Origin of the sequence: Amycolatopsis albispora (assembly GCF_003312875.1) — a bacterium.
Taxonomy (GTDB): Bacteria; Actinomycetota; Actinomycetes; order Mycobacteriales; family Pseudonocardiaceae; genus Amycolatopsis; species Amycolatopsis albispora.
Genome location: NZ_CP015163.1, coordinates 6315174 through 6430516, shown reverse-complemented (window position 1 = coordinate 6430516; position 115343 = coordinate 6315174). Strand labels below are relative to the sequence as shown.

The window sequence follows — 115343 nt, the reverse complement described above, 5'->3', positions numbered from 1 at the left end:
CAGGACCCCGCGACCGGTGCGACGTTGACCAGCATTGCGGCCGGCGGGAAGCCCGACGTCGACGAGGCGGTCGCCTCGGCGCAGTCGGCCTTCGGAGAATGGCGAGCGATGAGCGCGGCAGCCCGCGGGCATGTTCTGCTCGACATCGCGACGATACTGGACGCCCATGCCGAGGAATTGGCGACGCTCGAAACCCTGGACAACGGAAAGCCGTTCACCGAGTCGATGTACGTCGACGTCGCGCTCGCGGCGCAGGTCTGGCGCTACTACGGTGGCTGGACGACGAAACTGACCGGGCAAACCGTGCCGGTCTCTCCTCCGGTCGGAGAGGCACTGGTTTATACTCGGCGGGAACCCCTCGGCGTCGTCGGCGCGATCGTGCCCTGGAATTTCCCGTTGCTCATCGCATCGTGGAAGGTGGCACCGGCGCTGGCGGCCGGAAACACCGTCGTCCTCAAGCCGTCCGAGTTCACCTCGTTGAGCGCCCTGCGGATGGTGGAGTTGGCACTCGAGGCTGGGCTGCCTCCCGGCGCGATGAACCTGGTCACCGGCTACGGGCCCGAGGCGGGACAGGCGCTGATCGATCACCCCGGCGTGGCCAAGATCTCGTTCACTGGTTCGACGGACACCGGCAGGCGCATCGTCACCGCGAGCGCGCCACACCTGAAGAAGCTGACGCTGGAACTGGGTGGGAAGTCGGCGAACATCGTCTTTCCGGACGCCGACCTTGCCGCCGCGGCACAAGGCGCGCTGACCGGGATCTTCATGAACCAAGGGCAGGTGTGCTGCGCCGGATCACGGCTGTTCGTGCATCGCGACGTTCACGACGAGCTGGTACAGGAGCTGGCTTCGGCGGCGAAAGCGATCCAACTGGGTCATGGACTGGCCGACGACACCGAGATGGGCCCGCTCATCTCGCCGAAACAGCTGGAGCGCGTGCAGGGGTATGTCGAGTCGGGGCTGCGCGAAGGCGCGACGCTGGTGTGCGGTGGTGACCGCCCGAATGGTGTACTGGCTAACGGCAATTTCCTGAGCCCGACCGTGTTCACCCAGGTCCGCGACGACATGTCCATCGCGGCTGAGGAAATCTTCGGGCCGGTGCTGTCGGTGCTGTCGTTTGACGACGAGAACGAGGCGGTTCGGCGTGCCAACGCGAGCGCCTACGGATTGGCCGCGGGCGTGTGGACCAACGACGTGAGGCGGGCCCACCGCGTCGCAGCGGAATTGGATGCGGGCACGGTATGGGTGAACATGTACAACATGATCGACCCCGCCGCGCCCTTCGGCGGTTTCAAGGCGTCCGGCTACGGACGCGATCTCGGCGAGGAAGCGTTGCTCGGCTACACACAGACGAAGTCTGTGTGGCTGAACCTCGACTGATCCCAAGAGCCAAGCAGAGGCTCACACCACAAGAAAGGAAATCGCAATGGGCGTGTTCAAGGACGAGGCGGAAGTTCACAAGTACATCGGAGGGGTCTTCGAGAAGGGGCTCGCCGATCCCAAGATCGGCCCAAAACTGTCGGGCTCAGGGGTGATCCTGCAGATCACGTACACCGATCCCGACGCGGTCGTCACGGTCGACATGCCGAACGGCAAAGTGTACGCGGGCGCCACCGATCTCAAGCCCGTTGTGGAACTGTTCATGACAGCCGACGACGGAAACCGGTTCTGGCTCGGCGAACTCAACCTCGCGACCGCGTTGGCGAAGGGCAAGGTCCGCGCTAAGGGACCGACTTCGAAGGTCCTGAAACTTGTGCCCGCCGCGAAGTCCCTGTTCCCGGCATATCGTGAGATGCTGGAAGCGGACGGTCGACAGGACCTGCTTTCGGCGTAACGGAGGTCACCATGCTCAGCACCATGCAGACAACACCGCTGACGGTGTCCTCGATCCTGCGGCACGTGGTGCAGAACCACGGCGATCGTGGAGTCCTCACGGCTACCGGTGACGGCGTCAGGCGGGTTTCCTACCGCGAACTGGGCGAGCGGTGTGGCAAGCTGGCGAACGCGTTGCGTCGCCTCGGTGTCGCCGACGACGACCGGGTCGCGACGTTCCAATGGAACAACCAGGAGCACCTGGAGGCCTATGCGGCGATCCCATCAATGGGCGCCGTGCTACACACCCTCAACATCCGGCTGTCGCCCGAACAGATTCGGTTCATCGCCACACACGCCGAAGACCGGGCGGTCATCGTTGACTCGTCGCTCATCCCACTGATGGCCAAGGTTCTCCCCAGCCTCGACACCGTGCGGTTCGTGCTCGTGACCGGAGAAGGTGACATCACCTCCTTGGCGGGATGCGGCAAGGAGGTGCTGCGTTACGAGGATGTGCTGGCTGGCGAGTCGTCCGAGTTTCCCTGGCTGGACGGTGACGAGAACGCGGCGGCGGCGATGTGCTACACCAGTGGCACGACCGGCGATCCCAAAGGCGTCGTGTACAGCCACCGGTCGATGTACCTACACTCGATGGCCGCGTGTTCCGGGAACGCATTCGGCATCGCGGAACCCGATCGAGTGCTTCCGGTGGTTCCGATGTTCCACGCCAACGCATGGGGCCTGCCTTACGCGGCGTTGATGGCTGGCGCGGACCTGCTGCTACCTGACCGATTCCTGCAAGCAGAACCTCTGGCGGACATCATCCAGGCGCAGCGCCCGACGCTTGCCGGCGCTGTGCCCACCATCTGGAATGACCTCTTGCATCATGTCGATCGAAACCCGGACATCGACCTCTCCTCGTTGCGCCTGGTCGCTTGCGGTGGTTCGGCGGTGCCGAGAGCGTTGATGGAGTCGTTCGAGCAGAGGTTCGGCGTCACGATCGTGCAGGCATGGGGCATGACCGAGACTTCGCCGCTTGGCGCAATCGCGACGCCCCCGGCCGCCGCCGAAGGGGAAGACCGAATGCGGTACCGGGCCACTCAAGGACGGCCAGTTTGCGGCGTCGAACTCAGGCTGGTGGACGACGACGACAGGGTGCTCCCGCGCGACGGCAAGGCGGTCGGCGAGTTGGAGGTGCGTGGTCCGTGGGTTACCGGGTCGTACTATCGTGTCGAAGCCGAGGACAGGTTCCACGACGGCTGGCTGCGAACCGGCGATGTCGGGAACATCAGCCCGGACGGGTTCCTCACCCTAACCGACCGGGCCAAGGACGTCATCAAGTCCGGTGGCGAGTGGATCTCCTCGGTTGAGCTGGAAAATCTGCTTATGGGCCATCCCGACGTCGTCGAGGCAGCGGTCATCGCCGTATCCGACCCCAAGTGGCAGGAGCGACCCCTTGCCGCCGTGGTGCTTCGAGACGGCACTGAGACGACTGCCGACCAGCTGCGGTCGTGGTTGGCCGACAAGGTTCCGAAGTGGTGGCTGCCGGAACGATGGGCATTCGTTGACCAGGTCCCGCGCACGAGCGTCGGCAAGTTCGACAAGAAGGCTCTACGCCGTATCCACTCGGATGGCAGGCTGGCGGTGAACGAAGTATACGAATAGCTTCGTTCGTCATCAGGAGCAGTGTCGATGGTTCCGGCTGCGGCTGGCGGAGCTCACCAACGATGAGGTGTGAGCTACCTGTCGGCATGTCACCGGGCATCGACCATGAGACCCCGACCGTGGCGCGAAGTAGCACCGAGGATTGATATCCAGTAGCGTCAACCCAAGCAGAGAGCCGAGTTACAGCCGCTCGCCCCGCACTGCCCGGGTGCGCCGCGCCGACATACGGAGGCGCGGCGCACGACCCTGGACCGCCCAGGTGTCCCCCACGACTGCGACACGTAACCCGACCTGAAGTATGACACGCGACAGCTCCTTCAGCGGGAACGGGGGCACAGCCACCGCTTGCTGGCTGCACCGCGATCTGCCAGGAGTGGCGCTCGACGTGGTGCGCGGTGTGGTCGCGTGGTGGTTGATCCGTCGAGCCGGTCCCGAGCGGACCAATAGTCATCGAACCAGTTCGCGACGTACCGGATGCCTTCGCTAATCCGTTCCTGGTTCCTGGCAACGCGGAATCCACATCAGACTCCCTTCCACGTCGGCGCGGAGTTCCGTAGCTGTCCCATGGCTTCACCGTCGCGTCGTACCGGGAACACGACGTGCCGTTCTCCGTCCAACGTCCGCACCCAGGTCGCTGTTCTCGGCCACCTCGGTGAGCGCGCGGACCGGGCTGACCGGTGCGTCGGTTCCGGCGAACAGCACGAGCCGGGTGTCCGGTCGCGGGTGGCGAATGTGCGGTGCAGCAGCGCGTGTAGCTCGTCGCCATGTCGCAGCTGGTTCCCCAGGCCTGGGAACCGCGTGTCGGCGAACGCAGGCTCGATGGTCGCGAGCACCGCGCGGGTCGGCGCCCAGAACCGCTCGTCGACGGCGCCGAGGGCGAGCCAGCGCCCCGTCGGCGGTCGCGGAGACATCGTTGGTGGGGTAGAGGTGGCGCCGGTCGTCCGCGCCGCGCTCCAGCGGTGGGCCGCCGCGCGCGGCGGCCCACGCGGTCATCACGTCGGTCATGCTCACGTCGAGGTGGCAGCCTAGGCTGGTATGGGGCCCGTTCGTACAGGGCCGACAAGATCGCGATGAGGCGAAGCACGACGAGCCGAGGTCGGCCATCGGCACGCCTCGGCGTGGTTCCTGGCTCCAGCGCCCGCTGAACGACAGTGTGCCGGATGCAGCGAGGTAGTTGATGTCGTGGCCGGGCAGTTGCTCGCCGCGGCTGCCGTAGCCGGAGATGGAGCGGTACACGATGCCGGGATTGATCTCGGCGACGCGTTCGTGCCGACGCCGAGCTCGTTCATCACGCCCGGTCGGAAGCCCTCGACGAGCACGTCGTGCTCCCGCGCCAAGTCGAGGAACTCGGCCTGGCCTGCCAGGGTCTTGAGGTCGATGACCACGCCGTGTTTGTTGCGGTTTGCCGCGGCGAATAGCTCACCGCGGATCAGCCGGCCGCCGTCCCTGCCCGGCGGCTCCACCTTGGTCACCTCGGCACCGAGGTCGCCGAGCACCTGCGCCGCCCACGGTCCCGGCAGCAGTTGGGATGCGCGTCGAACACTCGCACCCCGTCCAGTACGCCGCGCTTACCCATGCTTCTCCATAAGCACCACGCGGTTGACCAGTCCGGCCGCGGCCGCGGTAGGAGCCGGGAACCGTTCACCGAGCATCAGTAGTTCAGCCGCGCGGGTTGGGCCCAGACTGCGGGTGAGAAACCAGGCCAACCCGCCGTCGGGCGCCATCCCGCGTTGGGGGAACGGGGCCGCGGAGAAGGCGTCTTCGGCGGTGACGACGAGGTCACAGCAGCGCACCAGGCTCCAGGCGACGCCGACCGCGAAGCCCTCCACCGCGGCGATCGTGGGCATCGACAGGCGCGCCAGCCTGGTGAGGGCGCGGTCCCCGACAGACAACCTGGCGGATGGGGCGCCGATGCCTTCGCCTCGGGACGGGGAGGTTTCACGTCCCCGCCCGCCGAGAAACAGCCTGCGGCTCCGGTGAGCACCAGTGCGCGGATCGTGCTGTCCTCACTGACCTCCGACAGGGCCGCGTCCAGCTCCGCCCAGGTCTGCCAGCCGATCGCATGTTCCGCCGGCACCATTTGATCGACTAGCCCGAGACGCAACCCCTCTTCGGGGGTGACCGCCCTACCGGTGTAGAGCAACTCTAGCGTCGGGCCCTTACCGACGGCCTCTACCAGTCGCTGCGTGCCGCCCGCCCCGGGAAGCAGCCTCAACCGCACCTCGGGCAGGCCCAGCCGGGTCCCTTCGGCCACGAACCGCGGGTCGCAGGCCAGGGCCAGCTCCAGCCCGCCACCCACGGCCGGACCGTTGACCGCCGCGATCCTCGGCATCGGCAGCCGCTGCAAGTCGTCGAAACCGCGCTGGATCGCGCTGACGAACCTCGGAAACAATGAGTCATCGAGCCCGCGCAACATCTTGATGTCGGCGCCGGCGATGAACCTGGACCGGGTGCTGGTGATCACGACGGCACCGACGTCTCCCCGCCGCACAAGTGAGGTGGCCGCCCGGCTGAGCTGGTCCACGAGTTGCCGGTCGAGCGCGTTGGCGGGTGGCCGGTCGACAGTCAGGACCGCGACCGCCCGTTCGACCTTGACCCGAACGTAGCCGTTCTCCGTGGGCGTTCCCATCGTACTCACCGCCACGGGGAGAAGCCGGGGGCGCGCTTCTCCAGGAACGCCGATGCGCCCTCGGTCTGCTCACCCCAAGTCCAGAAGCCGGGGTTGACCTGGTCGAGGATCTTGAACCGGTCCTGCGCCTTGCGAACCGGTGCCAGGGAGTCGTCGAACGACTTCTTCACCAGCTTCAGTACCGTGGGGCTCAACGCCAGCAGTTCGTCGCACCAGCGCCGGACCTCGGTGTCGAGTTCATCCGCCGGTACGACCGAGTTGACCAAGCTCCACTGGAGAGCTTGCTGAGCGTCGTGGCGCCGACACAACATCCAGATCTCCTTGGCCCGTTTCATGCCGACGACGGACCAGAGGTGGCTGACGATCCATCCCTCGGCCGTGCTGGCCACGCGCGGCCCGTTCTGCCCGAACACTGACCGGTCCGAGGAGATCGTGAAGTCGCACATGTACGCCATGTAGTGTCCGCCCTGATCGCGTATCCGTCCACCCGGGCGATCACCGGTTTCAGGCAATCTCGCAACGCCTGGTACAGCCGTTCGCACCTCTCGTCGAAGGCGTCGGCTCCTGCCGCGGCGGAGATCGTCCGCGCGCTCTCGGTGGCGACGTCACCGCCGGCGGAGAAGGCTCGCTCTCCTGCGCCGGTCAACACGATCACGCCCACCTGGCCGTCCTCGGCGGCACGGGCGACCGCACGGTTCCACTGCGCATCTGCGTCCAGGGCGACGTCACGTTCGAGGGCTGACACACCGATCGCGCGAGCGTCGGCCGGCGCTCGCGCCATTCGCGCACCGCCGAACGACTCCACTGATCGTCCACTAAGGATCGCCATCGCGTCACGTTGATGAAGAGGTGACTCATGCACGCGTCAACCACCGAAATGCCGAATCTCGCCGCCTATGACGTCATCCTCGTCAACAGCAGCGGCGGCAAGGACTCACAAGCAATGCTCGACGAGGTCTGTACCCTCGCCGAGGCCGTGGGAGTCCTCGATCGCATCACCGTCCTGCACTGCGCGCTCGGTCACGTCGAGTGGCCCGGCACCAGCGAACTCGCCCGCAAACGAGCAAGGACTGCTCCTCGACCAAGTTCGTCGCCGCGGTCGCTGGCCTTCGGCCTCGGCTCGCTACTGCACTTCGGGCCAGAAGCGAGGCCCAGCAAGGAAACTCATTACGCAACTGGTCGCCGAGCTCGGCGATCTGGGCCGTCCGGGACTGTCCGAACAACGGTGGATCTGATCTTGGTCTGACACGCCGGGCGTGAGCTTGGCGGGAAGGATCGATCATGACCGAAACACTGGACCTCGTGACCGATGATGTGGATCAGCAGCGGCTGGCGGAGCAGCTGCTCGCGCAGGCCAAGGAACAGGGCGTCGACCTGGTGGGGCCGGACGGGCTGCTGAACCAACTGACGAAGAATGTGCTCGAAACCGCGCTGGACGCGGAGATGACCGAGCACCTGGGATACGACAAGCACGACCCGGCCGGCCGCGACAGCGGGAACTCCCGCAACGGCACCAGATCGAAAACGGTACTGACCGAGATCGGGCCGGTGGAGATCGAGGTGCCGCGCGACACCGACTCCTCGTTCGATCCGCAGATCGTGCGCAAGCGGCAACGCCGGTTGACCGGTGTCGATGAGATCGTGCTGTCGCTATCGGCGAAGGGCCTGACCACCGGTGAGATCGCCGCACACTTCGACGATGTCTACGGCGCGAAGGTTTCCAAAGACACCATCTCGCGGATCACCGACAAGGTCGTCGCGGAGATGACCGAGTGGGCAAACCGGCCACTGGACCGCGTGTATCCGGTGCTGTTCATCGACGCGATCCACGTCAAGATCCGCGACGGGCAGGTCACCAACCGGCCCATCTATGTCGCCATCGGCGTTACCGTCAACGGCGAACGTGACATCCTCGGCCTGTGGGCCGGAGACGGCGGCGAGGGCGCCAAGTTCTGGCTCAGCGTGTTGACCGAGATCAAGAACCGCGGCGTTGCCGATGTGTGCATCGCGGTCTGCGACGGGCTGAAAGGGCTGCCGGAGACCATCATCACGGTGTGGGAGCGGGCGGTCGTGCAGACGTGCGTCATCCACCTGATCCGCAACGTGCGCCGTGAGGCGCCTGTTATTTCGATCGGAGGTGAGAGACCTTCGACGCCGGGCCGTCGCAGCGGTTTGGTGAAGCTGAGGGCAGCCTGATCCGCGGAGTGGCGGGGAAGGGTGGAAGCGGCCCTGACAAAGCCGGGACGTGCCAGTACCGCCAGATGGTGCGGGCCCGGCGAGCGAGACGAGAAGGTGCACGTGAGAAACCAGCGGTGAAGCCTCGTTAGCAGGAACCGGCTCGAGCCTGGTGGATCTGGGCCGGGGCGTGGTGCGTGGTCCCCACTGTTTCGATGGGGCCTCCCGTCATGATCGAAGCCGTCGGTCGTGACAGTTCGGGATGAAGGTCTGCGGCGTAGTCCCGAGGGCCGCCGGGTATAGCTGGGCGCCTAACTCGTTGATCGGTAACAGGTGAACACGGGAACCGTCCCGGTCCTGCCTTGCGCGACCGTGTGTCCGATGCGGTGACGTGAGGCTGGGTCCGCTGCCGGCCGATCGGGCCGGGACGGGGCGGAGCCACCGTAGTAGTCCGAGGCCGGGAGAGCCGGTCACATGGCGAAGGGCGGCAGCGATGTGAGCGGGAAGGATGCTGTCATGCCGGAAGACGCACCGGTGAATATTGGTGCTCTGCTCGACCGCCCACTGGTGGTCCGGGAGCGGGTACTGGGGATTCAGACCAAACTGCACCGTTGGGCGACGGCCGACCGGGGCCGTCGCTTTGATGATCTGTTCAACCTCGTGGTGGACCCGGCGTTCCTCGTCATGGCGTGGACCCGAGTCCGGGAGAACAAGGGCGCCAAGACGGCCGGGATCGACGGGGCAACCGCGTGGTCGATCGAGAACAGCGAACGCGGCGTGGCCGGTTTCCTGACCGAACTGCGGTCCTCGGTGAAGAATCGTTCGTTCCGGCCAGCCCCGGTGCGCACCGCGCAGATCCCCAAGACGGGCGGCAAAATCCGCCGCCTGGGGATCCCAACGGTGCGCGACCGCGTCGTGCAGGCGTCCTTGAAACTGGTGTTGGAACCTATCCTGGAGGCCGATTTCGACCCGTGCAGCTACGGGTTCCGCCCGCAATGCCGATGCCAGGACGCCATCGAGGAGATCCGCTTTCACGCCGCACGCGGCTACGAGCAGGTCTTCGAGGTCGATATCGCCGCCTGCTTCGACGAAATCTCGCACCCGGCCCTGATGGACCGGCTGCGGACTCGTGTCGGAGACCGGCGTGTCCTGGCGCTGATCAAGGCGTTCCTGAAGGCGGGCCTGCTGGACGAGTTGCGTGACTTCCGGGACACCACCACCGGAACTCCTCAGGGCGGCATCCTCTCGCCGCTGCTGGCCAATCTCGCTTTGAGTGTTCTCGACGAGCATTTCCGCGCCCGGTGGGAGGCGATGGGCACCCAGATCCAACGCTGGCGAGCCACCCGGCGCGGGGCCGCGACCTACTGCCTGATCCGCTATGCGGACGACTTCGTGGTGATGGTCTTCGGCACCCGGCAGCACGCCGAGAACCTCTACGGGGAGATCGAAACGGTCCTGGACCAGGTCGGGTTGCGGCTGGCGCCCGACAAGACCCGGGTGACCGGCATCGACGAGGGCGTCGACTTTCTCGGGTTTCAAATCCAGCGACACCGGCAGAAAGGAAGCGACCGGCGGCTGATCTACACCTATCCGTCGAAGACGTCCCTGGCGACGATTCGACGCAAGGTCAGCGCAGCCACCGGCAGACAGACCACCAGCCTCCCCGCGGACAAGCTGTTCGTTCGTTTAGGACAGATAACCCGCGGCTGGGCCTTCTACTTCCGGCACGGCGCGTCCAGCCGGGCGTTCGGCGCTCTCGACCACCATCTGTGGTGGAGGGTCTGGCGCTGGCTGCGCAACAAGCATCCGAACCGGAACGCGCGGTGGATCATCCGCCGCTACTACGGCCCCGGCCAGTGGTGGCCCACCAGCAACGGCGTCCGGCTCTTCCAACCCGCAACGGTGAGCATCCAGCGTTACCGATTCCGGGGCGCGAAGATCCCGAACCTGTGGACGGCCCAGAAGGCATAACGGCACTCGCGGAGAGCCCGGTGCACGGAAACGGGCACGCCGGGTTCGGCGGGCGGCCCGCAAACGGACCGGTGGCAACACCGGCACCGCGCTGCGGGCCGACCCCACTCGTTCCGCTATGCCGGACGCCAACACCGGGATGCGATCGTGCGAGGTCTGAAGCCGATCTACACGGCGCCATCGGAGCAGGCGGCCACCGACCGGTTCGACGAGTTCGCGAAGCAGTGGCAGGACAAGTACCCGGCGATCGTGGCGTTGTGGCGCAACGCCTGGGCCGAGTTCGTGCCGTTCCTCGAATACGACGTCGAGATTCGCAAGGTCATCTGCACCACGAACGCGATCGAGTCGATCAACGCCCGCTACCGGCGGGCATCAAGGCCCGCGGTCATTTCCCCTCCGACGCCGCGGCGCTGAAGTGCCTGTACCTCGTCACCCGATCTCTAGACCCCACCGGCCGTGGCAAGGCACGATGGACGATGCGCTGGAAAGCGCCGTTAAACGCGTTCGCGATCACCTTCCCCGGACGCCTCGACCCGACCACCAACGAGAACCAAGATCAGATCCACCGTTCATCTGACAGACCCCTGATCTGCGCCGTGGTTCGCTGACCTGCTGGTTTGTCGCGTTGTCGGGTGGAATCTGTGCACTAAATCGCGGCTCTAGGGTTGCCGGGTGGCTTATGTCCGGACCGTGAAGACCGCCTCGGGGGCGCGTGCGGTGCAGATTGTGCACTCCTCCCATAAGGGCTCTCGCGACATCGAGCACATCAGCTCCGCCCACGACGATGTGGAGTTGGAGCTGTTGCGGACGGTCGCTCGCCAGCGGCTCGTCGCCGGGCAGGGCGAGCTCGACCTGGGGCTCGATGCGCCGCCGGAGGCGGGTGGTCCGTTGCCGATCACAGCCTCGCGGATGGGGCACTTGTGGGACGCGCTCTCGCTGGCCTACGAGGTCCTCGGGTTCGATGCCGCCGCCGACGGGGACGAGGTGTTCCGGCAACTGGTGCTGGCGCGCATTATCGAGCCGACCAGCAAGCTGGACTCGCTGCGGGTGCTGGAGGAGACGGGCATCGCGCCGGTGTCGTATCGGACCCTCAAGCGGCGCCTGCACGCCTATGCCGGCGAAGCGTGGCGGGAGCGGCTGGCGGCGCTGTGCGCCCATCATGTTGGTCTGGGGCCTGCGACGTTGCTGCTCTACGACGTGGCGACCCTGTACTTCGAGACCGACGCCGGGGACGGGTTCCGCGAGTCCGGGTTCTCCAAGGAACGCCGCCTGGAACCTCAAATCACCGTCGGGCTGCTGACCGACGCGACGGGGTTTCCGTTGATGGTCAACGCGTTCGAGGGTAACACGGCCGAGACCACCACCATGCTGCCTACGATCACGGCGTTCCTGGCCGCCCACCGCCTGACAGATGTGGTCATCGTCGCTGACGCCGGGATGATCTCCGAGAAGAACATGAAGGACATCGAGGCCGCAGGCCTGTCGTTCATCCTCGGGATGAAGATCCCCGAGATCCCCTACATCGTCGCCGAGTGGCGCAAGGCCCACCCGGACACCGAGATCGCCGACGGGCAAGTGTTCACCCAGCCGTGGCCGGCCGGGCCGACTGATAAGCGCAAGGACCAGGTGCGCTACTACCAGTACAAGCACGATCGAGCTCGGCGCACGCTCAAAGGCATCGACGAACAGGTCCGCAAAGCCGAGCAGGCCGTGGCCGGCAAGACCGCGATCAAGCGCAACCGATTCGTCAAGCTCACCGACGCCACCAAGACCGTCAACCGCGACCTCGACCTGGAGGCCAAGGCCCGGGCACTGGCCGGGATCAAAGGCTACGTCACCAACATCGAAGACCCCACGCCCGAGCAGGTCATCGGCGCCTACCACCAACCGTTTCAGATCGAGAAAAGCTTTCGCATGGCCAAATCGGACCTGGCCGCACGCCCGATCTTCCATCGCACCAGGGACTCGATCGAGGCGCACCTGACGATCGTGTTCGCCGCCCTGGCCGTCTCCCGCTGGATCGAGGACACAACCGGCTGGTCCATCAAGAAGTTCGTCAAGACCATCCGCCGCTACCGCACGCTCCATATCCAGGCCGGCGACTACGTGATCACGGCAGCCGACCCACTACCCGACAACATCCAGCACGTTCTCGAAGCGATCAAAGCCCGAGCCGCTACGCACTAAATTGGCCCAACTCGGGAAGCACTGCAACCCTCGCTGGCGAAGAGCTTTGGTCGCCGTTGCAACCTGTTTCGCAGACGTTTGGCCAGGGTTTCTGGTCAGCGGACCACGACGCCGTCTGTCACACCGGCGTACTTCTCCCGCAGCACGGTCTTGAGTAGTTTGCCGGTGGCGTTGCGCGGCAGGGCATCGACGAAGTGCACCTCGCGCGGGCACTTGAAGTGCGCCAGTCGTTCGCGGCACCAGGTGACGAGTTCTTCCGGGGCCGGGTCCCGCCCGGCCGCGGGGTCGGGTACGACGACGGCCACCACTCGCTCGCCCCATCGCGGATCGGGACCGCCGACCACTGCGGCGTCGGCGACCTTGGGGTGCTTGAACAACACCTGCTCGACCTCGATAGGATAGACGTTCTCACCACCGGAGATGATCATGTCTTTCTTCCGGTCGACCAGGGTGATGTAGCCTTCCTCGTCCATTCGCCCGAGATCACCGGTGTGGAACCAGCCGTTGCGGAAGGCCTCGGCGGTGGCCTCGGGGCGCATCCAGTAGCCAGCGAAGATGTTAGGACCGCGAAGGACCAGTTCGCCGACGGTGTTCGTCGGGACGTCCCGGTCGCCGTCATCGACGATGCGGGCTTCGACGTGCATCGCGACCCGCCCGATCGACCCGGCCTTGCTCCTCGCGTGGGCCGAGTCGAGTATGGAGACCAGCGGCGCGGTCTCGGTCATGCCGAAGCCCTCGATGAACGGGACGCCTCGCTCGTTGAGGAACTCGATCATGGGCAGTGGACATGGAGCTCCGCCTCCCATGGCCAGTTCCAGGGACGACAGGTCGTAGGAGCCGAAGTTCGGTACCTGAGTGATCGCGACCCACATCGCCGGCACCATGAACTGGACCGTTGCGCGGTGCTCGGCCATGGCCGTGAGCGTGCCGACCGGGTCGAAGTTGGGCAGGATCACGTTCGTGCCACCGACGTAGAGCAGCGGCAGTGAGTGCACGCCGAGTCCGCCGATGTGGAACATCGGGGCCACCGTGACCGTCACGTCGCGCGAGGAAAGCGGGTGCTCGGTGCCGAGCACGTTGATCGCGTTCCAGAGCAAGTTGTCGTGGGTGAGCATGGCCCCCTTGGGGCGTCCGGTGGTCCCGGAGGTGTACATCAACATGGCGGTGTCAGTTCCGGCGACGTCCGCCGCGGCGAAGTCCGCCGGCCCGCTGGCCAGCAGCTCGTCGTAGGCCAGGCCGTCTTCGTACCCGCCGTCGCCCACCTGGACCGTGTGGCGTACCCGCACGCCGGGTTCGGTCAGGGCGCCGCGCACGATGTCGGTGAACTGGCCGTTGAACACGAGCACGTCCGCGCCGGAATCGCCGAGAATGAAACCGACCTCCATGGCGGCCAACCGCACGTTGATCGGCACCATGATCGCGCCGAGTTTCGCGCAGGCCAGCAGCGTCTCGAGGAACTCCACCGAGTTGACCATCAACGCGGCGACCCGGTCGCCCCTGCGCACGCCGAGTCCGGCGAGCGCCGAGGCCAGCTGATCGGTCCGCCGGTCGGCGTCCGCGTAGGTGAAAGTGCGCTCGCCCGCAACGAAGGCTTTCGAGTCGCCTTGCAGAAAGGCGCGTTTGGTGACCCAGGCGCCGATTCCTCGGTTCATCGTGTGTCTCCGGTTGGTAGTCGCCCCGCGCGGTACCACGGCGCGGGGGCGAGATCGTGGGCAGGTCTGTTCATCGGTCATGTCTGGGCTGCCGGAACGGTTCGCGTCGGTCGGCGGGTCGCCACGATTTCGGAACGCCACACTCGGGGACCGACTCGTCGCCGCCGAAGGTCTGGATCGAGCATGGTCACCGGCCGGGCGGAGACCGCTGCCGGTTGGGCGCGGGCTTGCTGTCTCGGTCACGTCGAACACGACCCCGCACTAGTCGTTGCGGAAGTGGTCCCGGTACTGATCGCGCAGGACGTTCTTCTGGATCTTTCCGGTGGCGGTGCGGGGCATCTCGTCCACGAACACGACGGCCTTGGGCACCTTGAACCCGGGCAGTCGACTGCGGGCGGCGGCGAGCACGTCCTCCTCGCTTAGATCACTGCCTGGCTTGCGGGTCACGACCGCCGTGATCGCCTCCGACCACCGTTCGTGCGGCAGTCCGACCGCGACGACCTCCTGGATGCGGGGTTCGGCCTCGTAGAGTGCCTTCTCCACCTCGATGGAGGCGACGTTCTCCCCGCCGGTTTTGATGACGTCCTTCTTGCGGTCGGCGAACCACAGCAGTCCGTCCGCGTCGAACCGGCCGACGTCGCCGGAGTGGAACCAACCGTGGGCGAACGCCGCGGCCGTGGCTTCGGGGTTGCGCAGGTAGCCCTCCATGGCGTGTGGGCCACGGTAGACGATCTCGCCCGTTTCGCCCTGGGGGAGCAGGTGGCCGTCGTCGTCCATGATGCCGACCTGCACGTTGGGAACCGGTAGTCCGACCGAACCGGCGTGGGACAGCTGGTATTCGGGGGGAAAGACCGTGGTGATCGGGTTCATCTCGGTCTGGCCGAAGCCGAGGGCGAACTCACATCCGAACACCTCGATCGCCCGGCGAAGGTCGGTGTCGGGCATCGGTGCCATGGCGTAGATCGCCAAGCGCAGGCTGGAGAGATCGCGTTTGTCGATGTCGTCGTGGTCCATCATCGCCCGGTACATCATGGGCAGCGCGAAGATTTCGGTGAGGCGTTCGGACTCGATGGTGGCCAGCAACGCCGCCGGATCGAAGGTGCGCAGCAGTACCGCGGTTCCCCCCATGTAGAACAGGCCGGTGGTGAAGCCGTTGAGTTGCGCGGTGTGGAACAGCGGCATCATCACCCCGGCGCGCTCCCGTTCGCTGATGCCCAGAACCAGCGGGGCGTTCAGTGATTCGAGATAGACCGCGAGGTGGCTGCTCACCACACCCTTGGGGGCCGAGGTGGTGCCGCTGGTGTAGAGGTAGCTGACCGGGTCGCGATCCTCGACGAAACACTCCGGCTCCGCGTCGCCTTCCGCGCCAACGAAGTCGTCGAACTCGCGCCAGGACGCCGAGCCCGAGGCTTCCCACGCCGCACCGGTGCCGTGGGCAACGACCACGTCGGTCACGGCGCTGTCGTCGAGCTGGTCCAGCGCGGCCGACACCAGGCCGGCAAGCTGGCTTTCCACGACGACGCCCCGGGACCGGGAGTGATCGAGCACGTAGGCGGTCTCCCGTGGGCCCCAAGCAAGATTGACCGGCACACAGACGACACCGGTCTTGGCGCACGCGTAGTAGGTCAGCAGGAACTCCGTGCTGTTTCCGCTGACCAGGGCCAGCACCTCGCCGCGCCGGTATCCGTTCCGCAGCAGCGCGTTCGCCAGCCGGTTCACCGCCGCGTTGAACTCGCGATAGGACAGCCGTCGTGGCCCGTCCACGACCGCCTCGTGGTCGGGGCGCCGCCAGGCGGTGCGGGTGAGCATGTCGCCGACATTCACCCGGGTCACCAGATTCCGCTGGAGATCTTGCTCGGTCATCGATTGGCTCTCCTTCTCGACACGCTCCGCGACGCGGCGGACCGGATGGCTTGGCCGAGGTGGCGACTGACGTCCGCCAGTTGTGAATCGTTCGTTGGGTGAGGCCCGCGGCATCGTGGCCGCTCGTCGCGTGCCCACGAACTGTTCACCACACGCGTGCCGAGGTCGTCGGCTCGCCGGTGGTTCAGCCGCCCGGGCCCAGGGTGCGTGTGAGCGCCAGGACCGTCGACGGACGGCTGGTCGTGTGGGAGGCTCCAGGTCGCGCGCACGACGAGGCCGCCGGCGGTGACGGGTTCCCGTCGGTGCGCGGCGGGCGGGTGGTGCTGCCCGACCGTGACGTCCAGGTCGAGGTCCACGTTACCCATCGTTGCCCTCGTTTCGCCGTTGATAACCGGGCTGACATAGTTAAAGCTGAATTACTAGGATCCTACTGTTCGAGTGCCGCGTTGTGAAGCTGGTCGCATCGAGGCAGGCCTGGCCGAGATGGCCGGGCCGCGCGCACGGAGTGCTTCGCACCGTTGTTCAAGCTAGTGAATCGCGAGCGACGCTCAGCAAACGGATGTGGAGGCGAGAGGGACATGCAGACGCCGAGAGGGGCGGATGCCTCGAGCGAGAGGCGTCGGCGGTACACGACCGGGCGCCCCCGCACCCACGATGTCGCCGCGGCCGCCGATCGGCCTCACCGTCGAGGTCGGCCGCTGGCACGGGCGAGGCATGAGACGCCGCTGGATCTGACGTCCGGTCCCAGGGCAGTCGCCCGTCGCCGCGTATCCGTACCGGGACGGCCTGCGGTCGACCCGGCGGAGTCCGACAACGCGGGCGTGTCGGTCCGCCTGCACGCCGGCATGAATCCTCCGCGACCTCGCCGCCCGCTCCGCGACCCGTCACACGATCGACACAGTGATGGGGCATCGGCGATCGAGGTGAGCTACCCACAAAGTGGGCCAGTGGCTTGGTTGACCATCAACCGCCGGAAACCCCGCATCGTGTTGAACGAGGCAGGGCGCGGTTGGCCGTGTGCGGGCGTGTACAGGTTCGACGGTGATGCGAACGTGCTGGTGCTGGCCGGCGTGGGCGGCCGGGCAGTCCGCGCCGGTAGCAGCCGGAAGGAACTGGCCGATACCGCGCTTACCGTGCTACCACTTGACTTCGTGTCCCAGTACGGCGGCGACATCGAGGTGGCCACGCCGACGATCGCCGCCGGGCAACGTCGTCGCGAACCCTGGTGGGTTCGTGCTCGCGCAGTGCTGCGACCTGTGCGTGGCCGCCGACACCGCACGGTTCGCGGTCACCGGGGTCAAGGTGGTCAGGGGTACAAACCGTGGGTCGTGCCGCTGCCCCGCCTTGTTTCGCCGCGCATAGCCATGCGGCTTCTGCTCATCTGCGACCCAATTGACGCTGGCCGGGCATACCAGGTTGGACTGCTGAACGCGGTAGCGCCGTCACCCCGACTCGCGGAGAGCGGTGCAACGACCGGCCGAGCGCATCCTCGCGAACGCACCGCCGTCCGTGCTGGCCGCCAGGAGGAACTATGCGTCTGATGGCCGAGTCCCCGCTGGGACGCCTGCGCCACGGCGAGGCAGAGCTGGGAAGCCCGAGGCATCGCTGCCGGGACGCCCAGGAAGAACTCGTGGCCGTCGCGGCCAAGCCCGCTTCAAGAGGAGCGGGGCGCTGATGGGTGCCGCACCCTCGCCTGGGATGCGCGCTGTCGCATTCTCCTGTCTGGCCGCGTGGCGGGAACAAGTTCCCATCGCGACGGCGGCCAAGCAACGGGATGAAGGAAGGGGCTCCAAGTGAGCAGCGAGGCCGAGGCACCACTGCGGACCCGTGATCCCGCGCGCAAGGAACGCATCCTCGCCGCCGCCGCCGACCTGGTAGCCCGCCACGGCTACCACGCCGTGTCCATGGCCGACATCGGCGCCGTGGCCGGCATCACCGGCGCCGGCATCTACCGGCACTTCGACAGCAAGTCTGCCGTGCTGGTGGCGCTGTTCGACCGGGTGATCGACGGGCTGGTGCGTGAAGAGCAGGGCATCGTAGCTGGCACCGCCGACCTTCGGGAAACCCTGGACAAGTTGATTGCCGGCCAGGTCGAATTCGTGGTGCGCGATCGGGAACTGGCCCAGGTCTACCACAACGAGATCCATAATCTTCCCGAGGAAGACCGCCGCCGGCTACGCCGCAAGCAGCGGCTCTACCTCGAAGAGTGGGTACACGTCCTGATGGAGCTGCGCCCGGAACTCACCGATACCGAGGCCCGCACCATCGTGCACGCGGCCATCGGTGCTATCCAGTCGACGCTGTTCCACCGCGTCGGTCTCCCCGAACCGAGGCTGCGCGAACTGCTCGCCGAATGCGCCCGCTCGGTGCTCAACGGCGGCTGACCCCCGGACACAGGCCGTCCTGCGGCAAGCCTCCAGCACAACCAAACCATGGGTCCGGTTCGCCGTGGCCAGTGCGTGGCGCGGCCGCGGGTCGTGCGGTGGCCATGTCGGTCGGTGTCGCCCTCGGCTGGGAACCGGCGCTGGGCCTCCGGTGGCGAATTCGACGACGTACGCGGAGATGTCCACTCCGGACTCGATGCGGCTGGACGCTTGATTCCGTGAAGTTGGTGTTGACGGTCGAACGCAGTGCGGTCGCGTCGGTGGCGTTGGCCTGGCAGCGGGAGGTTTCCGCGGACCTGGACCGGGCCAACGCCGATGGTGGGGTCACCGCCATGGGGCCACGCCTAGAAGTGACTTGGCTGGTGCGTGGTTCCCGGACGGGCGAGCAGGTCGCGTCACGCGGTTTGAGACTACCGCGACCGTTGGCGCGGTAGCGGCAAGCAGGGAGTCGGAGACGAGGTGTGTCATCGGCTGGTCGTGACGTGACCGGGTAGCTGGTCGAGGTTGAAGACGAGGGTGGATCGGGCGGCCAGGCCGTGCTCGGTGTGGCAGTCGATCGCTAGCGTCGCCTGGCGGGGCTGCGCTGTGTCGTCGATGGAGAGCACGCGGCCGTCGGTGCGCAGGGTGTCGCCGGCGCAGACCGGCGCGATCATCTGCAGCCGCCTGCGCGCTAGCCAGGCGTCCGGGCCCGCCCAGGCCTTGCCGACGCGGTCGACGAAGCCGTGGAGAAACATGGTGTTGAGGTAGACGTCGCGGGCGCCCTGTTCTCGCGCGTAGGCGTGGTCGTGGTGGCCGCGGAAGAAGTCGCGGGTGGCCGCGGCGTCGAGCACGCACCGGGTGACTGTCACCGGCATCCGCACCTCGGGGAGAACCTCGACCGCGTCCGCCGGGTCAGCCGCGGCCGGGGCAGCCTGCCGCGTGGGCGGCTTGGCGTCGGAGGCGCGGTAGCGGAAGAGCACGTTGTCGTTGGTGGCGACCAGCGTGCCTTCCTGGTTCCGGCATGCGGACCGTGTGGTGACAAAGTGGCCCACGCCCAGCGCGGTGTGCTTCTCCGCGGAGACGGACTCCACGCGCTCGCTGAAGGTGAGCCGGTCGCCGACTCGCATCGGGGCGAGGAACCGGGTGTCGGTGGAGACGTTGATCAGCGTGGTGCCGGGCAGCGGCACGTCGAGGGCGAGGATCGGCGCGTGCTCCGGTCTGCCCCACGGGTTCCACGGCAGCGGGAACGCCCAGACCATGAGCATTCCGGGCGGCGAGATCAGCGCCCCGTACCGCCTCCCCGCGGCGTCGGCGTCCCAGTGGTTCTCGTCGGCGTCCTCGACGAGGGCGCAGAAGTACGCGATCTGCGCTTCGTTGACCGGAAACGGCGCCTCGGTGGTGACCTCGTGGCCGATCCAGGCCTGCGCTTCGGCGTGCGACCCGGTGACCACGTAGTTGAGCGCGTCGGCGTAGTTGACGGTCATGAGGGTGTCTCCTCCCGCGGCCGGAACTGCGGGATCGCGACGTCTCCGCGTGGTTCGAACGTGACCTGGACCGGGGTGCCAACGCGGACCGTGTCCGGGGCGCAGTCGACGACGTTGGCCATCATCCGAGGTCCTTCCGCCAGTTCGATCACGGCCAGCACGTAGGGTGCGGTGAACGCGGGGGACGGTGGCTGGTGCACGGTCGTGTAGGTCAGCACGATGCCGCGGCCGGAGGGCTCCGCCCATTCGAGGTCGGTGCACCAGCAGTAGGGACACCATGCTCGCGGGTGGTGGTGGAACCTGCGGCACGCGCGGCACCGAGGTAGTGCGAACCGGCCCTCGACGGCCGCACGCCAGTAGGGTGCGGTGTCCTCGTACAGGGTGGGAACGGGTGCGGTGGTGGTCATCGTGCGGTCCTTCCCAGGAGCACGGTGGAGTGGTCGGCCATCATTCCGCCGTAGGTGTGGACCAGGGCGATGTCCGCCTCGACCTGCCGGTCTCCCGCCTGGCCCATCACCTGGCGGGCGCCCTCGATCAGCATCGACATACCGGAGGCGTCTCCAGTGTGTCCGAAGGACAGCAGTCCGCCGTAGGTGTTGACCGGAAGGACCCCGTCCGGCGCGGCCGCACCGTTCAGGTAGAAGTGGCCACCCTTGCCGGGCTCGGCGAGGCCGGTCTCCTCCAACAGCAGGATCGGGTTGATGCTGAAGGCGTCGTAGAGCTGGGCGATGTCCACGTCCGACGGGGCGAGGCCAGCCATGGCGAACGCGGTGCGGGCCGAGACGCCCGCGCCCATGGTGGCGAAGTCGCTGGCGTGGCTGATGTTGCCGTGGTCGTGGTGCTCCCCGAAGCCGAGTAGGTAGGCGGGCTGCTGGGTGAGCTCACGTGCCAGCTCGCCGCGCATCACCAGGAACGCCGCGCCCCCTTCGCACGGCACCGAGCAGTCCAGGAGGTGAAACGGCGAGGCGATCGGCCGTGAGTCGAGAACCTGCTCGATGGTCAGCGGGCCCGCCGGTCGCATCAGCGCGTCAGGGTGGCGCAGCGCCCACTCCCGGCTGGTGACCGCGACCGCGGCCAGCGCTTCCCGCGGGGTGCCCCGCTCAGCCATGTGCCGGGTGGCGGCCAGGGCGTAGAGGGCGGGGATGAAGCTGCCGTAGGGGTACTCGAAGTCCGGGTGGCTGATCATGCGGGCCATCAGGTCGGCACCGCCGGCGCCGACCTTGGGGAACTTGCCCGCGCCCACGCACAACACTGCGTCCGCCAGCCCCGCCCTGATGGCCGTCGCCGCGCGGGTGAGCATGACGGTGTAGGTGGCGCCGCCCACGTTGATCGTTTCGCAGAACCGCGGTCGGATGCCCAGCGCGTCGTTGATCCGCTCGTGGTTGAAGACGTCGGCGCCCTGTCCGCCCGCCATGCCGGCAGGGCAGACCAGCAGCCCGTCCACGGCGTTCGGCCCGATCCCGGAGTTGGTCACGAAGTGGCGCAGGACGAGTTCCTGCATCGCCGCTCCGTCGTAGTCAGGATAGCGCCCGGGCGGAAGCTCTTCGACCGCCGCGATAGCGGGGCTGCCGGACAGTGCTGGTGACCTCATGGTGCGCCTCGCATGTCACCGGTTCGGCCAGGACCCAGTGATCGCCAGGACCACCTTGGATCGTCAACAACAAGAGAACTCGGAGTGCCCGTGTCCGGGTCACGGTGGCGGTCAGGATTGGCCCTTCGCGCCCGGCTCCTTGGCCGGTCCTTGGGTTCGGATTCGTCCACAGTGGCACCAGGGGGCGCCTGGGGACGGGGTTCCCTTCGTCTGGTGATTGGTTCTCGCTGTTCGACGCGCACGCCTCTCCTTCTGTCAATCCCTGTCAACCGGCGCGTTCGGGGATCCCGGCTGGTGTTAGACATCTCAGCCCACTGCCACCGGCGCGCGGCACGCGTGCCGGCGGGGGTTGTGGTTGGCGCCTCTCTCCAAGTATGTTAACCATGATTAACGGAGCGTGGGAAGGCTCAGAGGTGATGGCGCACACTCGGCGGATGTGTCACAGCCGCCGGGTGTGGCCGGAACGTCATGAGGTGCCACGAGATTTGGTCAAGCGTCCGGACGGTGGGTGAGTCCGCCGACAGGTTGTCGGTGCGATTCGACTTGCGGGAGCGCTGAAGAGGTGCTTCGTGCGGCGAAGGGCATCGGAGTGGAGGAGAGCCAAGGTGGACTTTCGGGAGACCGACGAGCAGCGCGCACTTCGCGAGGCGGTGTCCAAGCTCGCCGCCTCGTTCGGCCACGAGTACTTCGTGGAGCGGGCGAAGTCGGGCCAGAAGAGCACCGAACTCTGGCAGGCCGTGGGACGGCAGGGCTTTCTCGGGGTGAACATCGATGAGGCCCATGGCGGCGGCGGGGGTGGCGTCTACGAGCTGCAACTGGTGAGCGAGGAACTCGCCGCTGCGGGCTGTCCGCTGTTGATGATGGTGGTCTCGCCGGCGATCTGCGGCACGATCATTCAGGCGCATGGCACGGACGAGCAGCGCAAGCGGTGGCTGCCCGGCATCGCCAGCGGTGAGACGATCATGGCGTTCGCGATCACCGAGCCGGACGCCGGGTCGAATTCACACAACATTTCTACAGCGGCGACCCGGGACGGCGGCGACTACGTGCTGCGCGGAACCAAGTACTACATCTCGGGGGTGGACGAGGCGGAGGCCGTCCTGGTGGTGACCCGCACGGGTACCGACGCGTCCGGACGTGGCAGGCTCAGTCTGCTGATCGTGCCGACCGACGCGCCGGGGCTGGAGCGAACCGCGATCCCGGTGGAGGTCACCGCGCCGGAGACGCAGTTCACGTTGTTCTTCGACGATGTGCGGGTGCCTGCGGAGAACCTGATCGGCGTTGAGGGGGAAGGCCTCAAGCAGGTGTTCATGGGGCTGAACCCGGAGCGGATCATGGGTGCGGCGCTGGCGAACGGGATCGCGCGCTATGGCCTGACCAAGGCGTCCGAGTACGCCCGCGAGCGGAATGTGTGGGGGGTGCCGATCGGGTCGCACCAGGGCGTTGCCCACCCGCTGGCGAACGCCAAGATCCAGGTCGAGCTGGCTCGGCTGATGACCCGGCAGGCCGCCTGGTTGCACGACGAGGGCGACCCCGCGTCTGGTGAGGCGGCGAACATGGCGAAGTACGCCGCCGCTGAGGCCGGATTGACGGCGCTGGACCAGGCGATTCAGACCCACGGCGGCAACGGGATGTCCACCGAGTACGGGCTGGCCACGTTGTGGGGGCCGTTGCGGTTGATGCGGACCGCGCCGATCAGCCGGGAGATGATCCTCAACTACGTGGCCCAGCACGGTCTGGGCCTGCCGAAGTCGTACTGACCGGCGCGGACGCGATCGAAAGCGGGAAGAAGCATGCCGGTGCTGAAATCAACGCTCGACACGGCCAGCGAGACCTACCTGCTCAACCGGAAGGCCAATCTCGCCGCGCTGGCCGAACTCGACGAGCAGCTGGAGATCGTTCGTGCGGGAGGCGGCCCGAAGTACCTCGAGCGGCATCGCAAGCGGGGACGGTTGCCGGTGCGGGAGCGGATCGAGCTACTGGTTGACCGCGACGCGCCGTTTCTCGAGTTGTCGCCGCTGGCCGCGTGGGGCACCGACTTCCTGGTGGGCGCCAGCGTGGTCACCGGCGTCGGCGTCGTCTCGGACGTCGAATGTATGATCATCGCCCACGACCCGACGGTGCGCGGCGGGGCGATGAACCCGTACTCGCTGCGCAAGACGCTCCGAGCGCTGGAGATCGCGCGCCGCAACCGGTTGCCGGTGATCAATCTGGTCGAGTCCGGGGGTGCCGACCTGCCGACGCAGGCCGAGCTGTTCGTCCCCGCAGGCAAGATCTTCCACGACCTCACCGAGCTGTCCGCGATGGGGGTGCCGACCGTCGCGCTGGTGTTCGGCAACTCCACCGCCGGTGGGGCGTACGTGCCGGGCATGTGTGACTATGCTGTGCTGGTCGATCGCCAGGCGAAGGTGTTTCTCGGTGGGCCGCCGCTGGTGAAGATGGCCACCGGGGAGGAGGCCGACGACGAGGAGCTCGGTGGGGCGGACATGCACGCGCGGGTGTCCGGGCTGGCGGATCATTTCGCCGTGGACGAGCTGGACTGTATCCGGATCGGCAGGCAGATAGTGGCCGAGACCAACTGGCGCAAGTTGGGGCCGCCGCCGACGGAGCTGCCTGATGAGCCGCGCTACGACCCGGAGGAGCTGCTTGGTGTCGCCTCGGCCGACTTCCGGGTGCCGTTCGACCCTCGGGAGGTCCTGGCCAGGGTTGTGGATGGTTCCCGGTTCGGGGAGTACAAGGCGCGCTATGGCACCAGCCTGGTCACCGGGTGGGCCTCGATCCACGGTTATCCGGTCGGGGTCCTGGCCAACGCGCGCGGCGTGCTGTTCTCCGAGGAGTCCGAGAAGGCCAGCGAGTTCATCCTGCTGGCGAACCAGTCCAGCACTCCGTTGATCTTCCTGCAGAACACCACTGGCTACATGGTCGGCACCCGGTACGAGCAGGGGGGGATCATCAAGGACGGCGCCAAGATGATCAACGCGGTGACCAACAGCACGGTCCCGCACATCACGATTAACATCGGGGCGTCGTTCGGAGCGGGCAACTACGGCATGTCGGGCCGTGCCTACGATCCCCGCTTCGTCTTCAGCTGGGTCAACGCCAAGTGCGCGGTGATGGGGCCGCAGCAACTGGCGGGCGTGCTCTCGATCGTGGGCCGTCAGGCCGCCGAAGCCGCGGGCAAGCCGTTCGACGTCGAGGCCGACGAGAAGCAGCGGCGCGCCATCGAGGCGCAGATCGAGCGCGAGTCGCATGCCTTCTTCATGTCCGCCCGGCTCTACGACGACGGGGTGATCGACCCGCGGCAGACCCGCACGGTGCTGGGTATCGCGTTGTCCGCGGCGCATTCCCAGGAGGTGGCGGGACGGCGCGGTTTCGGCGTGTTCCGGATGTGATGGAGTCGACGGTGTCCAGGATCAACAAGCTGCTGGTGGCCAACCGGGGTGAGATCGCCTCCCGGGTGATGCGCACGGCCCGTGAGCTCGACATCGGCACGGTGGCGGTGTTCTCCGACGCGGACGCGCACGCCCCCTTCGTCGCGGAGGCCGATCAGTCCGTGCATCTGCCGGGCGTGGCGCCGGCCGACACGTATCTGCGTGCCGACCTGCTGCTGGACGCGGCCCGGCGGACCGGGGCGGACGCCGTTCATCCCGGCTATGGCTTCCTGTCGGAGAACGCGGGGTTCGCCAGAGCGTGCGAGGACGCGGGACTGGTGTTCGTCGGGCCGCCGCCGGCCGCGATCGAGGCGATGGGCTCGAAGACCGCGGCCAAGGAACTCATGGCCCACGCGGGTGTGCCGGTGCTGCCCGGAATCGTGATCGACGACGAGGAGGTCGACCCGCGCTCGCTCGAGGCTCAGGTGGCCGCCGAGATCGGCTACCCCGTCCTGGTCAAGGCCGCCTACGGCGGTGGCGGCCGCGGCATGCGGGTGGTCGAGGCCAAAGCCGGGCTGGCCGACGCGGTCACCTCCGCCAGGCGCGAGGCCGCCTCGGCGTTCGGCAACGCGACCGTGTTCCTCGAACGCTACGTCGACTCTCCCCGCCACATCGAGGTGCAGATCTTCGGCGACCGGCACGGCACCGTGGTGGACCTGTTCGAGCGCGAATGCTCCATCCAGCGGCGCTACCAGAAGATCCTCGAAGAGGCGCCGTCCCCCGCGGTCGACGATCGGCTGCGCGCCGAACTGGGCCAGGCCGCCGTCGCCGCCGGCAAGGCGATCGGCTACGTCGGCGCCGGCACCGTCGAGTTCGTCCTCGATTCCAGCGGCCAGTTCTACTTCCTCGAGGTCAACACCCGGCTGCAGGTGGAGCATCCGGTGACCGAGCTGGTGACCGGACTGGACCTGGTGCGGCTGCAGCTCCTTGTCGCTGAGGGCGCGCCGTTGCCGCAGGAGGCGCTGGAGGCGACCATCTCCGGACACGCCGTGGAGGCCCGGCTGTACGCCGAGGACACCGCCGCCGGTTTCCTACCCGCCACCGGCACGCTGCACCGCTTCGACATTCCCCGCCTGCCCGGTGTCCGGGTCGACGCGGGCGTGGCGGACGGTTCCGTGGTGAGCCCGCACTACGACCCCATGCTGGCGAAAGTGATCGCGCACGGCCGCACCCGAGACGAAGCGATCCGGACACTGGCCCGGACCCTCGCGGACAGCAGATTGCACGGTGTCGTCACCAACCGGGACTTGCTCATCGGCATCCTGCGCGAGGACGAGTTCCGCTCGGGCGCGATCGACACTGGCTACCTGAGCAGGCACGACCCGGTCGAGGTGGAACGCTGCTGGCGTGACCCGCAGGCAGTGTCGACGCATGCGCTCGCGGCGGCGCTGGCCGGACAGGCCGAACGCAGGGCGAGGGCACGGGCGCTGGCCACCGTCCCATCCGGCTGGCGCAACGTGGACAACGGCCCGCAGCGGGTGGCCTTCGTCGCCGACGGCGAGGACATCGACGTGACGTACCGGATCCGGGACGGTGAGGTGACCGGGAGCGTGGCCGGGCAGGCGCTGGGCGCCGTCCACGCCTTCACGCTGGCGCCGGACCGAGTGGACATCGCCGTCGGCGGTACTCGGTGCGCGATGTCGGTGAGCCGCTACGGCGACGAAGCCTACGTCGACAGCGCGCTGGAAAGCACCCGGCTCACCGAGAAGGCCCGGTTTCCCGACCCCACCGCGGTCCGGGAACCGGGGTCGCTGCTCGCGCCGATGCCGGGGACGGTCGTGCGCGTGGCGGTCGAGCTCGGGCAGGAGGTCACGGCCGGTACCCCGATCCTCGTGCTGGAGGCCATGAAGATGGAGCACACGGTGGCGGCCCCCCATGACGGCACGGTCGCCTCGGTGAACGTCGCGATGGGACAGGCCGTCGATACGGGCTCGGTGCTCGCGGTCGTCGAGGAACGGATGGATTGATGGTCGCCTTCGCCGAGTTGCTCGCCGACCTCCAGGCCGAAACCCGAGTGGTCGAGGACATGCTGACCGGGCTGAGCCACGCCACCTGGGACGCGCCGACCCCCGCGCCGGGGTGGGCGATCCGCGACCAGGTCAGCCATCTGGCCTACTTCGACGAGGCGGCCACTCGGGCCGCAGTCGATCCCGACCGCTTCCGCGCGGTGGAGGCCAAGCAGGTGTCGCGAAACCCGGCGTTCGCCGACGAGGTAGCCCAGCGGCATCGGGGGCTGCCGCCGGCGGAGCTGTCGACCTGGTTCCGCGACGCGCGCCGGCGCCTGGTCGACACGGCGTCCGGACTGGACCCGAAGCTCCGGGTGCCGTGGTATGGGCCGGAGATGAGCCTCGCGTCCTCGATCACAGCCCGGCTGATGGAGACGTGGGCGCACGGCCAGGACATCGCCGACGCCCTCGGTGTCGAGCGCACTCCGACCGCGCGGTTGCGGCACATCGCACATCTGGGGGTGCGCACCTTTGGGTTCGCGTTCGGGCGGCACGGGAAGCCGGTTCCCGCCGACCCGGTCCGCGTCGACCTGTCGAGTCCCGATGGTGCGACCTGGACGTGGGGGCCGCCGCGAGCGCGGGACATCGTGTCCGGGCCCGCGTTGGACTTCTGCCTCGTCGTGACCCAGCGGCGGCACGTCGCCGACACCGCGCTGAAGATCAGCGGGCCGGTGGCGGCCGAGTGGATGTCCATCGCCCAGGCCTTCGCCGGCCCACCGGGGCCGGGGCGTGCGCCAGGTGAGTTCGCCAGGAAGGAGAAGACGGTCCGATGAATTCCCGTGCCGTGCGGATCGGCAACTGTTCCGGCTTCTACGGCGACCGCGTCGCCGCGGCCAGGGAGATGGTCGACGGCGGCCCGGTCGACGTGCTCACCGGCGACTACCTGGCCGAGCTCACCATGTTGATCCTGTGGAAAGCCAAGCAGAAGGATCCCGGCGCCGGGTATGCCCAGACGTTTGTCACGCAGATGGAGCAGGTGCTGGGCACCTGCCTCGACCGCGGGATCCGGGTAGTGACCAACGCGGGCGGATTGAACCCGGCCGGCCTCGCCGAGCGGCTCACCGAGCTGGCCGAGCGCCTCGGACTGTCACCGCGGATCGCCTATATCGAGGGCGACGACCTCACGAACAGGATCGACGACCTCCTCGACCAGGGGCACTCGCTGGCGCACCTGGACACCGGCAAGCCCCTCGCCGACGCCGGCGTCAAACCCGTCACGGCCAACGCCTACCTGGGCGGCTGGGGTATCACCGAAGCCCTGGCCGCTGGCGCCGACATCGTCGTGTGCCCCCGGGTCACCGACGCCTCCCTGGTCACCGGCCCGGCCGCGTGGTGGCACGGCTGGGCCCGGACCGACTACGATGTCCTGGCTGGCGCGGTCGTCGCCGGGCACATCATCGAGTGCGGCCCCCAGGCGACCGGCGGCAACTACTCCTGGCCGCACGAGGTGACCGACCGCCGCTATCCCGGCTTCCCCATCGCCGAAATCGCCGCCGACGGGTCCAGCGTCATCACCAAGCATCCGAATACCGGAGGCATGGTGTCGGTGGGCACGGTCACCGCCCAGCTGCTATACGAGATCGCCGAACCCGCCTACCCCAACCCCGACGTGGTAGCGCACTTCGACACCATCACCCTGACCCAACAGCGGCCCGACCGCATCAGCGTGTCGGACGTGCGAGGCAGCGCGCCGCCGGACAGGGCGAAGGTCGCCATGAACTACGTCGGCGGCTACCGCAACACCATGACGTTCGTCCTGACCGGCCTCGACATCGAGGACAAGGCCGCCTGGACCGAAGGACTGCTGTTCGACATCCTCGGCGGCAAGGACACCTTCGCCGAAACCGACGTGCGCCTGATGCGGTTCGACACCGACGATGCCCCGACCAACGAGGAAGCCACCGCCCACCTGCGGATCACCGTCAAAGACCCGGACGCGCGCAAGGTCGGGCGGGCCTTCTCCGGCGCGGCCATGGAGGTCATCCTCGCCGGGCCCGCCGGGCTGCATACCACGACCCCGCCCACCGCCGAGAGCGCCTACGGCGTGTACTGGCCCACCCTCATCCCCGCCGACCTGATCGAACAACGGGTTGTGCTCCCCGACGGCACGACCCGAACGATCGTCCGCGGCGAGCACGCCCCAGCCACCGGCCAGCGCGTCCCCCCGCCCGATCCATCCACGGTGACAGTGCAGGCACCCACCCGGATAGTCCCACTGGGGCGGGTCTGCGCGGCGCGGTCGGGTGACAAGGGCGGCAACGCCAACGTCGGCGTATGGGTCCGCACCGACACCGCGTACGCCTGGCTACGCGACTACCTCACCGTCGACCGGCTGCGGACCCTGATCCCCGAGGCTTCGCCGCTGACCATCCACCGCCACGAGCTGCCGAACCTGCGGGCGCTGAACTTCGTGCTGGTCGGCCTGCTCGGCGAGGGCGTGGCCGCCTCGGTACGGCCCGACCCACAGGCGAAGGGGCTCGGCGAGTACCTGCGCTCCCGCCACGTGCCGATCCCCATCACCGTACTCGAGGAGGACGCACCGCCGTGCTGACAGGAGGATGACCATGTTGTCAGGTCCCATCGACGTGACCAGTCTTCGCGGCCGCCACGAAACCCAACGCTGGAACCGGGTCAGCGTCGGCGATCTGTGCGAGCGGCTGATCTGGAGCCGCCCCGACAAGGCGGCGGTGGTGGGCCGCGACGGAGCCTACGCCTATCCCGAGCACCGCAGGCTGACCTACCGCGATGTCGACGAGCTGGCCAACCGGGTGGCGAACGCGCTCGCCGCGCAGGGCCTGCACGCGGGCGAGCGGGTGTCGCTGTTCTGCGAGAACTCGGTCGAGGCGCTGGTCACCAAGCTGGGCATCGCCAAGGCGGGCCTGGTGTGCGCGCCGGTCAACCCGTCGCTCGCACCAGACGTCGTCAGTTACCTCATCGAGCACGTCGAGGCCCGGTTCGCCTTCGTCGATGCCGAGTTCTGGCCGGTCGCCGAGGGCCCCGTCACCGCCGCCGGGCTGACCCCGATCGTTCTCCCGATCGGCGGGAACGTGCCCGAGGGTGTGCTGAGCTGGACCTCCTTCCTCGACGGCGCGCCGGCCGACGAGCCCGACGTCGCGATCCACGGTGACGACATCTGGCAGATCCTGTCCACCTCGGGCACCACGTCCATGCCCAAGGGCGTGATGCTGTCACACCACTACAGCTACCTCGCCGCGTACAGCTTCGCGTTACCGTTCAGCCGCGGCCTGCGATTCGAGTCCGACCTGGTACTGGGCACGTTCCTGCCCATCGTCTACCACATCGGCGACCAACTGATGCTCTCGACGTTCCTGACCGGTGGGACAATGGTGCTCGGCCGGCGTCCCGACGCCCAGCAGATCGCCGAAGCGATCACCCGCGAGTCCGTCACAGCTCTGTGGGCTGGCTCGCCCGCGATGGTCAACGCACTGGTCGACGCGCTGTCGACCGACCCGGTCCGCTACGACGCTCGATCGCTGCGCGTGCTGGTCTACGGCTGGGCCGCGCTGCCGCCGGGCACTGTGGCCCAGCTCAAGCGGCTGTGCGGCGAGGAACTGCAGCCCATGGAGATCCTGGGGCAGACGGAGGCGATCGCGTGTCACCGCTTCTGGGTGGACCAGTGGCGGGACACCTTCCTGCGGACCGCGCCCGAACAGAACTACGTCGGACTCCCCAGCCCGCTGCTGGCCGCGAAGATCGTAGACGAACAGGGCCACGACTTGACGGACAAGCCAGGTACGCCCGGCGAGGTGGTCTACCGCTCGCCCGTAGTGACCGCCGGCTACTACCGCAACGAGGCGGCGACCAAGGAAGCGTTCCAGGACGGCTGGTTCCACTCCGGGGACAGTTGCCGCGACGACGCCGACGGCCTGCGCGTCATGCTCGACCGGTACAAGGACATCGTCAAGACCGGCGGGGAGAACGTCTCCAGCCTGCGCGTCGAGTCGGTACTGCACCAACACCCCGCGGTGGCCAAGGCCGCAGTAGTCGGCCTGCCCCACGAGCGGTGGGGTGAGGCGGTGACCGCGTTCGTGGTGCCCACCGACGGCCAGACGGTCACCGAGGAGGAGGTCACCGAGTTCTGCCGCTCCCGTCTGGCCGGGTTCGAAACACCCAAACGAATCGTGGTCACCGACGCGTTGCCCGAAACCGTCGGCGGCAAGGTGCTCAAGTACAAGATCCGGGCCGAGCACCAGACCCTGTACCACGGATGACCTACCGGCGGGTACTAGTGAGTTGACATTAACCTAGAGGTATGGCGCACATCATCGCGGCGCGCCGCGGCGCGTGGCAGAAGGGCGACTCCCGCCGGCGCAACGAGGTTGGCGAGCCAACGGCGTGTGATGTTGGCGATGCCGAGCCGGCGGGTTGTAAATGGCTGATAACGTCTTGCTTGTTCGGAGTCGAAACGGGCGTGCAGGGGAACGAGCGAATGACCGGTGAAAGGGAAGATGGGCAGCGTTCGGGATCGGGCATTCCCACGGGGCCGCTGAGTGGCTTTCCCGCGGTGGGCGGCGGTTCGGCGTCACTGTGCGCTGGTTGTCGGCAGGCGGGGCGCTGCCGACTGGGAATCGAGGCGGTCGAAACGCGGGACGACGGTAGCGTGGTCGGGCGGTTTCGGCTGGGCGCCGAGCATGAGGGTGCCGGTGGCGTCGCGCATGGCGGGTCGGTCATGGCGGCCTTCGACGAGGTGTGCGGTGTGGTGCCGTGGTCCGCCTCCGTGCTCGCGGTCACGGCGGACATGCAGGTGTCGTTTCGCCGCCCGGTCCCCATCGAGCACGACCTCGACATCCGAGCGTGGTCGGAGAACCGAGACGAGCGCGGATGGTGGACCATTGCCGCGGAGCTGCTCCTGCCTGGGCCGAACATGGTCCTCGCGACCGCGCGGGGTCGTTTCGTCGAGCGCGATCCGGAACGTCACTACGCCCGCTTCCACCAGTGGCTGAGTGAGCGGACAGGTCGGACCAGCGATGCCCACGCCTGAGCGCGTCCGGACCGTGACCGTCGGTTTCCCGAACTAGGAGGGTGAACGGAGATGACAACGCGGGCGCTCGCCTATGAGCTCGTCGACGAGGTGGCCTGGGTGACGATCAACCGGCCGGAGGCGCGCAACGCGCTCAATTCGAAGGTTCGGTCCGCGCTGTTCGAGGCGTTCGACGCCTTCAACGCCGATCGCGACGCGAAGGTGCTGGTGCTCACCGGCGCCGGTGACGCTGCTTTCTGCGCCGGGGGAGACCTCAAGGAGATGGCCGACACGGAGTTGACTGTGCCGCCAGCGGACTTCGTTCCGCACCTCGGCCGCAACGTCAAGGTCGACAAGCCCACCATCGCGGCGGTCAACGGGGTGGCCTACGCCGGTGGTTTCCTGCTTGCCCAGATGTGCGACCTGGTCGTGGCCGCCGAGCACGCCCGGTTCGCGGTCACGGAGGTCAAGGTGGGCCGGGGTGCTCCGTGGGCCGCGCCGCTGCCGTGGCTCATTCCGCCGCGCGTGGCACTGCAGATCCTGCTGACCGGGGAGCCCATCGATGCCGCGCGGGCCCACCAGATCGGTCTGGTCAACGAGGTGGTCCCGGCCGGGGAGCTCCGGAAGGCGACGCAGCGCCTGGCGAAACGCATCGCGGCGAACGCGCCGCTGTCCGTGCTCGCCGCGAAGGCGATGGTGTACGCGGCCGCCGACCGCGGGTGGCACGACGCGCTGGACGAGGCTGACCGGATATGGGAGCCCGTCTACCTGAGTGAGGACGCGCAAGAGGGACCGCGCGCCTTCCGCGAGAAGCGCAAGCCGGTGTGGCGCGGCAGGTAGCCGATTGCGCCCGCGCAGACCCGGCGACTGGCACCACGGGATCCGACCCACACCGGGTAGGTCGGACAGCGTGCGTCGTCAACTAGCGGGGCGGGCGGCCCCACACCGGATTGCGGCCACGGCCTGTCCTTGTCTTCCCGCTGTGGGGCCACCCGGACGGTGTGCTCAAGCGCGCGGGCCACACCAGAGCCTTGATCGAAGCGTGCCCGGCTCGCCGGCCGCGCGCTCAGGCCGGTGCGATCCACGGCACGGGGGAGGGCGTGCTGAGGCTGTGGGGGCACTCCAACCGTTGTCGGTGTCAGAGCGAGGGCGGGGGTGCGCCTCAGCTGAGCCTGTGCTCAGTGGTGGCGGGTCGTCAGCGGTCGCCCGTGTGGGTTGGCGGCGTGTGGCTGGTGAGGAAGTTGTCGACAAGGTGTGCGCAGAACTGTTCGTCGTTGGGGGTGCCGGTGACGAGGCGGTTGAAGATGAGGGGGCCGATGAGTTGGGCGAGGGCGGTGGTGGTGTCGGTGCCGGGGCGGAGTGTGTTGTGGGCGGCGTCGCTGGTGAGGACGGCGTCGAAGGGTTGGCGGTATTGCTCGATGATGCGGCGGCGCAGGGTGTGCAGGTGTGGCCGGTCGCTCTGGGTGGGGGTCGAGGGTGTTGGTGCGATGCTCATGCCGAGCCAGGACAGCACGGTCAGTTGCAGGGGGGCGTGGTCAATGAGGTGGGCTTGGTTGGTCAGCAGCGTGAGCAGCCGTTCGCGTAGGGGGCCGTGGGCGGGTGCGGGTGCGACGGGGGGCAGCAGGCGTTCGAAGGCGGCGGCGAGCAGTTCGGTGCCGGTGCCGAAGTGGCGGTAGAGGGTGGCGCGGGCGATGCCGGCGGTGCGGGTGACCGCGTCGATGGTGACCGCGTCGATGCCGCCTTCGGCCAGTAGGTGGGTGGCGGCGTCGAGCAGCCGTGCGCGGGAGCGTGCCAGCCGCGGGTCTTCGTCCGGGGTGCTGGGTGTGGGGGCGGCGGTGGACATCGATCTCCTGCGTATCCGGAGGGCGGCGCGGGCGCGAGCAAGCCTAACGACAGCCGGACTTGTGAAACCGTCAGTCTAGGTCCGATACTGTCGGTTCACAAATGTTCGAGTCTTGCGGGTGATGCGTGTGGCGGAGTCGGCCGGGGAAGCGGGCGGGGCGCGCCGTGGCTGGACGCTGGCGGTGTCGTGTCTGGCCGTGGCGTTGGTGATGGCCGGGGTGGCGTCGCTGACCACGGCGTTGCCGGAGCTGGCTGCGGATATCGGGGCGAGTCAGACGCAGGCGACGTGGATTGTGGATGCCTACACGTTGGTGTTGGCGGGCGTTCTGTTGCCGGCGGGCGCGGTGGGGGACCGTCTCGGGCGGCGCGGTGTGCTATTGGCTGGACTGGTCGTGTTCGCGGTGGGTTCGGCGCTGCCGCTGGTGATGGACACGCCGACAGGGGTGATTGTGTGCCGGGCGGTCGCGGGGTTGGGGGCGGCGCTGGTGATGCCGGCGACGTTGTCCCTGCTGACCGCGGAGTTCCCTGCCCGGCAGGCCGCGCGTGCGGTGGGAGTGTGGGCGGGTTTTGCCGGGGCGGGTGCGGTGCTGGGCATTCTCGGGGCCGGCGCGTTGTTGGCGGTCTGGTCGTGGCAGGCGGTGTTCGTGGCCACAGCGGTGTTGGCGCTGCTGCTGGTGGTGGGTGGCTGGTTCGTGCCGTCGTCGCGTGAGCCCGCGGCGCCCGGGCTGGATGTGCCGGGGGCGGTGCTGTCGGCGGCGGCGGTGGGGTTGGTGGTGTTCGGGGTGATCGAGGCTCCCGATCACGGCTGGGACAGTGCGCTGGTGGTCGCCTCGCTCGGTGGTGGGGTGCTGGCGGGGGCCGGGTTCGTGCTCGTCGAACGACGACGGGCGGCACCGTTGCTGCAGGTCGGGTTGTTCGGCGACCGCGGGTTCGGTGCTGGCGCGGTGTCGCTGGTGGTGCAGTTCCTGGCCGCGTTCGGGGTGTTCTTCCTGCTGATGCAGCATCTGCAGCTGGTGTGGGGCTACTCGCCGCTGCGGGCGGGGCTGGCGTTGGCGCCGGTGGCCGTTCCGCTGGTCGTGGCCGCGGTGCTCGCACCGTGGGTGAGCGAGCGGGTGGGGTTGCGGGTGATGACCGGCGCCGGCCTGGCGCTGGTGGCTGGTGCGCTGGTCGGGATCGGCGGGCTGGGGGTGGACGAGGACTATCCGCGGCTGGTGGTGTTCCTCGGTGTGTTCGGGCTCGGTCTGGGCATCTGCGCGACACCGGCCACCGCCGCCATCGTGCGCGGGGTTCCCCGCGCCAAACAGGGCGTGGCCTCCGCGGTCAACGACGTCACCCGGGAACTCGGTGCCGCGGTGGGGATCGCGCTGGCCGGCAGCCTGCTCGCCAGCAGCTACCGCACCCATCTCGCCCCGCAGATCACCCACCTCCCCGCCGCAACTCGCGCCCAGGCCAGTGATTCGCTGGCCGCCGCGCTGCGGCTGGCCGGCGACACGCCCGCCGGACCTGATCTTGCCGCCGCGGCGCGGCGCGCCTTCGTCGACGGGTTCCACGACACCCTCAGCGCCCTTGCCGTGCTCACCGCGGTCACGGCCGTGGCGCTCACGGCGTGGGCTCCCGGACGCCACCGCGTGGACGGGCCGTCGCAGCCTGCGGAAACCTGCGGCAGTGACGCTACCGACTCTGCATTTGTCGCCGAACAGGACAGGAGTACTTCGTGACCGGACGACGCGTTATCAGCGACTACCCGCACCAGCTGGCCGGGCATTGCGGGTCAGGAGCGCTGCGCGACCTGATGCAGTGGGCCCGGCTGTCCTACGACGAGACGCCACTGGATGAAGGCACCGTGTTCGGGCTCGGCGGCGAACTCGGGTTCAGCTACCTGCGCCATCCCGCCATGAGCCCGCCGATCTACCTCGTGGGTCGGGGCCCCGACCTCACCGGTGGGTTCACCCGCCGTCTCGGGATCACCGCCACCCAGCATGCCACCGATGATCCCGACGAAGGCTGGGCCTGGGTCCGCGAGGAACTCGACCACGGGTATCCGGTGCTGTGCTGGGCCGACATCGCCCATCTCCCGTATCTGCGGGTGCGGCTGAGCATGAGCCGCCACGACATCGTGATCACCGGCTACGACGACCACACCCGTACCGCTACCGTCGTCGACAACGACCGCGCCGACCCCCAACCCGTCCCCTACGACGCGCTGGCCCGCGCCCGCAGCTCCACCGGATTCCCCGTACCCACCCGGCACACCACCTACCGGCTGCGCTACCCCACCCAGCTGCCGCCCCTGGCCGACACCGCCGCCGACGCCTGCCACGCTGCCGCTCGAGCTCTGCGAAATGCCCAGTCACTGCTGCCTGCCGGTCAACTCGACGGGGTGGCCGACCTCGTGCATGGCGCCGGCCTGGACGGCATCAGCGTCTTCGTCGACGACCTGCGGCGCTGGCCCGACGTGTTCACCCCCACGCAACTGGATACCGTGCTCACCGCGCTGGCCGCGTTCATCGACAAGGCCGGCACCGGCGGCAGCCTGTTCCGCCGGCTGCAAGCCGACTACCTGCACTACCTCAACCAGCGCGCCGGCCTGCCCATAGCAGGACAAGCCGCCGACCTCTACGCCCAGCTCACCCAGCTCTGGCACGGCCTCGCCCGCATCGCCACCGCCGACATCTCCACCACCACCCGCGTCACCGCGCTCGCCGACACCGCGGAACATCTCCCCGAACTCGAACAGCAAGGCGCCGATCTGCTCGACCTCCTCGCCCGCGAACTCAGCTCTTGACGCCCCGGAGACGCCGTGACCACTCCCACACCCCTCACCTACCGCCGCGCGGGCCTCACCCTGGCTGGTGACCACTGGACCGCACCACCAGCCACCCCATCGCGCGGCACCGCCGTCCTGCTCCACGGCGTCGGGCAAACCCGCCACTCCTGGCACCACACCGCCGCCCGGCTCGCCGGGCACGGCTGGACCGCGCTCACCCTCGACGCCCGCGGACACGGTGACAGCGACTGGGCACACCCCCACGACTACACCGTCGATCACCTCGTGGACGACCTCGTCCACATCGCCGGCACCCTCAACGACACCCCCGTGCTCATCGGCGCCTCCATGGGCGGTATCACCGCACTGCTCGCCCACGCCGACCACACCATCGCCCGCGCCCTCGTACTCGTCGACATCGCGCCCCAGATCAATCCCGCCGGCGCCGCCCGCATCCTCGATTTTATGACCCGCCACCGCGACGGCTTCGCCACCCTGGACGAGGCCGCCGCCGCGATCGCCGCCTACAACCCCCACCGAACCCGCCCCGCCACCACCCACGGACTCCGCAAGAACCTCCGCCAACACCGCGACGGCCGCTGGCGCTGGCACTGGGACCCGCAACTGCTCCAGTTCATCAGCGACACCTCCGCCCTCACCGACCTCACCACCCGCATGGACACCGCCGCCCAACAGATCACCATCCCCACCCTGCTCATCCGCGGCGAACTATCCGACATCGTCAACCACGACTCCGTCGACCACCTTCTCCACCACATCCCCACCGCCCACACCGCCACCGTCACCAACACCGCACACATGGTCGCCGGCGACGACAACGACATCTTCACCAACCACCTGATCGACTTCCTCAACCACCTCCTCCCCCTTCCACGCGCCGAATCGAGAAAGCGGAGCGGGCCAGGGACATGAATACCGGGACAGCGGCCGACACCGTTCCTCCGGCCTTGATCACCTGGCCTTCTGCCGCTACCGGATTGACCTGTTCCGCAGCTCCCGTGAGGGGAACGTCGGCTGGCCGACGAACGCCATCGCCCCGCCATCGCCACCCAGCTCGGTTACTCGGGCCCGGTGGTGCGTTGTCGGGTCTGTCAGATGAACGGTGGATCTGATCTTGGTTCTCGTTGGTGGTCGGGTCGAGGCGTCCGGGGAAGGTGATCGCGAACGCGTTTAACGGCGCTTTCCAGGCACTTCAGCGCCGCGGCGTCGGAGGGGAAATGACCGCGGGCCTTGATTGCCCGCCGGTAGCGGGCGTTGATCGACTCGATCGCGTTCGTGGTGCAGATGACCTTGCGAATCTCGACGTCGTATTCGAGGAACGGCACGAACTCGGCCCAGGCGTTGCGCCACAACGCCACGATCGCCGGGTACTTGTCCTGCCACTGCTTCGCGAACTCGTCGAACCGGTCGGTGGCCGCCTGCTCCGATGGCGCCGTGTAGATCGGCTTCAGACCTCGCACGATCGCATCCCGGTGTTGGCGTCCGGCATAGCGGAACGAGTTACGGATCAGGTGGATCACGCATTGCTGCACGATGGTGTGTTCCCAGGTCGTGGTGATCGCTTCGGGTAGGCCCTTGAGCCCGTCGCAGACCGCGATCAGCACATCGGTCACGCCGCGGTTCTTGAGCTCGGAGAAGACCTGCAGCCAGAACCGTGCCCCTTCACCACCATCGTCGCCGGCCCAGATACCGAGGATGTCTCGTTCACCGCTGGTGGTCACCCCGACGACGACATAGAACGGCTTGTTCACGACCTGGCCGCCACGAACCTTGATCACCAGGGCGTCGACGAAGATCACCGGATAGATCGAATCGAGCGGCCGTGACGACCACTCGGCCATCTGGTCGACGACCTTGTCGGTGATCTTGGAGATCGTCTCCTTGGAGACCTTGGCCCCATAGACCTCGTCGAAGTGCGCGGCGACCTCGCCGGTGGTGAGCCCGCGGGCGGTCAACGACAGCACGATCTCGTCGATACCGTCCAACCGCCGCTGCCGCTTACGCACGATCTTCGGGTCGAAAGACGCGTCAGTGTCGCGGGGCACGTCGATCTCGACCGGGCCGATCTCGGTCAGCACCGTCTTCGACCTGGTCCCGTTGCGGGAGTTCCCGCTGTTGCGACCCATCGGGTCATGGCGTTCATAGCCGAGATGGTCATCCATCTCGGCCTCTAACGCCGTCTCCAGCACGTTCTTCGTCAGCCGGTTCAACAGCCCGTCCGGGCAGACCAGATCGACGCCCTGTTCCTTGGCCTGCGCCAACAGCTGCTCAGCCAACTGCCGCTGATCGATGCTCTCTCCGCTCACAGGATCGAGCATCTCTTCCGAGCCAACCTCACGATCGCTCGGATCAGTCATGGTCATTGGTCATGTCCTCTCGGTCAGACCAAGACCAGATCCACCGTTACCCGGACAGTCCCCAGATCAGACCCGATTCGTGGCCCAAGTCAGGTCCCCGGTGTGCTGGAGCGCTATCAGCGGCGCACGGTGCGATTGATCGAGCAACTACGCGGCGTCGTCAGAGAGCTTGCGGGCCGCGCGTCGGCTCGGTTGCTACCCGTGATGGGAATCGCTGCGGGCAAGGACACTGCGGTGCGTGCGTTGTTGGGTATCGCCTTGCCCGAGCGGACGGTGCCGCGGGTGCTGGGGATCGATGACTTCGCTCTGCGTCGCGGCCGCCAGTACGCCACGGTGTTGATCGACGCCGACAGCGGCGTCCGCATCGACGTGCTGCCCGGCCGTGGCGCGAGCGTGGTCGCCGACTGGCTACGTGGCCATCCCGGCGTCGAGATCGTGTGCCGCGACGGGTCGAACACCTACGCCCAAGCCGTCCGCGATGCCGACCCGGCCGTGCAGCAGGTCGCGGACCGGTGGCATCTGTGGCACGGCCTGGCTGAAGCAGCGGCCAAAGAGGTGGCGGCCCACTCTGCCTGCTGGGCCGGGGCAACCGGCGTCCAGGACGGGCCGCTGGCTCGCACCAACATCGAGCGCTGGCATCAGGTGCATGACCTACTCAAGCAAGGTCACGGACTGTTGGAGTGCACCCGGCGGCTGAATCTGTCTCTGAACACTGTCAAGCGCTATGCCTGTGCGACTGCGGTAGACCGGCTTCGCCCGGGCGCTTCGGCTTGGGTCTTCTGTCGGAGTCTTCCATAGGGTGTCTGTCCGTTGAGGCTGCCGTGGGGGCGGTCGTAGTTGTAGTAGTCCTGCCATTCTTTGAGGCGGGCGTTGAAGACGTTGACGTCGTCGATGACGATGCCGTCGAGCAGGCGGTAGAACTCGTCGGCGTCGATCCGGTGAGACCGCTCCACTTTGCCGTTCAGTCGTGGCGTGCGGGGCTTGATGTAGACGTGCCCGATGCCCTTGTCGAGCACGTGCCAGTGGAACTGGGTGCCGAACTCGGTGCCGAACTCGGTGCCGTTGTCCGTCTGGATCTTCTCTACAGCGAACGGCAGCTGGGACAGCACGTAGTCCAGGAACTGGATCGCGGTCTTCTGGTTGAGCGTGGGGTAGATCTTCAGGATCCGCAGCCGGGTGCAGTCGTCGATCGCGGTGAACTAGTAGAACTTGCCGCGCCGCCCGACCGGCTTGAGCGAGACGCCGGTCTTGCTGACCTTGGGCAGGGGTTCGACGAACTTGACGTCGATCTGCACCTGATGTCCCGGGCGTTGCTTCTCGTAGCGCTTCCATCGGCGATCGTGGCGCTGATATCGCTGCGATGTGGGCAGCCGGCCCATGCCCAAGTGGCACAGGATTCGCCACACGGTCGAGCGGCTGATGGTGACGTCGTGGTAACGCTGCAGGTACATCGCGATCTTCTCCGGCCCGAAGTGGTAGTTGCGCCGCAGGTGGATGATCTTGTCCACCACGTCGGCGCGGGTGGCGTTCGGGCTGGTCCGCGGCCGCTTCGACCGATCTCGTAGCCCGTCGACGCCGTCGGCCTCGTACCGGCGCAGCCACTTGTAGTACGTCGGCAGGCTGATGCCGTAGTAGCGGCACGTCATCGCGACGTTGCCGGACACTTCCTCCGCATGACGAAGGACCGCGAGGCGCCGACGCACCTCGCGGTCCAACACGGGCTCACTCACCCGGATCCCTATGATCAACAAGCCCAGGTGTCAACCATCTCCCGCAGTTTAGACCGACACGCCCGTTCGTGGTCAAAGCCATCGCCGTCGGTCCATCCACAGTGGATCTGTCTGCAGCGCTGGATGGTGGGTTGTGCCTCGTGCGCATCCCCAAGGGCAGCTTGGGTGAAGACACCACTCGGCTGTTGGGCTCGCTGATCGTGGCGCGCGTGTGGCAGGCCACCACCGCGCGGGCCGCGTTGGCGCAGCGGCAGCGCAGGGACGCCTCGTTGTATGTGGATGAGGCGCACAACTTCCTCAATCTGCCCTACGCCATGGAAGACATGTTGGCCGAGGCGCGGGGCTGCCGGCTGTCGATGACGCTGGCGCACCAGCACCTCGGGCAGCTCGGGAAAGACTTGAAGGAAGGGATCTCCACCAACGCGCGCAGCAAGATCCTCTTCAATGCCTCGCCCGAGGATGCCCGCGAGCTGGCGCGGCACACCGCGCCCCGAATCGGCGAACACGATCTGGCGCACCTCGGTGTGTTCCATGCGGCAGTCCGCCTCGTGGTGGGCGGCGAGGAAACCCAGCCGTTCACCGTGACCACCGAACCGTTGCCCCCTGCGATCCGCGGTCGAGCCCGGCTCGTGCGCAAGACCGCTGCGCGCCATACCCGGCCGTTGTCCGCCTCGGCCGAGGGCCGCGACGCGTCCGGGCCGGACGACACCGGGACCGATCCCCGCCGCGCCACCTGATTCCCGCTACCCCAGCGGAGCGGGCCGCACCGACCAGATGGGTACAGCCCGCCCCGCTGCTCTCGTTTTCCTGCACACGGTCCGCAAAGGAGATTGCGTGTTCGACCCCACGTCTGCCCAGAGGGACTTGCGTGCCCGGGTGCCCGCCCGTACGAGCGCGCGGGTCGCGGCCACGGCCGATCACCTGGCCACCGTTGCCGCGCACCTCACCGCGCGGGATCGGTGGCTGGCGCGGATGCTCGCCGAACACCGCACGCTGACCTCCACCCAGATCACCCAAATCGCCTTCCCGAGCCGGCGCGCAGCCAACCAGCGGCTGCACAAACTGCACCAGTGGCGGGTGCTCGACCGGTTCCAGCCCTACATCGGGCGCGGCCGGGCACCGATGTTCTACGTCCTAGACACCGCTGGCGCTCACCTGCTGGCGCACGAGGACGGCCTTGATCCCCGCGACCTGGGGTCCCGCCCGCAACGCCAAACAGCCGGCGCGCAGGATGTCCTCGGTGCGCGGCCCCACGCTGAGGAGAACACCCGGGAGAACACGGACACGAGGTTATCGACCGCCGCTTCCTTCGACCCCTCCAAGGGATTCAGGCAGGGTGTCGGTCCGGGCGAGTCGGCGTCGAAGAGCACCACCTTCTCGGCGGCGCGCTCCGGCAGGCGCTGCAGCACATCGGTGATCAGGTCGCCCTTGGGGTCGATGACCACCCCACCCCGGCCGTGCTCGGCATCGGCCAGGATCATCCGCGTCAGCATGGTGGATTTCCCGCTGCCGGTGGCGCCGAGCACGTGCACGTGGTGCCGGGCGTCGGAGACCTGGAGCCCGACCGGGCGGGTGTGCCCGGTATCGGAAACCCCGATGGGCCGGATCAGCTCACCCTCGGTGGGCGTATTCGGCGGGGTGGCACGGCCTTTGCTCTCGCTCGCGCGAGGCCGGGCAGAGCCTCGTCGGTGGGCAGGTGCGCCAGCGCGGCCAGCTCCGGCACCGACAGCAGGTCGCCGCGCCGCAACCGCCGCCGCGCCATGGCCGTCAGCGGGTTGCGCAGCCGGCGGCGCTGGTAGTGGTTGTGCTCGGTGTAGCCGGAAAACGCACTCGCGATCGCATGTGCCCGGCCCCGCAACTGGTCGCGCACCCGTGTGATCTGTTCGGGCGGCGTCTCGGCGGGCACGGTCGTGGCAACTGCGTACCGAATCACGGTCTCCCACTGCGAGCCGCGCTGCTTGCCGACGATGGCGCGGTTCTGCGCCTGGTACTCCAACGACGTTTGCGGGTCGAGCTTCGGCTCACCGGCGCGGCTCACCGCCGTCGGCGTGGGACCCGGCGTGATCGCGTCCAGGAGTCGGCCCACCGGCCGGGTGGAGCGCCCGGCGTGCAGGTGCCGCGCGGCGCGCCTGCTTGACCCGCCGACCAGTCACTGGTCGCGCGAGCACCTGCACACACGCCCCGTCATACACGCCCAGACCGACCGGAGCACCGAGCAGCGCCCGGATAGGGTCCACGTCGAAATCGCTGCGGATCGGCAGGGCTTCCGAGCGAGCCAGCCGCAGTACACCCCCGGTGACCAGTCGGCGCCGGCCACCGTCGGCCCTGGTGGGCAGCGGAGCCGCTGCCGGCTCGGTGGTGGTGTGCGATCCGGGCCAGGCCGCTTCGACGGCACGCTCGACCATGCCCGGCGGTACTGTGCCCGGCACCCACAGCCGGATCTGTACGCCGTCGTGGCCGAACACGTACTCCCATGCCAGATGGGGCTGCCCCTGCGCGAGCCGAGTCCACATGGGACGCAGAAGTCCGACGAGGTTCGACCATACTGCTGGCGCGCCCTCCGGGTCGACCGTGGGCGGGGCCAGGATCGTCACGATGCGAGCGTTGTCGTGCAGGGCGTCCTGGCAACGGTTGGACCACCAGCGTCGCAGCGCCCACAGCGCCGTAATGGTGATCAGCAGTGCGAGTGCGGCGATCGGACCCCAGGCCTGCATCCAAGACCAGGCCGTAGTGAGCAGCGCACGGATCGTGCCCCAGGGATCGGTGAGCAGCCCGCCGAGCGGGCTGTCCACGGGCGAACTGAGCGGAAACACAAGTAATAACCTCCCGATATGAGGAACTGAAGGCGGGACAGCGAGCCGCGAGCTAGGCGGCGTGCGTGTCGGTCCGGCGGCCGTCGCGGCGGCGCAATGACGGCGCGCTGGTGATCGAACGGACGCGGCCGGTGCCCCGGCGGGCCTCGCGCTCGGCGTCGACTTCGGCCTGCCACTGCGAGAACCGACGACCCTGCAAGCGCCGCAGGAAATGGGGAATGCGGTTTGATGGCACGCCCACCAAGCGAGGACCTAGCACCGCCAGCAGGTCGGACGCTTCTTGCGAGGACCATCCGGCTTCGGCGATGGCCTGCTCGTCCGCGAACACATCGGCCACCCGGTCCGTCGCGGCGTCGATCCGGCCGTCTTGCGTGCCGCCGTAGGAGTAGACCCATAAGAAGTTCTCGGGCGGGTCCGGCTCGACGAGTCGCCGGAAGCGGTGGATCTCCTTGGTTTTACCAACCACGACAGCCCGTTTGACGCCGGTGACCTGCGCTGATCCGAAGCTTACATGTTCGCCACGATGCTGCGACGGATGTGTGTGCCGACGTGTCGGGGTGACTATGTTGCTGCCATGACGACGAGTGACGAGCTGGATGACGAAGCCCACGATGAGTTTCGGCGGGCGTTGCTCGACGAGAGTCACGGTGATGCGCGAATCCAGTTCCTCTCGACGATCTTGGGTGTGTTGGTCAACATTGAGGACTGGCTCGCGATTGATTCGTGGCTCGGGGGCGGCAAGGCCGAGCATCCTGATCGTGGCGAGAAGCCGGACCTTGCCAGTGTCATGGCGTTTCGCGCGGTAACAACGGTTGCAAGCATGAGTACCGAACTGGCTGACGCGGCCGTGGCGATGGTGGCGAAGCGTCGCTACTACGCTGTCGGCGCGGTGATCCGCCAGCTCATCGAGTGCGAGTATCTGCTTGTGCTGTTCGACGAGGATCTCGACCACGCGCGACGGTGGGGCGAGAGCACTCCGGCCGAGATCCGAAGCTCGTTCAGCCCGAAGCAGATGCGGACACTCACAGGTAAGTTCTCGAACGAGGAGTACTGGGGCCACTGCGATACCGGCGGTCATCCCGCGCCCAAGGGTGCGAGGCTTCTGGAAAAGCTGGACCCGATGCGTCAGTCGTGGCCTGTCTCGGCAGCTGAGCTGTCGATCGACTTGGGCCTTCACCTCCGACGGATCTGGAAAGCTATCGACAGCCTGCTGGTGAAGCACCACGTTCGATATCAACGAGTTCGCGCCGATCAGCGACAGCTGGCTGAAGACGCGTGGGTGACTTGGCGCGCCGATGATCCCGTGGTTGAGGCGCTGACGGCTTCTGACGGTTGAGCCGGTCGGCCGACGAACTGTGTCGGACCTGTGTGGACGGCGTGCATGTCAACTCCGATCGCTGGAATCGAGTAGCTGTACTTCGAGTTCGGCGATTCGCCGGTCCTGGAATCGGACGTTCGAGCGTGCAGCCTTCAGCCGGTCATCAAGTTTCTGGTTGTCGTCGGTGAGCTGCCGAACCTGTTGTTTGAGCGTGGTGTTCTCGGTCGTGATACGGAGGATCGAATCTTCGACGCATTCGGTCTCCATGTCGCGAATCTGGCCCATCAAGTCGCCAATGTGCTTGCGCTGCTTGACAATCTCCTCGTGTGCCGTCTTCAGCATGGCCTCTGCGTTGAGCGCTCGTTCTCGCCACGAGTCCTCGATTTCGGCTTCGTGCAAAGGATCCGTGGCTGCGCGGTCGGTTGCTGCGGCCGTTCTGGTCGTACTGACCGCAGTTCGCGCGTCGGGGTTCTCGTAGAGGAAGGTTCGGGAGACGCCGGCTCGTCGTGCGACGCCAGCGGCGGTGATCGGTGTCTTTTCTCGGAGCATGCGCGCGACGGCGTCGTGGACGCGCTCGATTGCCGCAGCAGTCCGTTCTTGTCGGGCCGCCGTTGCCGCGGCCGTGCGAGACGAGCGGTGAGGGCTGTTCACGGTTGAGGCTCCGAAGAATCGCCGTTGTTGATGGGGAAGGAGGCGTCTGCGAGTTCGGTCGCGCGGAAGGACAGGCTCCAGATGCGGTGGAAGTAGTCCTGGGGACGGCGCAGGTCGAGAGCGAGCGCTTCGTCGAGCAGGCCCATACCCGCCAATGCTTTCTCCAGCCCGTCGATCGCGCGGCCGGTGGGTTCGAAGACCTGGTGGAGGTAGTCGGCGGTGGCGTCATCCGGTGCGCGTTCGGCGATGGAACGCCATTGCTCGCGTTTGCGGCGCCAGTAGAGGAGGTCGGCGCCGGAGAGGACGAACTTGTCGCAGTTGTGGCAGTCCAGCTTCCAGGGACAGGCGTCGCCGTTGACGACAGGTTGGAAGGTGCAGAATCCGCCTTCGGCCGGGGTGCTGCGGCGCGATAAGTCGATCGCGAGGGCGTGCGCTTGCTCGCGGCTCATTGTCTTGGTGTCACCGGAAAGCAATTCGCCGGGGTGAGGTGCTGCGGGGCCTGCGACCCACACGTGCTGGAGGACGTCCTCGATCTCGGACACGGCGACGTGGGTGTAGTGCTCTGCCATGCGATCGGAGACTTGGCCGAGGTAGCGGCGGATGTGGGTCAGGCTGGCACCGTGGCGCAGCAGCGTCGTGGCCAGCGTGTGCCGGGCCTGGTGCGGAACGCACGTTCCGAGGTTCAGCTCAGCGATCCACTGCTTGAAGCCCGTGCTGAACCAGCTGTAGGACAGGGATTTCTGACCGGCGAGGTTTCGGCTTCGCGTTGGGAACAGAGCCAAGGCTCGGCGTTCAGCATCCGTGGGCGGTCGGCCGTGTCGGGCAACGAATCGGTCGAGTGTCTTGCGCTGCCGCTGCCGGAGTCGTTGGTAGAGGCCTTCGGGGATCCGGATCGCCTGGTCGTAGTTGCCGACCTTGGTCTGATCGTGCCAGAGCATGGGCAGATCGCCGTGGCGGCCGAGACAATCCCACCGCAGCCCAATGGCCTCGTTCGCGCGCCGGCCGGTGACGATGATGGTCTCCCAAATATCGCGGAGGCCTTGGTCCTGCGGGTCATAGGAGTGGGCGAGTTGCTGCAGGTTGGCTTCGTCGGCGAGTGCATGGGCGACCTCGTCAGAGAACGGGGTCCGGGTCCGGTGCACGGCCTTCCCGCCGGACGGTGCCGCGATAACGAAACCGCGGTCCAAGCCGATCCGGTCTGTCTCGCCGGAGTCCATCGCGGTGCGCAGCAGTCGCCGAACGTGGTTGAAGATCAGTCGTCGGGAAGCTTGGGTGGTCGCGAATGCCGTGCCGTCGGCCTTCTTCATGCTCAACGACGGCAAGCCGTGGGTAGCCCGGTGACGTTGGTCGGTGACGAAGCGCAGCATGTGCTCCTCGCCGAGTCGGGTGGGGTCGTCGCCGTGGCCGGGAGCCTCGGCTTGGAGGAAGGCGCTCAGTTCGGCGCTGGCGCGGCGGAGGTTGGCGAACACCCCGGAGGAGCGAGGGCAGTGCGGAGACCGCATCGCTGCCGCGAGGTGATCCCATAGCATGTTCCGCAGCCAGCGTTGCGACACCACGGTGAGGTCGATGTAGCTACCGCAGTTCGGGAAGCGGACGCCGAAGTGGTCGGTCTCGATGAAACCCGCGTCGCGAGTGTCCTCGGGTCCGAAGTAGACCAGCCGCAGCCCGTTGAGGATCTCCCGCGCGATGAGCCGACTGAAGTGGGTGCATGAGCCCAAGTCCAGCTCCGTCAACGAGTTCAGGTCGCGGCGTCGGCAGAAGTTCACCAAGGTCTGCAGCCAGCCCGGACCCCACTGGGAATGCTGGCCCTGGGTATGGGCGAACAATCCCCACTGGAACTCAGCACGCAAAAGAGGCCGCAACCCTCGCAGGTTGAACTGATTGGCTCGCGGGATCGGATCAACCTCCGCGCACCACCGCCGGAATGTCAGCTCGTCGGCGTACACGACCACCCGGTTGTCGTCGACTTCGGTGAACTGGTTTCCCGTTCGCCCCAGCAAATGAGCGCCGCCGGGACGACCCGCAGACCGGTAGCGAGACTCGTGTCCAGCACACAAACCCAACGAGGACTGCGCGAGGTCGCTGCACACCACAACGCAGCATCGTCCGAATCCCGGATGCGAATGTTGCTCTGAAAGCCAGTCGTCGTAGTCTGTCGCCGCGCCGTGCGTTTTGATGCGGTAGAACCAACTGTGCTTGTGGCGATTGCACAACCGACGAGCGATGTCGGTGGCGGGCCGGACCAGGCAGATCCGGCAGACCCGCTGGCCTGCGGCATCCGCCGGCGCCAGTTGGTCCGCGTTGAGCAGGAAGGCAGCTTTGCCGGTGCCCGTATCGCGGGCCTGTTTCCACTGTCGTTGGTGCGTGGAACAGAGGTCACCGCTGTTGCCGCGGAAGTGTTCGCAGCCGGGAACGACGCACTCCCATGCGTAGACAGGGTGGCCGCGCGGGACGTCGATCAACTCGGTGCGGAACAGCGGGGTGAAACTGGGTCCGTTGATCAGTGCTGTCAGCAGGTCCAGCCGATCGGTTTCCGCTCGGCTGGGCGGAGTCTGGTGCGCTGTGAGCAGTGGGAGGTGCTTCATGCCTGCACGCTCCAGACCTGCCGTAGCGCAGCGTCGAAAACGGGATCGTGGATATCCACATGGGCGTAGATCTCATCGACAACCACGGTGGACGCCCAGCCACCGGCGTCGCGCGCGACAACCAGATTGCCGCCTGAAGCATCCAGAACGGCGGTCGCGAACCTGTGCCGGAACTCGTGCGGCTTGATCTTCCCGAGCCCCGCCCGGATCGATGCACGCCGCAACATTCCCCGCGCTGCGACTGGCGCCCACGGCTGGCCATGGTGCGGTCCATGCAGTTGCACCAGAAGCATGCCGTGGTCAGTCAGCTGACTAGGGTATTCCTCGGTCATGTAACGGAAGTAGCTGTGAATCATCGCCGGACTGACGCGCTTGATCAGCCCGCCGCGTACGGTCCCACGCTCGATCGACCACTCGTGCTTCGTCTTGGCTGCCGCGCGGTTCGGATTGCCGGGCCGGTGGCAGACGTGCACGTGCGGGGATCGGCACTGGCCGCAAGCCGCGTTGTCGCGCAGGTGAAGGTCCACCAGATGCAGGCCGCATAGCTCCCCGATGCGGAACCCGCCATCGGTCAGCCAGGTGACGACAAGTTCGTCGCGGGCCGACTGCAGCACATCCAGCAATTGTGGGGTCGCGCCTTCTGGGAGCATCTTTGGATGGCGACGGCGTCCGCGCCGGGGAGCCAGCGGGTTCGCCGGCGCGCTGCGCGCCACGTGCCCGAGGAAGGCCCGGCGTCGGTCCTCTCGTGACGGCAACCGGGACTGGTTCAGGCGCGACCCGAGCTCGGGGTTGACTCCCAGCATTCCCTGGTGTCGATAGAAACCCTTCAGACACGCAGCGGTCGTGGACAGCGCGTCCTTGCCGTACGGTCGCTTCCCGACCCGCCACGGTTCACCCAGAGGCATGCGCACGTCGGCGCCAAGGATTCCCATGTAGCGCTCCAGATCTCGAAGTACTACGCGATCCACGGTGAGACCCTCACGTTCGAGCCACCGCAAGTGGTCCACGAGGTAGTAGGCGTAGGTGCGCTGGGTTCCAGATCCGTCATGCACACGCAGGAACTGATCAGCATCCTCACGCACCGTCCCCTCCGGCCACACGATCGTCCACATACGACTTCCGTCACGTCGAAGCAGCTCCTGTACTCGTAGCTGCCCGACCACGCACTTGCGAACCACAAACCCTCCATACCGACGCCTGACACTCCGAACGATCCGGACATGGTCGGTAACCAAGCACGGCACGTTCGCGAAGTGGCGCAGGACGGACGGCACGTACGGGTCTACGTACGGTCGGTAAACTTGGTATAGGCGTAAAAGGTCACGTCAGGAGCAGAGCGCATGATGCGCAGCCAGCTGCGGGTGTAGTCGTCGGAAAAGAAGTCGCCCGAGTCGTGCACCCGCACGAACCGGCCGCGGAACTTCGGTGCGGCCAGTTCGGCGAGCATCGCCTGCTCCCACCCGGCCGGATCGTCCAGCACGAATATCAGGTTCGCCTGGTGCTTGGCGCGCACAGTCGGCCACAAGTAGGTTCCGTGTCGGGCGTAGCAGACGTGGCGGCAGATTCCTGCTGACGGGCAGGTGTTGTAGGTGCGGCCGTCAGGCAACCGGCCAGCCCAGGCGGGCAACGTCGTCACAGCGCGGCCACCGCAATGCTGACCGCAGGCGCTTCGCTGGCCGAGATCGGCCAGGTGCTGCGTCATCGTGATCCGATCACGACCACGCTCTACACGAAGGTCGACGTGGCGGCCCTGCGTCCGGTCGCCCGTCACTGGCCTGCTTCGGACGGTACGGCATGAGCGCATTGCGTCCAGCCCTCGCCGACTATCTGGGTGTCCGCCGCGGACTCGGTTTCCGGCTAGATCGGGCGGAGAAGCTGCTCGGCCAGTTCGTCGCCCGCTTCGCGGCTCGTTTGACAGACCCGCTCCGAGGTAGTGGCGCTGGCCGGCCGCACGGCTCCCCCTTTTCCTCCTGAGTATTTCAGCGTACGGTGAACTCTACCGCTGGGTACAGGGTGATCGTGATGCTCGGTTCGGCCACCAGGGTGGAGGTGGGTGAAATTGAGGTACCGGGATCCGTACGGGCTGGCATGGCAACAGCTGGGCAACGCGCTGTGGGATGTGTTGGCAGTCGCGTGGTGGATGCTGGTGGCTGCCAGCGTCGCGTTCGGTGCATGCTGGTGCATGGGGCAGTTCATGTATATGGAGTGGGTTCGCGAACATCCTCCGCCCCGCCTCCGGTTCTTTGCCGAACGCAGGCTGCGTCAGGACATCGCCCGCGGGTTGGGCGATCTTGAGGACTACCTGCGCAAATGCGATCCAGTACACCTTGACGACCGGCCAGCTCGGGCCGGACGGTCCCGAACTTGGAGGGGGTGGTGCCGACCTTGAAACAGACTCCGATGGCCCGGACGCCTCCTGAGTCTACGGTTCGCAGTTCGATCTCTGACTGCAGCCCCAACACCGGCCGCTGGGGGCCGACGAGTTCGAACCTGTGCCCGGCGGGACGTCGGTGCCAACCACGGCTCGGTGGCGGCCAAACGGATCGGGGGCGGCTGGAGCGTCCGGGCTGTGAGGCGACATCGACGCCGGGCCGAGTCCTGTGAGGAACGTGTCAGTGGCCCGCAGGCTGCAGCGGCTGCGGGCAGCATCCCCGCAGGTCGTACCGGGTGGGCCTGGCTGGATGGGTGATGGTGAGCAGATGATGGCGAGCCGCTGGCAGGACGAGGGCGAGGGGCTGCTCCGGGTGGTGGAGCGCATCGCCCTGATCCTGAACGAGGCGGGGTCCCACGGATGTCGGCCAGGGTGTTCGCCTACATGCTCGCCGACGACGCCGAACGCTACACCTCCGCCGCGCTCGCGGAAGGGCTTCGGGTCAGTCCGGCCGCGATCTCGGGGGCGGTGCGCCATCTCACCGCGACGCGGATGGTGGTCAAGGAACGCCAACCCGGGAAGAGGGCGGAGCTCTACCGGGTCTGTGACGGCAACGTCTGGGGCATGGTCGTGGCCCCTGGATCCCGGTTCTCAAGCAGTGGCAGTCCACGCTGGAGAGCGCCACGGTCGAGCTCGGCGCTCCCGGCGGTGAAGGCCACCGATTAGCCGAGGCGACGACGTTCATCGCGTTCCTGCGCAACGAGCTGGAGGGAATGCTGGAGCGCTGGTCTGATCACCGGCTGGATCCTCGGTGACCGAGACACCGGCGGTGATGGTCGACCGCGTTCGGCCGTGCGGGCAGACGGGGTCGACGTGGTGGGGCTGCTGAACGTGCCCCCGGTGGTTCGGCTCCGGATGCTTCCGGGGGGCTCGTTCAGTCGCGGACCTCGATGTGGTGTCGGTCGGTGGCCTCGGCCTGCTGGTTGAGCATGGTCAGCAGCTTGTCGCCCTCGACGTCAAGGTCCGGCAGCAGGCGGTCGAGCCAGCGGGGCAGCCACCATGCTCGTTCGCCGAAGAGGGCCATGAGCGCCGGGACGAGGGTCAGCCGGACGACGAAAGCGTCGATGAGGATGCCAGCGGCGAGAGCGAAGCCGATCTGCTTGATCATGATGTCGTGGCTGAAGATGAAGCCGGAGAACACCGCGACCATGATGATGGCGGCCGCGACGACGACCCGGCTGGCCTGGTCGAACCCATGGACGACGCTGTGTCGGGCCGGCTGGCCGTGGATGTGTGCCTCGCGCATCGAGGAGACCAGGAAGACCTCGTAGTCCATGGCGAGTCCGTAGAGGATGCCGGTCACGATGATCGGCATGAAGCTCATGAGTGGGCCGCCGGTGTCGAACCCGAAGAGGCCGCTGAGCCAGCCCCACTGGAAGACGGCGGTGGTGGCACCGAAGGTGGCCAGGATGCTGAGCAGGAAGCCGGCTGTGGCCTTGATCGGGACGACCACGGAGCGGAAGACGAGCATCAGGATCAGGACGGAGAGGACGATGATGATGCCGAGGTAGAGCGGAAGGACATCGGCGAGTTTGTCGGACATGTCGATGCCGATGGCGGTGAACCCGGTCACGCCCAGCCGCACCTGGTTGCTCTGGGCGATCGCGTTGCTGGGCTCGCGCAGCGACTTCACAAGATCGCTGGTGGCCTCGTCGCTGGGGCCGGAGGTGGGGATGACGCTGAACACGGCCAGGTCGCCGGCCTCGTTGACGCCGACGGGTGCGGCCAGCACGATGTCGTCTCGGTGTTGGAACTCGTCGGCCAGTTTCGCGGTCAGCTCGGGTGTGACGCGGCCTGCGGTGCCGGTGGGCTCCGCGGTGACCAGGAGCGGGCCGTTGAATCCCTCACCGAAGCCTTGGGAGACCGCCTCGTAGCTCTGTCGGGCGGCGGTGTCCTGGTTCGCGGTCGCACCAGTTGGGATGCCCAGGTTCATGCTGGCCGCGGGGATCGCCATCACGCCCAGGATCGCGACCACGCCGCCGATGACGGGCCACCGGAACCTGATGACACCCTTGACCCAGTGGTCAGCGACGCTGTGGGACTCCGCGTCCGCCTTGGCGTAGCGTCGGGCTCGGGCCTTGTCCGAGCAGATCCGCTCCCCGACCAGCCCTAACAGCGCGGGCAGCAGGGTCAGGGCGATGAGCACGGCCAGGGCCACCGTGGACGCCGCGACCAGGGCCATCGTGGAGAGCATCGCGATGTCGATGACGGTCAGCGCGGTCAGCGCGATGAGGACGGTCAGGCCGGCGAAGAAGACCGCGCTGCCTGCGGTGCCGACAGCTCTGCCTGCTGCCTCCTGTGCGGTGAGTCCCTGATCGAGAATCAGCCGTCGCTGCCGGTTGACAACGAATAGGGCGTAGTCGATGCCGACGGCGAGGCCGACCATGAGACCGAGCACGGGCGTGGCGGAGTTCATCTCGACGGCCGTGGAGAGCGCGTACGCGCCGCCCACGCCGATGCCGATGCCGACCAGCGCGGTGATCAGGGGCAGGCCGGCCGCGATCAGCGAGCCCAGGGTGAGCACCAGCACCAGGGCGGCGACGGCGAGACCGATCACTTCGCCAACACCGACCGGGATCTCGATGGCCTTGAGCGAGTCGCTCGGGAGAACGGTGATCCCCGTACCCTGCTCGGCACGCTCCACCACCTCGACCACCGAGCTGACGTCCTCAGGTGTCAATGAGGTGGAGGCGACCGTAAACTGGAACTGGAACAGCGCGACCTGCCCGTCCGAGGACACGAGCACGCCGGGCACCGGTGCCCCGTCCACCAGCAGCGGCTGGTAGGGAGGCGCCTGCCCGTGGTCCGGCCCGGCTGGCGGAGTGCCCGGTGCCTTCTCCTCGGGCGTGCCTGGGGTGCCCTCCTCCGAGGTACCCGTGGCGAGGTCAAGGGGATTGACGACCTTGTCGAGGTCATAGACGTCGCTGACGGTGCCGCTGATCACCGCGAGTCGCTCCGCCGTGTCGAGGCGCTCACCGTCGGGCGCGGTGAAGACCACACTGGCCTGCCCTCCCGAGGCGGCGGGGAGCTCATCGGCTACGCGGTCGAGCACAGTCTGGGCCTCGGTGCCCTCGATCTTCATCTCCGAGCTGACGCTCACCCCGTTGATGGCGACCGCACCGACGACCACTGCGAGGGCGGCGAGCCAGCCCGCAATGAACAGCCACGGCCTGCCGAACGCCGTTCGTCCGAGCCGGTACAAGAAAGTGGACATGAGGGACTGGTGCTCCTTGAGGGCAAAGAGGGGCGGTGTCTAGAAGGTCTAGAAGCCGTGGCGCAGGTAGTCGAAAGTGATGTCGAGGAACGAGCTGTAGTCCATCGACGCGGGGCTGGGGTCGTACTCGCCGCCGAGGTCCACATCAAGGGTTCCCTCTAGAGCGGCCATCACGGCGCCGTACACGGCACCGAACAACAGCGGCACGTAGACGGTGGGGTACCGGTCCCCCGCCACCGAGCCCAAGAGTTCCTGCGCGGTATGGCGCATGCGTTGCTGAACGCCCAGCACGTGGGGCTCCAGGGTCGGGTACCGCCGCGCCATCGCCATCAGCTCGCGCATCCTCACCAACGCGTCCGTGGTGAACTGCGTCTTCATCACAGCCAACAGGACGTCGAGCAGCGGCAGGTCAGCGGGAAGGCCGGCCAGGATCGCGCTGGCGTCGTCGACACCACCGAACGCGACCGAAGCGACCGCCTCCTCCTTGCAGGAGAAGTGGTTGCCGAAGGTCCGCCGCGAGTACCCCGCCCGCTCCACCACGTCCGCGGTGACAAACCCCGACAAGCCGCGCTCACGGGTCAGCTCGAACGCCGCCTTGGCCAGCGCCTCTCTCGTCGCCTCGCGCTTGAGGTCCCGCAACCCACGATCCACGCCCTCAGTATGCCCACCTCTGCCCAATGAGCAAAATTGCCCAATGTGCACATCGATGCTGGCCTCGGCGCAGTTGCTCCCAGGCAGCCGTCCGGCGACGGCGGGCCGCTGGCGTGACGGCACGACGGGCTTCGCAGCGGACGGCGAGGTCGGAGGCCCCCTGAGAATCGGAGGTGCCACTCGTCGCGGCATCCGGCTCAAGCAAGCCGCTGAGGCGCGTGGGGTTGAGGTGCTCGTTTCCTGCGCCTGCAGGATCCGTGGACGAGGCGGGTTTGAGTGCCGTCCGGCCTGCTGGGTTTCCCGTGGTGGACGAGGTAGTCGCTTGAACGCCCTGCGGGTGACAGGCAGCCACCATCGTTGCCATTCGTGTGCGGAATGTGGCCCGACTTGGGCCACGAAACCGGTCTGATAGTTGGCACGGTCTTCGACCTGGTCGGCGCCGGGCACACACCAGCGCGCCGCGCTCGCGATATCGCAGATTCCGGGCCCCGCCCTGGCTCGCCACGCTGTCGGCCTCGACAATCTGACCTCGGCAAGCCAGGACGATCTGGTGGCCGTGCTTCTCCCGGCCTCGCCCCGGCTCTGGCCACGCGAGAATGGCGGGCTGGTGCGCTCGCTGTCCCTCCACCGGTTATGGTTGGTACATGCAACCGCTTGGGTCGAAGGCCGACCTGGTCTCGGTGGAGTCCATCGAGCAGGAGCTGACTTTGTTGGTGCGGCGCGCCCAGAAGGTGCATCTGCGCGGGGGCCCGACCGAGCAGGTCGTGGAGAGGGCCGCCTACGGCATCCTTGCGTGGCTCCATGACACCGGCCCACTGCGGCCCAGTGCGCTGGCAGCACACTTCCACCTGGACGCCTCGACGATCAGCCGGCAGGTCGCCTCCCTGGAGCAGGCCGGCCTGATCACGCGGGAAGCCGACACCGAGGACCGACGCGCCTTCCGACTGCGACTCACCGAGCGCGGCCGAGACGTCCTGACCACGACCCGGGCGGAACGACGCGGTGTCGTCCGGAAGCTGCTGCAGTCGTGGTCGCCCGAGGACCTGGCGAACTTCGCTTCCCTGCTCGCCGCGTTCAACGCCGGCCTCGACAAGCATCTGGCCTCGGACCCGAACAGCACAGAACGGAGCCAGCGATGAGCACGCCGTCTTCCCCCGAAGCCGGTGCCCCTGGGGCACCCGGCGAACAGGTGATGCCGGGGCTGACGCACCGGCAGATCCTCACCGTCCTGGTGGGGCTCATGATGGGGATGCTGGTCGCCGCCCTGTCCCAGACGATCGTGGCCACGGCGCTGCCCACCATCGTCGGTGAGCTCGGCGGCCAGGACCAGCTGGCCTGGGTCGTCTCGGCCACCTTGTTGACCTCGACCGCCTCCACACCGATCTGGGGCAAGCTGTCGGACCTGTACGGCCGCAAGATCATGTTCCAGTCCGCGATCGGGATCTTCCTGGTCTCCTCCCTGGCCTCGGGGTTCGCCCAGAACATGGGGCAACTCGTCGGATTCCGGGCCGTGATGGGAATCGGCGTTGGTGGGCTGATGGCACTGTCCCAGGCGATCATCGGCGACGTCGTCAGCCCCCGCGAACGCGGCCGCTACCAGGGCTACATCGGCTCGGTCTTCGGCCTGGCCACCGTCGCCGGGCCACTGCTCGGTGGCTTCCTGGTCGAGCACCTCTCGTGGCGGTGGACCTTCTGGGTCGGAATCCCCATCGGCATCGCGGCCCTGGCGGTGACCGAACGTGTGCTGAAGCTGCCGTTCCCGCGCCGCAGGCATGCCATCGACTGGTTGGGGGCCTTCTTCATCGTCGCCGGGATCAGCGCCCTGCTGTTGATGCTCTCGCTCGGCGGCAAGGAGTTCGCCTGGAACTCGGGCTGGACCTACGGGCTGACCGCGGTGGCGGTGCTCATGCTCGCGCTCACCGTCTGGCAGGAGCGCCGGGCGGTCGAACCGATCATGCCCCCGCGACTGTTCGCCAACCACACCTTCGTCATCACCAGCCTGGCCGGTTTCGCGGTCGGGGTCGCCATGTTCGGCGCCATCATCTTCCTCCCGCAGTACCTGCAGATCGTCAAAGGCGAGTCACCCACCGCATCCGGCCTGCTGACGCTTCCCCTGATGGTCGGCCTGCTGGCCACGTCCATCGCCTCCGGACGCATGATCACCCACACCGGCCGCTACAAGATCTACCCCGTCGTCGGCCTGTTGGTCGCCGTCCTGGGGCTGACGCTGATGAGCCGGATGTCGGTGGACACCTCGCTGTGGCTGGCCGGGGTGTTCATGTTCATCACCGGCGCAGGCATCGGCATGGTGATGCAGGTCCTCGTGCTGGCGACCCAGAACGCCGTGCCCCACGCCGACCTCGGCGTCGCGACCTCCGGAGCCACCTTCTTCCGCTCCCTCGGCGGCGCGATGGGAGTCGCAGTCTTCGGCGCACTGCTCACCCACCGCCTCCGCGACACCATCCCCGCGCAGCTCAAGGCGGCCGGGGTCACCGCCGACCAGATGCCCGCCGGGACTGCCACCCAGGGCAGCCCCGAACAGATCGCGGCGCTGCCCGAGCCCATCCATCTCGCAGTCACCACCGGGTTCGCCGAGGCGCTGCAAACCACCTTCCTCGCCGCCGTACCGTTCGCGCTGCTCGGGTTCGTCACCCTGCTCTTCCTACGCGAAACCCCGCTGCGACAGACCCACGGACACACCTCCGCCGAGGACCTCGCCACCGCATTCGAAACCTCGGTCGACCCCGACGCGCATCTCACCGACCACGAGAACCGGCCCGGATCGGGCGAAGTCTCCAGGAAGGTTGGTCAGCCGGGTGACTGATGGACGGCCTCCGAGGGTCTGTCAAACAAATTTCGGACGGCGCCCCAGCCGCGGTCCTGCCGAGAGGCTGCGCTGGGAGCCGTGCTCAAGGGTGCTGGTGGGCGCGTCGGAAGTGGCTCGGTGAGGAGCCGGTCCATGCTTTGAAGGCGTGCGAGAAGTTGGTGACGTCGCTGTAGCCGAGTTCGGCGGCGACCTCACTGACCGACGTGGATCGGTCGAGCAGCCGTATCCGGGCACGGTCGAGCAGGGACTTCTGGAGGAGTTCGCGGAAGCTGGTTCCCTCCGCGGCGAGGCGGCGTTTCAGGGTGCTCGAGGAGATCGAGAACTCATCCGCGACTGACTGGATCGTCTTCACCCCTGGCCTGTCGTCCAACAGCTCCCGCACTCTGCGGGTGAAGTCCTGGGGGCCAGCCCGACGTTCGAGCGCCTGCTGGAGGTCAGTTATGGCGACTTCGTAGGCGAGTGGGTCGGGGAAGCGGCAGGCCGTGTGCAGCGTCCGTGCAGGGATATGCAGGTAGGACAAGGGGGCGTCGAAGACGAGCCGACCCCCTGGCCATGCCTCTCGAGACAGGACGCTCGGCTCCGGCCAGCGACTATGCATGGTCACCTCCGACGTGTCGCCGACCAGCAGGTCGATCAACCGCATGAGGGCCAGGCCGCAGTAGGTGACGACTAGACAGTCCAGGTCGGGTTCTCCTGCGTTCCCGGACAGCCGAATCGTCAGGTCCTCCGGCTGGCGATCGAACTGGGTGGTGACGGCCTTGGTGATAACCGGAAGATAGGTCAGCAGCTGCACGACCTCGGCGACGGTTCCTGCGCTGACCAGCGGCACGCTCATCGGCCCGAAGGACGTGAGCTGGGCCTGTTCCGCGCAGGCGATCCCCAGCCGGGTCGCCTGCTCGGCGTCGAGTTCGGGATAGACCTCGCGAAACCACCGCAGCGGTGCTTGCGCTTGGGTCTGAATCAGAGTCAGCTCGCCGGTTCCCTCGCGCGCCATGATGGCGCGGAACTCCTCCACGGCGTTCTGATCGATCGCTGAACTGCTCAGCAGTTGCACGAACACAAGAGATGGGACGCCTGGCTCGTCTCTCCACATGGCGATCCTCACGTGATCCGAACTCACAACAGGATGGCGCGGCTTCGACATGGCCTTGTCGGACGCCGACGACAATCATGAAGGAAGTGTCCGTCTTGTGGTCAAGAGTGGGGTAGTTGTCGATGGCAGTCGTTACTTTCGTGTCGCACGACGGGGAGAAGCACGAGGCGCCCCTCGAGGAGGGCTGCTCGCTGATGCAAGTCGCGACGAACAACGCCATTCCGGGCATCGATGGCGACTGCGGCGGAGAGGCCGCCTGCGGCACCTGCCACGTGATCGTGGATCCTGCCTGGGCCGACAAGGTCGGCCCGTCCGGTCCGGTGGAAGAGGAGATGCTGTCGATGAACCCCGAGCGACAGGCGACGTCTCGGCTGTCCTGCCAGATCAAGGCCTCCGAGTCATGGGATGGCCTGACCGTGCAACTGCCCGAATTCCAGATGTAGCAGGAGGTGTCGACGAGATGAAGATCCCTGAAGCAGTCAAGAGGAAGGTCGAGGCCGCCATCCCGCTGGATCGACAGGTCCAGGCCGCACACCTCTACGACAAGGGCCGACGCTGGCTGACCCGCACGAACGGGCAGAAGATGTTCGTCGAACGCCCGATCCCGCCGGTCGAAGAAGTCGCGCTCGAAGACATCGACCTCAGCAACCCGTTCCTCTACCGGCAGGGGCGCTGGGCCTCCTACTTCAAGCGCCTACGCGACGAGGCCCCGGTCCACTACCAGCCTCACAGTCCCTTCGGACCGTTCTGGTCGGTCACGCGTCACGCCGACATCATTGCGGTGGACAAGAACCACGAGGTCTTCTCCGCGGAACCTCTCATTGTCATCGGGGCGCCGCCGCGGTTCATGGACATCGCGATGTTTATTGCCATGGACCCGCCCAAGCACGACGTTCAGCGCCGCGCCGTCCAAGGGGTGGTGGCTCCGAAGAACCTCCGCGAGATGGAGGGCCTCATTCGCGAGCGCGTCAGGGACGTCCTGGACAACCTGCCCGTCAACGAACCCTTCGACTGGGTGAGCACCGTGTCGATCGAGCTCACCGCCCGCATGTTGGCGACGCTACTGGACTTCCCCTTCGAGCAGCGGCACAAGCTCGTCGAGTGGTCAAACCTGGCCACCTCGATGGAGCAGGCCAACGGAGGCCCCTCCGACAACGACGAGCTGTTCCGCGGCATGGTGGGCATGGCGCGTGGACTCAGCACATTGTGGCATGACAAGGCCGCCCGCCTCGCGGCCGGTGAAGAGCCCGGGTTCGACCTCATCACCATGCTGCAGAGTAATGAGAGCACCAAGGATCTGATCAAGCGTCCCATGGAGTTCGCCGGCAACCTGATCCTGCTCATCGTCGGGGGCAACGACACAACGCGCAACTCGATGAGTGGTGGCGTTCTCGCGCTGAACCAGTTCCCCGACCAGTTCGAGAAGCTCAAGGCCAATCCGGACCTGATCCCGAACATGGTCTCAGAGATCATCCGCTGGCAGACTCCGCTTGCCTACATGCGCCGGATCGCCAAGACCGACACCGTGCTCAACGGCCAGTTCATCCGTAAGGGTGATAAGGTGGTGATGTGGTATGCGTCCGGCAACCGCGATGAGACTGTGTTCGAGCGACCGGACGAGTTGATCATCGACCGGCCCAACGCCCGCAACCACATCGCTTTCGGGTTCGGCGTGCACCGGTGCATGGGCAACCGGTTGGCCGAGCTGCAGCTGCGGATCCTCTGGGAGGAGATCCTCCCGCGCTTCGAGAGGATCGATGTAGTCGGGGAGCCGGAATACGTCCAGTCCAACTTCGTTCGGGGCATCAGCAAGCTGATGGTCGAGCTCACCCCCAAGGGCGCCGGATGAGCTCAGCGCGCGCGGTGGTGGTGGGTGCCAGTCATGCCGGGGCGCAGCTGGTCACCAGCCTCCGCCAGGAGGGCTGGTCCGGTGAGATCGTGCTGGTCGGTGACGAGTCGGTGCTGCCCTACCAGCGACCTCCTCTGTCGAAGGCTTACCTCGCTGGCAAGTGCTCGCTGACGGAGTTGGCCATTCGCTCCCAGGACTTCTACCTCAAGCAGGGCATCGAGTGCCTGGACGCCTGCGTGGAGGAGATCGATCGTTCGGCTCGCCAGGTCCTGCTCAGCACGGGGGACAGACTGTCCTATGACGCCCTGGCTCTCTGCACCGGCGCACGCCCACGACGCCTGCGCGCCGCCGGCACCCAGCTCGATGGGGTGCACTACCTACGTCGGTCATCTGATGTGCAGCGGATCCGCGAGGACGCCATCCCCGGACGGCGTGCCGTCATCGTCGGTGGTGGCTACATCGGCCTGGAGACCGCCGCGTCGTTGCGCGCGCTGGGTCTTGACGTCACCGTGCTGGAGGCCGCAGACCGTGTCCTCGAGCGGGTGACCGCTCCTGAGGTGTCGGCATTCTTCACGCGCGTCCACCAACATGAGGGAGTCGACGTGCGGACGAGCGCATCGGTCGAGGCGCTGGTCGGTGACCACCGCGTCCGCGAGGCGGTCCTGGCGAGCGGCGAGCTTATGGCAGCCGATCTCGTGATCATCGGGGTCGGTATCGAGCCGACCACGGAACTGGCCGAGGCAGCCGGCCTGGCGGTGGACGACGGGATCTTGATCGACGCGCACGCGCGCAGCAATGATCCCACCATTGTGGCCGCCGGGGACTGCGCCTCGCAGGACATGCCACGCTACGGCCGACGGATCCGCCTGGAGTCGGTGCCGAGCGCGGTGGAGCAGGCGAAGGTGGCAGCGGCGACCATCTGTGGAACGGACAAGGAGGTCACGGCGCTCCCGTGGTTCTGGTCGGATCAGTATGACCTCAAGCTCCAGATCGCGGGACTCAACACGGGCTATGACGACATCGTCCTGAGCGGTGACCCGACCGCCGACCGCGATTTCACCTGCTACTACCTCCGGAAGGGCGAGCTGATAGCCGCTGACTGTGTCAACCGTCCCCGGGACTTCATGACCACCAAGCGCATGCTCGGCCAGGGGACCGCAGTCGATATGGCCGCCCTGACAGCAGAGGTTGCGGTGTGACGAAGGGGGCCGACCGCTGACCGTGGTCACCACCGAGGCACCGCCCAGTGCGGCGAACAAGGATGACTTGGATGTCGACAGCGTGGACGGCGATGGGGCTTCTGTCTAACATCCTGGGCGTCCGTGAATCGCGTCGGTTGCAGACGTGAGGCACGTCCCCAGAGACGCACGCGGTCCTGCATGGTGGCTGGTGTTGCTCGTTCGCAAACCGCTGCTGCTGGTGGCCAGGAGAGTGGACTGGCGCGGCACGGGACGCCTCGCCGAGACGGGAGGTGCGGTGCCGGCGGTCAGCCCTGTCTCCCGAACCGATCCGTTGTTCCCGGCGGAGATGATCCTGGACCAGAGGGCCGGACCCCCGGTCATAGCAAAGACGAGCCCGTTTCAGAGCAGAGCTGTCGGCTGGTGGTTTCGGCCGGCCGGCCACGTCGAGGTCGATCGTTCCAACAGCCGAGCTGGGCTCCGCGCTGCGGTCGAAGCCGTGGATCGCGCGCCCTCGTCGTCTACCCGAAAGGATCGATCACGAAGCGGCCGGAGGGAAGTCTGATGCCGCTCAAGGATCGGGTACTGTTCGCATCGCGCTGGAGACGAGACGTCAGCTCCATTGACTCCTGTTGCACAGTGGGGCGTGCAGACGATCGTGCCAGCCTACGAACGGAGGGTGGTGTTGGGCCGTCGTCGTCCGATCACGCTACTGGTCGGGGACCCGGTGCCATTCGAGTCGAGGACCTCCGAGAGTTGCCGACGACCACGGCAGTTGGTGCGGGATACTCGCGGGGCCTTGTCCAGTCGTACAGCGTCACGACCAGGGTTGCAGACGACCACGCACGGTAGCTTGATCTTGTCCAGATCGGTGACGGGAGTCGGTAGCGAGACAGAGATCGCTACCCTGTCTTTCATGCGGGCACACTCCATGCGTGAACGGTTCAGGGAGCACATGCGCTCGGCTGTCCTCGAGGCTGCCCACGACTTGATCATCGACCGCGGCTGGGACCGGGTGCGCATGGGGGAGGTGGCGGACCGAGCCGGGGTGTCGCGGGCAGCTCTCTACAAGGAGTTCGGTGACAAGGCCGGCCTCGGAGAAGCCGTCGTGCTTCGGGAAGCCTCACGCTTCCTGGAGGGCATCCAGGGGGCGCTGGAGGCGCACGTCGGCGATGCGAAGCGCGGCATCGCTGCAGCCGTCGACTACACCTTGGACGAGGCGGGGCGTAGCCCCCTGCTCAAGGCGGTGCTCATCTCCAACCGCGACCTGAATGGGGGGAGCCAAGCGTCCACGGGGATGCTCCCACTGCTCACAACTTCCGCGCGACTCCTCGACCTCGCCTCCGACACCCTGGCCGGATGGGTCGCGGAGAGTTACCCGAGTCTTCCCGAAAACGACGTCATCGACGCGGCCGACACCATGGTCCGCCTGACAGTCAGTCACCTGGCCCTGCCCAGATGGGACCGAACCGCGACAGCACGCAAGATCTCAGAGGTCGCGGTCCGGTTCCTCTCCCTCGAATCGTGACCTGCGCCGGATTGGCACGACGGGAGCAGTCTGAACTGAGCTCAGCGGCGTACTGCGTGTTCGTCTGCGCCCTGCTGCTGACGTAGCACCGTCTAGAGAACCTTGCCGGCGCTGTGCGGTGCAACTCGGCCACGAACTCGACCCGGGTAGGGCACTTGAAGTGGGCAAGCCGCTCCCGGGCGTACGCGATGAGCTCCTCGGCCGTCGTCTCGGCGGCGTTCTGGAGCGCCACGGTGGCCACTGGCGTCTCGCCCCAGTGGACGTCGGGGACGCCGACGACGGCCACTTCACGGACGGCCGGGTGCCGGTAGAGCTCCTGCTCGACGGTGTCTCCGACGGGCCCCAGCCAGGGTGCCGATCCGGGCGCCGTGTCCTTGAGCGTCTTCGGAGCCAGCACCGTCGCTGGCCTCAGCGCGGCCGTCCGCCGATCCATCCGTCGACGCAGCGCGCTTCTCCGCCGCGATCAGCGAGCTGGTCCTCGACGGTCTCGCGACACCTGGCAGTGGGACTGTCCGATAAGTTGATCAGATAGCCCCATCTGGAGTTCCTGGGCGGTGGAGACGCCGAGGGTACGGATCTTGCGGTACAGGGTGGCGCGGCCGATGCCCAAGATTCTCGCCGCTTGTGTCCGGTTGTTCCCGACGCTGGCTAGTGTTTCGATGATCAGTTCGCGCTCCGACTGCTCCATTACGGATAATTGTCGTTGGTGTGCACGTTTGAGCACCCAGGTCGGTAGGTGGTGCGGTTGGATCTCCTGGCCATGGCTGGCGTTGAGTGCGGCGGCAAGGGCGTCTCGTAACTCGGCGATGTTGCCCGGCCATGGGCTACGCATCAGGGCTTGTAGCGTTGGCAGGCTGCAGTGTGCGGTGGGTTGGCCGGCGAGTTCCGTGAGCAGGACCGACGTCAGGTCGGCGATGTCCTCGATGTGCTGGGCCAGCGGCGGCACCCACAGGTGGTGCGGGTAGGATGCGAGGGCTTGTTCGAGCCGCTCATGGGTGTGGGTCGTGGTTTGGGCGGTGACGATGAGTCGTCCGGTTGTCGATGCGGAGGCGGGATGGGGGCTCGTCGCCGCGAGGGCCCGCAGCTGCGCCTGCGCCTGTGTCGGAAGGTATTCGATTCGCCGTACGATGACGTTGTCGCCTTGCCCAAGGGTATCGTTGGTCCGGATGATCAGGTCCTTGGGTGCGGTCTCGGTGGGGTCGGCGGCGTTGAAAACGCGCAGTCCCCGGGCGGGGCTGGACAGTTCGTGCAGGTACTTGGCCAGGTAGAGCTTGCCTGTGCCCGGTTCGCCGGTGATCGCTACCGGATCGGGGAGCTGAGCCAGTTCCTGGATTCGCGTGGTGACGCGGCGCCACTGTGGGCTGCGTCCCGCTGGAGGTGTGCAGCCGGTGCCGGTGGGCGTCGCGGATGGGCGGTAGCCCGTGCTGAGGTGGCGAGGCCGGATCGGATCGAGGTACACCACGACCCCAGCGGGGTCGTGGGAGGCGGTCGTGACGGATTGGCACCGGACACGGTACCGCCCGTGCGTGAGGTCCACGCTTACTTCGGAGCGCTGGGTACGAGCCAACTGTGTGGACGCGTCCCAGAGTACCGCCTGGTCTTGGGGTGTGAGATTGCCGCTGGCGATGGGGTTGGTGAGGATCATGTTCGGGTTGAGGCCGAGTATGGCGCCTCGATGCAGACGGCGGGCACGGGTGAACGCCTCGACGAGGGCGACGTCGGCGGGGGACGACAGGTGGCTCAACCGGGTTTCGATGTGCTGTACCGATTCGGAGAGCAGAGCGGGGATGAGCGGGTTGTAGTCGTCAGCGAGGCAGGTGATGTCGAGAACTCCCTCGACGGCTCGGGTGACCGGGTTGTGGATGGGGACCCCAACGCACGACAGGTGGCGTAGGAAGTCCGCGTAGTGTTCTTCGCCGCGAACCGCGACCGTTCGAGCTTCCTCCAGGACTGTGCCTAACCCGTTAGTGCCGGCGTACTCCTCCGCGAAGGCGAACCCGGGGGCCGCGTATGCGTTGTCCAATGCACTGTACAGCGGCTTCTCGCCAACCCAGCGCCGCACGATCCTCGCCTGCCGGTCGGCGAGCAGGATGCTGGTGGAGGTGTCGGCCAGGGAACTGGCGAGACGTTCTACCACCGGCGTGGCCGCCTTCAGCAGTCGGCTGTCACTGTCGAAGTCCGGATCGTAGGGTAGTTCAGCCTTCTTGTCAGGGGCTATTCCGCAGGCTGCGGACCGGCGCCATGACAGCGCGATCTCGGCACGTACGGACAGCTGTGGGGACTCGCGGCGTGCCTCAGGTGTGGCCGTCCCGCCTGAGGCACGGCCACCGAGTGTGACTGAGGTGGGCTCCATTGCCTGCACTCCATCGTCCACGGGGGTGTGACGTGATGGTCCAACCAGAGTAGCGCGGAATCCCGTTGGCCCGATTGTCTCACTTTGAGACACAGGTCACCTTTGCTTGACGCGGCTTGAGTGGGCTCCGCCCAGAAGTCGTTGACCTGAACCTTCGGCCATCATGTGCCCGACACGCTGCGAAAACGCGCGGTCGATCCCTCGGCCAGACGCGAGGCAGGGTCGTCGTCTCACATTGATACGGCGTGCTCGTCCGCGTGGCGGGTAACAATCTGTTTCCACAGGTGAAACCTCGGCCAAACTCGCGAGATCGGACGAATGGAGTGTTTGTGGCTGATTCGAAGTGTGATTTGCGGTCTATCCTGCTCCCCGCGTCCGATTTGGAAAGTTCATTGGCCTTTTATCGAGATGGGTTGGGGCTCGGTGTCCGGATGCGGGATCGGGACGACTATGCCGAACTCTCCGCCGGGTCGATAAAGCTCGCCTTGGCGACTCCGGCTGACCATCCGGTGCCGGAGTCGGCGTTGCCGGTGTTCCGGAGCGACGACGTCTCGGTTGCGGTGTCCCGACTGCTGGCGGCCGGTGCGACGGTGTTGTCCGGGCCGGTTGAGGGGGCGCACGAGATTCGGGCGGTATTGCGGGACCCCAGCGGGAACCCTTTCGTGGTCTACCGAAGCCGGGCTTGACCAGTTAACCGATGTGAGGAGTAAGTCTTATGAAGGAGATTTTGTTCTACCTGCCGGCCGTGGGCAGTTATGACCAGATGAAGAAGGGCTTCGCTGGGGTCAACGACAAGAACTACCAGAACATGCTCTTCCAGATCACCAAGCAGGCGCAACTGGCTGACGATCTCGGGTACTGGGGCGTCGCGTTTACGGAGCACCATTTCCACATCGAAGGCTTCGAGGAGTCGAACAACCCGATCCTGCTCGATCTGTACATCGCGATGCAGACACAGCGGATCAAGGTCGGGCAGATGGCGAACGTGCTGCCGTTCCAGAATCCGATTCGGCTGGCCGAGGACCTCGCGATGCTCGACCAGATGACGCGCGGACGCTCCTTCGTCGGGATCGCCAGGGGGTATCAGAAGCGGTGGGCGGACGTGCTCGGGCAGACGTACCACGTCGGCGCCACGTCCTCCGACAAGTCGGAACGCGATGTGGCCAACCGCAAGCGGTTCAACGAGCACTGGGAGATCATGAAGGCGCTGTGGAGCGAGCGCACGACGTCTCTGAAAACCGAGAACTGGCAGGTTCCGCCGCCGGGAATCGATTTCAATCACGAAGCGGTGAATAATTTTGGCGGTGGCCAGGACGATCAGGGCGTGATCACCGAGGTCGGTATCGCCCCGAAGCCGTACCAGAAGCCGTGGCCGCAGGTGTTCCAGCCGTTCAGCTTCAGCGAGGAGTCCTTCCGGTTCTGCGCCCGCGAGGGCATCGTCCCGATCGTGATGAACACCAATGACGAGGTCATTTCTCGGTTGCTGGACGTGTATCAGGAGGAGGCCGAGGCGGCGGGTCGCGGAGCGCTCAAGCGCGGGGAGGGGGTGGGCATCTTCCGCGACGTGCTGGTGTCACGAGACGCCGATGAGGCCCATTACTGGGCCCGACGCGGTAATGGTTTCATCTTCCCAAACTGGTTCGGGCCGATGGGCTTTGCCGAGGTGATGCGGAATCCCGGCGAGACCGGCCAGATCGGGGCCGACTACGACACCCTGTGTGAGCGTGGTTTCGAGTTCGTCGGTACGCCTGACGACATCAACCGCCAGATCGAGAAGTTGGTGTCGCAGCACGACCCCGAGTATCTGCTGCAGTGGCAATACCCCGGCCCGGTGCCGCACGACGTGCAGATGCGCAGCATCGAGCTGTGGGCCTCCGAGATCGCTCCGAACTGGCTGTGAGGCACGTGACCGCCGCGGCCGGACCATTCCCCTCGCCGACCGGCCGCGGCGGCGGATCCCTCTGTCACAACAGGAGGCACTGATGAGCAGCCGCGTTCTACCGATAGATGTGGTGCGGGTTCCGCCCGGTCTGGAACCGCTCCGGGCCGAAGTACGTACGTTTCTCGATTCCGAGATCCGGCGAGGTGCGTTCACCCCACAATGTGACTCCTGGTTGACCGGCTGGGACGAGCCGTTCTCCCGGCGGCTGGCCGAGCACGGGTGGATTGGCATGACCATTCCGCGCCGGTACGGCGGGCAGGGACGGACGGTGCTGGATCGGCAGGTGGTACTTGAAGAGCTCCTCGCCGTGGGGGCCCCGGTGGCGGCGCACTGGATCGCTGACCGCCAGACAGCGCCCTCGCTGCTGCGCTACGGCAGCGAACAGCAGCGGGCGGAGTTCCTGCCTGAGATCGCGGCGGGACGCTGTTACTTCGCCATCGGCATGAGCGAACCTGACAGCGGCTCCGACCTGGCTTCCGTGCGGACACGAGCGGTCCGAGTGGCTGGCGGTTGGCGGCTGACCGGGACGAAGGTGTGGACCAGCGGAGCACATCGGGCGCAGTGGTTCTTCGTGCTCGCCAGAAGCGCACCGGATACCGGAGATCGGCACGCCGGGCTGAGCCAGTTCATCGTGAACCTGCGTGCCGAGGGTGTCACCGTACGGCCGGTCCGGCTGCTCACCGGTGAGCACGAGTTCAACGAGGTACAGCTGGACGGAGTGTTCGTCCCGGATCGGTACGTGCTGGGTGAGATCGGCAGCGGTTGGGGCCAGGTCACCTCTGAGCTGGGTTATGAACGCAGCGGACCGGAACGCCTGCTCACCACCTTCCCCCTGCTCGCCGCGCTCGTCTCCGAGGTACGCCGACGCGCGGACCGAGACCCGGCGGCGGTCGCCGAGATCGGCGCGCTCACGTCCCGCCTGCTCACCCTGCGGCAGTTGTCGTTGTCTGTCGCCGGAATGCTCGCGGCGGGCAAACCCGCCGACGTGGCCGCCGCGCTGGTCAAGGATCTGGGCACCCGGTTCGAACAGGAGGTGGCCGAGCGGGCGCGGATGCTCGCCGACGAGATGCCGGATCCGGACGCGGCGCTGGGCACGTTCACCGGCCACCTTGTTCGCGGTCTGCTTCATTCCCCCGGATACACCCTGCGCGGTGGCACCAACGAGGTGCTGCGCGGGGTCGTCGCCAAGGCGTTGGAGCGCGCATGAACGAGGAGTTGCACGCGATCGCGGCGACCGCGGCTCAGATCTGCTCGGAGTGGACGCCGGAGGCCGCGGCCCGGTACTCAGGCGGGTGGGCTGACGAGGTATGGGACTCCTTGACAAAGGCGGAGTTCACCGTGCTGCCGGTGCCCGAGTCCTCTGGTGGGGCCGGGGCGGGGCTGGCCGAGGCCGCCGTCGTGGTGCACGAGATCGGACGCGCCGCGGTGCCGGTGCCATTGGCGGAGACGGCGCTGTTGGCAGGGTGGCTACTGGCCGCGGCCAGCCGGACGGTTCCGACCGGTCCGCTGACCGCGTCGGCGACCACGGACATGGCAGTCGACCGATGCCCCGGGGGGTACCGGTTGACGGGGAAACTGTCCAGGGTTCCCTACGGCCACCTGGCCGAGCGGGTCGCGGTGCTGCTTGACCGTGCCGAGCCGCTGGTGGCGATCCTGGACTCGCCGAGGGAAGCGTGGGAACGTGGCCGTAACCTGGCCGGAGAGCCCCGGGATACTTTGCTGCTGCAGGACACTTTCGTGCCGGGCGAGGACGTCACCGAAGTGGACGCCACGATCTCCGGCAGGGCATTTCGGGTTCGCGGTGCGCTTGGCCGGGCACTGCTGCTCAGCGGGGCCATGGAAGCCGCACTCGATTCGACGATCACCTACGCCGGGCAGCGGGAGCAGTTCGGCCGCCCGATTTCCCGGTTCCAGGCCGTCAGCCATCACCTCGCGGCGATGGCTGAGGAGGCGGCGGCCAGCACCACGGTCGCGATGTCGGCCGCCACAGCTGGTCAGCAACCGGACTGGATCCTCACGGCAGCGGCCAAGGCGCAGGCCGGTCGTGCCGCGGGCGTGGTGGCGCGACTGGCCCATCAGGTACACGGCGCGCTTGGCTTCACCGACGAGCATCCGTTGCGGCTGATCACCACCCGCTTGTGGTCATGGCGCGACGAGTTCGGCAATGAGCGGTTCTGGGAGCGGGAACTCGGCGCGGCTGCCTGCGCCGCACCAGATCTGTGGACGCTTGTGACCGACCCGGCGGAGGTGCGCGCAAATGGCTGACCTGGAGTACTCCCGGGCTGACGCGGTCGCCACCATTCTGCTCAACCGCCCCGAGCGGAAGAACGCCTTCACCCTTCAGATGGTGCGTCACTGGGCGGACGCGCTGCACGAGGCGGCCAAGGACGATCAGGTGCGGGCGGTCGTGGTGCGCGGTGCAGGCGGCGCGTTCTGCTCCGGTATCGACCTCGACGAGTTGACCTCCGTGGATCCGGCGCCGCTGTCGCGTCGGCGGATGCTCACCGACGAGGTACACCGGGTGGCACGCGCCCTGGAGGACCTGGACAAACCGGTGATCGCGGCGGTACAGGGGACCGCGGTGGGCGCCGGTCTGGACATGGCGCTGATGTGCGACATCCGTCTGGTCGGCGAGTCGGCCCGGTTGAGCGAAGGCTACATTCACGCGGGCCTCATCCCAGGCGATGGTGGCTGCCTGTGGCTTCCCCGGCTGGTCGGCGTTGCCCGCGCACTCGAACTCCTGCTCACCGGCGACGTGGTAGACGGCCCGAGGGCGGAGCGAATCGGACTCGCCAACCACTGCTACCCCGACGGCGAATTGCTCACCCGCACCTACGAGCTGGCCGCCCGCCTCGCGGCACTGCCCCCGGTGGCGGTCGGCTTCATCAAGCGTGCGACATACGAGTCGTTGCACCTGGACGCGCGAACGCACTTGAACATGATCGCCTCACACATGGCCGTCGTGCAATCCACGGAGGACTCGGCCGCGACGTTGGCGGCGCTGCGCGCCAAGCGGAAAACAGGTGTCAAACGATCCGAGCCCAAACTCCCAGAGTGAAACGGTGTCGACGAATGCGACAGATGCAATGTCACGAGCGGTCCGCGCGGCCGATCCAGGTGTCCGGCTCCCAGAACACCGACGAGGCCGACACGGCGGTGCGCGCGGCGGTGGCCGCCTTCGCCCGGGGCGAGTTCGTCGTCGTGATCGACGATGAGGATCGCGAGAACGAGGGTGATCTGATCATCGCGGCGGAAACCGTCACCAGTGCACAGATAGCCTTCCTGGTGCGCCACACGAGCGGCCTCGCCTGTGTGGCCATGGACGGGCAACGGCTGGACCAACTCCGCCTGGAACCGATGGTGGCCATGGGCGACGATCCCCGTGGCACCGCGTTCACCGTCTCGGTGGATCTGCGCGAGGGCACCACCACTGGCATTTCCGCCGCAGACCGAGCGTCGACAATCCGGGCACTGAGCGACCCGGCGGCCGGTCCGCACGACTTCACCCGGCCCGGCCATGTTTTCCCGCTTCGCGCTCGGCCCGGCGGCGTGCTCAAACGGGCTGGGCACACCGAGGCCGCAGTAGACTTGGCGCGGCTGGCCGGGAAGCGACCCGCCAGCGTGCTCGCTGAGATCGTCAACGACGACGGCACGGTGGCCCGCAGGCCACAGCTGGCCGCCTTCGCCCGACGTCACGGGCTCACCGTGCTCACCATCGCGGATCTGATCCGCTACCGTCAGCGCACCGAGCGCCTCGTCGAACGCACATCGCAGGCACCGTTGCCGACACCCTACGGCACCTTCGACGCGTTCTGCTACACCTCCCTGCTCGACGGCACCGAGCACCTCGCCCTCGTGGCGGGGGACGGCGCGAACCGCGACGAGGTCCTCGTCCGCGTGCACTCCGAGTGCCTCACTGGCGACGTCCTGGGTTCCGCGCGTTGCGACTGCGGGGAGCAACTACGCCAGGCGTTGCGCGAAATCGCCGAGGCAGGCAGCGGTGTCCTGGTGTACCTGCGAGGTCAGGAAGGCCGCGGCATCGGGCTCGGGCACAAGCTCCGTGCCTACACCCTGCAGGACCAGGGATTGGACACCGTCGACGCGAACCTGGCCCTTGGCCTGCCGGTGGACAGCCGCGAGTACGGTGTGGGGGCTCAGATCCTGGCCGACCTCGGCGTCCACTCGATTCGCCTGATGACCAACAATCCGGCCAAATACTCGGGGCTTTCGGGCTACGACATCACGATCGCGTCGCGCGTACCGCTCATCGTCACGGCCGGTGAGCACAACGCCGCCTATCTGATGACCAAACGAGACCGGCTGGGACACCGGCTGGATCCGGTCGGCGGCACGCCGACAACCGCCCGGGAGCAGTCGCAGCCATGACCGAGACCACCGCACGCGGCCAACAGGGCCCTCCGGCGCATGAGACGTTCGCGGCGCAGTTTCGCGATGCGATGTCCCGGTTCCCCAGCGGAGTCACCATCGTGACCACGACCGACCACTGCGGAGCGCGGTGGGGATTCACCGCGAGCGCCTTCTGCTCCGTATCCGCGGAACCGCCGCTGGTGCTGGCCTGTCTGGCCGTCTCCGCCGACAGCTACCGTGCCTTCCGCACCTCAAGCAAGTGGGTGGTCAATATCCTCGGCGAAGAGCATGCTCCCCTGGCGAAACGGTTTGCCACCAAGGGAGCGGACAAGTTCGCCGGTGGCGAATTCGACACGGACGCCGACGGTCTGCCGGTGTTGCCAGAGGCGGTGGCCTCCCTGGTGTGCCGGACGCAGGCCCGCCACCCGGCCGGTGATCACGTGATCCTCATCGGCGAAGCGGTCAACGTGCGGCTGCGCGATCACACCCCCCTTGTCTACTACGCCCGGGACTTCGCCCGGCTTTCCGCCTGACAGCGAGGCGGAAAGCCGGTACACCCGGCACCGAGTTCGAAGGGAGAGCAGCGTGGACAGTCTCATGATGGACCGGCCGCTGCAACTGAAGACGCTGTTGTGGCGCGCGGAACGGCTCTTCGGGCACAAACAGATCATCACGCGGCGCGACGACGGCTACCGCCGCTATACCTACGCCGAATTCGGGAAGCGAGTTCGGCGGCTGGCTGACGCGCTGAACCGGCTCGGCGTACGCACCGGTGACCGGGTGGGCACGTTGGGCTGGAACACCGACCAGCACTACGAAGCCTACTTCGCGGTGCCCTGCATGGGCGTGGTGCTGCACACCATCAACATCCGGCTATCCCCGGACCAGATCGGGTACGTCATCGAACACGCCGGGGACAGCGTGCTCCTGGTCAGTCCTGAACAGCTGCCGATGCTGGAACAGATCCGCGACCGGCTCACCAATGTGAAAGCAGTGGTCGTGTTCGGGGATGGCCCGCCGCCGACGACCGCGCTGGGACCGGTCTACGGGTACGAGGAGTTGCTCGCCGACGCCGACGAGGAGATCGAGTTCCCCGATGTTGACGAGGACAGCCCAGCCGGAATGTGCTACACGTCGGGCACCACCGGGGAACCCAAGGGCGTGGTGTACAGCCACCGCAGCACCGTGCTGCACGCCCTGATCCTGTGCCTGCAGGGATCGATCGGCGTCGCCGAGCGGGAGACCTATCTCCTGGTGACGCCTATGTCCCACGTCAACTCGTGGGGCATGCCGTACGCCTGCGCCCTGCAAGGAGCATCGCTGGCGTTGCCGGGAACGCAGCCACGACCGCACCACTACCTGGAGATCATCGAGCACGCCCGAGTCAGTGTCTGCGTCGCCGCGGTGACGGTCGGCATGCTCATGCGCCAGGAACTCGAATCCGGACGGCAATCCTACGTTCTCGACTCGCTGCACACCTTGTGGCTGGGCGGCCAGGCGCCCCCGATCGGCGAGATACGGTGGTGGCAGCAAGCACACGGCGTGCACGTGTGCCAGGGCTGGGGCATGACCGAGGCGTCGCCGCTGCTCACCTTCACCACCCTCACAAGCCAGTTCACCGACCTCGACGACGAGGGGAAGTTCCGCCTGCTCGGCACCCAAGGCCAGCCGATGCCGCTCGTGGAGATCAAGCTGGTCGACGACCACGGCGAAGAGCTGCCCTGGGATGGCAAACACGCCGGGGAGATCCTCGCGCGCTCCCCCTGGGTGGCCCGCGCCTACTACCACGACACACGTTCCCAGGACAGCTTCGCTGGTGGCTGGTTCCACACCGGCGACGTCGGCGTCATCGACCAGAACGGCTACCTGTCGCTGGTCGATCGCGTCAAAGACCTGATCAAAAGCGGTGGCGAATGGATCTCGTCAGTCGATTTGGAGAACGCACTCATGGGGCATCCGGAAGTCCGGGAAGCCGCGGTGGTAGCCGCACCGGATCCGGTCTGGCTGGAGCGACCGATCGCCATCGTCGCCACCAACTCGCCGGTGGCGTCCGACGATCTCACCGAATTCCTCCGTGAGAAGTTCCCCAAGTTCTGGTTGCCGGACCGCTTCGTGTTCGTCGACGAGGTACCCAAGACCGGAGTCGGAAAATTCGACAAGAAGCTGCTCCGTCAACAAATTGCCGCCGGAAACAACCACAGCACGGACAAGACCCCCTGACGCGAAACCAAGTCAAGACGACACCAAGGAGAAACGACATGAACACGGGAACAGCCAACCGGATGTGGGCTTTGCCGGGGGCGGAATTCACACTCGACACCGGCATCATGATCGTCAACGGGCAGGGGCAGGTCACCATTCCGGTACCGTCCTTTCTCATCGAACACGACCGGGGGCTGGTCCTGTTCGACACCGGCATCGCGTTTGAGGCGGCCAAGGACCCGCACGCCGTCTACGGCGACCTCGCGGACGTCGTCGGACTCGCCTACGGACCGGAGGACCGTGTGGACCGGAAACTCGAGGCGCTTGGCTACAAGCCCTCGGCCATCGATCACGTGATCGTCTCGCACGCGCATTTCGACCATGCCGGCGGCATCCGGCTCTTCCCCGACGCTCAGCTGTACATCGGTGAAGGCGACCTGCCCTACTCGTACTGGCCGTTGCCCGCGGCCAAACCCTTCTTCCGGACCGCGGATTTCGACACGACGCGTGACTGGAAATGGAACCAGCTCTCGACGGATCATGACCTGTTCGGCGACGGCAGCATCGTCATCCACCGCATGCCAGGTCACACCCCCGGCAACACTAGCGTGCTGGTGCGGCTGCCCAACCAGACGTTCCTGCTCACCGGTGACACCGTCCACCTCCGCCAGGCCCTCACCGAAGACCTTCCGATGCCGTCGGACTACAACACCTTGCAGGCGGTCCGCTCGATCCGTCGCCTCAAGCAGCTCGCGAGGGCGCACGATGCCACGGTGTGGATCTCCCACGATCCCGAGGACTGGGCGACGCTCAAGCACGCACCCGCTTGCTACGACTGACACCATGGCTGTTCTCGTCGAATACTCGTGCACGTCGTGCCGTGCACGACACGAAGCATGGGTGGAACACCCAATCCCCGCGGCCACCAGCTGCGTGCGGTGCGCGCGCCCAGCACGCCGCCGGTTCGGAGGTGCGCTGTTGCGCGGTACACCCTCAACCGACGTCGCCCGGCAGCCTGGCGGCACAAGCTGCCAGCACGGACCAAGCATCCCCGGTGCTTGCACGCTCCTCCCGACAGCGGCACGCTCACTGGCCGCACGCGCTCGCGGGGACAATCGAGCTCTGGAAGCGGAGATCGCCCACCAGGAAGCCGCCATCGCCGCGGGAACGCTCGACCCCACCGCGACGCCGGTCACGCCGTACCACGGCCACCAGCCGCCGCCGACTACCGCTCCCAGAAACGACTCCTCACCAGGACCCGGCGTGTAGCGAAACGGAACCCTTGCGACTCACCGCGGGACCGCGCCGCCAGTAGGCCTGTCGCCTGTTCCGCGGGCCCCGCAACAGGCCTGGCGAGAAAGGAAGAATACATGTTCGAGGGCCGGATCGCGCAATTCAACGCACCCGAGCAGCCATTTGAGCTGCGGCGCGTCGCGCTACCGTCGATTGGACCGGACGAAGTGCTGGTGAAGGTACACCGAGCCAACATCTGCGGCTCAGACCTGCACGCCTGGCACGGTTCGTTCGTCACCCGCGGGCTCGGCGGGACGCTACCAACCGTGCTCGGCCACGAGATGGTCGGTTCGGTGGCCGCAACCGGCGAACGAGTCACCGAGGACTCCAACGGCGCGCCGGTGCAGACGGGCACACGGGTGGTTTTCCCCTACTTCTTTCCCTGCCACCGGTGTCGGAGCTGCCTGGCGGGACGGCGCGTGTCCTGTCAGAAGCTGACGATGGCCATGCTCGGCGACGCCAGCAGACCACCCTACTTCGTTGGTGGCTACGGTGACTACTTTCTGCTCCCCGCCGGCGCGGTGCTCTACACCGTGCCGGACACGCTGCCTGACGAAGTGGTGTCGGGGGTCAACTGTGCGCTGTCGCAGATGATCTACGGACTGGAGCGAGCCGACCTGAGCTTTGGCGAACGCGTCATCATACAGGGGGCCGGCGGGCTCGGGCTGTTCGCGACGGCGGTTGCCCGCGCCCGCGGGGCCGCGCAGGTCATCGTGGTCGACGCGGTCCCCGAGCGGTTGGAACTGGCCCGCGCATTCGGAGCTGACGAGGTGATCAGCCTCGCTGATCATCCCGATCCGGCGGATCGTATCCGGCGGGCGCGCAAGTTGACCGACGGCGGCGCGGACGTGGTGGTAGAGGTGGTCGGCACCCCGGCCGTGGTGCCGGAAGGCCTGAAGATGCTCGCCCAGAGCGGCCGGTACCTGGAAGTCGGCAACATCAACATGGGACAAACCTACGCAGCCGACCCATCCCGGCTGGTCACCGCGAACAAGAGCATCATCGGCGTCTCGCTGTACGAACCCACAGCGCTGAGCCAAGCGCTCTCCTTTCTCGCGGCCAACCAGCACCGGCTCCCGCTGGACCAGTTCGCCACCACGACGTTTCCCCTGGAAGACATCAACGCGGCGTTCGCCGCAGCGGACAGCCGCAAGGTCGTGCGCGCCAGCATCGTGATGTGAGACCACAGCAACGACCATCGACCGGGAAGGCCGCAGCATTGGACCAGCACGACAGAACACAGCACTACATCGGCGGGCAATGGGTGCAACCCAGCGGGACAGACCGCATCGCCGTGGTCAACCCGGCCACCGAGCAGGTCATCGGACACGTGCCGGCCGGAACCGTCGACGACGTCGACCGTGCGGTGACAGCGGCGCGGAACGCGTTCGATCCCGGTGTGTCCATGGCCGAGTGCCGAGACCGGGTGGCCCGGCTGGTCGCGGCACTGGAGCCCCGACTGCCGGACATCGCCACCACCATCGGACAGGAGATCGGCGCGCCACTGAAGGTGCAGCGCGGTGTGCAGACCGCCGTGCCCATGGCGATCGCCAGCAGCTATCGGGACCTGCTCGAGGAAACGAACTTCGAAGAGCAGGTCGGCAACTCATTGGTGATCCGGGAGCCCTACGGGGTGGTCGGGGCCATCACACCGTGGAACTACCCGCTGTATCAGGTGGTCGCGAAAGTGCTGCCGGCTGTCGCGGCGGGATGCACCGTCGTCCTCAAGCCAAGCGAGGTGGCGCCCCTGTCGGTGTACCAGTTCGTGGAGGCGGCACACGAGGCTGGCCTACCGCCGGGAGTCCTGAACCTGGTGACGGGATATGGACCAGAGGTCGGCGAGGCGGTAGCCGGTCATCCCGGAGTCGACCTCGTCTCCTTCACCGGTTCGACGGCGACCGGCAGGCGCGTCGCCTCGATCGCCGCGGACACCATCAAGAAGGTATGCCTCGAACTCGGCGGAAAGTCCGCCAACATCATCCTCGACGACGCCGACCTCGACACCGCCGTCAAAGTCGGCGTGGGCAACGCATTCCTCAACTCCGGCCAGACCTGCGCGGCATGGACCCGGATGCTCGTGCCCGAATCACGCTACGACGAGGCGCTCCTGCTCGCCCGCCAGGCCGCACAACGCTACACCGTCGGAGACCCGTTCGACCCAGCGACCAGACTCGGCCCGCTGGCCTCACAGACCCAGCAAGCACGCGTCCGCGGGTACATCGAACGTGCCGTCGCGGACGGAGCCCGACTCGTCACCGGCGGCCCCGAGCCCGCACGCGAGCGCGGCTACTTCATCGCCCCCACCGTGCTCGCCGACGTGCACAGCGCCTCCGAACTAGCACAACAGGAAGTCTTCGGACCAGTACTGGCCGTCATGAGCTACCGCGATGACGACGAGGCACTCCGGATCGCCAACGACACGATGTACGGGCTCTCCGGCGCCATCTGGTCGGCGGACCACCGGCGCGCGATCGCCCTCGCCCGCCAGATACAGACCGGGCAGCTCGACATCAACGGCGCCCCCTACAACCCACGCGCACCATTCGGTGGCTACAAGAAGTCCGGCATCGGCCGCGAACTCGGTCCCGCCGGCCTCGAGGAATATCTCCAGACAAAATCAGTCCAGCTGCCGGACTCGGTCATCAGCCAGCAAGAGTAGTAGGGAAATCTCAGGTTTTCTGGCGCAGCCCAAAATAGAGACATTCCAGAGTTTGTCGCACCGTGGCCATGAAGGCAGGCCGCAGTGTCTGCGCCGAGTACCGTGCGCGTCACGAGCTGCCGTCGCTTCCTCGTGTCACACCGGGGCGTCGAAAATCTCCTCCGCGCGTAGACCACTGGTGTCTCGGGCCGAGTGAGTGTGTTGGATGGATGCGGCCGACCAGGATCGTATGGTCGCCGCCCCGGGTAACGCGCCTCGACCCGCACTCAACCGTCGCCACCGCATTCTGAAGGCGGGGCGTTCCAAGTACGCCCTCCTTTCGTCGCAACCGAACGGCGAAGCCGGTATGGCGCGGGCCTAGGATGCTGACGGCGAACCGGTGGGTGCGCCCGAAGGCGGAGTGACAGTCGGCCGACCTGTCGAGGCATACCAGAACAAGCGGGGACTGACGGACGGGGCCCGCGAACGCGCTCGCGGTGAAACCCAGCGACGGCCGGCCGCGTCGACGGTGGTGACTATCGTGACCCGCTGGGGAACTGGCTCGTGGCTTCCCGGAACAGCCCTTCGTCCACAAGCAGACCGCACTCACTCATGTCGCTTCTCCGGCGGCGACGAGGGTGAGGCCGAGCAGGTCCCCATCTTTCCTGCTTCGTTCGCGGGTACCGAATGTTGTGCGACGTGTGCTCGCACACCACGGGCACCCCTTCGACGATCCCTATTCCATATCCCGCGCCCTGCGCATTTGGCAGGGTCGTTGGTGAGCCGAGCCGGGGTCTGTCAAGAAGCTGGTGTAACTGATCTTGTCGGTTCTACTTCTTGTTCGTGGTCAGGCGTCCGGGGAAGGTGAGCTCGAAAGCGTTCAACGGCGCCTTCCAACGGGCGACCCAGCGTTTGCGCCCAGTGCCGGTGGGATCGAGGCTCATCAACGCTAGGTAGACGCACTTGAGCGCGGCGGCCTCGGTCGGGAAGTGGCCACGGGCCTTGACCGCCCGTCGGATCCGCGCGTTGATCGACTCGATGGCGTTCGTGGTACACACCACGGTGCGGATCTCGGCGTCGAACTGCAAAAACGGCACGAACTCCGCCCAGCTGTTCTCCCATAGCTTGATGATCGCCGGGTAGCGGGCCTCCCACTTGTCACCGAAGGCAGCCAGCGCGTCCAGTGCCGCCGACTCGCTGGGCGCGGTGTAGAGGGGCTTGAGGTCCTTCGCGATCGCCGCCCAGTCCCGCTTGGAGGCGTAGCGGAAGCTGTTGCGCAGGAGGTGGACGACGCAGGTCTGGGTGATCGCTTGCGGCCACACGGTTTCGATGGCCTCGGGCAGGCCCTTGAGTCCGTCGCACACGACGATACACACGTCGGCTGTGCCGCGGTTCTTGATCTCCGAGAGGACCCGCAGCCAGTACTTGGCTCCCTCGCCGTCGCCGTGTTCGCCAGCCCACAGCCCGAGGATGTCGCGGGTGCCCTCCACGGTGACGCCGAGCGCCAGATAGATCGGCCGGTTCGCGACGTTGCCCTCACGGATCTTGACATTCACACAGTCAATGAACACCACCGGATACACCGCATCCAGCGGCCGGTTCTGCCACTCGGCCATGCCGTCCATCACGCGGTCGGTGATGGTGGTGATGGTCTGCTTGGACACCTCGGCGTCGTACACCTCGGCCAGGTGCGCGGCGATCTCACCATGCGTGAGCCCCTTGGCGGACAACGAGATCACCAGATCATCCAGCCCGGTCAGCCGGCGCTGGCCCTTGCCCACCAGTTGCGGCTCGAAACTGCCGTCGCGATCCCGCGGGGTAGCGATCTCCACCGGGCCGGCCTCGGTCAGCACCTTCTTGCCGCGCCGGCCGTTGCGAGAGTTCCCGCCGTTGCGGCCGGCCGGGTCATGCTTGGAATAGCCGAGATGGTCGTCCATCTCGCCTTCCAACGCCGACTCCACCACCTTCTTGGTCAGCATCGCCAGCAGGCCGCCCTCACCGGTCAACTGCAGACCCTCGGCCCGCGCCCGATCCGCCAGCTGCTGCACCAGCTGATCGTCCACTCCATCCGCCATCGCCGGAGCCTTCGCCTCGCCGCCGTTGCCCGTCCCATCAGTCACAGATGTCTCCTTCACCTCAGGAGTTACACCAACGAAATTACAGTCCCGTGAGCCGCCACATCCGCTTGTCGGCTGGCCGGGTCGACGTAGAGCGCGACGTGGACTCCGGCGACGGTGATCGTCGGCCGTTCGTCCTCGTTCGTCATCGGCTCGAAGGTGGCTTTACGGTTGGCCGTATCGGCGATGGTGGGCAGATCGGTGTTGTCGGTGCTGTTCATGATGATCTCCTCGGAAGGCGGGCGGCCGTCATCGCCGGCCCGCGCGGACGCGGGTCGGTGTGGCGTGGGTGCGGGTGGGTAGTCCGGCCGCGTGGCCGGGGAACTGCGGTGCCTGGTGCTAGCGGGCGGCGTCTGGGCCGCGCTGCGCCGTGGTGATGTCGCGGTGGTCCGTGCTGCGGTAGCTGGTGTCGCGGTCGGTCGTGGGCGTCCAGCCCAGTGCGGCCAGCAGCGGCCGGACACCGGCCCACCAGCCACCAGGAAACCGCCGGAAGACCCATTCCTCTGCGGTGTAACGGTCTAAGTCGGCATTGGGCCGCGGGATCACGATCGAGGTGGGACTCAAGCTGAACAGTTCGATCGTGATCACGAGAGCGCGGAAGGTGCCACCCGACGCGGTGCCGACCGTGGTGGCGCTGGGTGCTGCGTTTATCAGCGTGGCGTGGTACCGGGTGGCGTCACCGGGGCCCACCAAGCCCAGCGCGGGCGTTCCGCGGGGACGTTGATCTCGGCGATGAGTTGCCGGGCATCGTGAATGTCGTTGGTAGTCATGGCGGTTCGAGCTCCTTCGGATGTGTGTCAGCCCATGCAGCGCGATGCCCTCCCCGTGGCGAGTTGGTGCTGAGGAGGGCATCTCGCTGAGTTGCGTAGCTGGTTGCCGGAGTGGCCAGGAGTGGCGGTGTCTCCGGATGGCATGCTCGACAGCGTTGGTGATCGTGTCGCCATTGGTCTGCGCGTTCGCGTGCTGGTAGAGTGGCCAGGACCAGACGCAGTCGCGGCCGTCGCAGTAGATGCGGACGTGCCCGTCGTCGTTTTCCTGGAGTACCAAGGGAAGTCGGTGCCGCTCGGACTCCGGCCACCGGGGCGCGCTGCCCGGCAGGGTAAGGCGTGAGCCGTCTTGAAATCCCACGTCGACCCCGCGCTCGGCGAGGTGCTGCACGACGTGGCTGACCAGGTCTTGCGCGTTGACCTTGCCGACGGCCGAGCCGGGCCGAGCGGGATTTTCGAGGTAGTTGTGCACCAGGTCTTCCAGCGTTTCGACCAGAAACATCGGATGAGTCCTTTCGCGAGAACGGGTTGCCTGACGGGAGCGATTAGCCCCAGTTGCGGTGTTCGCGGTTCCACTTGGCTTCGACCTTCGGCGCCAGTTCGGCGCGCAGGTCGTCCACGGTCCGGCCGTGTTTGGCGGCCAGCGCGGCCAGGATGAGCTGCGCATCCTCGCGGTACTCGGCGATGGTGTCTCGGTGGTGGGCGATGCTTGCCCTGGTCAGATACCGGGCGTAGGCCAAGGCGTCCGCGTAGGAGCGCCGCGCGGTGAACTCGGTGTCGATCTGCCCATACCCCTTGGTGCGCAAGGGCGTTCCGTCGGGTGCGGTGATCGCTTTGGCGGCTTTGGCCTTCGCCCGTTCGGCCTTCTCCGCTTCCCGCGCGAGTTGCTCGGGGGTCTTGATCCGGCTGGGCCGGTTGCGGACGTCGACCGGCGCGCTCGGGTAGCACTCGGTGCACGCGGCCTTGCCAGCCTGCTCGACGATCTCGGTCTCGTCGTGCCCGGAGAGCTGGGTGAGCCAGGCGAACCGGGTGGACGGGAAGCAGGTGCGGCACGCCATGGTGCGGTGCACGTGGCGACCGCTGTTGTCGACCAGCCAGGCGCGGGTCCAGCCGCCCCGACGCTCGAACTCCGCATCGAGGGGCCGCGCGGCGGCCTCGCACCCGGCGATCGTCTGGCGGGCCTGCTCGATCCGGGGCCGCAACTCAGTCGCGTACTCGGCCATGCCGTCGTTCACCAGACGCTGGACGCGGGCGGTGAGCCCGTTGAGGGTGTCGGTGGCCTTGGCATGCTCGATACCGAGCCGGGCGAGCTCTTCGTCGATCTCGGACGGGGTTGCGGTCGTGGGGTCGTCGATAGGCATGGTGTTCACCTCGGAACGGGTTCGGGCCAGGCCGTGTCGGCCAGGCGCGGGCGTGGGAAGGCGTCGCCGGTACGCCAGGCACGGACGGCAGGCGCGAGTTCACTGGTGACGGCGCGGTCGAGGTCGCGGATGTCGATCGCGGGCCGGCCGTTGCGGCGGGCGTCGGCCCACAGGTCGAGGACCTTGGTGAGGCTGTCGGCCAGCAGCGCGGTCAGCGCGGTGGGCGGGTAGTCCTCGGCGACCGCGGCCAGCAGCCCGGCCATCTCGGTCAACGGCATGCCGGGGGTGGTGTAGTGGTCGAGCTGGCGGACCGGCAGCGTGACCACGTGCTCGGGTCCGGGCTCGGCGCCGGCCAGGGTGACCGTGCCGAGCTGGACATCGGCGCCGAGTTGGAAGACGTAGACCCAGAAGCCCATGCGGGTGGTCGCGCGGGTGAGCGACTGGCGCGGCAAGTGGCGCTCCCGCGCCACGTCGAGCGCCTTGGCGCGGTTCGCGGGCACCGTGAGCACGTCGTCCAGGCGCGCCCGTGACAGATCGAGGCGGTCGTAGAACTTCACGAACACGAGGGACTCCTTTCCTTGTGGTGGCGCGGTTTCACGCGCCGGTCTGGGCGAGCGCGCGGGGTGACAGGGCGGTGGTGGTCCAGCCGTAGAGGTCGAAGACCTGGCGGGCGTGGGTGCGGCAGTAGAGGTCGAAGGCGCCGCCCTGGCCGGCGTGGGTGGCGCGGCGGTGGCAGTAGCGCGGGGGCCGGCCGTTGCCGAACTCGGTTTGCCAGGTGCACACGCGCAGCCGGTGGACGCGGATGACGAGGCCACGGCCGCCGTTGACGCCGGTCCAGCGGCCTCCGTCGACGTCGGTGGCGTGCCACACGTAGCGGGTCCACCGTCCGCCGAATGGGGTGTAGGTGCGCCGGCCGACCTGGTGGGCGTCGGCGGGGTCGATCGTGGCCAGGTGCCCGCCGGGCCAGGTGGTCAGCGCGTCGCCAGCCGAGGACACGTAGGCGACGAACGTGTTCGCGCGGGTCATCGCGTGGCGTTCGCGTTCGTTCGAGCACGGGTAGCAGCTCGTGGCGCCGGTGGTCGGGTCGATCGCACGGCCGGTGCCGATCCCGCTGGGGTCCGGGGTGGGCGGGTGGCCGCAGTCGAGAACGTCCGCCACGGGGGCGATGGTGGAGGAGGTGGTCATGGCGGTATCGGTCCCTTCGGGCCGGAGGTGAGCGGAATCGGCAAGGCACAGTCCGGCCGTTCGGCCACAGGAGGGGGTGGACCGAACGGCCGGAGGTGATCAAGGAAGGTGTCCGAACGTGGCCAGCAATCGGGCGAACTCGGCCACCCGGTCGTGCGGGACGCGGACGGTGAACACCGAGTCGGACGCGCCAGGCCGCACGCAGACGCGTCCGTGGACGCCTGCGTCGACCGTGCCAAAGTGGAAGTCGGTGTCCTGGTCTTGGCGCTGCACGCCCAGGCGTGCCGCGACGGTCGCCGCGAGTTGCTCACGGGCGGCGGCGATGCCGTCGCTGGCGTGCTTCTCGTCCCAGGCCGCGTGCAGCGCGGCCTCATAGTTCGGCAGCAGCCGGCGCCGGATCTCGTGGGCAATCACGTCGGGCGGTTTGCGCTGGTCCACGGTGATCTTGTGGTCCTGCTCGTGGTCCTGCGGGACGTGGTTGCGCAGGAAGCCGAGGTGACCGGCGATGATCAATCGGCCCTGGTCGGTCTTGCGGCCGGTGGTGGTGCCGTCGAACAGGTCGAGGACCTGATCGTTCGGTCCGGCGAGATGGGCTTCCGAGCCGTCGGCGGCCTTGCCGGTGTAGGCGCGCCACCCCGTGCCGAGGTGCTCGGCGACGGTGTGTGCGAGGTCGAGGGTGGTCATGGGGTTCTCCCGTGGTTGCTGGTTGACGGCCAGCCCGAGTCGAGCTGGCCGACCTAGTGGTGAGGTGTGGCGGTAACCGGCGCACGACGAGGCGCCGGCCGACCGTCGACGGGGACGGCCGACCGGCGGGAAAGGAGAGACGGAGGTCAGCGGCAGTGGCCGGTGATCTGGACCAGGTGGGCCATGTCGACCACGGGCCCGGCCCAGTAGCGGACGTGGGCCGGTTTGTTGCCGATGCCCCAGACGTAGAGCCGGAAATCGGGGTCGCTCGGGCAGGCCCACACGGAGCGCTTACCGGGCCCATCGGGCGCGGGGGCGCCGTGTTCGTCGCACCGATCATCGACAACCAGGCCCCCACCCCAGGACGACCGCAGGTGCGCGAACACCCGGACGTACGAGGCATCGAACGGCACCGTGTGCGCCTGCTGCCGGGCCGCGACCCACTTCATCAGCGCCTCCGCGGACAACGGCCGGCGGGAGGTGATCACGGCGCGCACGGCGTCGACGTCGGTGAGCCGGCCGTGGTCGCTGATGTCCGCGTAGGCCAGTGCACACGGTCCGGTGAACCACAACGTGATCCACTGCGGGCCGCGATGCCAGCCGCGCGCATAGCCGCGCCGGTCGCCCAGCTCGGTGATCGGGATCGGCGGCAACACGCCGTCCAGGCCCCGGTCAGGTCGGGGCGTCCACCCGTGTGCGCGGAGGTCATCGTCCACGGACGGGTAGATCATGTCCGTGGTCCGGGCGCCGGAGTAGCCGCGCGCCGCGCGGCTCAAGGTCTCCGCCAAACCGTCCATGCGGCCGGTGACGTTGCGCAAGCCCTGCACCGGCATCGGGCGCGAGCTCAGCGCATCGTCGTGCAGGTCGGCAACCTGGCAGCGGAGTTCCTCCGCGAGCCTGGCCAGGCCGGTGAGGCTGCCGGCCTGCACACGGTTCACCGTCTCCAGAGAATCGGCCCGTGCGCGCTCCCGGTCGAGCTCCGCGCGCAGCGCGTCCAGAGTGGTCGAATGGTCGTTGGTCATCGTGGTGCTCGCTTTCGTCGGTCGAATTGCGTGAATGTGCGGAGGTGCTGGGAAAAGGGAGTCACTGTTCGGCGAGCACGCGGTCGAGCTGATCAAGGAAGTAGTCGACGTCCGTGTTCGGGCGCATCGCGTCGCCCGACGGCATCCAGTCGGAGTCGTCGACGTAACCGGTGCCGGCGACCTGGTCGAAGGTGTCGACGTAGTCGGTGTGGTCGCACTCGCAGCAATCCGGCGCGGTCACCGGGTACAACTGACTTCCGACATTCAGGCAGGCGGTGGCCAGAGCGCGTTCCCGGAACGTGGCCGCGGTGTAGGTGGCGACCGCCGTAACCACACGGGCGGCCGGAAATCGGGCGAACAACTCAGCCAGCACGTCGTAGTGGGCGTGCCAACACGCGGAAATCGTGCGGCGCCTGCCGTTCGGACCGGTGCCCTTACCGAACGCGGACGCGCTTCCCTTCGCGCCGGAACCCGCTGTGTCGGTGGCGCGAAGGGTGAACGTGGCGCGGGGGCCTGCGCGGTTGCTGCGATCCTCGCCCGTGCGCACGGTGATGTTTCCGTCGTAGAGCGCGCTGGACACGTCGCGTACGACGCTGTGAATATCGGTGAGGGACACGCCGTACACGAACATGGTTGAACTCCTTTACTGATTCGGGAAACGGAGGTGATGACGTACGCGCGGATGAGTCGAACAATCCGCAACGGAAAGCCGAGCCGTTGCAACCGTTGCGCGCGGGTGAGAGCTGCGCGGCGCCCGTATGAACGGGCGCCGAGACACGCGGCTGACTATCAGTGAAATTTCCGGGGATGCGCTGGACGATTGCGCTAGATCCAGGAATCGACTCGGCGGACCGTGGCGCCGCACTTCTTGGCGACGTACTCCGCAGCGTCCGCCAGGCCCGAAAATCGGTACCGGTAGGCGGACAGCGGCACCGGACCAGCCGCGCCGTCGGTGGACTCGATACGCCAACGTCCGCGCGGTGCGCGCTCGCAGGCGACAAACGCACACCCGTCACGAGTGAACGCGACCGCGCTATCGGCGTCCTGTTCGCCGTACGTGTCGTCTGTCATGACGTAGCCGTTTTGGGCGTACTGAAAGTGAAGCTCTACGACGTTGTCCGTGTCGGTGGACATGTGATCTCCCTTGACGTTGGCCGATCGGGTCGGTTACGTGCGCGGGTTTCAGGCCCAGCGCGGTTGAAATTCGTCGCGCAGTCCGTCAAAGGTCCACGCGCCGAAGATGCGGAACTGTCCGCAACGCACGCGGACGTGTGCGCGCGGGACACAGCCACTCGGGGCGAATGTGGTGTGTTCGCCACGGCGGTAGGCGCCGCGCGTGGCGGTCACCAATACGGCGATTTCGCCGCGCGGGGTGTACCCGGTCACCTTGGCCGGTACGAGTCCGGAGAAACTGTCCAGAAAGATAAGGTCACCGACCCGAATAACAGTTGTCGGAATCGAACGGTTCTGCGTGTCAGTCATCGTGAGACCTCACTTAGGCAGCCGACTGGTAACCCGTACCGGGGCACGTGGCCAGATCAGGCAGGTAGACGGTCCGGAATTCGTTCCACGCGCGTTCGGAATTCGCGCGGGCATGGTTGCGTCCCCTGTCCAGCCGGTTGGGGCCGCGCCGTTGCTCGGCTTCCTGATTGAGCCGTTGACGGACCAACCAGGTCACGGCCTGCACCTGGTGCGCCGAGACCCGTTCTCCCCCGCGTGCGGAGATCAGCTCCGCGGCACGGCGGTACAGGCTCACCACGTGGTCGTACTGCCGACGGGAAACCGATCCGTCCTTACGGCGGAACCCGTTGACCGGCGCCGAGTCGTACTCCTCGGAGGTGAGCGCGCGACCGTGCGCCACCGACAGCGCGTGCCGATCGATCACCACGCGCGGGTCATCCGGATCTTGATCTCCGCCGAACTCGATCAGGTGGGCAAAGTCGCGGATTTTCGGACCGTTGAGGATGTCCTCATACCGCTCACCGACGAGCAGCCGATCCGCAGCGCGTTTCTGGCCGGTCGTGGCGAACATTCCGGAACCGGGCCCGCCGATTCCCCTACCCTCGCGCAATACGCGAGCGGCATTAAGGACGTTGCCGATCCATCCCTGTTGTGGTGAGTAAATCGCGAGCATTCCGGCGCCGAGATGGGCGTCACCGTTCGCGATGGCGGTTGCCACGTGGTGCGCGTCGGCATACCAGCGCATTCCTTGCGCGATTTCGTCGGGTGTGGCCTGTTCCCAGTGCCACACGATGTTTTCGTGACTCACAGGGTGCGCCCGGAACCATGGGTGATCGCTGGGGGCAGGCATGACAATTCAGTCCTCTTAGGTGTGATTCACGGTCACCGGCGAGTCGTCCCACAAGCGGGACCATCCCGATTGCGCGGGACGCGCGCCGGCCGTTCGTACGTACTTGTCCAGGGCGAGCAATTCGCGTCGCACTTCTCCGACGTCCAATTGCCACAGCTCGCGGGAGATCTCGTCCCGTACGCGGTCAAGGTCAATCGCACCCGATGACGCGAAGGAATACAGAGCGGACGACATACCGTCGTGCCAATCGGACGCAATCCGTCGCGCTTGCCCGTCGCTGATCATGACAATGACTGCACTCATCGGTTTTCACTCCTTGATTCACGCCGCGACCGTGACCGGAATGGATTCCATGGCGGAAAAATCGAAAACGGCGAGCTGTGCGGTTTCCCGCGCGAGGGTCATTGCGTCGGACAGGTCCGCGGTCACGACGGAAACGTCCAGGTAGACGCGACCGGTCGCAGGGTCGCGCTACCCACCGAGAACGCGACCGGGTAGCGAAAGAGCGTCTTTTGCTTGCGCGATGTACTCGTGAAGATCGTTACTGGTCACGGAACCGTCGAAAACGCGTTCGTGTTCCGGATGTACGGCAACCGCATAGCCCGTGCTGATGTCGGAACCGTCGCTCGGGTTGACGGAAAATCCGCCATCCGGAACGGACAGAGCGTCCGCCATGGCGCTAATCCGGGCGGACCAATCGATCAGAGTCGTAGTCATGGCGGTACTCCATTTCGTGTGCGAAAGTGGTTGACTGGCAGCGATTCAGGCCAGTTGTGAACTGGCACCGAAACGCGCAACCCTCGCCGTTGTGAGATCTCCGCAAAGGGGACAGATCCTGTATCCGGGCAATACGGCACTACTCACGGGTGAGGGTTGCGCGTTTCGATGGCACATTCCCTGAATCTCTAAAACACTGTTGGGATAAGCCGTTATGTCTAGCGCGCAACGCAAGGAACCATGCCCGTAAGGGTTTGGCGTGCTATGGGCAGGCGAGAGTGACGCTCTCAAGCCAGAGAAACCCAATGTCGGCAACCGCCTAAAACAACCTCGAACGCCTACACGTTGCGACGTTTTTCGGTGCTGGACCACCATTGACTTATCTTGGGGACACACCTGTGGCAGGCATGCCATTTATGCGCGCTTCTCCGCTTTATAGCAAGAACTTTACGTCGCGAAGCTGCAAGCGCAGTTACTACGCATTCCAGACTAGAAATGCGCGTTTGGCTACGCGTCGTTCTTCACGCTGCTCTGCACGGTTTCGCTGCTGTCCGCACGGCCCAAGCCGTTGCCCGCGCTTTACGGGACTACTGTCATCTCGACACCCGGAAGGAGGTACTGACCGAATCGGAGAGCTCGCAGGGACGCCGTGCCCTGGTCCTCACCCTCTCGGTTCGATCCGTTTACTTCCTGGTGTGGAGTCGACATGTAGAAGTACACATCTTGGGTCCACACTTTGCAAGCCCAAGAGGCCCCGTCGTTACCGTTCCGTGACCTTGCGGTGCAAAACGGCTGGTCAGAGTTGCGCAGCGTCAGCCGGGCCTCTCGGTCTCCACTGCCCAAACCGGGGCATAGAAGAGCCACAGCAGCCGGCACGGCGGAGCCCAGCGGAGCGGACAGCAGCCGGCACGGCGGAGCCCAGCGGAGCGGACAGCAGCCGGCACGGCGGAGCCCAGCGGAGCGGACAGCAGCCGGCACGGCGGAGCCCAGCGGAGCGGACAGCTCATCTCTTGCTTTTCTGGGTTTATGAATGGCGAAGTGCCGAGAAATGGTGAATCGCGAGCATGTTTAATCCAGCTTTCGGCTCATGCGATTCACCCCGAGAGAACTCAAACAAAGTTTGAGTATTGACACGCCGTCGAAATTGTGATTGTCAAGCGCAAGTGGCAATCCGATGCAAATTGATACAGCGTCGAATTCGAGTCAAGTTGATCAGCGGCGACTGCACAGCAGGAGGCTGCCACCGTAACGAACAGAGCAGCGAGATGCGGGCAATGCATGACGATCAGACAGCGGGAAGTGGGGTACGGATGGATGGTGACCAGCGCAACCAGGGGGACCACGGGGTCACGAGTAACGGCAGGTGACCACCCACCCAAGTCGACTGTTCATGTGCCTGCCGGCCACCGAGTCGGGCGTTACATCGGTAGCCCCTGCGGGGCCGGTGACCAGGCAGTTCGCGGACTCGGAGGGCTACCGCTCTAGTAGGCAGTTGAATCGGACCGTCGTCCGGTAGGTGACCAGGACACTACGAGGTGATCACTGATCGTACTGTTGATCTACTAGTTGGTCACTCGGTGTGGTGACGCCGGTTCGTCCTAAGTAGAAATACGCTGCACCGGGTACCCCGTTTGACGTAGCGTTGACAACCTTGACACTGATCAACCGAGGTGGCCGATGACGGAGACGATTATACGCCCTCTGGCCAGAAAGGAGGCGATTCTCACTTTGAATTTCAGGGCTCGCCTGTGCCGCGGGGGCGGAGTGTAGGCGAGCCGTCACGAACGATTATGGGGGCGTACATGGTAACGGGGGACGCTAGGTACCTAGCGCGGTCGCGGGATCTCCGTCACGTGCTGAACGGGGAATGGATCACGCACATTCTGGTGGCGTTGAATGCTGGGCCGCTGCATTACAACGAGCTTCATGCCGCCATCCAGGAGATGACCACGTTCGATCCGTGGACCGGGTTGGTCCGCAAGATTCAGAGCCGGGCATTGGGCCGGACCTTGCGAAGGATGGAGACCGCCGGCCTGGTGGACCGGGTCGAGGAACGGACGTTTCCGCGGTCGGTGGTGTACTCGCTGACGCCCGCGGGCGCGGATTTGCTGGTCCGGGCGCGGCCTCTGATCGACTGGGCGGAAGAGAACCTCGATCTGATCGAGCGCCTGCAGAAGGCGCCGGACGACGGCGATCAGCCGCAGGACGACGAGGATCAGCCTGACTGAGCTACCGCTGCACTGGCGGACGCGGTTCAGCTGGCCGCGGCGTTGTCGGTGGAGACCGGCCGCCGAGTGCTGCCGCGGCGTTGGAGGAAGTCGGCGAGGTTGAGCGTGTCGGGGCTGGGATGTTGGCCGATCTCGTCGAGCGTGGTGGTCAGCAGCGCGAGGGTGCGGGGGATGGCGGCGTACTGGTCGAGGCGGGCTTGGGTGCGGATGATGTCGCGGTAGACGCCCTCGTTGTAGCGGTCGAGCTTCCGGGTGCGTTCCAGGAGCGTGAGCATGGTTTCTGGGGCGCTGTCGCCGTGCGCGCGGATCAGGGCGCCGAGCGCGTCCAGGACGTCGCGTCGGGTGGCCTCGCGGACCGGTTCGATCCAGGGCACGAGCAGGTCCTCGGCGAGGTCGCCCTGGTAGAGCTCGACGGCGTCGTGCAGCTGGGCCTGGGCCGCGGCGTCGGGTGGGCGGGGCGCCTGCAGGGCGTGCTGGAGCTGCCAGTAGTCGACGACGGCGAGTTCGTCGTTGAGCTGGTAGCGGCCGTCGTCGTTGACGACGAGGTTGTTGATCCTGCCGTCGGTGGCGTCGGTGAGCGCGCGGCGCAACATGGACAGGGTGTTGTGGAACGAGTTGTACGGCCGCGGTGGCCGGCTGTCGGGCCAGACGGCCTCGTTGAGGACTTCGCGGCGGACGCCGTGGGGGTGCAGCGCGAGGTAGACGAGCAGTTCCCGTTGCTTCGGTGTCAGCGCGCCACTGAGCTCGCGTTCTCCCTCGTCGCCGCGCAGGGCCAGGTGCAGGCGTCCCAGCACACGCACAACCAGCGGGGTTTGCGGTGCTGCCACGTCACCGTTGTCCGGTTTCCGGGGTTCCTCGGCGGCCGGTGCCTGCTCGGCGGCCGGCTTGACGTCCTCGGCGGCCGTGCGGCGCTCGTCGGTGTCGTCCGGGGTGGCTGCGGCCGGGGCCTTCGGCGGGACGTCCACGGGGATGGGGTGGACGTCCAGCAGTTGCAGGCTCGGGGCCGGTGGGGTCTGCTGGTTGTCTTCCTGTTCCGGCGGGCGGGTGGATTCGAGCTGGGTCATCTCGTCGACCGAGCGCTGCTCGGGGACGGGCGGCGTGGGTGCAACGTCGTGATCGTCTGCGGGCGGTGCGAGTTCGTCGCCGGTGAAGCCGCTGGTTGCGTGGTCGGGTGTGGCCAGGTCGGCGGGGCCTTCAGCATCGCGGAGCACGGCAAGCAGTTCGGTGGCATCGGTGGAGGGCAGGCTGAACAGGCGTGTGTCGGCGAGGGCGTCGCCGAGGCCAGGGCTGGTCGCGCTGACGGTGCCGTCGTGGCGGACGCGCACGGTCGCGCCGGGGCGCCATTGGCCGAGGAGCACGCCGGCCAGGCCGAGAGTCGAGCCGTTGTCGAGGACGGCTTGCAGGCGGCGTTCCGCGTGGGGCGTGGGGCTGGCGAGCAGCACGAGCGAGGCCGGAGTGAGTCGGGTTTCGGTCTGCTCGATGGCGTGGCGGGTCCGGGTGAGCAGGGCCGCTTCCATCTCGTCGAGGGCAGCGTCGAGCGTGGCGACGACGTGGACGGTGGACGGCAGGTTCTCGACGTCGGTGCCGTCGAAGACGAGGTGCAGGTCGTCGGCGGGGACGAGCACGCGGATGCCGTCGCCGGGCTGCTGTTCGGTGAGCAGGTGCAGCAGCAGCGCGCGGGCAGCGGCGGTGGCGCCAGGTCCGGCGAGACCGAGGCCGCGGGTGCTGGCCAGGTTCAGGGCGAGTTCGCGACCGCCCCGCACGCCGACCTTCGCCGGTACGGGGACTGGTTTGTCGTCGGGTTCCAGGTCCCCGGCGGCGGTGATGTGGATCCGCGGTGGGGCCGGCGCGAGGTCGACGAACTCCACGTCGTCTACGGGCCTGCGGTCGCCGTCGTCCTGGTCGTAGGCGGCCCGCAGGGCGCGGACCACGGGCGCGATCGGGCGCTGCAGGTCGGCGCGGTCGCCGCTGCCGATGCGGTAGCGGCGTCGGCGCCACATCCGGACCGACACCATGGCCGTCGTGATCGCTCCGGCCAGGCCAAGGCTGACGAACACGCCGGTCAGCAGGTCCAGCCCCGGTTCGGCCTGGTCGTCGTGGTGCTGGCCGGCCTCGTCCGCCGTGGCCGGCGCCGGGGTCGTGTTCGGCGCGGGCTGTGTTGACGGAGGCGTGGTCGGTGCAGTGCTCGTCGGAGGAGGTGGCGGCTGCGGCGGCGGCACCTGCGGCTGCTGCTCGCCGGGAGGATGTTGTTCGGGCGGGGCCGGGATGTAGGCGGTGATCTTCCAGCCGGGGCGCACGAGGTTGGGTTGGGTCAGCGCGCGGCCGTCGGGCTGCTCCACGCCGCGGTTGAGCTGGAACAACTCAGGCCACCGGGTTCCGCCGCCGGGACCGTAGATGCGTTCGGCGACCCGCCACAGGCTGTCGTAGATCCCGTCCTCGGGGAGCCGGACCTCCTCGGTGACCTGGACCATGCCCGGCGGGGCCGGCGCTGCCCGATCGACCACCAACGTGGCGGCCGGGACGACGGCCGCCTGCGGAGCCGCGGCCTGCGCGGTCGGGCCTGGGGTCAGCGGTGCGACGACGGCGACCGGCGTGAGATCGGCGGCCAAGACTGCGGTGGCCGGGGTGGGAGCCGTGTACGGGGTCCGGTTGCCGAGCAGGGTCAGCACGATGGTGCCGATCAGAGCCGCGGCGAGCCCGTGCAGCGGGCCAGGCGGGCGGACCTGCGGCCAGGTGATCCCGCGCGCCGCGTCGACGGTGCAGCGCAGGACGTCGAGCGCGAAGAAGAACCAGACGATCCAGCACAGCACCGCCAGGGTGTTGAGCAGGAACTGCGCGCTCATCGGGTTGAGCAGCGTCGCCTGGATCTCGTCCCACGTCGGCACGTCGTCAGGCAGGGGCCACCCCACGAAGTGCACGAGGGCCCAGGGCAGGCCCGCCACGAGCGCGAGCAGGACGACGAGGGCGAGCAGACCGCGCACGAACCGGAGCACCGCGGCCAGTGCCCACCACGCGGGGCGGCCTGTCCTCGGCCGTATCGGCTTTCGGTGAGGGGAGTGCGAGTGTGCGGTCATGGCGTGCTCGATTCCTTGGACGTACAGGTTTACGGCTCCGCGGTCGCCAGCGGAGCAAGCGGCGTCATGTCACCGGCGTGGGAATCCGGGTGGAGGTGTCCGCCGCGCCGTTGCGAGGTCCGGCGAGCTCGGGTGACGCGGACTGCTGGGTGGTCGGCGCCGGGTTCGATGTGGACGATGCTTGGCTCGCGTCCCGTTTCGCGGTGGCGGTGCCGGCGGTAGACCGCTTGCGCTTGGGGCGAGTCGTCTTGCGGCCGTTGAGCCACTGGGTGAGGTCGGTGGCCGGTACGTCGGTGAACTTGGCCAGCTCGTCAACGCTGATGACGTCGCTGGACTCAGCGAGGACGTCGCCGAGTTCTCGCTCGACGTCGCCGAGTTTCTCGGCCACCTCTGCCCGCAGCAGTGCGAGTTCACCGACGCGCTTGGCAGCAGCTGCCCGCTTCGCGCTGCGGGCCGCGTCGGCTTGCTCGACGCGGCGTTCGATCTCTTCAGTCGTCGCCATCCTGGTCTCCTTCCCCGGTGTGGCACTGAACTGGGTACGAGCATGTGAAGGTCGTCATGGGAGTACTCCGGAGATTCCGCGTTGCGGTTGGGCCTGCCCGGTTCCCGTGACGGTGATTGAGCCGATGCTGACCAGCCCGAGCAGCTGGGTCGGCTGGTCGATGCTGACGGTCACGTTCACGGTGGTGCCGGCGACCGAGACGGTGCCGGTGTGGCCGGCGGCGGCGAGGTAGCTGCGGGCCGCGGCGCTGGCTTGGTGTGGGACCAGGCGCAGGGTGCCGTCGGTGCGGTAGGCGGTCAGGTCGATTTCCTGGGCGCCGGCCCGCGCGGCTTCCTGCGCCTCGCCCATCGCACGGACCTTGGCGGCCAGGGCGAGCCCGCCGTCGAGCACGAGCCCGGCGAACAGCAGCGCGGCGAGGGCGATGATGACGACGAAGGCGGTCACCCGGCCGTCCTGGTCTTCGCGCAGCCGGCCGGTTCGGCGGCGCAGCGATGCGGCCACCCTCATGGCGCACCTCCCGCTTGGGCGTTGGGGGCGGTGCCGCGCCAGACATCGACCGGGGAGGAGAAGCTGGATTGGAACGTCCGGCTGCCGGGCACGCCGAGCGAGGTCAGGTCCCCGAGGCCGACGCTGCAGGACACGGTGACGGTCACCGTGGAGCCCGGCTTGAGTCCCTGAGTGTCGGTAGACACCGACAACGACTGGCAGGTGATCCCCGCGGACGCCAGGGCTGCGCTGGCGGTGGCTTGGGCGTTGGCGGTGGCCTGCGATGGGGTGCGGGCCAGGGTGGCGGCGCGGGCCGCTTGGTGCGCGACGTCGTTGATCCGCAGCTTGGTGTCGGCCAGCCGACCGCAGAACACCACGAACAACAGCAGCAGGATCAGCAGCGGGGTCAGTAGAGTGAGCTCGGCCGCAGCGGAGCCTCGTTCGTCCCGGCGCAGCGCGCGAATACTCGCGCGCATCGAGCGCGCGAACGCGGGAAGACGGCGGGCCGCAGTCATGGTGCCACCGCCCCTGCACCGGTCGGCGGGGTGAATTTCTCAACGGGCCCAACGGCTTCGGCGTGCACCGTGAAGGTCGCGAACGGAATCACGTTGATCACGGTTCCGGTGACCGTCACGGATGCTTGGTTCGGTCCTCGCTGGACGTTGACCGATGTTCCTTGCAGCGGGCCACTTCCGAGTTGGGTGAGGACTCGTTGTCCTTCGGCATTGCCCGCGGCAGTGCTGCCGCCGTACACGCGTGCTGCGGACAGGGCTTCGGAGGCGGCGGCTTGGGCTATGTGGGTGGCGTGCATGTAGAGCGCGAACTGCGCGATCAACAGGATCAGCAGCAACAGCAGGGGCGTGGCGATGACGAGTTCGACCGTGCCGGCGCCACGCTGATCCGTCCGCAGCCGGCGCAGCGCCGCCCGCACACGTGTCCGGTGTGGACGCTCGCGTGTGTTCGGCGTGCGGGGTCGGCTGGGGCGTCGAGGCATTGTGGTCACCGGCCTACAGGTTGATGCCGTTGGCTTTCTGGGTGACCTTAATGACGATGATCGCGATGACCGCGATGGCCAGCGCCGCCAGCAGGGCGGTGACCACGACCGCTTCGGTGGAGTAGCCCGCCTCGTCGCGGCGCAGCCGCTCCAGCTCGCCCCGGATGCGGGCGATGAGGATCTGAACTTCGGTGAACATCAGCTTCTCCCCCGTGGTTCGGGGTCCGGTATGGACAGTTCTTGTGGAACTCAGAGACCTCCCAGCACGCTCGCGAGGGCTGGGAACCCGATGAAAATCAGGAATCCGCCGAACAGCATCACCACGGGAAGGCTCATGCGTTCGGTGGCTGCTTGCGCTTCGCCTTCAGCGTCGGTGAGTTCACGGGTGCGCAGCGCCGCGGCCTTGGCCGCGAGGCTGGCGCGAACGCGGGCGCCTTCGGTGCCGGCGAGGCTGACCGAGGCGGCTAGCTCGGACAGCTGATGCACGTCGAGCTCGGTGCCGAGCTGACCGAGGGTCGACCACGGTGTGGTGCGGGTCAGCTTGGCGGTGACCAGCGCGCGGCGCAGCTGTTGGAAGGCCCAGCCCTTGCCGATGCCGACCGCGTCCGACAGCGCGCCGTCGACTCCGGCGCCGCCGGCCAGCAGGACCCGGATCAGGTTCAGGTAGGCCGACAGCGCGTGCCGGAAGGTCGAGCGCCGCCGCTCGGCTTCCTGCCGCACGCTGATATCCGGCAACAGGAATCCACCGAGCGCGAAGAGCAGGCTCGCGACCGCGGGGACTTCCCAGCCGAGACCAACGTCGGCTACGACGAGCAGCAGTTGCATCAGGATCGGCAGCAACAGCCCGGTCAGCGCCAGCGTGGCCTTCTCGGCCAGGTGGTGCTCGATGCTCTTGCCGGTGACCGCGAGGTCGTTGCGCAGCTTGCGGTTGGGCAACCCGAGTGCGGCCAACGGCTTGATGAACGGCCGGCCCACGCGCAACGCCCAGCCGTCGGAGTCCGCGGTGAGGATCGGTGGCGGCGCGGGCGTCGCGTGCAACCGGTCGACCAGAGCGCGCAGCGGCGGCCTCGGCGGGAACACGTAGATCACGAGCGCCCACAAGCCGACGCCGAGCCCGGCGCCCCACAACAACGCGCTGATCATGACGACGCCCCCTTCCCGGTGAGCAAGTCATCGACGTCCACGTCGGCGTCGTGGGGCCGGATCGTGGCCAGCTCCGTGAGGAAGCGCTCCGGCTCACGCATCCGCGCAATCCTTGCCAGCCAAGCAAAAGCTGCCGCGAACAGCGCGCCGACGAACAGCAACATGATTTGCCCGAACGCGGAGTCGTAGGGGGCGAGGTAGCCGCGGTTGAGCAGCACCAGCCCGATCGCGAAGGACAGCGTGGTGATCACGATGACGCGCACGCTGGTCCGGGTACGGGCGCGGCCGGCCTCGACGCGCATCCGCATGGACGCCTGCTCGCGTGCCTCGCTGGCGAGTTCGCCGAGCAGGTCGGCCAGCTGCCGGGCCTGGTGCTCCGCGGCCAGCACGAGCGCGGAGATCACCAGGTCCGCGGTGGGGTCGCGCAGCTGGTCGGCGAGGTGGCGCAGCGACGGTGCGAGGCGTTCGCCGCGCTCCAGCCGGACGGCGAGCTCGGTGATCTCCTCGCGGATCGCCTCGGGGCAGGCCGGGGCGGTGGCGAGGATGGCCTGTTCCAGACCGGCCGCGGCCACCAGGGTGTCGCGCAGCATCTCGGTCCACCCGGCGATCGCCTCGATGCGTTCGAGGTGGCGCTTGTGGTCGACGTTCGAGCCGAGGATTCGCGGCAGGCCGACGACGGCGAGCGCGGTCAGGATGGCGGCGACCACCCAGCCGGTGACCGCGCCGACGGCCAAGCCGGCGAGCACGGCCACGACGAGCCAGCCAACCCGCTTGCGGTCATGCCGGGCGGCCAGCCAGGCGCTCAGCCGCGACGGCGTCGCCGGACGGGCGGGTCGGCCGCGCAGTCCGGCGGCGATGAGCAGGACACCGACGGCCACACCGGCACCGAGTAGGCCGAACAGGGCGGCGGTCGTGGTCATGGCGTCCACCACCCTTCGCGCCGCTCGAACAGGTCCGGGTCGTAGCCGGCCTCGACGAGCAGGCCGACGGTGTCGGTGCGCAGCGGCGCGCCCGGTACGGCGCGCAGGTCCGGGCCGGGGCGCCAGACCTCGTTGCTGATGATCTGTGCGCCGTCGGCGCCGACGACTTCCCGGATCGAGGACACCACGCGCTTGCTCGGGTCGTCGCGGGGCTTTTCCAGGTGCACCACGAAGTGCAGCGCCGCGGCGACGAGCAGGTTGGTCGCTTCCATCGGCAACCGCTCGGGGCCTTGCACGGCGTAGGCAGCCAGCTTGGTGAACGCACCCTGACTGCTGGAGGAGTGCAGGGTGCCCATGCTGCCGTCGTTGCCCATGGACATCGCGTTGGTCAGCGGGATGACCTCCGGGCCGCGAACCTCGCCGACGATGACCCGGTCCGGGCTCATCCGAAGGGACTGCCACACCAGGTCCGACAGCGAGATCTCGCCCTGCCCTTCGATGTTCGGTTCGCGGGCCTGCAGCGCCACCACATCCGGGTGCGCCTCGGCGTCCTCGCCGAGGCCGAGCTCGAAGACGTCCTCGATGGTGATCAGCCGCTCCCACGACGGGATGGCCGAGGCCAGGCCGCGCAGCAGGGTGGTCTTGCCGATCGCCGTGCCGCCGGTGACCAGGACGTTGCGCTTGGCCCGCACCAGGGCCTTCAGGAAGCTCTCCAGCGCGACGTCGATGGTGCCGTTCTCGCGCAGCTCGGCCAGCGTGACCTTGGCGAACCGGTGCCGGCGGATCGACACCGACGGGCGCGCGGTGACCGCCATGACCGCCGAGACACGCTCGCCACCGGGCAGCTGGAAGTTCACGATCGGGCTGCCGCGGTCGAAGCGGCGCTCCTCCACCCCGGAGCGGGTCGCCAGGTCGCGGATGAGGTCGATCAGCTCGGTGTCCGAGCCGACCACCGGGGGCAACCGCTTGCGGCGGCCGTCGGCGTACTTGACGAAGACACGGTCGCCGTTGATGTTGATGTTCTCGATGTCGGTGTCGGCCAGCAGCGGTTCCAGACCGGCCAGGCCGAAGACCTCGTCGAGGACCTGGCGGATCAGGCGCTGCTCGACCTCGGGCGCCACGAGCATCCCGCCGGTGGCGGAGTTGCGCAGCTCGGCTTGGGCGTGCGCCTCGGCCGCGTCGGTCAGGATCGCCTCGGCCAGCCGGCGGCGTGCTGGGGCGTCCATCGGCGGGCGGCCGGCAGTCTCATCAGCCCGGATGCGCCTGCTGAGTTGGGTGGACAACTCCTCGCGCAGGTGCTGCCGCAGCCGTTCCACCGCGGCGGCTTCCCCGGCGGGCCGGTGTGGCAGATCCGCCGGTCCAGGCGTGTGCTGGGCAGCCAGGTTCGGGCCGGCGCCGTTGGTCGACGCCGCCAGGCGCGGATCACCGACGTCAGGCCGCGTCATGGCGTCGCCCCGTTACGGGTTTGCGGCCCGAGCGGTTGCAGCGCCGCACCCGAGACCGGCTCACCCGGAACTGCCAGCCGCAGGTGCGGGGCACGGGCGCCGTTGCCGGTCGGCTGGTGCCCGTGCGCATAAAGGTTGAGCGCGATCCTGGCGGCAGCCCGCCCCAGCGCGGACTTGTCGGGCCCACGTCGGCCGGTGCCCTGGCCACCGAGCACCGCGGCGCCCTTGTCGTCGCGCGGCACGCGACCCATCACCGGGATGCGCAGCGCCTGGGAGACCTCCGCGGTCGGGTAGCCGTCGCCGACCAGGACGAAGCACGGGCGTCGTGACCACTGTTGGGCGGCCTGCAGCTTGAGCGCGACGTGCGCGAGCTCGTCGTCATGTGGGCGGGCGACCAGCAGCATCGCGTCCGCGCTGCGGATGATCGGGAAAGCGGGTGAGTCCGGATCGACCCGGCCGCAGTCGGCGATGACCGTGGTCTCCGGCTGGTCTGTGGCCCGACGCAGCGGCGAGGACGGGCCCGAGGCCAGCACCGTCAGGGCGGCGCGAGCTTGTTCGGCACCGACCGGGCCGAGCACCACCCGCAGGCCACCGGGGAGACGCTGCGTGTGCTGGACGAGCAGATTCGGATCGGCACCGCTGCGGCCTCGTGCCGCCGCGGCCAAGCTGACCAGACCCGGTGTGTCGGGCAACCGGAAGCGGGCCATCAGGTCACCGCCGGCAGGGTCGACCTCGACCACGATCGGGTTCTCCTGGCCCGGCCAACGGGCCCCGAGCGCGGTCGCCAGGGTGGTCACACCCGGCGACCCTTTCAGCGAGCAGACGGCGATGAGCATCAGCGGCCTCCTCCCGCGATCGCGACCAGACTGAGTTGCCCCGCCGGAGCCGAGGCCAATGCGCGAGCGTCCGATTCGGACAGTTGCAGCGACACCACCGTGGTCTGCTCGGTCTCGCGCGTGGCAATGCTCGTCACCACCGCGGTCCACGACGACGTCTGCCCGGAACCGGTCGACGTTCCGGTCGTTGTGCCCTGCCCTGGAGTCGTGAGCACCGCGACGGTGGTACCCGGCGACAGGTCGGGCGGGAACTGTCCCGGCTTCAGCCCCACCGCAGCGATTGCCTTGCCCTGCAACGGAATCTGCGGTGCGCCGAGCACCGAACGGGTCACCAGCGAGCCAGCGGGCAGGCTGAACGCAACCGGCTGACCCACCACTGTGGACGCAGCCGATGCGGGCATCACGTCCATGCCGGAGTCCGCGGCCATGCTAACCTGCTTGAGATCCTGCGCCGTCAGAACTTGGCCCACGGCAACAGGACGGGCCAGTGCGAGCACACTTTCCCGGTCACCCAGCTGTATTCCGGCGAACACACCGCCGGCCGCGCACACCAGGACCAGCAGAACACCGAGCAACAGGTAGGGCACGCTGCGTCGCCGGCCGCTGCCGCTCAAACGCGAAGGAGTCTTGCCGTCACGACCGGCCCACGCGTTCGGCGACGCCGGTTTCTGCGCCGTCGTGTCCGTGCTGGTCGAACCTGCGGTAGTGGTCACCACCGACCTCCTTCAGGCATGACGCCATCGCGACGCGTCGACTCGGGTGTTCGACGTGCCTTGTTCGCAACAGGGTGTTTCGTTGTGCACGCCCGCCCTCATGAGGCGGGAGGCTTCGCTCAGCCGGTCGCGATTCCCTGGCTCTCCGCCACGCGGAACGCCACCGAGGCCGAGGTCGTCATGTTCGGGAACGTGCCGCCCTGGCCCGCGCCCGACCACGTCACGGTCCAATTCACCGTGGCGGTCACCGGGAACGCGTCCGCGCGCTGCCCGGCTGAAGACGTCTTGTAGGTGTAGCCGCAATCCGGCGAGGCGCTCTTCGGATCACCACCGGCAGGGAACGGCGAGCCAGGGCCGGTACAGGTCACCGAGCCGCCATCACCCATCGACCACGTCACCGAGGTCGGCCTCGCGACCGCAGTCACCGACACGCCCGGCACCGACGCGGTGGCCGAAACGTCACCCCAACTGCTGCGGTCCAGCCACAACCACGTCGGCAGGCTGACCAACTGGTCGCCAGCCGGGTTCGCCTTGATCTTCGGAGTAGGAAGCCGCAGCTGGTTCCGCGCCTGCGCCGCGAGCTCAGCCGGCGACGGCAACGGCACCGGGCCGGGCTGGCCGTCCGTGATCCACACCGGCGGCCGGTACAGCGCATCCGCGAAGCCGGGCCCGGTGCACTTGTAGACGTACCAAGCGCCGGACGGCGGTTGGGCCTGCGCGAACCGCGGCTGCGCGACCGCGAACTGCGCGGTGGCCGGCGCGCTCTGCGGCCGGTACACCGCGGGCACCGCGGTGACCGCACCCGACTTGGGCGGCACGTGGAAGGCCGCCGGCTGCGCGCCTCCCGGTGGCGGGCCCTGATAGTCACTGCGTTCATAGCCGCACTGGGCCAGATTGTTGTTGCCGCCGATGATCGTGTCGCCGTTGGCGTTGGCCTGCCCCGTGCCGGGATTGGTCTGGCCAGGGTTGCTGGGCTTGCCGTTTCCGTTGCCCTGGTTTCCGGTTCCAGGCCGAGGGTTCTTGCCTGCGCCGAGCTCGCAACCAGGGTTGGGGTACTGGCTGCAGTCGGTGAATCCCCAGCCGCCGTCCGCGAACGCGGGTACCGCGGTCGCCACGAGCACGGCCGCAGACAGGCCGGCAACGACTCCTAAACGTTTCAACACGAGCCCACCGCCTCTACTGCGAAGCGGGTGACCCTCCACGTGCCGTCCTGCTGCTTCTTGACTTCCGCGGTGATCGAGCGTCGCCCGCCCGGTGTGTCGTTGACCAACTGGCCGTTCTTGTACTTCAGCCAGCCGCTGTCATCTCCGCAGTCCGAGATCATGACCGTGGTCGGGTTGTCCGGCGGATCCACCTTGGACACCTGGGGGTTCGTCTTCGGCTCGCCCTTCGTCACGACACCGTTGAGATGGTCCGTGTACAGGCTGCGGTTGATCACCCCGAGCGCGTCGCCGGTCGCGTACTTCGCGAGCTCAGGCGACTGCCAGTCGGCGGTTTCACCGGCCTTGGCCATCTGCCGCCACATGCCCGTGTAGGCAGCCGTCGCCTGCTGACGTGCCGTGTCCGCCGGAGAAGCCGACGACGGCGGAGCGCTGGTCGTCGATGGCGGCGTTGCCGCCCCAGTCGTGCCCCCAGGCGTCGAAGACGAGTTCGAACTACAGGCCGCGAACGTCAGCGCCGCGAGTCCAACTACTGCCAGTCCCACCCTGCGCCGGCCGTTGCGGCCGTGTACGTTGCCCCCGACCACGTGCACCCCCTCGGATCTGCGAAAATTCCTTTCGATCTAGTGTGGTACTCCTCACGTCTACCTGGCGCCCCCTAGGAGACCGCAATGTCCCTATGAAGGGACACAAGTGTCGGAACAGCAAAAACAGGGCAAAATTCACCCGAATGGGCTAATGACAGCGTGTCCAAATGGCGCTGAGTAGTAGGTTCGCTACACCGGAAGGCCGTAATCAGGGGGCTACAGGGGGTAGATCGTTGGCAAACTCCGTCACTCGTGCGAACCGGCGAGCGGCACGAGATCCACGGTGACGCCGGTCAGCATCGCCGGCTGGGGCCTGGTCGGGCTCGCACTTGCCAGCGTCCTGCGTATGGCCGTCCAACGGAGCTCGATCCTCCCAGCGAAGGGCGAGCGGCTGGCGCCACCAACCCTGCTGGAAGTGGTCACCGCCGCCCTGTTCTCGGTCCTCGCCTGGCGCATCGGCGCGGAACCTGACCTGTTCGCCTACTCCTGGCTTGCCGCTGCCGGTGTTCTGCTCGCCGCGGTGGACTGGAACTCCCGCACGCTGCCCACCAAGCTGATCTGGCCCAGCGGAATCATCCTGGCCGCGCTGTTCAGCCTGGCCGCCGTCCTCAACCGCGACGCGTACCCGCTCATCCGCTCCGCGGCCGGCATGCTCGCGCTCCTCGCGTTCTACGGAGCGCTCTATTTCCTTCAGCCTGGCCAACTCGGCGGAGGAGACCTCCGGCTCGGTGCCCTTCTGGGCCTTGCCCTCGGGTGGGCTGGCTGGTCGACGGTTCTGGGCGGCACGCTGTTCGGATGGTTCAGCGCTGCCGTCGCTCTGCTCGTGCTGCGTATCGCTCGGCGATCGGAGCCTGGCCGTGACGTGCCGCTAGGTCCGTTCCTGATCATCGGTGCCTTCGCCGCCTTGCTCATCCAACCGACGAATTGACGTCGTCCACGGTCGGTCTGTCGACCGCCTCTTGGCAACGCCTCTCCCGCGCTGGAGCCGGGCGTGTCACTCGGAATAGTCTGTGGCGCCTGTGGCGAGGGCATCGTGAGCACGGGCCAGTCGTTGCGCCATGTCGGGCCGCAGCATGGCCTTCGCCTCGGCAAGTTCGACGAACGCGAAGTCGCTGATCTCTGGATCGGAGATGCTGATGGTCTCCACCTGCGTGGCAGACAGCGTGCCTCCGTCGAAGATGAACACCAATTGGTCGTCCCACGGCCCGTGAGGTCCGATCCAGTCCAGAACGAGGACGCGGCCAGCGACCACGGTGAGCCCGAGTTCCTCGGTCAGCTCGCGCTCGCCTGCTGCCCTCGGCGGTTCATTGCTTTCCGCCATACCGCCAGGCAGGTCCCAATTCTCCTTGTAGGTCGGATTTACCACCAGGATGCGTCCGGCTTCGTCACGGATCAGCAGGTCGGCGGCCACACGCTTGCGTGCCTGCTTGGCGTTCCCTTCCGCCAGGTAGGCGAAGCGTGCCTCGTCGTCGGTCATACCGGCCACGACGAGACCGCGCCGTTGTGTTCACCCGAGGTGGCGGATAGGCCGGCCAACGCGGCGAGAAACGACGAGACCTGCCTCGACCGCGGCGCGAGGCTGAGCACGCCGCCGAGGGCACGGAGCTGGTGGACAACCCTGGCTGAGCTCAATGAGACGGTCGTGCTGCAAGCTTCGTGGCCGATCGCCGCTGCCTCGTCAACCCGGCCCGCATGCACCAGAACGTTGGCCAGGGTGAGCTGGGCAAAGGTCCGGCTTCGGACCCGATCGCCTGACCGCAGTCGGATGACCTCGCGGGCACGGCGCTCGGCTTCATCGAGTTCCGCCAGTTGCAGGAAGCACAGCGCGGCTTCGCTTGCGAGTGACGCTTCGTCGAACGCGGCGATCCATTGGGCGGGTTGCTCCGCCGTCGCTTCGTCCAGGATGCTCTCGGCGTCCTCCAACGCCTTACTGCACCCGGCGCGGTCACCGATGAGGGCGAGACCACGGGCGCGCATTGTGTGCAGTCGGGCGACGAGACGCGAGGTGCCGTAGGCAGCTGTGGCTTGCCCGAGCCCTTCGACGGCGATGCGGACAGCGTCGTGGGGCTGCCGCAACTCGATGGCCAGATGCGCCATCGAGGCGCAGCTGTTCGCTGCCAGAGCCCGGTCGTCTCCTGCCATTGCCAACCGGAAAGCGCGATCGAAGTACCTTCGCGCGTTTGCGTCGTTCCCGCTGTCATGTGCCATCCATCCGGCAATCTCGGTGACTGACGCGGCGGCTGCGAACAACCGAGGAACCGACACTCCGTGGGAGGGTGACATCAACTGCGGCCCGATCTGCTGCGTTAGGTAGTGCGCAACTGACGGATACAGTGCGCCCCCACCGATTCGGCGGTCGGCGATTTGCAGATCTTGAGCTGTCGTGAAGATGCTGTCGACGACTTCCGCGCCGTCGAGATCGCTCAACCGCGCCGCGTCTCCCGGAGCAACTGCCGAAGCGAGTGCGCGGTCCGGGGCGCTTCCACCCAGCATTGCGGCCAGGCTGGCAGGTGTCAGCTGAAGAGCCTTCGCCAGGGTAGGCCGCATCCACGGCTGAGGTGATTGGACGCCGCGCTCCCAGCGGGCAACCGTAGATCGGTCGACCCCCATCTCTTGTGCGAGCGTCTCCTGTGTGTATCCCAGGGCTTCGCGACGTTCCGCGAGGCTTTGTCGCCGCACAGCCATACCGTCTCCGTCCGCACCGATAGCCCCAGGATCGTCCCGCTGCCGTTTGCCCAGGTCAAGCCCGGGCTTACCTAGCGAGGCCATTGCACCCTAGTCGATCTTCATTGCCCGCGGAGCACCGCGCGATGACCACTGGTCGACCACCCAAAAGGGGCGCCAACTATCACAGGCCGCCCTGTGGTGTCTCGCATTTCTGCGGCCAGTACCCAGAGTATTGCGCGGTTTCACCCGTTCGGCACAACCACGCCCGATCGAGATTTCCGCAGGTCACGACACCTGCCGCCCCGTGCACGCCCCATCGCCGCCGCGCTCGCGCTCTGGTTCGTGTCGGGCGGCGGACGTTTAGCTGCATTGGCGGGTTCGCAGCGGTCCTACCAGCACCGTTGCTGTTAGAGCCCACCGTTCGCCCGGCTTCGCCGAGCGAACGACTAAACGCTCGACGCTATGGGAGTAGCAGAAGTTCGGGACATAAGTAAATCGGGACTCGCTGAGTATCGGAGTAGATGATGAAACTCTCCCAGCGATTCGCGGAGCTTTCGGTTCCGCGATGCCCACAAACAAAGCTCGCTGTGCCGCGTTTCCTCGTGCAGCCGGTGTGGGTACGGAGTTGGGCCACCGCACGAGGCGGTGACGCACGATGAACGACCGCGGACCTTGGGCGGTGACGTGCCGCGATGTCGCCGGCCGCCCTCGGAGCCTGACGGTGCTCGTGCGCGGCTCGGAGGTCGTAGTGGTGGCGCCTGCGGGTGAGGCCGCCTCGCTCGACGCTGCCGAGGCCGAGCAGTTCCGCTCCGCCTTCACCAAGGCCAAGGAGGTGGCCGCCACCCCGGCCCCCGGTGGACTTGGCGCCTCCGAGGGAACCGGCACGGCGAGCACGGTGAAGCAGTACAGCGGCGGTCATCCCCCAGCCGTCGTGGGGCGCCCTGCTTCACCGCCATGTCGCGGCGGAATCACGACCCCGATACCTGGTTCCGCTGCGATCCCCGCCCTGCGAGGTGAGATTGCATGATCCCGCTGGCCCCGGTGATCACCGCGGTCGCCGCCGTGGTGTTGGTCAGTTGCCTGCTGTGCCGCGCCTTCCGGCAGCGCCGCCGTTCCGATGTGACTTCTACTGGCAGGCACCGACTTGCCAAGTTGCCGCCCGTTGGAAGGCACTGGCGCGAACCGCACCAACATCCGTCGCCGGTACTCGTGCACGCGCTGAAGACCGTTGGCACACACGGCCTGGGTTTCATTCGAGAAAGCGAAGCCGTATGAGGTGGCCGACATCAAGGCGTCGCGTTCACTCGGCACTTCCCAGGCAGTTCCGAGCATTGCCTGACGTTGCCTGACCTGAACTGCCTCGCGCCGCCTGTCGTCCAGCGCGATCTCGCGCGGTGTCACCACCGCCTCCTCGATCACGGCGGAGCTGGAGTTTTCCCGTTGAGGCGCTCTGGCTCCGCCGCACCATCCCTTGCATTAAGGAGCACACCATGTCCACCGCCACAGCAGCTGACGTTCAGCAGCGTGAAGCGGCTCACGAAAGTTCGCAGTCGAAGTACACCAAGTTTCTCAGCTGGCCGACCACCATCGAGCCGTCGACCGGCGAAGTCCGGCTGCGTCTGGGTGACACCGTGGACGCGCTGGTCATGCGGGCCGGGCTCGGTGGCCAGGTAAACCATCAACTCGTCCAGGCGATTCTCACGGCCCCGGTCATCGTCGTGCCCGGCATTCCAGGCACAAAGCCCGACGACTGGATCTTCCTGACCCAGCCACGTACGCGCATGCGGGAGTCCACCATCGCCGACCTGATGTCCATACAGGTCGGTTGGTATGAGTCCGATACGACGATCCCGTTGCCCGCCTTCGGTTGCACTGAAGGTGGGCTGCGCTGGCTGGCGTGGCCCGAGGCCGGCCTGGAGTTGCCGACCTGGGGAGTCGTCGTCGGTGCTGTCCGGCGCACCTTGTCGCGGGCATGGTGAGCATGTCGACTACCCAGGCCGAGCACAGGCACCCCGAACACGTCGTCGTGATCGCCTCCGGCGGACTGGATTCGACGGTCCTGGCCTACTGGCTGGCGGCCCGACACTCCCGCCTGACGCTGCTGTCGTTCGACTACGGACAGCGGCATCGCATCGAACTCGATCACGCCGCCGAGATCGCGCGGCTGCTCGACAGTCCACATCGCATCATCGATTTGACCAGCCTTGGCACGTTGTTGACCGGATGCGCGCTGACTGACACCTCTGTGGCGGTACCGGACGGGCACTACACCGATGAGTCGATGGCGGCCACGGTGGTGCCCAACCGCAACGCGATCATGCTCGACATCGCCGTCTCGGTCGCGACCTCCGTCCGCGCCGACGCGGTGGCGTTCGGCGCACACGCCGGAGACCACGCCATCTACCCCGACTGCAGGCCCGAATTCGTCGAGCGGTTCGCCCGCAGCGTGCAGGCCGCCAACGAGGGCCTACTCGTGCCGGACTTCCAGGTGCTCGCACCTTTCCTGACGTTGTCCAAGACCGACGTCGTACGAGTCGGGGAAGCACTGGAGGTGCCGTTCGCGCGAACGTGGTCGTGTTACCGCGGTCAAGACGTCCACTGCGGCACTTGCGGAACCTGTACGGAACGGCGGGAAGCCTTCCGTGGCAACGACATCATCGACCCCACCGTGTACCGGGCCGCGTAGAGGGGCGTGACGACCGTGGACGTAGACGCCTCCGGGGCCGGGCCTGAGCGGGGCCGTCTTTCCTCGGGTCACAGCTCGCGCGTGTTGGGTTGCGAGCCTGACGTCAGTGACCGGGGGAGCGTGCCTGCCGCCCAAGCAGCGCCGACGCTAGCGCACCGCTGTGCCGCGCCGCCACCCCGCGGCCCGCAAGCGCACTCGCTGATGCCGATGCTGGATGAGAAGCACCTGCGAACGGCCTTGAGGCAGTGCGGTCGGCGCACCTCGGCGCCCGGCGTGGACCGGATGACCCTGGCGGAGTTGCGTCGGCGCTCCGGCGAACTGCTGCCTCGGCTGGCAGACCAACTGGCCGATGGCACCTGGCGACCAGGACCGCTGCGGGAGGTGCGGTTCCCGACCTACACGGGTAAATCGATGGTGGTCTGCGTCCCCACGCTGCTCGACCGGCTCGTACACCGCGCACTGCGCAACGCCATCGAACCGATCCTCGAAGCCCGTGTGCTGCGCGACTGGGTGTCGGGTTACCGACCTCGCCGCAACCGCATCACCGCGCTGCGGGCCGCCGCGGCCCACGCCGAGGCCGGTTTCCGCGCAGTGGCTGACGTGGACGTGGCCTCGGTGTCCGAGGGCGTCACAGTCGACCAGGTCGTGGACTGGTGTGCCCACCACGTCCATGACGGCACCTTCCTCGGCCGTATGCGCACCGCGTTGACCGCGATGCCGTATCCAATCGCTGCTGGGTCGGGACTCGCACCGATGCTGATCAACCTGCGGCTGTCGAGGCCGGATGCGCTGCTGGACGGATTGCGGGTGGTGCGGTTCGCCGACAACTACGCGGTCTTCTCCGCCGATGAGGCAGGAGCACGAGACGCCTTCGCGGTCATCAATGCCGCGCTCGCCGAGTTCGGGCTCCGTCCCAACGAGTCCAAGAGCCGAGTGCGGCTACGCGCGAACGTCGAAGACCTCTTTCTGATCGGGGGCTGACTGAGGTGAACGTCGAGTGGATCGAGGTGCCCGGTGGGACTTGCGCGTTCGGCGATGACGCCCGACCTGCCGAGATCGGCACCTTGCTGTGGACACGCACCCCGATCACCTACGCCCAACTGAGCGGCGGACGCACCAGTACACGCAGCCTGCACCCGGTCACCGGCCTCAAACACGACCAGGCCGTTCAGGTCGCGCACGCTCTGGGCGGCAGGCTGCCGACCTCGGCGGAATGGGAGTGGATGGCGGCCGGGCCCACGGGCCGACATTGGCCATGGGGCGATCAGGAGTGGACTCCGGAGCTGGCGAACCTGAATGGCTCAGGGCTGGACGCCACGAGTCCGGTCGACACCCACCCCGCCGGCGCGACCCCTGAAGGGCTGTTGGACGTAGCGGGCAACGTGTGGGAGTGGACCGCTCGCTCGACGATGGGCAACGGGGCGGTCCTGCGTGGCGGGTCCTACGCCTCGCTTCCGCTGTACGCGCGGTCAACGTTCCTCAACGCCGCGCCCGCCGAGCTGGCCTCGGAGGGCATCGGGCTTCGGGTGGTGCGCCGACCATGACGTTCGCCGCCGCCATCGAGCCTGAGCAGGGCCTGGTCATCGTCTCTTGCAGCCGCGAGAAGCTCGTTACCACCGATCCGACTCCGGCGCTGGAGCTGTACCAGGGCGCGCTGGTGCCTCACTTGCGCGAACACCTGGCCCCCAACTACCAGGTGCGGATCAGGATCCTGTCCGCGGAACACGGCCTGCTGCACCCCGAGGACCTGGTCGGCACGTACGACCACAAGCTTCGTAGCCGCGGCGAGGCCGAAGCCCTCCGGGCTCGGGTGACCTCGCGCCTCGCCAACGACCTGCGTGGCAAGACGCTGCGGCAGGTGCTCGTGGTGTTGGAGCCGCTCTACGTGATCGCCGCCGAATGCCTGTTCGATCACGTTCCGCCGCTGGAGTTGGCGGTGTTGCCGGAACCGACCGATTGGTTGGGCGCAAGGCGAGTGCTGTCCCGTTGGGGCTGGCTATGATCGACAACTCCGTACCGCTGCGGGAGGAGTTGCTGCGGCACGGCAACAACCACAGCTCCAGCACTCATGCTTGGGAGGCTCTCGCCGACGGGATCGGCTGGCACCAGCCCACTCCGTCGGACTGTTGGCTGGCGCGCTCGCGCACCGTCTCGGTGGTCATCCCCGCCCACGAGGTCGGTTACAGCCTGCCCACCGTGCTCGACGCTCTGGACGCCCAGCATCGCCAGGACGAGTTCGAGGTCATCGTCGTCGACGATGCCAGTGCTGACGACACCGCCCAGGTCGCCGCGCGGCACCGGGTGGTCGACCGGTTGGTGCGGCTGCCGGAGCGGATGGGCGCGGCCACCGCCCGCAATGTCGGTACCGCGCTCGCCCGAGGTCAGACGGTGCTCTACCTCGACGGCGACATGGTGGTTCCCCCACACGTGCTCACCGACATCGCTGCTCGCGCCACCGATACCAGCGTGCTGGTCGGGTTCCGCCACAACCTGCGCCACGAGGTCCACTCCCACGACGCGGCCATCCTGGCGCGCATCCCGAATCTCGCGGCCGATCACCGGGTCGTGTGGCGGCCACCGCCGAACACCACGCTGCCCTACAGCGGGATCACGCTGCCCGAGCCGCTCGACGGCCGCCCGCTCGACGACACCCACGACTTCATCGACCTCGGGTACGGGCAGTCCTACTACGACTGGGACCTGCCCCGCATGGTCGTCACCGCGCTGGTCGCCGTACCGCGCGCCGCCGTGCTGGACGTCGGCGGGTTCGACGCGGAGTTCGGCCGCCTTGGGTGGGGCATGGAGGACACCTACCTCGGCGCCTGCCTGATCGCCGCCGGGCTGCTGGTCATCCCGCTGCGCCAGGTCGTCGGCTTTCACCTCGATCCACCCGACGCAGCCGAGCAGTGGCAACACAAGCTCGCCGGCTGGCCGCGCACCCTCGCCCGCTACCGCGATCTGCTGGAGCTGCCCGCTCCGCGAGGACGCTCCGAAACCTTCATCGCCGCCATGTCCGAGCTGCTCACCCACTGCGAGGTACGCCCATGACTACGACAACGACGACCATCGGACGTGCCTCGGGGCGCCGGATGGTCGGCTGCGGCACGCGCGGCGGCAGCGGTGTCGCCTACGACCCGCTCACCGGCATGACCCACCGAACCGGCCAGCCGATCCTCACCGGACGCACCGCCCTGGCCCACGAGAGCATCACCGCACTACCGGAAGTCCACCCCGGCGAACTGGGCGACGTAATGCCGGTGAGCGTGTGCTGGTCGCCCATCGTGCGCTGCAACCTGGCCTGCCCGCAGTGCCTGGACGACAAGACCGTCGCGGAGCTCGGCCGCGGCGAACGTGCCGACGTCGCGGCCAGGATCGCTTCTTCCGGGGTGCTCGGCGTGGACGTCTCCGGCGGCGAACCGCTGTTGATCCGCGACCTGCCCACCCTGCTCGATGTGCTGGTCGACGGCGGCTGCGCGGTCAGCGTCACCACCAACGGCACCCACCTGCCTCGCCGCGCCGAAGCCCTCGCCCGCCGGGTCGACGCGATCCGGGTCAGCCTCGACGGCCCCAACCCCGAGCGTCACGATCGCTGGCGCGGCGAGGGCAGCTTCGCCAAGGCCGTCTCCGGCATCCGCGCCGCCCTCGCCCATGGCATCCCGACCCAGATCCAAGCCGTGCTCATGCGCTCCACCGCCGCCGGACTACCCGCGCTGGTCGAGCTGGCCGACCGGCTCGGCGTCCACGGCCTGACCGTCCTGCAGTACCTGCCCTTCGGCGAAGGCGCGTCGCTCGCCACCGCCGAACAAGTGCCGGACGAGGAGGCCCACGACCTGATCGGCGCGCTCGGCACGCCCCCGGTCCCGGTGCGATTGCGCACCCGCGCCGACGCCGCCGGGTTCACCGTCGTGCGCGCCGACGGGCAGGTCTGGCGCAACACGCCGGATACCACCGCCATCGCCGCCCTGCACCCGCTGACCGGGCCGGTCAGCCTGGCCGTGACCGGACGGGACGGTTCGGCATGACCCGCACCGCACTGCGCGTGTTCGAGCACCAGCGCATCTGGCGGGTCACCCCCGAGGCCCTGAGCGACGCCTGCCTGCTGCTGTTCGCCGCCATCAGCCGCGACCACCCGAAGGTCGACCACGTCATCGGTATCGCCAACGGCGGCGTCGCCCCCGCCCGCATCCTCGCCGGCCGCCTCGGTGCGAAACCCCGAACCGTGCAGGCCCAGCACAACGCCGACGACGGCCTGTACCGCCAGGCCACCGGCAAGGTCACCGTGGACGTCGACGCCTTTCGCCGGAGCATCGGCCGCAGCAAGCTCCACGGCGCCATCCTCGTTGTCGACGACATCTGCGGCAGCGGCGCCACTCTGCACAAAGTCCGCAACGTCCTCACCCCGGTCCTCGCGCCGGACGCTCACGTGATCACCGCGACGTTGTGCTTGAACACCGGGGCCGAGACCTGCCCGGACTACTCGGTGTGGACGGTGTCGGACTGGGTCAGCTTTCCCTGGGAGAAACGCCCCGCCCAGCCGACCACCGACATACCCATCCCCGCGCAGGTGACCAGCCATGCCTGACGCCACCAAGCCGGTCACCGTCGCATTCGTTCTGGCTTCCTACGCCCCCGACGCGCCGGCCGGGATGGAACGCGCGACCGCCGCCCTCGCCCGCGGACTGCGCCAGCTCGGACACCGGGCCCTGATCATCACCGCAATCGAGCCCGACTCGACCGAGGACGAGGTCGACGAGGACCTGGTCGTGCTCGGCTCGGTCGGGGTCACCTTCCCTGCCAGCGACGACGAACTGCGCGAGGCAATCAGCACCCACGGCCAAGACAAAATCATCGCCGCTGACCTCCGCGCTCTCTACCGCCGCCATCACGTGGACATCGCCGTGTACGTCGACGCCTTGTGGGGACTCGGACGCCTCGCCCCAGCTTGCGACGGAGTGCGCACAGTGCTGGCGATGCACGTCGTCGGCCACGACCAGGACCTCGTACCGGCCTTGGAACGCACCGACCTGGTGATCGTGCCGTCGACCACGGTCCTCGGCCATGCCCACGACCGGGACTACGACAGCACCTGCTGGCAGATCGTGCCCAACGCCCTGCTCGGCAACCACAGCGCACCCGATGCCAGCCAGCGCGAGGCGCTGCGGCGGAGCGGGCCAGTGCGGGTGCTGGCCCGGCTCGGGCCGGAGAAGAACGTCCGCGCTCTGCTCGACGCCGGCCGCCTCGTCGACCGCGGCGTCGAGGTCGTCCTCGCCGAGGCCGGGTTCGAGCACGCCGCCGGCGCACAGGCCGCCGAGTATCGTCGCTGCGCCCACTCGGCCGCCTACCTGTTCAGGGGCAGCGTCCGCGACGACGGCCTGCCCTGGGACCAGGTCCAGCCGTGGCTCGCCAACGCCGCCGTGGTCATCGTGCCCTCGACCAAGGAGACCTTCGGCCTCGTCGCCTTGGAGGCCATGAGCGTCGGCACCCCGGTCGTCGCCTTCGACGTGGACAACCTGCCCACCCTCATTGGCACCGGGGAAGGAGCGGGCGGGATCGTGGTGCCTCGCGCCCACGGCGAGTTCGGGCTGTGGGGTGCCGCCGAAGTCCTCCTCGACGATCCGGTACGCTACGCAGCGCTATCACGGGCTGCGTACTACCGCTCGCGGGACTATCTGCCCACCACAGTCGCCCATGACTTCCTCAAGGCGGTGCGGTGATGAATGACGTCCCTCTTCTGCTGGTCGACGGCCACAACCTGCTCTGGCGCGGAGCCTTCGGCTTCCCGGCCGCGATCTTCTCCCGCGACAAGACACGCGAGCTGACTGCCGAGTTCGCCTTCTTCGCACTACTGCGCGTAGCGATCCGCGAGGAGTTCACCTCCCCGCCGGAGGTGATCGTGGTGTTCGACGGCCAGAACGGCGCGGCCGAACGTCAAGCCACCGACAGCGACTACAAGGCGAACCGCGTCCTCGACGAAGCCGCACTCAAACCCATCCGCGCCATCCCACACGTCCAGGAAGCGCTGACCGCCTACGAGCTGGCCTGGATCGAGATCGACACGGCCGAGGCCGACGACGTGATCGCATCCCTCGTCGCTCGCGTCCGCCGCGACGACCCCGAGCGCCGAGTGTGGATCATGTCCGGCGACCGTGACTTCTACCAGCTCATCGACGAGCACGTCCGGGTGGTCAACACCGCCATGAAGCGAGGCCGCCGCCACATCGAGCCCGGCACTGTGTTCGACCGCTACCAGGTTCAGCCGACCCAGTGGGCGGACTTCCGGGCCCTCACGGGCGACCCGGCGGACAACATCCCCGGCGTGCGCGGGGTCGGCGCGGGCACTGCAGCCAAGCTTCTGGCCGGTGGCCTCACTCTCGACCAGCTGGCCGACGCGGGACGGCTCATCGGCACCAAGGGCAAGGCCGTCCTCGAAGCCTGGGACCAGGTCCTCGGCTGGCGCGACCTGATCAGAATGCGCACCGACGTCACCCTGCCCCTGCTACCCGCCGGCCGCAGCAGCCGGAGCCTGCCCAAGCCTGCCGACGTCATCGACAAGCTCGGGCTGTGGTGATTCCACTGGTCGCGTTCATCCCGCCCGCCTCGGTGTTGACCGTGATGGCCCATCCCGACGACGCCGAACTCTGGGCCGGCGGCACTCTCGCCCTCTGCGTCGCCGCCGGGGCCGACGTCACCATCGCCGTCCCACGTCACCCCGAGCCCCGCGCCAGCGAGGCCGCCGCCGGGGCCGCCGCACTCGGCGCCGGGCTTCATCAGATCAACCAGGCCACCGCGGGGACCGTGCGCGAGCTGCTGCTGGATACAGGCCCCGAGGTTGTCCTCACCCACCCGGTGCGCGATGTACACCCTGACCACCGGCGCATCGCCGAAGCAGTGTTGGAAGCCCTTCCCGAGGTCGTCATCGCCACGGGACACCCCCGCCGGGTCTACACCACCGACACCTACAACAGCCTCACCCTCGACGGCCCCGTTCCCGCGCACACCACCGTCGACATCACGACTACCTGGGTCACCAAGCAACGCGCCCTGGCCGCACACGCGTCCCAGCCCATCACCGAGCACTTCGGACCAATGGCCGAGATCCTGGCCCGGCTGTGGGGCGCACGCATCGGCGTCGACCACGCCGAGAACTTCGTCCCGCTTCCTGTCCTCGGACGTCTTCCCGCCGCGCTGACCCTGTGACGCCGTCGGACGATGGTGTCAGTCTGCACGTAAGGACGCCCTCGCTTAGAAACTACGAGAACAGCGCGCACACACGATCGAGTTGGGCGAGGAACTCGGGCTCACGTTCGTCGCGTCGTCGCCAGAGGACGGCCAGCCATCGCAGGGCGATTGTGCGTCGGGCGGCAGCGAACCTTGACCGGTTCTGCCGGTTCACGCCGAAGTCGTCCTCTAGGGTCCGCCAGGTGCTGTCGGGAACTTGCCGAGCGCTGATGTGCTCGATGTGGTCTGCAGCGTCCACCGCCCGATCGCTCCAGCCGCTGAACTCGAAGTCGACGACGTGGAGCCCTTCGTTCTCAGACAGCCAGTTCAGCAAGTTGGCGTCGCCGCGCGAGAACACGGCTGGCGTGGGGCGACGCAAAAGGCCGACATCCCCGCTAGCCTCCCAGCGGTCGAGCAAGGTCCGCATTTTCCCTGTATGTGCGTCGTCGGCGGCGGCCAACTGCTGTGGCCAGATGTCGGTCAACCGCGCGATGTAGTGGGTGATCGAATCGACTCGTGGCCAGGAGGCCAACGGCTCAGCCATCGGCAGTGCTTGCATGGCTCCGGTGGCGGCGGCAATCCACGGCAGCACCAGCTCGGGATTCGTCAGCTCGGGTATCGGTCGGCCGGGAACGAAGCTCATGCCGAGTGCGGGTTGGTCTGGATGATCGTCCCGCCATAGTGGCTGCGGAGCGAGACCAAGTCCAGCAACATGGTTCAATCCGTGCCATTCCCGAGCCACGCGGTTCTTGTCGGTCTTGCGGTAGAGCTTCAGGCAGACTTCGCCCCATTGGAAGACATCGCTGTTGCGACCGCCGCTCAAGGGGCACAGCCGCCACTCGTGGAGCACGGCTTCGAGTGGCAGCTGTCGACCGCGCGCCGCTCGGAGGTCGGCCAAGAGTTTGTGAGGCACGACGCGGCTGGCGGCCGAGAGTGATGTCAACGTGTACTCCGGTCTCAGAAGGCGGACCACGACCACGGCCGTTCGATCTCGCCTCTCAGGCACGCCACCCGATGGCGTACCTGTTCCGCGGCTTCTGGGCTGGTTGTGGCTTTGCC

103 protein-coding genes and 12 pseudogenes (2 of these 115 cut by a window edge) are annotated in these 115343 nt (G+C 67.5%); 57 read left to right on the top strand and 58 right to left on the bottom strand.

Annotated elements, in window-relative coordinates:
* The 3 genes in view from A4R43_RS30445 to A4R43_RS30435 are tightly spaced (at most 46 nt apart) and all read left to right on the top strand, a layout consistent with a single transcriptional unit that may run on beyond the window.
* Nucleotides 1-1380 carry the 3' portion of an aldehyde dehydrogenase family protein gene (locus A4R43_RS30445; protein WP_308191222.1) on the top strand. The gene continues 111 nt to the left of window position 1, outside the view, so the window shows 1380 of its 1491 coding nt (coding positions 112-1491); its start codon lies off the left edge, out of view; its stop codon occupies nt 1378-1380.
* 46 nt (nt 1381-1426) lie between these two features.
* Nucleotides 1427-1834, top strand: a complete 408-nt coding sequence (locus tag A4R43_RS30440) for an SCP2 sterol-binding domain-containing protein (RefSeq protein ID WP_110341445.1) — start codon at nt 1427-1429, stop codon at nt 1832-1834.
* Nucleotides 1835-1845: 11 nt separating this feature from the next.
* Nucleotides 1846-3477 carry a long-chain fatty acid--CoA ligase gene (locus A4R43_RS30435; protein WP_110341443.1) on the top strand — a complete coding sequence of 544 codons (1632 nt, stop codon included), beginning with the start codon at nt 1846-1848 and terminating at the stop codon, nt 3475-3477.
* A 570-nt stretch (nt 3478-4047) separates the two neighbouring features.
* Here A4R43_RS30435 and A4R43_RS44865 read toward each other — a convergent pair.
* From A4R43_RS44865 to A4R43_RS44855, 5 genes and pseudogenes are all read right to left on the bottom strand, one after another.
* Nucleotides 4048-4973: pseudogene (locus tag A4R43_RS44865) on the bottom strand (CoA transferase).
* A 72-nt stretch (nt 4974-5045) separates the two neighbouring features.
* A complete protein-coding gene (locus tag A4R43_RS30425; RefSeq protein WP_110341439.1) occupies nt 5046-5324 on the bottom strand; it encodes an enoyl-CoA hydratase/isomerase family protein in 279 nt (92 codons plus the stop codon).
* 560 nt (nt 5325-5884) lie between these two features.
* Nucleotides 5885-6106, bottom strand: a pseudogene (locus A4R43_RS44860) (enoyl-CoA hydratase-related protein); the annotation flags it as partial.
* A gap of 5 nt (nt 6107-6111) precedes the next feature.
* On the bottom strand, nt 6112-6552 hold the full coding sequence (locus A4R43_RS44405) for an enoyl-CoA hydratase-related protein (protein ID WP_158559809.1): 441 nt from the start codon (nt 6550-6552) through the stop codon (nt 6112-6114).
* The gene (locus tag A4R43_RS44855) at nt 6438-6887 is read right to left on the bottom strand and encodes an enoyl-CoA hydratase/isomerase family protein (RefSeq protein WP_418190859.1); all 450 of its coding nucleotides are present in this window, start codon (nt 6885-6887) and stop codon (nt 6438-6440) included. The genes A4R43_RS44405 and A4R43_RS44855 overlap by 115 nt, the downstream gene beginning before the upstream one ends.
* A 75-nt stretch (nt 6888-6962) precedes the next feature.
* Between A4R43_RS44855 and A4R43_RS30405 the strand changes: the two genes are divergently transcribed.
* The 5 genes and pseudogenes from A4R43_RS30405 to A4R43_RS30385 all read left to right on the top strand — a co-directional run bounded on the left by A4R43_RS30405 (nt 6963) and on the right by A4R43_RS30385 (nt 12439).
* Nucleotides 6963-7352: a hypothetical protein gene (locus tag A4R43_RS30405; RefSeq protein WP_199542763.1), complete on the top strand. Its 390-nt coding sequence runs from the start codon at nt 6963-6965 to the stop codon at nt 7350-7352.
* Between the two features lie 35 nt (nt 7353-7387).
* Nucleotides 7388-8224: pseudogene (locus A4R43_RS30400) on the top strand (IS256 family transposase); the annotation flags it as partial.
* 573 nt (nt 8225-8797) lie between these two features.
* Nucleotides 8798-10252 (top strand): group II intron reverse transcriptase/maturase, encoded by a 1455-nt coding sequence (gene ltrA, locus A4R43_RS30395; RefSeq protein WP_199542766.1) that lies wholly within the window; start codon nt 8798-8800, stop codon nt 10250-10252.
* Between the two features lie 105 nt (nt 10253-10357).
* Nucleotides 10358-10860: pseudogene (locus A4R43_RS30390) on the top strand (transposase); the annotation flags it as partial.
* A 64-nt stretch (nt 10861-10924) separates the two neighbouring features.
* Nucleotides 10925-12439: an IS1634 family transposase gene (locus tag A4R43_RS30385; RefSeq protein WP_418190756.1), complete on the top strand. Its 1515-nt coding sequence runs from the start codon at nt 10925-10927 to the stop codon at nt 12437-12439.
* Between the two features lie 95 nt (nt 12440-12534).
* On the opposite strand, the gene A4R43_RS30380 is transcribed toward A4R43_RS30385, so the two are convergent.
* The gene (locus A4R43_RS30380; protein WP_236808369.1) at nt 12535-14343 is read right to left on the bottom strand and encodes an acyl-CoA synthetase; all 1809 of its coding nucleotides are present in this window, start codon (nt 14341-14343) and stop codon (nt 12535-12537) included.
* A gap of 9 nt (nt 14344-14352) precedes the next feature.
* Nucleotides 14353-16092, bottom strand: coding sequence for an AMP-binding protein (locus A4R43_RS30375; RefSeq protein ID WP_335645115.1), 1740 nt, complete (start codon nt 16090-16092; stop codon nt 14353-14355).
* Between the two features lie 1655 nt (nt 16093-17747).
* Here A4R43_RS30375 and A4R43_RS30370 point away from each other — a divergent pair.
* Entirely contained in the window at nt 17748-18338 is a 591-nt protein-coding gene (locus tag A4R43_RS30370; RefSeq protein WP_009156892.1) for a TetR/AcrR family transcriptional regulator, read from the top strand.
* A 464-nt stretch (nt 18339-18802) separates the two neighbouring features.
* On the opposite strand, the gene A4R43_RS30365 is transcribed toward A4R43_RS30370, so the two are convergent.
* From A4R43_RS30365 to A4R43_RS30355, 3 genes are read right to left on the bottom strand one after another with little or no spacing between them, the layout of a single operon-like run.
* Nucleotides 18803-19801: an FAS1-like dehydratase domain-containing protein gene (locus A4R43_RS30365; protein WP_110341425.1), complete on the bottom strand. Its 999-nt coding sequence runs from the start codon at nt 19799-19801 to the stop codon at nt 18803-18805.
* Nucleotides 19798-20208 (bottom strand): Zn-ribbon domain-containing OB-fold protein, encoded by a 411-nt coding sequence (locus tag A4R43_RS30360; protein ID WP_009156890.1) that lies wholly within the window; start codon nt 20206-20208, stop codon nt 19798-19800. The genes A4R43_RS30365 and A4R43_RS30360 overlap by 4 nt, the downstream gene beginning before the upstream one ends.
* The gene (locus A4R43_RS30355; RefSeq protein WP_198285911.1) at nt 20205-21302 is read right to left on the bottom strand and encodes a thiolase family protein; all 1098 of its coding nucleotides are present in this window, start codon (nt 21300-21302) and stop codon (nt 20205-20207) included. The genes A4R43_RS30360 and A4R43_RS30355 overlap by 4 nt, the downstream gene beginning before the upstream one ends.
* 695 nt (nt 21303-21997) lie before the next feature.
* Between A4R43_RS30355 and A4R43_RS30350 the strand changes: the two genes are divergently transcribed.
* From A4R43_RS30350 to A4R43_RS30315, 8 genes are read left to right on the top strand one after another with little or no spacing between them, the layout of a single operon-like run.
* The gene (locus A4R43_RS30350; RefSeq protein ID WP_110341423.1) at nt 21998-23152 is read left to right on the top strand and encodes an acyl-CoA dehydrogenase family protein; all 1155 of its coding nucleotides are present in this window, start codon (nt 21998-22000) and stop codon (nt 23150-23152) included.
* Nucleotides 23153-23185: 33 nt separating this feature from the next.
* Nucleotides 23186-24784, top strand: coding sequence for an acyl-CoA carboxylase subunit beta (locus tag A4R43_RS30345; protein WP_009156887.1), 1599 nt, complete (start codon nt 23186-23188; stop codon nt 24782-24784).
* A complete protein-coding gene (locus A4R43_RS30340; protein ID WP_110341421.1) occupies nt 24784-26790 on the top strand; it encodes an ATP-binding protein in 2007 nt (668 codons plus the stop codon). Before A4R43_RS30345 ends, A4R43_RS30340 begins: the two co-directional genes overlap by 1 nt.
* A complete protein-coding gene (locus tag A4R43_RS30335; RefSeq protein WP_110341419.1) occupies nt 26790-27602 on the top strand; it encodes a TIGR03084 family metal-binding protein in 813 nt (270 codons plus the stop codon). The genes A4R43_RS30340 and A4R43_RS30335 overlap by 1 nt, the downstream gene beginning before the upstream one ends.
* Complete coding sequence (locus A4R43_RS30330; RefSeq protein ID WP_110341417.1) at nt 27599-29380, top strand: acyclic terpene utilization AtuA family protein; 1782 nt, start codon at nt 27599-27601, stop codon at nt 29378-29380. Before A4R43_RS30335 ends, A4R43_RS30330 begins: the two co-directional genes overlap by 4 nt.
* 13 nt (nt 29381-29393) lie before the next feature.
* A complete protein-coding gene (locus tag A4R43_RS30325) occupies nt 29394-31061 on the top strand; it encodes an AMP-binding protein (RefSeq protein ID WP_233519924.1) in 1668 nt (555 codons plus the stop codon).
* 41 nt (nt 31062-31102) lie between these two features.
* Nucleotides 31103-31831 (top strand): PaaI family thioesterase, encoded by a 729-nt coding sequence (locus A4R43_RS30320; protein WP_110341414.1) that lies wholly within the window; start codon nt 31103-31105, stop codon nt 31829-31831.
* 51 nt (nt 31832-31882) lie between these two features.
* Entirely contained in the window at nt 31883-32650 is a 768-nt protein-coding gene (locus A4R43_RS30315; protein WP_110341412.1) for an enoyl-CoA hydratase/isomerase family protein, read from the top strand.
* A 355-nt stretch (nt 32651-33005) separates the two neighbouring features.
* Here A4R43_RS30315 and A4R43_RS30310 read toward each other — a convergent pair whose 3' ends face one another.
* Nucleotides 33006-33653, bottom strand: coding sequence for a TetR/AcrR family transcriptional regulator (locus tag A4R43_RS30310; protein WP_110341410.1), 648 nt, complete (start codon nt 33651-33653; stop codon nt 33006-33008).
* Between the two features lie 121 nt (nt 33654-33774).
* On the opposite strand from A4R43_RS30310, the gene A4R43_RS30305 reads away from it, so the two are divergent.
* From A4R43_RS30305 to A4R43_RS30295, 3 genes are read left to right on the top strand one after another with little or no spacing between them, the layout of a single operon-like run.
* Nucleotides 33775-35370, top strand: coding sequence for an MFS transporter (locus tag A4R43_RS30305; protein WP_110341594.1), 1596 nt, complete (start codon nt 33775-33777; stop codon nt 35368-35370).
* On the top strand, nt 35367-36437 hold the full coding sequence (locus tag A4R43_RS30300; RefSeq protein ID WP_110341408.1) for a BtrH N-terminal domain-containing protein: 1071 nt from the start codon (nt 35367-35369) through the stop codon (nt 36435-36437). The genes A4R43_RS30305 and A4R43_RS30300 overlap by 4 nt, the downstream gene beginning before the upstream one ends.
* Nucleotides 36438-36452: 15 nt before the next feature.
* Nucleotides 36453-37352 (top strand): alpha/beta fold hydrolase, encoded by a 900-nt coding sequence (locus tag A4R43_RS30295; protein ID WP_110341406.1) that lies wholly within the window; start codon nt 36453-36455, stop codon nt 37350-37352.
* A gap of 179 nt (nt 37353-37531) precedes the next feature.
* Here the strand turns inward: A4R43_RS30295 and A4R43_RS30290 are convergent, their stop codons facing one another.
* The gene (locus A4R43_RS30290) at nt 37532-38758 is read right to left on the bottom strand and encodes an IS256 family transposase (protein WP_377388630.1); all 1227 of its coding nucleotides are present in this window, start codon (nt 38756-38758) and stop codon (nt 37532-37534) included.
* Between the two features lie 129 nt (nt 38759-38887).
* Here A4R43_RS30290 and A4R43_RS30285 point away from each other — a divergent pair.
* Nucleotides 38888-39550: pseudogene (locus A4R43_RS30285) on the top strand (transposase); the annotation flags it as partial.
* Here the strand turns inward: A4R43_RS30285 and A4R43_RS44235 are convergent.
* Both A4R43_RS44235 and A4R43_RS43480 read right to left on the bottom strand, forming a co-directional pair.
* Nucleotides 39520-39750, bottom strand: a complete 231-nt coding sequence (locus A4R43_RS44235; protein WP_233520118.1) for an integrase core domain-containing protein — start codon at nt 39748-39750, stop codon at nt 39520-39522. The pseudogene A4R43_RS30285 and the gene A4R43_RS44235 overlap by 31 nt on opposite strands.
* 246 nt (nt 39751-39996) lie before the next feature.
* The gene (locus A4R43_RS43480; protein WP_199542774.1) at nt 39997-40527 is read right to left on the bottom strand and encodes a helix-turn-helix domain-containing protein; all 531 of its coding nucleotides are present in this window, start codon (nt 40525-40527) and stop codon (nt 39997-39999) included.
* Between the two features lie 56 nt (nt 40528-40583).
* Here A4R43_RS43480 and A4R43_RS30275 point away from each other — a divergent pair.
* Both A4R43_RS30275 and A4R43_RS44655 read left to right on the top strand, forming a co-directional pair.
* A pseudogene (locus tag A4R43_RS30275) lies at nt 40584-41264 on the top strand (TraM recognition domain-containing protein); the annotation flags it as partial.
* Between the two features lie 37 nt (nt 41265-41301).
* Nucleotides 41302-41655: pseudogene (locus tag A4R43_RS44655) on the top strand (replication-relaxation family protein); the annotation flags it as partial.
* Between the two features lie 66 nt (nt 41656-41721).
* Here A4R43_RS44655 and A4R43_RS30265 read toward each other — a convergent pair.
* Together A4R43_RS30265 and A4R43_RS30260 are read right to left on the bottom strand one after the other, a co-directional pair.
* A pseudogene (locus A4R43_RS30265) lies at nt 41722-43241 on the bottom strand (DUF8128 domain-containing protein); the annotation flags it as partial.
* Between the two features lie 151 nt (nt 43242-43392).
* A pseudogene (locus A4R43_RS30260) lies at nt 43393-43794 on the bottom strand (GP88 family protein); the annotation flags it as partial.
* Between the two features lie 120 nt (nt 43795-43914).
* On the opposite strand from A4R43_RS30260, the gene A4R43_RS30255 reads away from it, so the two are divergent.
* Entirely contained in the window at nt 43915-44676 is a 762-nt protein-coding gene (locus A4R43_RS30255; protein ID WP_113695283.1) for a hypothetical protein, read from the top strand.
* Nucleotides 44677-44724: 48 nt separating this feature from the next.
* Here A4R43_RS30255 and A4R43_RS30250 read toward each other — a convergent pair whose 3' ends face one another.
* The 4 genes and pseudogenes from A4R43_RS30250 to A4R43_RS30235 form a co-directional block, all read right to left on the bottom strand.
* Nucleotides 44725-45309, bottom strand: a complete 585-nt coding sequence (locus A4R43_RS30250) for a DUF6262 family protein (RefSeq protein WP_113692913.1) — start codon at nt 45307-45309, stop codon at nt 44725-44727.
* Nucleotides 45306-47894, bottom strand: coding sequence for a tyrosine-type recombinase/integrase (locus tag A4R43_RS30245; protein ID WP_113692912.1), 2589 nt, complete (start codon nt 47892-47894; stop codon nt 45306-45308). Before A4R43_RS30245 ends, A4R43_RS30250 begins: the two co-directional genes overlap by 4 nt.
* Nucleotides 47891-49006 (bottom strand): tyrosine-type recombinase/integrase, encoded by a 1116-nt coding sequence (locus A4R43_RS30240; RefSeq protein ID WP_236808367.1) that lies wholly within the window; start codon nt 49004-49006, stop codon nt 47891-47893. Before A4R43_RS30240 ends, A4R43_RS30245 begins: the two co-directional genes overlap by 4 nt.
* 188 nt (nt 49007-49194) lie before the next feature.
* Nucleotides 49195-49596 (bottom strand): annotated as a pseudogene (locus tag A4R43_RS30235) (GP88 family protein); the annotation flags it as partial.
* 1089 nt (nt 49597-50685) lie between these two features.
* On the opposite strand from A4R43_RS30235, the gene A4R43_RS30220 reads away from it, so the two are divergent.
* A complete protein-coding gene (locus tag A4R43_RS30220) occupies nt 50686-50991 on the top strand; it encodes a MarR family transcriptional regulator (RefSeq protein WP_110341397.1) in 306 nt (101 codons plus the stop codon).
* A gap of 208 nt (nt 50992-51199) precedes the next feature.
* Here A4R43_RS30220 and A4R43_RS30215 read toward each other — a convergent pair whose 3' ends face one another.
* On the bottom strand, nt 51200-53539 hold the full coding sequence (locus A4R43_RS30215; protein WP_110341395.1) for an MMPL family transporter: 2340 nt from the start codon (nt 53537-53539) through the stop codon (nt 51200-51202).
* A 48-nt stretch (nt 53540-53587) separates the two neighbouring features.
* The gene (locus A4R43_RS30210; protein ID WP_199542772.1) at nt 53588-54190 is read right to left on the bottom strand and encodes a TetR/AcrR family transcriptional regulator; all 603 of its coding nucleotides are present in this window, start codon (nt 54188-54190) and stop codon (nt 53588-53590) included.
* Nucleotides 54191-54602: 412 nt separating this feature from the next.
* Here A4R43_RS30210 and A4R43_RS44850 point away from each other — a divergent pair.
* From A4R43_RS44850 to A4R43_RS30200, 3 genes and pseudogenes are all read left to right on the top strand, one after another.
* Nucleotides 54603-54701 (top strand): annotated as a pseudogene (locus A4R43_RS44850) (hypothetical protein); the annotation flags it as partial.
* Between the two features lie 133 nt (nt 54702-54834).
* The gene (locus A4R43_RS30205; protein WP_233520116.1) at nt 54835-55329 is read left to right on the top strand and encodes a MarR family winged helix-turn-helix transcriptional regulator; all 495 of its coding nucleotides are present in this window, start codon (nt 54835-54837) and stop codon (nt 55327-55329) included.
* Nucleotides 55326-57014: an MDR family MFS transporter gene (locus A4R43_RS30200; RefSeq protein WP_110341391.1), complete on the top strand. Its 1689-nt coding sequence runs from the start codon at nt 55326-55328 to the stop codon at nt 57012-57014. Before A4R43_RS30205 ends, A4R43_RS30200 begins: the two co-directional genes overlap by 4 nt.
* 85 nt (nt 57015-57099) lie before the next feature.
* Here the strand turns inward: A4R43_RS30200 and A4R43_RS30195 are convergent, their stop codons facing one another.
* Complete coding sequence (locus A4R43_RS30195; RefSeq protein ID WP_233520115.1) at nt 57100-58071, bottom strand: AraC family transcriptional regulator; 972 nt, start codon at nt 58069-58071, stop codon at nt 57100-57102.
* Between the two features lie 161 nt (nt 58072-58232).
* On the opposite strand from A4R43_RS30195, the gene A4R43_RS30190 reads away from it, so the two are divergent.
* The 4 genes from A4R43_RS30190 (at nt 58233) to A4R43_RS30175 (ending at nt 62665) form a co-directional block, all read left to right on the top strand.
* Entirely contained in the window at nt 58233-58553 is a 321-nt protein-coding gene (locus A4R43_RS30190; protein ID WP_110341590.1) for a 2Fe-2S iron-sulfur cluster-binding protein, read from the top strand.
* Between the two features lie 17 nt (nt 58554-58570).
* Nucleotides 58571-59959: a cytochrome P450 gene (locus A4R43_RS30185; protein ID WP_110341387.1), complete on the top strand. Its 1389-nt coding sequence runs from the start codon at nt 58571-58573 to the stop codon at nt 59957-59959.
* A complete protein-coding gene (locus A4R43_RS30180; RefSeq protein ID WP_110341385.1) occupies nt 59956-61158 on the top strand; it encodes an NAD(P)/FAD-dependent oxidoreductase in 1203 nt (400 codons plus the stop codon). Before A4R43_RS30185 ends, A4R43_RS30180 begins: the two co-directional genes overlap by 4 nt.
* 895 nt (nt 61159-62053) lie before the next feature.
* Nucleotides 62054-62665 carry a TetR/AcrR family transcriptional regulator gene (locus A4R43_RS30175; protein ID WP_009156875.1) on the top strand — a complete coding sequence of 204 codons (612 nt, stop codon included), beginning with the start codon at nt 62054-62056 and terminating at the stop codon, nt 62663-62665.
* Here A4R43_RS30175 and A4R43_RS30170 read toward each other — a convergent pair.
* Complete coding sequence (locus A4R43_RS30170) at nt 62574-63098, bottom strand: AMP-binding enzyme (protein ID WP_110341383.1); 525 nt, start codon at nt 63096-63098, stop codon at nt 62574-62576. The genes A4R43_RS30175 and A4R43_RS30170 overlap by 92 nt on opposite strands.
* A 30-nt stretch (nt 63099-63128) precedes the next feature.
* Nucleotides 63129-65018 (bottom strand): sigma-54-dependent Fis family transcriptional regulator, encoded by a 1890-nt coding sequence (locus tag A4R43_RS30165; RefSeq protein ID WP_110341381.1) that lies wholly within the window; start codon nt 65016-65018, stop codon nt 63129-63131.
* A 329-nt stretch (nt 65019-65347) separates the two neighbouring features.
* Between A4R43_RS30165 and A4R43_RS30160 the strand changes: the two genes are divergently transcribed.
* The 11 genes from A4R43_RS30160 (at nt 65348) to A4R43_RS30110 (ending at nt 77482) form a co-directional block, all read left to right on the top strand.
* A complete protein-coding gene (locus A4R43_RS30160) occupies nt 65348-65704 on the top strand; it encodes a VOC family protein (protein WP_199542770.1) in 357 nt (118 codons plus the stop codon).
* A 29-nt stretch (nt 65705-65733) separates the two neighbouring features.
* The gene (locus A4R43_RS30155; RefSeq protein ID WP_110341379.1) at nt 65734-66918 is read left to right on the top strand and encodes an LLM class flavin-dependent oxidoreductase; all 1185 of its coding nucleotides are present in this window, start codon (nt 65734-65736) and stop codon (nt 66916-66918) included.
* 82 nt (nt 66919-67000) lie between these two features.
* Entirely contained in the window at nt 67001-68167 is a 1167-nt protein-coding gene (locus A4R43_RS30150; RefSeq protein ID WP_110341377.1) for an acyl-CoA dehydrogenase family protein, read from the top strand.
* A complete protein-coding gene (locus A4R43_RS30145; protein WP_110341375.1) occupies nt 68164-69225 on the top strand; it encodes an acyl-CoA dehydrogenase family protein in 1062 nt (353 codons plus the stop codon). The genes A4R43_RS30150 and A4R43_RS30145 overlap by 4 nt, the downstream gene beginning before the upstream one ends.
* Complete coding sequence (locus tag A4R43_RS30140) at nt 69218-70018, top strand: enoyl-CoA hydratase/isomerase family protein (RefSeq protein WP_110341373.1); 801 nt, start codon at nt 69218-69220, stop codon at nt 70016-70018. The genes A4R43_RS30145 and A4R43_RS30140 overlap by 8 nt, the downstream gene beginning before the upstream one ends.
* Nucleotides 70019-70032: 14 nt before the next feature.
* Nucleotides 70033-71346: a bifunctional 3,4-dihydroxy-2-butanone-4-phosphate synthase/GTP cyclohydrolase II gene (locus A4R43_RS30135; RefSeq protein WP_110341371.1), complete on the top strand. Its 1314-nt coding sequence runs from the start codon at nt 70033-70035 to the stop codon at nt 71344-71346.
* On the top strand, nt 71343-71861 hold the full coding sequence (locus A4R43_RS30130) for a flavin reductase family protein (protein ID WP_110341369.1): 519 nt from the start codon (nt 71343-71345) through the stop codon (nt 71859-71861). The genes A4R43_RS30135 and A4R43_RS30130 overlap by 4 nt, the downstream gene beginning before the upstream one ends.
* Before the next feature lie 52 nt (nt 71862-71913).
* Nucleotides 71914-73548: a long-chain fatty acid--CoA ligase gene (locus A4R43_RS30125; RefSeq protein ID WP_233520114.1), complete on the top strand. Its 1635-nt coding sequence runs from the start codon at nt 71914-71916 to the stop codon at nt 73546-73548.
* 38 nt (nt 73549-73586) lie between these two features.
* Nucleotides 73587-74369, top strand: a complete 783-nt coding sequence (locus tag A4R43_RS30120; protein WP_110341365.1) for an N-acyl homoserine lactonase family protein — start codon at nt 73587-73589, stop codon at nt 74367-74369.
* A 531-nt stretch (nt 74370-74900) separates the two neighbouring features.
* The gene (locus A4R43_RS30115; protein WP_110341363.1) at nt 74901-76004 is read left to right on the top strand and encodes a zinc-binding dehydrogenase; all 1104 of its coding nucleotides are present in this window, start codon (nt 74901-74903) and stop codon (nt 76002-76004) included.
* 38 nt (nt 76005-76042) lie between these two features.
* Nucleotides 76043-77482 (top strand): aldehyde dehydrogenase family protein, encoded by a 1440-nt coding sequence (locus A4R43_RS30110; RefSeq protein ID WP_110341362.1) that lies wholly within the window; start codon nt 76043-76045, stop codon nt 77480-77482.
* A 109-nt stretch (nt 77483-77591) separates the two neighbouring features.
* On the opposite strand, the gene A4R43_RS44845 is transcribed toward A4R43_RS30110, so the two are convergent.
* The 15 genes from A4R43_RS44845 to A4R43_RS42945 form a co-directional block, all read right to left on the bottom strand.
* Nucleotides 77592-78071: a flavin reductase gene (locus tag A4R43_RS44845; RefSeq protein ID WP_110341361.1), complete on the bottom strand. Its 480-nt coding sequence runs from the start codon at nt 78069-78071 to the stop codon at nt 77592-77594.
* 220 nt (nt 78072-78291) lie between these two features.
* Entirely contained in the window at nt 78292-79536 is a 1245-nt protein-coding gene (locus A4R43_RS30100) for an IS256 family transposase (RefSeq protein WP_110341587.1), read from the bottom strand.
* A 68-nt stretch (nt 79537-79604) separates the two neighbouring features.
* Complete coding sequence (locus A4R43_RS30095; protein ID WP_110341360.1) at nt 79605-79799, bottom strand: hypothetical protein; 195 nt, start codon at nt 79797-79799, stop codon at nt 79605-79607.
* A gap of 118 nt (nt 79800-79917) precedes the next feature.
* Nucleotides 79918-80847 (bottom strand): hypothetical protein, encoded by a 930-nt coding sequence (locus tag A4R43_RS42955; RefSeq protein WP_146240086.1) that lies wholly within the window; start codon nt 80845-80847, stop codon nt 79918-79920.
* 43 nt (nt 80848-80890) lie between these two features.
* Nucleotides 80891-81706, bottom strand: a complete 816-nt coding sequence (locus A4R43_RS30085; RefSeq protein WP_110341358.1) for a hypothetical protein — start codon at nt 81704-81706, stop codon at nt 80891-80893.
* A 5-nt stretch (nt 81707-81711) separates the two neighbouring features.
* Nucleotides 81712-82269, bottom strand: a complete 558-nt coding sequence (locus A4R43_RS30080; RefSeq protein WP_110341357.1) for a hypothetical protein — start codon at nt 82267-82269, stop codon at nt 81712-81714.
* A gap of 31 nt (nt 82270-82300) precedes the next feature.
* Entirely contained in the window at nt 82301-82891 is a 591-nt protein-coding gene (locus A4R43_RS30075) for a hypothetical protein (protein WP_110341356.1), read from the bottom strand.
* 99 nt (nt 82892-82990) lie between these two features.
* Nucleotides 82991-83575 carry a hypothetical protein gene (locus tag A4R43_RS30070; protein WP_110341355.1) on the bottom strand — a complete coding sequence of 195 codons (585 nt, stop codon included), beginning with the start codon at nt 83573-83575 and terminating at the stop codon, nt 82991-82993.
* 146 nt (nt 83576-83721) lie between these two features.
* Entirely contained in the window at nt 83722-84597 is an 876-nt protein-coding gene (locus tag A4R43_RS30065; RefSeq protein WP_110341354.1) for a hypothetical protein, read from the bottom strand.
* 61 nt (nt 84598-84658) lie between these two features.
* The gene (locus tag A4R43_RS30060) at nt 84659-85228 is read right to left on the bottom strand and encodes a hypothetical protein (protein ID WP_110341352.1); all 570 of its coding nucleotides are present in this window, start codon (nt 85226-85228) and stop codon (nt 84659-84661) included.
* Nucleotides 85229-85422: 194 nt separating this feature from the next.
* On the bottom strand, nt 85423-85731 hold the full coding sequence (locus tag A4R43_RS30055; RefSeq protein ID WP_110341350.1) for a hypothetical protein: 309 nt from the start codon (nt 85729-85731) through the stop codon (nt 85423-85425).
* Between the two features lie 48 nt (nt 85732-85779).
* A complete protein-coding gene (locus A4R43_RS42950; RefSeq protein ID WP_146240085.1) occupies nt 85780-86079 on the bottom strand; it encodes a hypothetical protein in 300 nt (99 codons plus the stop codon).
* A gap of 13 nt (nt 86080-86092) precedes the next feature.
* Nucleotides 86093-86908: a DUF7178 family protein gene (locus A4R43_RS30050; protein WP_146770628.1), complete on the bottom strand. Its 816-nt coding sequence runs from the start codon at nt 86906-86908 to the stop codon at nt 86093-86095.
* 15 nt (nt 86909-86923) lie between these two features.
* Nucleotides 86924-87211 (bottom strand): hypothetical protein, encoded by a 288-nt coding sequence (locus A4R43_RS30045; protein WP_110341346.1) that lies wholly within the window; start codon nt 87209-87211, stop codon nt 86924-86926.
* A gap of 168 nt (nt 87212-87379) precedes the next feature.
* On the bottom strand, nt 87380-87625 hold the full coding sequence (locus A4R43_RS42945) for a hypothetical protein (RefSeq protein ID WP_146240083.1): 246 nt from the start codon (nt 87623-87625) through the stop codon (nt 87380-87382).
* A gap of 1853 nt (nt 87626-89478) precedes the next feature.
* Here A4R43_RS42945 and A4R43_RS30040 point away from each other — a divergent pair.
* The gene (locus A4R43_RS30040; protein ID WP_158559785.1) at nt 89479-89853 is read left to right on the top strand and encodes a winged helix-turn-helix transcriptional regulator; all 375 of its coding nucleotides are present in this window, start codon (nt 89479-89481) and stop codon (nt 89851-89853) included.
* Nucleotides 89854-89879: 26 nt separating this feature from the next.
* Here A4R43_RS30040 and A4R43_RS30035 read toward each other — a convergent pair whose 3' ends face one another.
* The 13 genes from A4R43_RS30035 to A4R43_RS29975 form a co-directional block, all read right to left on the bottom strand.
* Nucleotides 89880-92846, bottom strand: coding sequence for a BTAD domain-containing putative transcriptional regulator (locus tag A4R43_RS30035; protein ID WP_110341341.1), 2967 nt, complete (start codon nt 92844-92846; stop codon nt 89880-89882).
* Between the two features lie 145 nt (nt 92847-92991).
* Nucleotides 92992-93429, bottom strand: a complete 438-nt coding sequence (locus A4R43_RS30030) for a hypothetical protein (RefSeq protein WP_110341339.1) — start codon at nt 93427-93429, stop codon at nt 92992-92994.
* Between the two features lie 54 nt (nt 93430-93483).
* The gene (locus A4R43_RS30025) at nt 93484-93930 is read right to left on the bottom strand and encodes a pilus assembly protein TadG-related protein (RefSeq protein ID WP_233520035.1); all 447 of its coding nucleotides are present in this window, start codon (nt 93928-93930) and stop codon (nt 93484-93486) included.
* Nucleotides 93931-93932: 2 nt separating this feature from the next.
* Entirely contained in the window at nt 93933-94430 is a 498-nt protein-coding gene (locus tag A4R43_RS30020; RefSeq protein WP_233520034.1) for a TadE/TadG family type IV pilus assembly protein, read from the bottom strand.
* Nucleotides 94427-94846 (bottom strand): TadE/TadG family type IV pilus assembly protein, encoded by a 420-nt coding sequence (locus A4R43_RS30015; protein ID WP_233520033.1) that lies wholly within the window; start codon nt 94844-94846, stop codon nt 94427-94429. The genes A4R43_RS30020 and A4R43_RS30015 overlap by 4 nt, the downstream gene beginning before the upstream one ends.
* 76 nt (nt 94847-94922) lie before the next feature.
* Entirely contained in the window at nt 94923-95108 is a 186-nt protein-coding gene (locus tag A4R43_RS30010; protein WP_112277136.1) for a hypothetical protein, read from the bottom strand.
* 50 nt (nt 95109-95158) lie between these two features.
* Nucleotides 95159-96052 carry a type II secretion system F family protein gene (locus tag A4R43_RS30005; protein WP_112277132.1) on the bottom strand — a complete coding sequence of 298 codons (894 nt, stop codon included), beginning with the start codon at nt 96050-96052 and terminating at the stop codon, nt 95159-95161.
* Entirely contained in the window at nt 96049-96972 is a 924-nt protein-coding gene (locus A4R43_RS30000; protein ID WP_110341582.1) for a type II secretion system F family protein, read from the bottom strand. Before A4R43_RS30000 ends, A4R43_RS30005 begins: the two co-directional genes overlap by 4 nt.
* Nucleotides 96969-98417, bottom strand: coding sequence for a CpaF family protein (locus tag A4R43_RS29995; protein ID WP_110341331.1), 1449 nt, complete (start codon nt 98415-98417; stop codon nt 96969-96971). The genes A4R43_RS30000 and A4R43_RS29995 overlap by 4 nt, the downstream gene beginning before the upstream one ends.
* Entirely contained in the window at nt 98414-99253 is an 840-nt protein-coding gene (locus A4R43_RS29990; protein WP_110341329.1) for a CpaE/TadZ family protein, read from the bottom strand. Before A4R43_RS29990 ends, A4R43_RS29995 begins: the two co-directional genes overlap by 4 nt.
* Nucleotides 99253-99966 carry an SAF domain-containing protein gene (locus tag A4R43_RS29985; protein WP_112277131.1) on the bottom strand — a complete coding sequence of 238 codons (714 nt, stop codon included), beginning with the start codon at nt 99964-99966 and terminating at the stop codon, nt 99253-99255. Before A4R43_RS29985 ends, A4R43_RS29990 begins: the two co-directional genes overlap by 1 nt.
* A 119-nt stretch (nt 99967-100085) precedes the next feature.
* On the bottom strand, nt 100086-101087 hold the full coding sequence (locus A4R43_RS29980) for a hypothetical protein (protein WP_199542615.1): 1002 nt from the start codon (nt 101085-101087) through the stop codon (nt 100086-100088).
* Between the two features lie 35 nt (nt 101088-101122).
* The gene (locus A4R43_RS29975) at nt 101123-101479 is read right to left on the bottom strand and encodes a hypothetical protein (protein ID WP_233520032.1); all 357 of its coding nucleotides are present in this window, start codon (nt 101477-101479) and stop codon (nt 101123-101125) included.
* 517 nt (nt 101480-101996) lie between these two features.
* On the opposite strand from A4R43_RS29975, the gene A4R43_RS29970 reads away from it, so the two are divergent.
* Nucleotides 101997-102641, top strand: a complete 645-nt coding sequence (locus tag A4R43_RS29970) for a prepilin peptidase (protein ID WP_110341324.1) — start codon at nt 101997-101999, stop codon at nt 102639-102641.
* A gap of 66 nt (nt 102642-102707) precedes the next feature.
* On the opposite strand, the gene A4R43_RS29965 is transcribed toward A4R43_RS29970, so the two are convergent.
* The 3 genes and pseudogenes from A4R43_RS29965 to A4R43_RS44225 form a co-directional block, all read right to left on the bottom strand.
* Nucleotides 102708-103190 (bottom strand): NUDIX domain-containing protein, encoded by a 483-nt coding sequence (locus A4R43_RS29965; RefSeq protein ID WP_110341322.1) that lies wholly within the window; start codon nt 103188-103190, stop codon nt 102708-102710.
* Nucleotides 103187-104140: a tetratricopeptide repeat protein gene (locus A4R43_RS29960; RefSeq protein WP_233520040.1), complete on the bottom strand. Its 954-nt coding sequence runs from the start codon at nt 104138-104140 to the stop codon at nt 103187-103189. The genes A4R43_RS29965 and A4R43_RS29960 overlap by 4 nt, the downstream gene beginning before the upstream one ends.
* 126 nt (nt 104141-104266) lie before the next feature.
* Nucleotides 104267-104323, bottom strand: a pseudogene (locus A4R43_RS44225) (hypothetical protein); the annotation flags it as partial.
* 1080 nt (nt 104324-105403) lie between these two features.
* Between A4R43_RS44225 and A4R43_RS42940 the strand changes: the two are divergent.
* The 12 genes from A4R43_RS42940 to A4R43_RS29900 all read left to right on the top strand — a co-directional run bounded on the left by A4R43_RS42940 (nt 105404) and on the right by A4R43_RS29900 (nt 114263).
* Nucleotides 105404-105655, top strand: coding sequence for a hypothetical protein (locus tag A4R43_RS42940; protein WP_146240081.1), 252 nt, complete (start codon nt 105404-105406; stop codon nt 105653-105655).
* Nucleotides 105656-105870: 215 nt separating this feature from the next.
* Nucleotides 105871-106359, top strand: coding sequence for a hypothetical protein (locus tag A4R43_RS29950; protein ID WP_110341316.1), 489 nt, complete (start codon nt 105871-105873; stop codon nt 106357-106359).
* A 2-nt stretch (nt 106360-106361) separates the two neighbouring features.
* Nucleotides 106362-107066, top strand: coding sequence for a 7-cyano-7-deazaguanine synthase QueC (gene queC, locus A4R43_RS29945; RefSeq protein ID WP_110341314.1), 705 nt, complete (start codon nt 106362-106364; stop codon nt 107064-107066).
* Between the two features lie 207 nt (nt 107067-107273).
* Nucleotides 107274-108047 carry a reverse transcriptase domain-containing protein gene (locus tag A4R43_RS29940; protein ID WP_233520031.1) on the top strand — a complete coding sequence of 258 codons (774 nt, stop codon included), beginning with the start codon at nt 107274-107276 and terminating at the stop codon, nt 108045-108047.
* Nucleotides 108048-108052: 5 nt separating this feature from the next.
* Nucleotides 108053-108610, top strand: a complete 558-nt coding sequence (locus A4R43_RS29935) for a formylglycine-generating enzyme family protein (RefSeq protein WP_110341310.1) — start codon at nt 108053-108055, stop codon at nt 108608-108610.
* Nucleotides 108607-109068: a DUF6884 domain-containing protein gene (locus tag A4R43_RS29930; protein WP_110341308.1), complete on the top strand. Its 462-nt coding sequence runs from the start codon at nt 108607-108609 to the stop codon at nt 109066-109068. The genes A4R43_RS29935 and A4R43_RS29930 overlap by 4 nt, the downstream gene beginning before the upstream one ends.
* On the top strand, nt 109065-110114 hold the full coding sequence (locus tag A4R43_RS29925) for a glycosyltransferase family 2 protein (RefSeq protein ID WP_110341306.1): 1050 nt from the start codon (nt 109065-109067) through the stop codon (nt 110112-110114). The genes A4R43_RS29930 and A4R43_RS29925 overlap by 4 nt, the downstream gene beginning before the upstream one ends.
* Nucleotides 110111-111088, top strand: coding sequence for a radical SAM protein (locus A4R43_RS29920; protein WP_233520030.1), 978 nt, complete (start codon nt 110111-110113; stop codon nt 111086-111088). The genes A4R43_RS29925 and A4R43_RS29920 overlap by 4 nt, the downstream gene beginning before the upstream one ends.
* Nucleotides 111085-111648, top strand: coding sequence for a phosphoribosyltransferase (locus A4R43_RS29915; protein ID WP_110341302.1), 564 nt, complete (start codon nt 111085-111087; stop codon nt 111646-111648). Before A4R43_RS29920 ends, A4R43_RS29915 begins: the two co-directional genes overlap by 4 nt.
* On the top strand, nt 111641-112780 hold the full coding sequence (locus A4R43_RS29910; protein WP_110341300.1) for a glycosyltransferase family 4 protein: 1140 nt from the start codon (nt 111641-111643) through the stop codon (nt 112778-112780). The genes A4R43_RS29915 and A4R43_RS29910 overlap by 8 nt, the downstream gene beginning before the upstream one ends.
* Nucleotides 112780-113634, top strand: coding sequence for a 5'-3' exonuclease (locus tag A4R43_RS29905; RefSeq protein ID WP_110341298.1), 855 nt, complete (start codon nt 112780-112782; stop codon nt 113632-113634). Before A4R43_RS29910 ends, A4R43_RS29905 begins: the two co-directional genes overlap by 1 nt.
* A complete protein-coding gene (locus A4R43_RS29900; RefSeq protein ID WP_233520029.1) occupies nt 113628-114263 on the top strand; it encodes a PIG-L deacetylase family protein in 636 nt (211 codons plus the stop codon). The genes A4R43_RS29905 and A4R43_RS29900 overlap by 7 nt, the downstream gene beginning before the upstream one ends.
* Nucleotides 114264-114315: 52 nt before the next feature.
* Here A4R43_RS29900 and A4R43_RS29895 read toward each other — a convergent pair whose 3' ends face one another.
* Together A4R43_RS29895 and A4R43_RS29890 are read right to left on the bottom strand one after the other, a co-directional pair.
* Nucleotides 114316-115134 (bottom strand): phosphotransferase, encoded by an 819-nt coding sequence (locus A4R43_RS29895; protein WP_168214097.1) that lies wholly within the window; start codon nt 115132-115134, stop codon nt 114316-114318.
* A gap of 107 nt (nt 115135-115241) precedes the next feature.
* Nucleotides 115242-115343: the end of a phosphotransferase enzyme family protein gene (locus tag A4R43_RS29890; protein ID WP_233520028.1), read on the bottom strand. The gene runs 711 nt beyond the window's last position; the window shows 102 of its 813 coding nt (coding positions 712-813); its start codon lies beyond the right edge, outside the window — the gene reads right to left on this strand; its stop codon occupies nt 115242-115244.

Bases quoted from the DNA above. Each gene is read 5' to 3' on its own strand.
- A4R43_RS29905 (WP_110341298.1), top strand. From the start codon at position 112,780: ATGAATGACGTCCCTCTTCTGCTGGTCGACGGCCACAACCTGCTCTGG.
- A4R43_RS30140 (WP_110341373.1), top strand. From the start codon at position 69,218: ATGGCTGACCTGGAGTACTCCCGGGCTGACGCGGTCGCCACCATTCTG.
- A4R43_RS44855 (WP_418190859.1), bottom strand. From the start codon at position 6,887: ATGGCGCGAGCGCCGGCCGACGCTCGCGCGATCGGTGTGTCAGCCCTC.
- A4R43_RS30030 (WP_110341339.1), bottom strand. From the start codon at position 93,429: ATGGCGACGACTGAAGAGATCGAACGCCGCGTCGAGCAAGCCGACGCG.
- A4R43_RS30060 (WP_110341352.1), bottom strand. From the start codon at position 85,228: ATGTTCGTGTACGGCGTGTCCCTCACCGATATTCACAGCGTCGTACGC.
- A4R43_RS30215 (WP_110341395.1), bottom strand. From the start codon at position 53,539: ATGTCCACTTTCTTGTACCGGCTCGGACGAACGGCGTTCGGCAGGCCG.
- A4R43_RS30340 (WP_110341421.1), top strand. From the start codon at position 24,784: ATGGAGTCGACGGTGTCCAGGATCAACAAGCTGCTGGTGGCCAACCGG.
- A4R43_RS42955 (WP_146240086.1), bottom strand. From the start codon at position 80,847: ATGTTTCTGGTCGAAACGCTGGAAGACCTGGTGCACAACTACCTCGAA.
- A4R43_RS29940 (WP_233520031.1), top strand. From the start codon at position 107,274: ATGCTGGATGAGAAGCACCTGCGAACGGCCTTGAGGCAGTGCGGTCGG.
- ltrA (WP_199542766.1), top strand. From the start codon at position 8,798: ATGCCGGAAGACGCACCGGTGAATATTGGTGCTCTGCTCGACCGCCCA.
- A4R43_RS30020 (WP_233520034.1), bottom strand. From the start codon at position 94,430: ATGACTGCGGCCCGCCGTCTTCCCGCGTTCGCGCGCTCGATGCGCGCG.
- A4R43_RS30305 (WP_110341594.1), top strand. From the start codon at position 33,775: ATGCGTGTGGCGGAGTCGGCCGGGGAAGCGGGCGGGGCGCGCCGTGGC.
- A4R43_RS30310 (WP_110341410.1), bottom strand. From the start codon at position 33,653: ATGTCCACCGCCGCCCCCACACCCAGCACCCCGGACGAAGACCCGCGG.
- A4R43_RS30145 (WP_110341375.1), top strand. From the start codon at position 68,164: ATGAACGAGGAGTTGCACGCGATCGCGGCGACCGCGGCTCAGATCTGC.
- A4R43_RS30365 (WP_110341425.1), bottom strand. From the start codon at position 19,801: ATGACCGTCAACTACGCCGACGCGCTCAACTACGTGGTCACCGGGTCG.
- A4R43_RS30000 (WP_110341582.1), bottom strand. From the start codon at position 96,972: ATGACCACGACCGCCGCCCTGTTCGGCCTACTCGGTGCCGGTGTGGCC.
- A4R43_RS30045 (WP_110341346.1), bottom strand. From the start codon at position 87,211: ATGAGTGCAGTCATTGTCATGATCAGCGACGGGCAAGCGCGACGGATT.
- A4R43_RS30320 (WP_110341414.1), top strand. From the start codon at position 31,103: ATGGCGCACATCATCGCGGCGCGCCGCGGCGCGTGGCAGAAGGGCGAC.
- A4R43_RS30130 (WP_110341369.1), top strand. From the start codon at position 71,343: ATGACCGAGACCACCGCACGCGGCCAACAGGGCCCTCCGGCGCATGAG.
- A4R43_RS30425 (WP_110341439.1), bottom strand. From the start codon at position 5,324: ATGCCCACGATCGCCGCGGTGGAGGGCTTCGCGGTCGGCGTCGCCTGG.
- A4R43_RS29975 (WP_233520032.1), bottom strand. From the start codon at position 101,479: ATGGCCAAGGCCGGTGAAACCGCCGACTGGCAGTCGCCTGAGCTCGCG.
- A4R43_RS30200 (WP_110341391.1), top strand. From the start codon at position 55,326: ATGAGCACGCCGTCTTCCCCCGAAGCCGGTGCCCCTGGGGCACCCGGC.
- A4R43_RS30360 (WP_009156890.1), bottom strand. From the start codon at position 20,208: ATGACCACCACCGCACCCGTTCCCACCCTGTACGAGGACACCGCACCC.
- A4R43_RS30205 (WP_233520116.1), top strand. From the start codon at position 54,835: ATGCAACCGCTTGGGTCGAAGGCCGACCTGGTCTCGGTGGAGTCCATC.
- A4R43_RS30005 (WP_112277132.1), bottom strand. From the start codon at position 96,052: ATGATCAGCGCGTTGTTGTGGGGCGCCGGGCTCGGCGTCGGCTTGTGG.
- A4R43_RS30190 (WP_110341590.1), top strand. From the start codon at position 58,233: ATGGCAGTCGTTACTTTCGTGTCGCACGACGGGGAGAAGCACGAGGCG.
- A4R43_RS30095 (WP_110341360.1), bottom strand. From the start codon at position 79,799: ATGAACAGCACCGACAACACCGATCTGCCCACCATCGCCGATACGGCC.
- A4R43_RS30115 (WP_110341363.1), top strand. From the start codon at position 74,901: ATGTTCGAGGGCCGGATCGCGCAATTCAACGCACCCGAGCAGCCATTT.
- A4R43_RS42950 (WP_146240085.1), bottom strand. From the start codon at position 86,079: ATGACTGACACGCAGAACCGTTCGATTCCGACAACTGTTATTCGGGTC.
- A4R43_RS30345 (WP_009156887.1), top strand. From the start codon at position 23,186: ATGCCGGTGCTGAAATCAACGCTCGACACGGCCAGCGAGACCTACCTG.
- A4R43_RS29925 (WP_110341306.1), top strand. From the start codon at position 109,065: ATGATCGACAACTCCGTACCGCTGCGGGAGGAGTTGCTGCGGCACGGC.
- A4R43_RS42940 (WP_146240081.1), top strand. From the start codon at position 105,404: ATGATCCCGCTGGCCCCGGTGATCACCGCGGTCGCCGCCGTGGTGTTG.
- A4R43_RS30355 (WP_198285911.1), bottom strand. From the start codon at position 21,302: ATGCAGGAACTCGTCCTGCGCCACTTCGTGACCAACTCCGGGATCGGG.
- A4R43_RS30330 (WP_110341417.1), top strand. From the start codon at position 27,599: ATGAATTCCCGTGCCGTGCGGATCGGCAACTGTTCCGGCTTCTACGGC.
- A4R43_RS30315 (WP_110341412.1), top strand. From the start codon at position 31,883: ATGACAACGCGGGCGCTCGCCTATGAGCTCGTCGACGAGGTGGCCTGG.
- A4R43_RS30070 (WP_110341355.1), bottom strand. From the start codon at position 83,575: ATGACCACCCTCGACCTCGCACACACCGTCGCCGAGCACCTCGGCACG.
- A4R43_RS30165 (WP_110341381.1), bottom strand. From the start codon at position 65,018: ATGGAGCCCACCTCAGTCACACTCGGTGGCCGTGCCTCAGGCGGGACG.
- A4R43_RS30120 (WP_110341365.1), top strand. From the start codon at position 73,587: ATGAACACGGGAACAGCCAACCGGATGTGGGCTTTGCCGGGGGCGGAA.
- A4R43_RS30240 (WP_236808367.1), bottom strand. From the start codon at position 49,006: ATGTGGACGATCGTGTGGCCGGAGGGGACGGTGCGTGAGGATGCTGAT.
- A4R43_RS30290 (WP_377388630.1), bottom strand. From the start codon at position 38,758: ATGCTCGATCCTGTGAGCGGAGAGAGCATCGATCAGCGGCAGTTGGCT.
- A4R43_RS30435 (WP_110341443.1), top strand. From the start codon at position 1,846: ATGCTCAGCACCATGCAGACAACACCGCTGACGGTGTCCTCGATCCTG.
- A4R43_RS29910 (WP_110341300.1), top strand. From the start codon at position 111,641: ATGCCTGACGCCACCAAGCCGGTCACCGTCGCATTCGTTCTGGCTTCC.
- A4R43_RS30065 (WP_110341354.1), bottom strand. From the start codon at position 84,597: ATGACCAACGACCATTCGACCACTCTGGACGCGCTGCGCGCGGAGCTC.
- A4R43_RS30075 (WP_110341356.1), bottom strand. From the start codon at position 82,891: ATGACCACCTCCTCCACCATCGCCCCCGTGGCGGACGTTCTCGACTGC.
- A4R43_RS30335 (WP_110341419.1), top strand. From the start codon at position 26,790: ATGGTCGCCTTCGCCGAGTTGCTCGCCGACCTCCAGGCCGAAACCCGA.
- A4R43_RS30010 (WP_112277136.1), bottom strand. From the start codon at position 95,108: ATGTTCACCGAAGTTCAGATCCTCATCGCCCGCATCCGGGGCGAGCTG.
- A4R43_RS30050 (WP_146770628.1), bottom strand. From the start codon at position 86,908: ATGCCTGCCCCCAGCGATCACCCATGGTTCCGGGCGCACCCTGTGAGT.
- A4R43_RS30175 (WP_009156875.1), top strand. From the start codon at position 62,054: ATGCGGGCACACTCCATGCGTGAACGGTTCAGGGAGCACATGCGCTCG.
- A4R43_RS30170 (WP_110341383.1), bottom strand. From the start codon at position 63,098: ATGGATCGGCGGACGGCCGCGCTGAGGCCAGCGACGGTGCTGGCTCCG.
- A4R43_RS30155 (WP_110341379.1), top strand. From the start codon at position 65,734: ATGAAGGAGATTTTGTTCTACCTGCCGGCCGTGGGCAGTTATGACCAG.
- A4R43_RS30255 (WP_113695283.1), top strand. From the start codon at position 43,915: ATGACGACGAGTGACGAGCTGGATGACGAAGCCCACGATGAGTTTCGG.
- A4R43_RS30325 (WP_233519924.1), top strand. From the start codon at position 29,394: ATGTTGTCAGGTCCCATCGACGTGACCAGTCTTCGCGGCCGCCACGAA.
- A4R43_RS30405 (WP_199542763.1), top strand. From the start codon at position 6,963: ATGCACGCGTCAACCACCGAAATGCCGAATCTCGCCGCCTATGACGTC.
- A4R43_RS30440 (WP_110341445.1), top strand. From the start codon at position 1,427: ATGGGCGTGTTCAAGGACGAGGCGGAAGTTCACAAGTACATCGGAGGG.
- A4R43_RS30135 (WP_110341371.1), top strand. From the start codon at position 70,033: ATGCGACAGATGCAATGTCACGAGCGGTCCGCGCGGCCGATCCAGGTG.
- A4R43_RS30180 (WP_110341385.1), top strand. From the start codon at position 59,956: ATGAGCTCAGCGCGCGCGGTGGTGGTGGGTGCCAGTCATGCCGGGGCG.
- A4R43_RS29915 (WP_110341302.1), top strand. From the start codon at position 111,085: ATGACCCGCACCGCACTGCGCGTGTTCGAGCACCAGCGCATCTGGCGG.
- A4R43_RS29920 (WP_233520030.1), top strand. From the start codon at position 110,111: ATGACTACGACAACGACGACCATCGGACGTGCCTCGGGGCGCCGGATG.
- A4R43_RS30055 (WP_110341350.1), bottom strand. From the start codon at position 85,731: ATGTCCACCGACACGGACAACGTCGTAGAGCTTCACTTTCAGTACGCC.
- A4R43_RS30220 (WP_110341397.1), top strand. From the start codon at position 50,686: ATGTCGGCCAGGGTGTTCGCCTACATGCTCGCCGACGACGCCGAACGC.
- A4R43_RS29950 (WP_110341316.1), top strand. From the start codon at position 105,871: ATGTCCACCGCCACAGCAGCTGACGTTCAGCAGCGTGAAGCGGCTCAC.
- queC (WP_110341314.1), top strand. From the start codon at position 106,362: ATGTCGACTACCCAGGCCGAGCACAGGCACCCCGAACACGTCGTCGTG.
- A4R43_RS30085 (WP_110341358.1), bottom strand. From the start codon at position 81,706: ATGCCTATCGACGACCCCACGACCGCAACCCCGTCCGAGATCGACGAA.
- A4R43_RS29930 (WP_110341308.1), top strand. From the start codon at position 108,607: ATGACGTTCGCCGCCGCCATCGAGCCTGAGCAGGGCCTGGTCATCGTC.
- A4R43_RS29965 (WP_110341322.1), bottom strand. From the start codon at position 103,190: ATGACCGACGACGAGGCACGCTTCGCCTACCTGGCGGAAGGGAACGCC.
- A4R43_RS30150 (WP_110341377.1), top strand. From the start codon at position 67,001: ATGAGCAGCCGCGTTCTACCGATAGATGTGGTGCGGGTTCCGCCCGGT.
- A4R43_RS42945 (WP_146240083.1), bottom strand. From the start codon at position 87,625: ATGACTACGACTCTGATCGATTGGTCCGCCCGGATTAGCGCCATGGCG.
- A4R43_RS29995 (WP_110341331.1), bottom strand. From the start codon at position 98,417: ATGACGCGGCCTGACGTCGGTGATCCGCGCCTGGCGGCGTCGACCAAC.
- A4R43_RS30245 (WP_113692912.1), bottom strand. From the start codon at position 47,894: ATGAAGCACCTCCCACTGCTCACAGCGCACCAGACTCCGCCCAGCCGA.
- A4R43_RS30100 (WP_110341587.1), bottom strand. From the start codon at position 79,536: ATGGCGGATGGAGTGGACGATCAGCTGGTGCAGCAGCTGGCGGATCGG.
- A4R43_RS29990 (WP_110341329.1), bottom strand. From the start codon at position 99,253: ATGCTCATCGCCGTCTGCTCGCTGAAAGGGTCGCCGGGTGTGACCACC.
- A4R43_RS30185 (WP_110341387.1), top strand. From the start codon at position 58,571: ATGAAGATCCCTGAAGCAGTCAAGAGGAAGGTCGAGGCCGCCATCCCG.
- A4R43_RS44405 (WP_158559809.1), bottom strand. From the start codon at position 6,552: ATGTGCGACTTCACGATCTCCTCGGACCGGTCAGTGTTCGGGCAGAAC.